Origin of the sequence: Pelagibacterium flavum, assembly GCF_025854335.1 — a bacterium.
Lineage (GTDB): Bacteria > Pseudomonadota > Alphaproteobacteria > Rhizobiales > Devosiaceae > Pelagibacterium > Pelagibacterium flavum.
Map to the genome: position 1 here is coordinate 3572418 of NZ_CP107716.1, position 114156 is coordinate 3686573.

The window sequence follows — 114156 nt, forward strand, 5'->3', positions numbered from 1 at the left end:
ATCTCGTCGGCATATGCTGCTGTGCCGGGGAGAGACATGCCGGCCAGCAGGATGGCGTGGGATATCGGAGCACTTGGCTTCACGGGATTTCTCCTATTAATGATATAACGTAACATTTGCATCCAGATATGCACCGGCGGGACTGGGCAGTAAGGAACCGAAATGAGGGTTCGGGCCTGATAGCGGTGCAGCCCCTTAAGGTGGCGAAAAGGCCATGGATGTGGGCGGTGATTTCGGGGTGGGGCGGGTGCCCTAAGGCACCCCGCCCCTTTGCCCGGCAACCGGGTCCGGCAGGCAAACCGGCTCAGTCGGCGAGGCAATCGAGAAGATTGTCGGCCATGGTGTTCATCAGCGTGAAATAGAGTTCGGGACCGTCGGCGATGTCGGCCCCCAGGGGATCGAGAGTGCCGATGCGAGCGCCGGTGCCCTCGGCGATGGTTTCGATGACCTGCGGGGAGAACTGGGGTTCGGCGAAAAGACAGGCGGCGCCTTGCTGCTCGACTACGGCGCGGAGTTCGGTCATGCGCCCTGCCCCCGGAGCGATCTCGGGATTGACCGTGAACGAGCCCGATGCCTCGATGTCAAAGCTTTCCTCGAAGGCGTGATAGGCGTCGTGGAAGACAAAGAAGGGCTTGCCGCGGGCCGGTTCGAGGCGGGCATCGATTTCGGCCTGCAGCGCATCGAGACGGGCGGCCAGGGCCTGGCCGTTGGCATTGTAGGCTTCGGCATTTTCCGGGTCGGCGGCAATCAGCGCGTCGGCGATGGCGGCGACCATCAAGCGGGCGTTTTGCGGATCGAGCCAGAGGTGGGCGTCGCCATGTTCATGGTCATGCTCGTCTTCATGAGCATGATCGTCCTCGTCGACGTGTTCATCCTCGGCGTGCTCTTCATGTTCGTGTTCTTCGTGCTCGTCATCGTGGCTGTGAACTTCGAACAAACCGCCTTCGCGAAGTTCGCGAATGTTCATGCCCTCGATATTCATCATCTCGACCTTGGTGGCACCGGCCGAAAGTGTATCGAGGGGACCATCGAGGAAGGTTTCGAGATTTTCGCCAATCCAGAAGACCAGATCGGCGCTTTCAAGCTTGCCGGCGTCGGAGGGGCGCAGGGAAAAGCCATGCGGGCTTGCTGCGCCTTCGATGAGCAGTTCAGGTGTACCCACGCCTTCCATGACGCCAGCGACCAGCGAATGCAGCGGCTTTATGGTGGCGACCACATTGGGCGCGGCGAGCGCGGGGGTGGCTGCAAAAAGCGCGATGGCGGCGGGGGCGAGAAGGGCGAAGGCTTTATTGGGCATTGTCGGAAGGGCTCCAGACGATTATGTTATGACATTACACAGTGATGTAATGCTATAACATTGCGACTTGAGTCAATGCGCATCTGTCAGGATCGGGCATGAAAAATTTTACCGCTCCCGAGCGGGACGACATCGTTCGGATCGAAGGCGTCGGGGTGAAACGCGACGGACGCTGGCTGGTGCGCGGGGTGGACATGGCCATTGCGCGCGGGGAAATCGTGACGCTGATCGGGCCGAACGGGTCGGGCAAATCGACGACGGTCAAGACCGCTCTGGGCATCATCAAACCCGATGAGGGGCGTGTGTGGCGGGCCAAAAACCTTGCCATCGGCTATGTGCCGCAAAAGATCGCCATGGACCGCTCGCTGCCCATGACCGTCGAGCGGTTGATGGGGCTGACCGGACGCCGGACAAAGGCCGAGATTGCGGCGGCACTGGAAATGGTGGGGATTTCCCACCTCGCTCGCGCGCAGGTGCATTCGCTTTCGGGCGGGGAATTCCAGCGGGCACTGATTGCCCGCGCGGTGATCGGGCGGCCTGACCTTCTGGTGCTCGACGAGCCCGTGCAGGGGGTCGATTTTTCCGGCGAGGTGGCGCTTTATGATCTGATCGGGCGGATACGCGATGAGACCGGATGCGGGGTGGTGCTGATTTCCCACGATCTGCATGTGGTGATGGCGCGCACCGATACGGTGATCTGCCTCAACGGGCATGTGTGCTGCCAGGGCACGCCCGACAGCGTGGCGGCGAGCGGGGAATATGCGGCGCTGTTCGGACCGCGGGCGGCCGAAACGCTGGCGATTTATCGCCATGAGCACGACCATGCGCATCTGCCCGATGGAACGGTGCGAGATGCCAAGGGGCAACTCCATTTCGACCATCACGCGCATGGGCCCCATTGCGAGCATGACCATGAAGGAGACCACAGGCATGCTTGAGAGCTTTTTCACGCGGGCGCTGATCGCCGGGCTAGGGCTGGCGGCGGTGACGGGGCCGCTGGGCAGCTTTATCGTCTGGCGGCGCATGGCCTATTTCGGGGATACGATGGCCCATTCGGCCATTCTGGGGGTGGCGCTGGCGCTGTTCTTTTCATTTTCGCCCGTGGTGGGGGTGTTCGCCATTGCGGTTATGGTGGCGCTGATCCTGGCGTTCTTGCAGCGCCGGGGCACGCTTTCGGCGGATTCGCTGCTGGGACTGCTCAGCCATTCGGCGCTGGCGCTGGGGCTGGTGCTCGTGTCGCTCATGCCCAATGTGCGGATCGATCTGATGGGATTGCTGTTTGGCGACATTCTTGCGGTGTCGGTGAGCGATATTGCGATGATCTATGGCGGGGGAACCCTCGTTCTGGGGGTGCTGGCGTGGCTGTGGCGGCCGATGCTGGCGGGCACTGTTTCCGAGGATATCGCGCAGGCCGAGGGGCTGAACCCCGAGCGCACACGGTTGATATTCATGGTGCTGCTCGCGGCACTGATCGCCATATCGATGAAAATCCTCGGCGTGCTGCTGATTACCGCGATGTTGATCATTCCCGCCACCGCCGCGCGAAGGCTGGCCAATACACCCGAGCAGATGGCGATTTATGCGGCGCTGGGCGGGATCGCCGCCGTTCTTGCAGGCTTGTGGGCTTCGCTGCATTTCGATACGCCATCGGGACCCTCGATCGTGGTTGCGGCGCTTTGCGTATTTGCTATTACCTCCATCGTCCCGCTGGGCAACAAGGGAGCCGCCTGAGAAATGAGTGCGCATTCCGATCTCACCCGCAACCAGTCGCTGGTGCTCGACCGGCTGGAAAAGGCCGACGCGCCCATGAGCGCCTACGCGATCCTCGACCAGTTGCGCGATGACGGGTTACGGGCACCGCTGCAGGTCTATCGGGCGCTCGAAAAGCTGCTCGATATGGGACTGGCGCACCGGCTGGAATCGATGAACGCGTTTGTCGCCTGCGCGCATCCGCATTGCCATGATTCAGGGCTGATCGCCTTTGCGATCTGCGAGAAGTGCGGGCAGGTTTCCGAGTTCTCTGACGATGTGGTTCGGGAGCGACTGACGGGCTGGGCGGACCGGGAGGGGTTTGTTGTCAAGCGCACGACGATGGAGATACGCGGGGAGTGTCGGGTATGTGCGGCCGCGTGAGGCGGTCGTTTGGGCCAACCACGACACGGCGTCATCCCGGACTTGATCCGGGATTCAGTATGCGGCAACGCCTGAGCGCATCTTGAACGCTACCGGGCCCCGGCTCAAGGCCGGGTGACGGAGTGTGTTGGGATAGTGTGAGTGTGAAAAGCTATTCCAGGAAATAGGTGATCGTCGTCACCACCCTCACCTTCTTGTCCATCTGCTTTTCGGAGCGCTGGTCGGGGATTTCGACGGCGGCGAGGATCTCGAAGACGCCCTGATTGGCGGTCTGGATGGTGCCGACTTCGGCGCCCGCTTCCTCGGCGAATTGCTGGGCGGCTTCGCGGGCACGTTGGGTGGCTTCGGCGAGCATGTCGGTTTTGAGATCATTGAGCGCGGTGAAAATGTAGCTCGGGCCGGCATTGTAGCTGTCGGAGGAGAACACCACGCCGGCGCGCAAAAGGTCGCCGATGTCGCGCGAGGCGGCGGCGATAGCCTCGACATCGTTCGAGGTGACCATGAATTCCTCGGTCAGAACGAAGCGCGCCATGTCGGGGGTGTTGGATGCGTTGTAGCCGGCGAGACGGTCCTCGACGAGGATATTCTGGACCTGCATCGAATCTTGAGGGAACCCGGCGCCGGTGAGGAAGTCGCGCACTGCGGCATCGGAGGTTTCGAGCTGGGCGCGGGCATCTTCAAGGGTCGGGCCGGTGGCGACGAACTTGATGGGCCAATAGGCCAGATCGGCGGTGACGTTGCGCTCGGAGAGGCCTTTGACCGTGACCGTGCGGATGGGCTGGCGGGATTCGATGAGCGCCTGACCGCCCAGCCAGCCGGCCAGAGCCAGACCGATTGCGACGAGCAACGCGGCGAGAATGCGCGAGATGGATTGCATGATTGGTCCCCAAATTGTCTTGGCCGGTCGCGGCATCGAGATGGAAAAGTCTGCACCTTTTCCTGATGTCACTCCAGCACGCCCCCCGGCGCAAGGCCGATGGGGCGCTTCAATTGTGACCGGTTTTGGGCAGGCCGTTAGGCCACCTTGGAAATATCGGGGACCGCATCGAGCAGCATGCGGGTGTAGTCGGCCCTGGGGGCGCTGAAGATCTGTTCGACGGGGCCGCTTTCGACCAGATTGCCGTGATGCAGGACGCCCACAGCATCGGCCATCTGGCGCACCACTGCGAGGTTGTGACTGATGAGCAGATAGGTGAGCCCGAACTCTTCCTGCAGCCGGCTCATCAACTCGAGAACCTGAGCCTGGACGGAAACGTCGAGAGCGGAGGTGGGTTCGTCGCAGATGATGAATTCGGGTTGGCTCGAAAGCGCGCGGGCAATCGCGATGCGCTGGCGCTGGCCACCGGAAAACTCGTGGGGATATTTGCGCATGGAGACCGGATCGAGCCGCACGCGTTCGAGCAGGTCGGCAACGCGATCTGCGATTTCACCGGGCTTTCTGGCGATGCCGAGCGCCCGCATGGGCTCGGCGATAATTTCGCCCACTCGCCAGCGCGGGTTGAGGCTGGCATAGGGATCCTGAAAGATCATCTGGATTTTCGAGCGGCGCTTTTTTTCGGCGCCCTTGGACCAGATGTCGGTGTCTTCGAGCCTGACACTGCCGCCAGAGGGCGGCAAAAGGCCGACCATCATGCGCGCACAGGTCGATTTTCCCGACCCCGATTCCCCGACAAGACCATAAGTCTGGCCACGCTGGATGGTGAAGGACACGCCATTGACCGCGTTGACGATGTTGCGGTTGCGGCCGGTGATGCGGGCCAGAAAGGAGCCCGAGATATCGAACTGCTTGGAAAGATTTTCGACAACGACGAGCGGTTCGTCGGTCTTTTCCGAAGCAAAGCTGTGGCCCTTGGCGACCGCCGCCGCGTAGCGCGGGTTCTGGGCGGTGATCGAGGGAATGGCTTCGATCAGCTTGATCGTATAGTCCATTTTGGGACGATTGATGATGTCGCCCACCGAACCTGTCTCGACGATCTCGCCCTTGTTCATGACGATCATGCGGTCGGCGGCTTCGGCGATGACGCCCATATCGTGGGTGATGAGCATTACGGCAACGCCGCGCTCGGCGCACAGGCGCTTTAAGACCTTGATGATCTGAGCCTGAACCGAAACATCGAGGGCCGAGGTGGGCTCGTCAGCGATCACCAGTTCAGGTTCAGCCGCGAGGGCGAGCGAGATCACCACGCGCTGTCGCATGCCGCCAGAGAACTGATGGGGATAGGAATCGATGCGACTTTCGGGATCGGGGATGCCCGCATCGGCCAAAAGTGCGATGGCGCGGGTGCGGGCCTCGTCCTGGCTGAGCGGCAGATGGCGGCGGATGGTTTCGATCAACTGCTCGCCGACCGTAAAGAGCGGATTGAGCGAGGTCAGCGGGTCCTGCATGACCATGCCGATGCGGCGGCCGCGGATCTTGCGCAGGCTTTCCTCATCGAGCCCGTCGATGCGGTCGCCGCTCAGGGTAATCGAGGTCGAGGAAATTTCACCCGGCCAATCGACAAGGCCCATGATGGCGGTGCCGGTCATCGATTTGCCGGCGCCGGACTCGCCCACCACGCCGAGCACTTCGCCGGGCATGATGTCGAACGAGATGGATTTGACGGCGGTGAAGTCACCGCGCCGCAGATGGAAGACGACGGAAAGGTCTTTGACGGAAAGAACAGGTTGGCTCATCAGCGCAGCCTTGGATTGAGGGCGTCACGCAGCCAGTCACCCAGAAGGTTGACCGACAGGGCGAGGAGCACGAGCGTGATGGCGGGGAAAAACAGGATCCACCATTCGCCCGAGAACAGGAACTGCTGGCCGATACGGATCAGCGTGCCCAGCGAGGGTTGGGTGGGCGGAACGCCGACGCCGAGGAACGAGAGCGTCGCTTCGGCGATGATGGCGAGGGCCAGCCCGATGGTGCCGATGACCAGAACAGGACCGAGCACATTGGGCAGGATGTGGCGGATCAGGATGAAAACCGGTTTGACCCCTATGATGCGGGCGGCCGAAACGTAATCCTTTTGCCGCTCGACCATCGTGGTGCCGCGCACGGTCCGGGCGAACTGGGCCCAGTCCGAAAGCCCGATGGAAAAGATCAGGACAAAGATCGCCATGGATTCGCGCTGGTTGGGTGGAATGATGCCGCGCGCGATACCGAAGATCAAAAGCGCGATGAGGATCGAGGGAAAGGAAAGCTGGATATCAGCGATGCGCATGATGATGGTGTCGGTCAGCCCGCCCCGATAGCCCGCGATCAGGCCCAGAGTGACGCCGAGCAGCATGGCGAACAGGATGGCCGACAGACCGACCATGAGCGAGACGCGCGAGCCGTAGAGAATGGCGGAAAAGACGTCGCGGCCCTGATGGTCCGAACCGAGCAGGAAGAAGCTGCCCGAAAAGCTTTCGCTCACGGGCGGGGTAAACCCGTTCATGAGATTGAGGGTGCGCGGGTTGAAGGGATCATAGGGGGCGATAAAGGGCGCAAAGATGGCCGCAAGGATCAGCACCGTGGCAACGATCGAGGAGACGATGGCCACCGGCGACGTACGGTAGGAATAAAAGATATCGGAATCGATGATGCGGGCAAGCCGGCCTTTGGGGGCTGTGGGGGTTATATCGTTCATTGCTCAGTGCCCCTTTGCCGCGCCGACCCGCAGGCGCGGATCCACGACGTAATAGAGTATGTCGACGATGAGATTGACGATCACGAAGACGAAGCCGACAAAGATCAGGTAGGCGGCCATGACCGGCACATCGACGACGGCGACCGAGGATAAAAACAACGAGCCGATGCCGGGCCACTGGAACACGGTTTCGGTGATCAGCGCTCCGGTGATGATCGAGCCCAGTTGCAGGCCGGCGATGGTGATGACGGGGACCATCGTGTTCTTGAGCGCGTGCGAGAAGTTGATGGCACGCTTGGAAAGGCCCCGGGCGCGAGCGAACTTGATATAGTCCTGGCGCAGCACTTCGAGCATTTCGGCGCGCACCAGGCGCATGATCAGCGTCATCTGGAACAACGACAGTGTGATGGCGGGCAGAATGATCGAGCGCAGGCCGGTTTCAGTGAGAAAGCCGGTGCGCCACCAGCCGAAATCGATGACCTCGCCGCGCCCGAAACTGGGCAGCCACTGCAGTTCGACGGCGAAGATGTAGATCAGCCCGATGCCGATCAGAAAGGTCGGCAGCGAAACACCGATCAGCGAAAACGCCATGATGGCGGCAGCGGCGGGGTTCTTGCGGTTCAGCGCGGTAAAGACGCCAGCTAGAATGCCGAACACCAGAGCGATGGCGGCTGAAGTGAGCGCCAGCTCGATGGTCGCGGGCAGGCGCGACATGATGAGTTCTGCGACCGGCGTCTGAAGACGATATGAAATGCCGAAATTGCCCTGCAGGGCATTGACGATAAAGCGAAAGAACTGCTCGTAGAAGGGATCGTTGAGGCCTAGGCTTTCGCGCAGGAATTCCTGATCGGCCATCGAGGCTTCCTGGGAAACCATGGAGGCGACCGGATCGCCGACATAGCGGAACATGACGAACGAAATCAGAGCGACAGCAAGCATCACCAGTATGGATTGCCCGAGGCGCTTGAAGATGAAGGCCAGCATGGATGTGGTCTCCGTGAACGCTTTTGCGCTTCAGTCCGGGACGGCCCGAACCCATGTGCATTGCGTTTGAACTTTATCGGAAAATTCGCCGGCGACAATCGCGGGCTTTGCAAGGCTTCGCAAACAAACGCCGCGCCACAGAAATTGTGGCGCGGCGCGCTGTCTGAACGACCGGCTTATTCGAAGACCACGCCCGTCATGGAGGGCTGGTTTTCCGGATGCACGGCAAGGGTCATGTCGTCGCGCATTGCATAGGCCAGGACCTGATTGTGGACCGGGATGAAGACACGATCTTCCTGAACCTGAGCCCAGATGTCGGCGATGACGGCGTTGCGGGCTTCGAGATCGGTCATGGTGCCCAGCGATTCAATCATTTCGTCGACTTCTGGGTTGGAATAAAGGCCGATATTGTACGTGCCGTAGTCCTCGCCCTTGGTGTGAACCAGGTCGTTGAAGTTATAGGCGGAATCGAAGGTGGGAACGCCCCAGCCCAGGAGATAGAAGTCCGTCTCGCTGTTGAGGATCAACGGCGAATGCTGGGCAATCGGGCGCGACGCCAGCGTCACGTCAATGCCGATCTGGCCGAGCATGCCCACAAAGGCCTGCGAAATGGCTTCGTCGTTGACGTAACGGTCGTTGGGAGTATCGAGAGTGACCGAGAAGCCATCGGGATAGCCGGCTTCGGCCATCAGCTCGTTGGCACGCTCGACATCAACCTCCGGGCAGGCATCAAGCTCTTCGGTCCAGCCGTTCACGAACGGAGGCATGTTGACGCAAGTGGGCAGCGACTGACCGCGCATCACCACCTGACGAATGGCCTCGCGGTCGATGACCAGCGACATGGCTTCGCGCACCAAGGGGTTGGCGAAGGGGTTTTCGTCGGTGATGTTGGAGCTGATGAGCGGCTCGTCATCCATTGCGTAACCGAAATAGATGGTGCGGTTTTCAGGGCCGGTCTCGACCTTGATACCATCGGTGCCGGCAAGACGCTCGATATCCTGTACGGGAACGTCCTGAACCAGATCGACCTCGCCCGAGAGCAGGGCGGCGACGCGGGTCGCGTTGTCGGAGATCGGGGTGTAGATGATTTCAGTGACCGCCGGAGCGTCGCCCCACCAGTTTTCATTGACGGTCAGAACCGAGCGGACGTCGGGATCACGTTCGGCGAGGACGTAGGGGCCCGTGCCGTTGGTGTTGCGGACCGCGAAGTTTTCCTCGCCAGCGGCAAAATCCTGGACTTCCTGAAGGTCGTTTGCTTCCGACCAGCCCTTGTCCATGATGAAGGTGTTGGTGATGTTGTTGGGATAGAGCGGGGAAGGCCCGGCCATCTGGAATTCGACCGTGTAGTCGTCAACCGCGGACACGCTTTCGACGTCGGCATGGAGCTGACGCATGTTGGAATTTTCGGACTTGGCCCGCTCGATGGAGAAAACCACGTCTTCGGCGGTGAACTCTTCGCCGCCGTGGAAGGTCACGCCCTCACGCAACTCGAAGACCCAAACGGTCTCGTCGCCTTCCTTGACGTACCAGTCGGTCGCAAGGCGCGCCTGAAGATTGCCTTCAACATCGCGATCGAGAAGCGTCTCGTAGATGTGGTGATTGAAGGTGTGAGTCACGCCCTGGTTCTGCGAGTGCGGATCAAGCGTGAGTGCATCGGACTGACGGGCCCAGCGCAGCGTTTCAGCGCTGGCCGCGCCAACAAGCATGGTGGTGGCAAAAAGAGCCGCCGCGATGCCGGTGAGCGTGTTTCGCATATCGAGTTTATCCCCTTGACAAAAATTACCCGCCATCGGCGCCCTTTGCCAGGCGCCGATGGCGGAAGCCATCATCCAGAAAACGCCCCCGCCTGTTGGGCCGGAACGAGATACTGACTTGGGGGTCGAATATGTCGAAACGGCACGGTCAGACGATTAAGCTCTTTCTGTTGATCGATGTGCAGGGATTGTCTTTTTTTGCATGACGATCCCTCCCTGCGACTTGGGGCCAGCACCGCGTGGGCGTTTGAGACCCAGGCGGTGCACGCCGAAGCCGCAACAAAGCGTCTTTTGTTTGATCGCGCAATGGGTATGTGGGCGACGTTTACGTCAGATATACTGTCCTTTTTTGACTATCCGGTCAAAAAACTGCCGAATTCCGGGCAACTCCGGCGTACTTGCCGGTACTACCTGCTGAAAATATTGGCAAAAAAATTTTTGTGCGCGATTGCTGGACAGCCTTCTCACCCATGGAAGTGGCGCCGAATACGCCTGAATCACGGCAACTGGGTGAGTGCCGCCCAAGAGTGGAAATCCGAACGAAATACCCGGTGGGCCGCAGCGCTGTGTCAGCCTGCGGGAGGCTCCCACAATTCGATTGGGTTGCCTTCGGGGTCGTGGATGCGGGCGAAACGGCCGGTTTCGGGGGTGTCCCACTCGGCGCGGGTTTCGACCGCGATGCCGGCCTCTTTCAGATCAGCCATCAGGGCCGAAAGGTCATCGACGCGGAAATTGATCATCCACTGCTTGTCGGACGGGAAATAATCGGTTTCGCGCTTGAAGGGAGCAAAGACGGTCATTCCGGCCTCCTGCTCCCAGAAGCCGGGAACGCCGAGATGGGTTTCATACCATTTCGCCAGCGCCTCGGTATCACCAGAGCGAAAGAATACGCCGCCTATGCCTGTTGCCTGCGCCATGTCCAGCCTCCCCGCCATCGGTCGATATTGGGATACGTCCTGGGGAGAAAGGTCAAGAGGTTGCACCCGAGGGCAAGGCCAATTATGACATAATCGCCTTTTATGAGGAGCGCCTGCCTCTCGTGTCGATGATATCGCAAAAAGCCCGCTATGCCCTGCGCGCCCTTGTGGCGCTGACGCGCGCCGGCGAGGGCGAAAGCCTGATGATCTCGGAAATCGCCACCGGGCAGGACATTCCGAAAAAATTCCTCGAACAGATCCTGCTCGAACTCAAGCGTAACGGCGTTGTGATGTCGAAACGCGGCAAGTCGGGCGGCTATCTGCTCTTAAAGGCGCCGGCGGAGATCAGCTTCGGGGAAGTGCTGCGCATCATCGACGGCCCGATCGCCCCCCTGCCGTGCCTGTCCAAAATCGCCTATCGGCGGTGCATCGACTGCCGCAGCGAGGACGATTGCGAAATCCGGCACGTGTTTTCCAAGGTGACAGACGCGACGCGCGCAGTGCTCGACCGCACGACGCTGGCGGACGCCATCGGGGAAGTCGATCTTCTGGAAAAAGCCAGCTAGCCGATAACCCGTTCGCCTTCGACCCAGACGCCTTCGACATCGAGCCCATCGGACAGGTGCACCATCGACGCTGTGGCGCCCGAGCCCAAATGTCCAAATGTTTCGGCGAGGCCGATCGCCTGGGCGGGGTAAAGCGAGGCCATGCGCAGGACCTCGTCGAGATCGACGCCGATGGTCTTGTGCATATAGGAAATGGCATCGATCATGGTGAGGTCGGCACCAGCCAGCGTGCCATCGGCCAGCCGCAGAGCGCCGTCGGCGCGGATGATCTCGCGGCCGTTGAGCGTGAAGCCGGTCATGTCGGTCCCCATGGGGGACATGGCGTCGGTGACGAGAAAGATCTTACCCGGACCGGTCTTGGCGCGCAGGGCAATCGCGATGGTTGCCGGGTCGACATGGATGCCATCGGCGATCAGGCCGGCCCAGACGCCATTGGCGAGCGCCGCTCCGACAAGGCCGGGCTCGCGATTGCCGAGTTGGCTCATGGCGTTGAACAGATGGGTGACCATGGATGCCCCCGCCTCAAAGGCCAGCACCGCGCCGGCGATGCCGGTATCTGAATGGCCCACGGAAACGGTGCCCCCAGCCTGGACCAGCCGTGCGATCTGATCGGGACCGACGGACTCTACGGCGATGGTGGTCAGCAGCGCCGGCATGGCGTGGCGGGCCGCGGCAAGTGCCTGCAGGTCTGCTTCGTCCATGGGGCGGATGAAGGCGGGATTGTGGGCGCCCTTGCGAGCGACCGACAAATGCGGGCCTTCGATGTGCAGGCCGACAAATCCCGGAACTTTTTGTGCATGCGCGGCGATGCCCGCATCGAGCGCGGAGCGGGTGACCTGGCGTGTGTCGGTGACGAGGGTAGGCAGGAGCGCGGTGGTCCCGAACTGGAAGTTCGCAGCACAAAGCCGGCGCAGGCCCTCGACGCTGCGATCTTCGTTAAACAGCACGCCGCCCGCGCCATTGACCTGAAGATCGACAAAGCCGGGCACCAGCATGCCATGGCCAAGATCGATTTCGGTGGTGCCGGCAGGAACGTCCGAAGGGTGGACGAGGGCTTTGACGCGGCCGTCTTGGACCAGCACGACCCGTCCCTCGTGCCAGGTGCGGCCGTCAAAGATCCTGGGAGCCGAGAGCGAAAACATGGTCATAGGGTCGATGTTACCTTGCGCAGATGCGGGGGTTCGTCGGGGTTGAACCCGCGATGGCGGGCCAGCGCTTCGATAAAGCCGTAAAACGAGATGACCAGGGCGATGGGATCGGTCAGTGGATGACCGGTGCGCGCGACAGGCAGCGCGATGCCCGAACCGGGCCGAGGATCAGTGACAAAGACCGAGCCGCCCTGCCCGGCCAGCCGGGCGCAGGTTTCCAGAATCGAGGAACGGGCCTTGTCGTCGGCACTGAGGGCGAGAACCGGAAAACCCTTCTGGACGATGGCGGCGGGGCCGTGCAGCACTTCGGCTGTGGAATAGGCCTCGGCATGCAGGCCCGAGGTTTCCTTGAACTTGAGCGCCGCCTCATGGGCGATTGCCGCGCCGGGACCGCGGCCGAGCACATAGAGCGAACTGGCGTTTGCCGTCGCTTCGACCAGAGGCGACCAGTCGCAGGCAAGGGCATTCTCCAGCGCTTGGGGGAGAGAATCGAGCGCATCGAGAAGGGTCTTGTCACCTGTCCAGCCGGCAACGAGAGCCAGCCCGGCCACCGCCGAGGTGACGAAGGTCTTTGTGGCGGCGACCGATTGTTCCTCGCCGGCGCAGATGTCGATGACATGATGGGCGGCTTCGGCGAGCGGCGAGGCCGGGGTGTTGGTGATGGCGATGGCTGTCGCGCCCGAGCGGGAGGCGCTTTGCAGCATGGAGACGATATCGGGGCTTTTGCCCGACTGGGAGATGCCGATGGCGGCGGCGCGGTCGAGCTTGAGATCGACGCCGTAGATCGAGGCGATGGAGGGGCCAACGGAGGCGACGGGAACACCGGTGGACAGCTCGCAGGCATATTTGAAAAAATTCGCCGCGTGATCGGACGAGCCACGGGCGATGGTGATGATGAGGCGCGGATCGGCATCGGCAAGGGCCTTTGCCGCGGCGTCGAGCGCCGGACGCCCCTCGCCGAGCAGACGGGCCACGGCGGCAGGGATTTCGGCGATTTCGCGCTTCATGTGTGTCTGGGTCATGCCGGGTGTTCCTAACTTCTTGCTTTGTCGCGCTCAGGCTTGCAGGCGCAATTCGGCGACGAAATCATAGGCGTCGCCGCGATAGATGGAGCGGGTGAATTCAACGATCCGCCCGGAGGGCAGATATGAGGTGCGCTCGATACGCAGGCTGGCAGCGCCGGGGGCGACATCGAGCAGTTCGGCGTCATGCCTGCCCAGGTTGACCGCGGCTATGCGCTGGATGGCGCGCACCGGACGATTGCCCGTCTCGTCGAGCTTGGCGTAAAGCGAATTTTCGATGGCATCGGGGTCGGGAAGCACCGAGGCGGCGAGCGAGGCGCGCTCGATGGCCAGGGGATTGCCGTTGGCAATCCGAAGCCGGGCGATGCGGGCGACTTTTTCGCCGGCGCCAAGGCCCAAAATGACGGTTTCCTCGTTGGAGGGGTCGTAAAGGCCGCGATCAAGCCATTGCGAACTCAGTGTCATGCCGCGGCGCGCCATATCCTCTGTGAACGAGGTGAGGCTGGAGAGCGATTGTTCGACCCGCTGGACTGTGGGGGCAACGAAGGTGCCCGACCCGTGGCGCTGGATCAGAATGCCGTCGGCCACCAGATGCTGGACCGCCTTGCGCACGGTGACCCTGGAGATTTCAGCGGTGGCGGCGATGTCACGCTCCGAGGGCAGCGCATCGCCGGGGTTGATGAGGCCGGTCCTGACCGCCTCCTCGATCGACCGCCGCAAGCGCATGTATAGCGGCCCGCCACCCCCGCCGGCGGTCTGCCTGAAAATGTCCTCGATGGTGGCACTCATCGGACCGCTCCTCGTCCGGCCCAACGCCGGGCACCCCTCTTCGCGGCTATAATACCAATAATAGACCATTGGCCAAGCTGGAAGACCGGAAATTTCGTAAAAAGTCAGAAACTCCCAAATTTCTGGACAATTCCGGAGGCACATATCCGTTGCTCACGACAATTTCGTAACACCCCCACTGGACAAGTGGTATTTTTTTGGCATTATCGAGGGAACAGGAGGATTGTGCATGCCACGAAGGGGCGACATGCTGATCGGAACGATTGCGCACAGGCGGAAGCCGTGAGCGCGCCCGTTGCCACCGAACATTCCGATCCGCGTTTTACCGGCCTCGACGGCTGGGACGACGCCGCCATTCTTTCCGCCCTGCTCGACGGCCAGAAGCGCGGCCTCGACGCTGTGACCGCCGCCATTCCAGACATTGCCAAAGCCGCAGCCATGGGCGTTCAAGCGCTGCAGGCGGGCGGGCGACTGATCTATGTCGGCGCCGGCAGTCCGGGGCTGATCGCGCTTGGCGATGCGCTGGAAATTCCCCAGACTTACGGCATTGCCCGCGATCGCATCGAAATCGTGATGGCTGGCGGACTGGCGATGACCCAGGAACTTCTTGGCGGGCCGGAAGACGATGCCGGGCTGGGGGAGGCCGATCTTGGCGCGCTCGGTATCGGGCCCAACGATTGCGCCATCTGCATTTCGGCGAGCGGGACGACGCGATATACCGTTGCCGCCTTGCGAGCGGCCAGGAGCGCGGGTGCGAGGACGGTCGGTATTGCCGGAAATGGCGGCGCGCCGCTGCTACTTGAAGCCGACGTGGCAATCCTTCTGGCCACGGGCGCGGAAGTGATTTCCGGCTCGACGCGGATGGCGGCGGGCACCGCACAAAAGGCGGCGCTCAACATGCTTTCCACCCTGATCGGGGTCCGGATGGGGCATGTGCATGATAATTTCATGGTCAATGTCACAGCCGATAACGACAAGCTGGTCCTCAGAGCGACCGGCATAGTGGCGCACATCGCCGGGGTTGGACCTGAGATTGCGGCGCGGGCCATGGAAACGGCAAATAACGAGGTAAAGCCCGCGATCCTTCTGGCCGCGGGTGCAAAAGATCTGTCCGAGGCGCGGGAGTTACTCGCGCAATCGGGCGGTGTCGTACGCAAGGCGCTGGGCCTTTTGGGCCGCACATGAGCCTTGTCCGACGAGGGAACGCCCGTCCGGAGCTTTTCCGGACGGGGTCAACAAAGAAGAGGAACCATCATGATCTCGAAATCGAGACTGCTTTGCACAAGTGCAGGTTTCGTTGTGGCCCTGACGGCAACACCGTTGCTGGCCCAGGACGTGACGCTGACCATCGAAAGCTGGCGCAATGACGATCTGACCATCTGGCAGCAGACCCTGATCCCGGCCTTCGAGGCCGGCCATCCGGGCATCAAGGTCAATTTCGCGCCCACCGCGCCGACCGAATACAACGCGGCGCTCAACGCCAAGCTCGATGCGGGCTCGGCTGGCGATCTGATCACCTGCCGTCCGTTCGATGCATCGCTGGCCCTGTTCGAGGCGGGCTATCTCGCTCCGCTCGACGATCTCGAAGGCATCTCCAATTTCTCGGACGTCGCCAAATCGGCATGGAACACGGACGATGGCTCGACCCCGTTCTGTGTGCCGATGGCTTCGGTGATCCACGGCTTTATCTATAATGCCGACGCCTTTGCCGAACTGGGACTGGAAGAACCCACCACGGTCGAGGAATTCTACGCCGTGCTCGACGCCATCAAGGCGGACGGTAGCTATATCCCCATGGCCATGGGCACTGTGGACCAGTGGGAAGCTGCGACGATGGGCTACCAGAATATCGGCCCGACCTATTGGAAGGGTGAAGAGGGTCGGCTGGCGCTGATCGCAGGCGAACAGAAACTGACCGACGAGGGCTGGGTCGAACCCTATCGCGAGCTTGCCCGCTGGGCTGACTATCTCGGCGAGGGGTTCGAGGCCCAGACCTATCCCGACAGCCAGAACCTGTTCACGCTGGGCCGCGCCGCCATATTCCCGGCCGGCTCATGGGAAATCGCGCTGTTTGAAGAACAGGCCGATTTTGCCCTGGGCGCCTTTCCGCCTCCGGTCGTTGCCGAAGGGGGTACATGCTATATTTCCGATCACAACGACATCGGCATCGGCATGAACGCGGCAACCGAGCACCCTGAAGAGGCCCGCACGTTCCTCAACTGGGTAGCCTCGAGCGAATTTGCCTCGCTTTATGCCAATGCACTTCCGGGCTTTTTCGGACTTTCGAGCGAGCCGGTGGAAATCGACAATGCGTTGGCCAACGAGTTCGTCTCCTGGCGCAATGATTGTGAATCGACGATCCGCTCGACCTACGCGATCCTGTCACGCGGCACGCCGAACCTTGAAAACGAAACCTGGAACGCTTCGGCCAATGTGATCAACGGCACCGAGACCCCCGAGGACGCTGCCGCGCGTCTGCAGGAAGGTCTCGACAGCTGGTACACGCCGGGCATGTAAGCACCGGGCGCCCCCTCCCGGCCTGCCTTTCCCCCTGGGAGAGGACGGGGCAAGGGGGCGCCAGACGTTCACGACCTGTTTCGGGCGGCCCTGCCGCCCGGCTTTTACAAGCCGAGGGGAAAATCATCATGGCGGTGGATCAGGACAAAGTGTCCAAACCCGCGCGGCGCTGGCATATCGCCGTGTTTCTGACGCCGGCGGTGCTTGTTTATACCGCCATCATGATTGTCCCGCTGTTTTCGACGCTGTTTCAGTCGCTGTTCAATACAGTGGACGGAGAGCGCGCCTTTGTGGGCCTTGGCAATTTCGGAACGCTGTTTTTCGATCCGCGCTGGGCGGCGAGCTTCTGGAATGCGCTATCGAACAATTTCTGGTTCTTTGTGATCCACATGATCGTGCAGAACCCCATAGGGGTGTTGCTTGCGGCGATCCTGTCCAACCCCAATCTGCGGCTGCGGGGCTTTTACCGCACGGCGATCTTTATCCCCACCATCCTCTCTTTCGTGATCGTGGGGTTCGTCTGGAAGCTGATCCTGTCGCCGCTGTGGGGGATTGCACCCAACATGCTCGACGCCATCGGGCTGCGGAGCCTTTTTGCGCCATGGCTGGGACAGGAGGGCGCGGCGCTGACCACGCTGGCGCTGGTTTCTGTCTGGCAGTTCGTGGGCATTCCCATGATGCTGATTTACGCGGCGTTGCTCTCGATCCCTGATGAGGTGATCGAGGCGGCGGAAATCGACGGGGTAACGGGGGCCAAGCAGTTCTTCAAGATCCAGCTGCCGCTGATCCTGCCGACTATCGGGATCATTTCGATTTTGACCTTTGTGGGCAATTTCAACGCATTCGACCTGATTTATGTGAGCCAGGGCGCGCAGGCAGGTCCGAATTTTTCGACCGACATTTTGGGCACCCTTCTCTATCGCACCTTCTTCGGCTTCCAGCTCCAACTGGGCGATCCGAACATGGGCTCAACGATTGCGACCATGATGTTCCTGATCATTCTCGTTGGGGTTTCGATCTATCTGTTCGGTATCCAGACGCGGCTTCGGAGGTATCAGTTCTGATGAATACGGCACGCTCCTCCCTGCCCCGCGCCCTTGCCGCCCATGCGGTGCTGATCGCCTATACGCTGATCGCTCTGTTTCCGGTGTTCGTGATCGTTATCAACGCCTTCAAGGAACGCCGGGCGATCTTTTCCGATCCGCTGGCGGTGCCGACCCCTGAGAGTTTCTCGCTGATCGGGTTCGAGACGGTAACGAGCCAAGGCAATTTCCTGCTCTATTTTCAGAACTCGCTGATCGTGACGGTGGCGTCGCTGTTCTGCGTATTGCTGTTTGGCGCCATGGCGGCGTTTGCGCTGTCGGAATACAGGTTCAAGGGCAATCCGCTCATGGCGCTCTATCTGGCGCTGGGAATCATGATCCCCATCCGGCTGGGCACTGTGGCGATCCTGCAGATCATGGTGGCGACGGGGCTGGTCAATACCCATACAGCGCTGATCCTTGTTTACACGGCGCAGGGCCTGCCGCTGGCCATCTTCATTCTTTCCGAATTCATGCGGACCGTATCGGCGGATCTGAAAAACGCCGGGCGTGTGGACGGGCTATCGGAGTACCGGATTTTCTTCACGCTGGTTCTGCCGCTGGTGCGGCCGGCGATGGCGACGGTGGCGGTGTTTACCATGATCCCGATCTGGAACGATCTGTGGTTTCCACTGATCCTGGCGCCGGCCGAGGCGACCAAGACCGTGACGCTGGGGGCGCAGGTGTTCATCGGGCAGTTCGTGACCAACTGGAACGCGGTGCTGGCGGCGCTGACCCTCGCCATCATTCCGGTTCTGGTTCTCTATCTCATCTTCTCGCGGCAATTGATCCGCGGCATCACTTCGGGAGCCGTCAAATGAGCCAACCTATTAAAGTGCTCGTTGCCGGGCTGGGCAATATGGGCCGGGCGCATGCCATGGCCTACCACAACCATCCCGGATACGAGATCGTCGGGGTCGTGACGCGCAGCAAGGATTCTGTGCCCGAAGGGCTCGGGGAGTATAAGCACTGGAGCGATTTTTACGACGCGCTTGAGGCGACAAAGCCGGACCTTGCCTCGATCAACACCTATTCGGACAGCCATGCGGACTATGCGGTGGCGGCGATGGAGGCGGGCGCGCATGTGTTCATCGAAAAGCCGCTGGCAACCAGTGTGGCCGATGCGGAACGGGTCGTGGAGACGGCAATCCGGCTGAGCAAGAAACTGGTGGTTGGCTATATATTGCGCCACCATCCTTCCTGGGTGCGTCTGATCGCCGAGGCGCGGGCGCTGGGCGGACCGTACGTGTTTCGCATGAACCTCAACCAGCAATCGGCGGGGCGGTTCTGGCGCACGCACAAGACCTTGATGGAGACGACATCTCCGATCGTTGATTGCGGGGTGCATTATGTGGATGTGATGTGCCAGATCACCGACGCCAAACCCGTTCAGGTGCGCGGCATGGGGGTTCGGCTAACCGACGAGATTGCGCCCGAGATGTATAATTACGGGCATCTGCAGGTGATGTTCGATGACGGGTCGGTGGGCTGGTACGAGGCGGCGTGGGGGCCGATGATTTCGGAGACCGCGTTTTTCGTCAAAGACATCTTAACGCCGAAAGGCTCGGTGTCGATCGTCATGGACGAGGGCGCGAAATCGTCCGATCACGAGACCCACACCAAGACCGACCGCATCCGCATCCACCGGGCCGATCTGGGCGGCGATGGGGAATTCATCCATGAAGACGAGATGTTGTCGATGGAGGGGGAGCCGGGGCACGACGCCTTGTGCGCGCGGGAACAGGATTATGTCTATCGGGCGATTGTCGAGGATGTCGATCTGGGCCGGCACATGAGCGATGCGATCCAGTCGCTGCGCATCTGCCTGGCCGCCGATGAATCGATTAGAACCGGCAAGCCGGTGGATTTGTGAAACGAGGATCAACAATGACCGCTCTGGAACTTTCCGGCATCAAGAAGACCTTCGGGTCCACCGACGTTTTGCACGGCATCGATCTTTCGGTCGAAGAGGGCGAATTCGTCATTTTCGTCGGGCCGTCGGGCTGCGGAAAATCGACACTGTTGCGGATCATTGCCGGGCTGGAAGATGCGAGCGCAGGAACCGTCAAGATCGATGGCAATGTGGTCAACGCCACCCCGCCCGCCAAGCGCGGCATCGCCATGGTGTTTCAGTCCTATGCGCTCTATCCGCACCTGACGGTGAAGGGAAACATGAGCCTCGCCATGAAGCAGGAAGGCGCGGCGAAATCGGAAATCGAGGATCGGGTGGGCGTGGCGAGCAAGATGCTGGGCCTCGATCCGCTGCTCGAGCGGCGGCCGGCCGAATTGTCGGGCGGGCAGCGCCAGCGGGTGGCCATCGGGCGGGCCGTAGTGCGCAAGCCCAAGCTGTTCTTGTTCGACGAGCCGCTGTCCAATCTCGATGCGGCGCTGCGGGTCAACACGCGGCTCGAAATCGCGCGGCTGCATCGCGAGCTTTCGGCCACCATGGTCTATGTCACCCACGATCAGGTGGAGGCCATGACGCTGGCCGACAGGATCGTTGTAATGAATGCCGGGCGGATCGAGCAGATCGGCACACCCATGGAACTCTATAACCGGCCGGCCAATATGTTTGTTGCCGGTTTTATCGGCTCGCCGCAGATGAATTTCATCGATGCGGGCGCGCTGGGGGAAACTTCGGCCAAGACCATCGGCATCCGGCCCGAGCATATGAGCGTGTCAGAGAGTGCGGGCGATCTGGCCTGCGAGGTGGTGCATATCGAACAGCTTGGGGCCGATACCAACCTTTATCTGAAAAACGAGAAGGCGGGGCTTTTGACGGCGCGGCTGTTCGGTGAGCGTTATTTCGCGCCGGGCTCGAAGGTGTTCGTAACGTTCGAGAGGGCCAAGCGGCATTTGTTCGATGGCGAGGGCAAGGCGGTGCGGGCGGACGCGCTGGTCTGACGACGGCCACTCGCGCTGCGGACTACCGGGTCTTCGCCCGGGATGACAGTGAGGGGTGCTTTTTGGTCGTGGCCCGATGCGCCTTAAAGGCTCTTTAGAAACGCGCGCGAGCGGTCGAGGCAGAGTTTGGCGGCGGCCTCGTTGTAATCGTTCAAGCTGGGATCGAGGAAGTAGTGGCCCGCGCCTTCATAGCGGTGCAACGCGATATCGGCATCGCCTGCGGTTTTCAGCCAATCGAGGAAATAATCCTCATCGTCGAACGGATCGGGCTTGGCCACGTGAGCCGAAACGGGCAGGCCGGCGCGCGGCTGAGCAAACCAGGGAGCGACACCGGCAAAGAACAGCAGGCCCGCAGTCTGCGGACGTTTGGCGGCGAAACGGCTGGCCATCATGGTGCCAAATGACACGCCCGAGAGCACGGCATCGTCAGGGACGCTTTCGAGCGCTGCCGTGGCGCGCGCGGAAATCTCCTCGTCGCTTATCTCGCGCTTGATCGCGAAACCGGCATCGTAATCGTCAGCTGACTTGCCGTTGTAAAGATCGGGCAGCGTGACGGTATGACCATCGGCCTCGAACACGGCGGCGATTTCGCCCTCGACGGGCCGCAGCCCGAGGATGGAGTGAAACAGAACGATATGAGCCATGCTGCATCTCCCTGGATTTCGGCCAGCATGTCGTTCTTATTTTGTTCTGTCAAGATGCGCTATTGCGGCATCCGCACCACGACGCTGCCGCGCTTGTGTTTGCTGTCGACGCGGGCGTGAGCCTGGGCAATATCATCGAAATCGAAGGTCTGATCGATGACCACCCGGTATTGACCTTTTGCTGCCAGATCGGCGAGGAAAGCGACGTCTTCGGGGTGCTCCGTGGCCATGCCCGCGATGGGGCGCTTGCCGTCTTTGGGCCGGGCCAGCATATCGCCGACGCCTCCGGCAATACCCAGGTAGCGGCCGCCAGGTTTGAGCGCTTTCAGGCAGCGCTGGAAACGGGTGGCGCCGACAGTATCGGCGATCACGTCGTAGGCCGAGGCGGTCGATGTGTAATCGGTGATCGCGTAATCGATGAAGGCGTCGGCGCCGAGGCTGAGGGCCAAATTGGCGTTGGCGGCGCTGGCGACAGCGGTAACTTTGGCGCTGAAATGTTTCGCCAGTTGCACCATGGCCGAGCCAACTGCGCCCGAGGCACCGATGACGAGGATATGTTCGCCCGCCTTGAGGTTTGCCTTGCGAAGGAAGTGCAAGGCCGTCGTGCCGCCAAAGCATAGGCCCGCAGCCTCTTCGAATGAAAGATTTTCGGGCCTTTTGGCGATGGGTTTGCGCTCGGAGACGGCGACATATTCGGCATGACATCTGAGCCCGACGCCGGGAAAGGCGATAACCTCGTCGCCGATGGCGAAGCGCGAAACCCCGGGGCCGGCGGCGACCACGGTGCCGGCGATTTCGGTTCCGAAGATCGGCTGGCGCGGGCGGATGATGCCGATGGCGAGGCGCATGAGGGTCTTCATGCCCTGCGGCGCATCGAGGGCGCGCATGCGGGCGTCGCCGGAATTGACCGTGGTGGCGATTGTCTTGATGAGGATTTCATCGTCGCGCGGGATGGGAACCGGGCGGGACTGAATCTCGACCACTTCGGGCCCGCCATAGGCGGTGACGATGGCGGCTTTCATGGTGGTGGGGACTGTCATTTTCGGGGTTCCTCGGCCTTCCAGAAAAACACCTCGCCAATGGGCACGCCGAAGGTTTCGGCGATGCGGAAGGCCGCTTCGAGGGAGGGGGAATACTTGTTGTGTTCGATCGATGCCACGGTCTGGCGGGTCATGCCGATGCGGTCGGCAAGTTCCTGCTGGGTCATCTCGTTGTGCTCGAAGCGCAGGCGGCGGATCTGATTGGTGATCGGGGGGCGGGCCATCAGTCGAGCATCCTGAAATGGACGATCTGGATGATCTCGCGGACCAGCGCCGAGAACGCCAGGGCAAAAAGGGTAAGGTTTATAAAGATGATCGCCGTTGCTCCGGCCGGATCGGCTTCATAGACCCGGCGGGCGAAATCGGCGATAAGGCCGCTCGAGAGGACCATGCCGACCATGAGGATTTCAAGCAGGATCAGGCCGGCCCGGTTGGCCCTGGCATCGATTTCGCGCTCGCGCTCATCGGGCGGGGCATCCATGTTCTGGCGGGCGAGGATGGCGGCGACGATGTTTATGGGCAGCATGATGGCTATGGAAATGCCAAGGCACCAGACGAAAAGCCAGAAGGTTGCATCGCCATCGAGCGTGCCGGACAGAGCGGCGACGCCCACCTGCCAGAAATAGACTGTCCAGATGACCAGCGTGGTCAAAACGGCGATCCATGCGTTCTTTTCCCGAAAGCTCATCATATGCCCCAATGGAAGATATTGTTGGCGCTATATCGTATATTTCTAACCTAATGTCAATTATATTTTACATGATGGCGCACATTTTTGGCACGATCGGATGTCGTGAGGTTATCAGAGCATGGATTCGATCTCCCGCCGGTGGGCGTGCATTTTCAAAAACACCGCATAATCGGTGTCGTAGCGCGCCTTGCGGGAGAGGTCGGGGGTGCGGGTGACCGAGGCGTGGCGCATAGTGTAGGCGGCGTCGGTGAGGCGGGGATAAAGTCCCGCCGCGGTGGCGGCGGCCATGGCGGTGCCAAGGATCATGGCGTCGGCATCGGGGAGCTCGTGGATGGTGCAGCCGGTGGCATCGGCATAGAGTTCCATCAGGAGCGGATTGCGGGTGTGGCCGCCGGTTACATGAAGCGTATCAATGGCATAGCCGGTGGCATTGAGGGTTTCCAGGATATGGCGCACACCCAGCGCTATGGCGACGGCGGTGCGCCAATAGAGCTTGCACAACCCGTCGAACGAGGAATCCAGGCTCATGCCGGAAATGACCCCGAGCGCTGCGGGATTGGCGAGGGGGGAGCGGTTGCCGTGGAAATCGGGGAGAATGTGGAGACGCGGGGCGAGATCGGGTTCGGTCTCGCGCAAGCGGTTGATGCGGTTGATGATTTCGGCGTGCATGATGGGGGTGGGCGCAGCACCCGAGGCATGGACGCGAATGATGTAATCGAGCGCGGCGCCCGAGGCGGACTGGCCGCCCTCGGTGAGCCAGAAGCCGGGGAGGACCGCCCCATGGTAAGGGCCCCACAAACCGGGGGTTGGGCGGGGGTCTTCGGCCAGAGCGGTGACGGCGCTGGAGGTGCCCGCGACCAGCCCCAAATGCCGATCGACGCCCAATGGATCCTCGGTGTACTCGCCCAGCACGCCCAAAGCACCGGCGTGGGCATCGACCATTCCGGTGCCCACGACGACCGAACGGGGCAGACCGAGCTCGCGCGAGGCCTTTGCCGTCAGGGTTCCGAGCGGGGCGCCGATGGGGGACGCGGTGCGTGGCAGGCTGGCGCGAATGAGCAGGTCCTCGAGCCCGACCACTTCGAGGAAATCGGCCGACCAGCCATCGAGTTCGTGGGCAAGGAAGCTCCACTTGCTCGTAAGGGTCGATTGGGAGCGCTCGAGCGTGCCGCTCGACTTCCAGGCGAGGAAGTCAGCGAGGTCGAACATGTAGCCGGTCTTTTGCCAGATGGCAGGCAGGTTGCGCTTGAGCCAGAGCAGTTTGGGGATTTCCATTTCCGGGCTGAGCGCGCCGCCGGAAAACTGCAGGACGGCGTGGCCGGTGGCGTTGATCTCGCTGGTTTCGGCCATGGCGCGGTGATCGAGCCAGACGATCGTGTCCCATCCCTCTTCGCCATCAGGGCCGACGGGGAGAGGGCCCCCGTCCCTGCCCCGAACCACCAGCGAGCAGGTGGCGGCATACGCGATGGCCTTGACCGAAAGCGGATCGGCATTGGCCGTGGTGAGCGCCTCTCGAACGGCGGTGCAGACAGCGGACCAGATGTTTTCCGAACGATGCTCGGCGCGGATGGCGCCCTCGCGGCGAATATCGATAGGCGCTTCGGCGCGGCCCAGAATATCGCCCTGCGCGGTTACAATCCCGGCCCTCGCACTGGTCGTCCCCACATCGACAGCAACCAGAAGGGCGGTCATTTGATCCTCTAGGAACTTGGTTGGTCGCGAGATCGAACCGAAAAAGTCTGCGCCTTTTCTGATCTCACTTTAGGCCTGCGAGCTTTTTGCCGGGAGCGACCTTAAACAATTGGGCAGATTGTGCAAATCGTCGATCAGGACATCGGGGTTCAATGCGGCCAGTTGCGGCTTGAGGCCGGCGGGGCCGATATGGCTGCCGCCGGTGAAGGCGATGACGGCCATGCCCGCGGCCTTGGCTGCGGTAACGCCGGCGGGGCTGTCTTCAATGACCACGCAATCGGCGGGGGCAATGCCCATCTGCTGTGCGGCAAAAAGGAAGAGATCGGGCGCGGGCTTGCCGCGCGCGACCATGGTGGCCGAATAGATGTTGGGTGCAAAGCGGTCGTAAAGACCGGTCAGTTTGAGGCTGATTTCGATGCGCTCGTAAACGCTGGACGAGGCGACGCAGGCGGGAACATCGAGGGTATCGAGGACGCCTGAAATGCCGGGCATGGGCTTGAGCGCGCTTTCATAACGGGCATAGAGCCGGTGGCGCATATCGTCGAGCGCCGCAGCATCCATGGTGACGCCATGGTCGGTGGCAAGAGAGGCCGAGACCGTCTTGAGCGTGCGGCCGAGAAAATCGCGGTAGGCGATGTCGGTGGCGATGTGGACGCCAAGCGCGGCAACGGTTTCGACAAGCACGTCGATGGCGATGGGCTCTGAATCCACGAGAACGCCGTCGCAATCGAAGATGACGAGGTGGGGCGTTTTGGATTGCGGCTCGGGGGCGGCTGGGGAGATCATTGATGCACTGCCGGTTGTGAGGCTCGATGATGGACCCCGGGAATAAATCCCGGGGTGACAGGGGGAGTTTGGGGGGTGGCGTTTTTCCACTCACCGGGATTGTCATTGCGGCATGTTCCGCAGGGTTGCAGGGGGTGGGTAAGGCGTGCGCCCTGCCCTGGCATCAAAGCTTGCCCTGGATGTAGCGGGTGAGGGTGTCGCGGGTGCCCAATTGCCAGATCGTTCCCAGCGCGTTGGTGAAGGCGGCGACATAATCGGGGTTTTCGGCGGCGGCGCCAAAAATGTCTTTCATCTGCAGAAAGGCCTTTGCATCGTCCTTGGCACGGATCGCTGCGGTCTGGAGGCGGTCCCAGTTCGGGTCGTTGGGCGCAATCGGCGTGCCGGAATCGGTGACGCCATAGCAATAGCGGCACCAGAGGGCCGACACCAGTGCGAGGCCGGTGACCGGGGCGCCGGACCTAAGACGGTCTTCGACCGAGGGCAGGATGAATTTGGGCTGGCGGTTTGAGCCGTCAAGACACAGGCGCTGGATGGTGTCGCCGATCCTGGGGTTGGCGAAGCGCCCGGCGATCAGGCGCCGATAGTCGTCGAGATCGGTATCGGGCACCGGGGGGACGACGGGGATGATCTCGTCTTTGGTGAGCTTTTCGAGATAGGCGGCGATCAGCGGGTGTTCCATGGCCTCATGGACAAAGTGGATATCCATCAGTGCCGAAGGATAGGCAATGGCAGCGTGACCGCCATTGAGAATACGGATTTTCATCAGCTCCCAGGGGGAGACGTCACTAACGAAGGTGACGCCGACCTTTTCGAGCGCGGGCCGGCCGGTGGGGAAATTGTCTTCGAGCACCCATTGTTTGAAGGTTTCGCAAAACACCGGCCAGGCGTCGGCGATGCCGTATTCTTCCGAAACGATGGTGCGTTCGCGATCGGACGTCGCCGGGGTGATGCGGTCCACCATGCCATTGGGGAAGGCGACCGAGCGCCGGACCCAATCGGCCATTTCTCTATCGAACAGATCGGCCAGACCCGCCACCGCGTTGAGGGTCACCTTGCCGTTGTGGGGGATGTTGTCGCAGCACATGATGGTGAAGGGTTCGACCCCCGCCTGGCGGCGTGCCTTGAGCCCGGCAAGGATCAGGCCGAACACGGTGCTGGGCGTTTCGGGCCGAGCGGCATCGGCGACAATATCGGGATGGGTGGGGTTAAACGCGCCGGCGGCGTCAAGATAATAGCCACCCTCGGTGATGGTGAGCGAGACGATGCGAATGGCGGGATCGGCCAGTTTGGCGACAATCGTGGCCGGATCGCCCGGATCGAGGAAATCGATCATGGGCGCGGTGATGCGCGCGTTTGTGCCCGAGGCTTCCTGTTCGACCACGGTGGTCAGATAATCCTGCGCGGCGAGGATCTTTCTCATTTCGGCATCATTGGCGCGCACGCCAGCCCCCACGATTCCCCAATCGTGGTCCTGCCCGAGATTGAAGAGATCATCGAGATAGACGGCCTGGTGGGCGCGATGGAAATTGCCAACGCCGAAATGGACGATCCCCGCCGCGAGATTCGAGTGATCGTAGCGCGGCACGGCGACCGAACCGGGCAAGGAGGAGAGAGAGTTTGCCGCTAGTCTGACACTCATGATGCCGCTGATCCTCGAATGGTGTTCTTTGCGTTAGACAGCATTGCCCGAAGCATCGAACTTGTAGATGCGGCCGTCCTGGGGGGAGAGGGTGACCGTTTCGCCGTGCTTGAAGGGCACATCGCCCGCCGCGCGAGCGGTCAGGGTGCCGATGCCGGCCACATCGATGTGGAAGAAGGTATCGGACCCCAAATGCTCTGAGACCTTGACCATGCCCGACCAGATGCCGCCCTCCTTGGAGACGGCGAGATGTTCGGGGCGGATGCCGATGGTGTGGGCACTGAATTTTTTCGCCTCGGCGCCTTCGATGAAATTCATCTTCGGAGATCCGATGAAGCCGGCGACGAACTTGTTGGCCGGTTTTGTGTAGAGCTCGAGCGGGGAGCCGTATTGCTCGACGCGACCGGCGTGCAGCACGACGATCTTGTCGGCCATGGTCATGGCCTCGACCTGATCGTGGGTGACATAGACCATGGTGGTCTTGAGTTTCTGGTGCAGGTCGGAAATTTCGAGCCGCATGTTGACCCGCAGGGCGGCATCGAGATTTGAGAGCGGCTCGTCGAACAGGAAGGCCTTTGGCTGGCGCACGATGGCGCGGCCGATGGCAACGCGCTGGCGCTGGCCGCCCGAGAGTTGGCGGGGCTTTCGGTCGAGATAATCGGTGAGATTGAGGATTGAGGCGGCGTTGTTGACTGCCGCGTCGATCTTTTCCTTGGGCGCCTTTTCCATCTTCAAGGGAAAGGCGATGTTGCCGCGCACGCTCATATGGGGATAGAGCGCGTAGGACTGGAACACCATCGAAAGCTTGCGCTGGGCGGGTGCTTCCTTTGACATATCCACGCCATCGATGAGGATCTGGCCGGAGGTGACGTCCTCGAGCCCGGCGATCAGCCGCAACAGGGTGGATTTTCCGCACCCCGAGGGGCCGACAAAGACCACGAACTGGCCGTCCTCGATCTCGAGCGAGATGTCGGGGATGACGGTGACGCCGCCGAAGCTCTTTTGAACATTTTTGAGTGTGATCGATCCCATGGGACCAGTTCTCCTACCTTTTGTCGCGGTCGCGAACCGGAAAACCGGTTCCCACTTTTCCTGCAACCGCTCCTATTTGACCGCGCCGAAGGTCAGGCCGCGGACCAATTGTTTCTGGCTGAACCAGCCCATGATGAGGATGGGCGCAATGGCCATCATCGATGCTGCCGAAAGCTTGGCCCAGAACAGGCCCTCGGGCGAAGAATAGGCCGCGATGAACGCGGGGAGCGGGGTTGCCTGGGTGGTGGTCAGAACGATGGTCCAGAACGATTCATTCCAGGCCAGGATGATGTTGAGCAGCATGGTGGAGGCGATGCCGGGGATGGCCATGGGGGTGAGCACATAGATCACCTCCTGGCGGAGCGATGCGCCGTCCATGCGGGCCGCTTCGAGGATATCGACGGGGATTTCCTTGAAATAGGTGAACAGCATCCAGACGATGATAGGCAGATTGATGAGGGTGAGGACCAGGGTGAGCCCCAGATGGGTATCGGTGAGACCCGCCATGCGGAACAGCATGGTGATGGGCACCAGAACGCCGACGGCGGGCAGCATCTTGGTCGATAACATCCACATCAGGATGTCCTTGGTGTGCTTGGTGGGCGAGAACGCCATGGCCCAGGCGGCGGGAATGGCGATGACCAGGCCTAAAAGGGTCGAGCCGACCGCTGTGATGATCGAATTGCCCAGGAACCGGAAATAGTTCGAGCGTTCGAGGACCGTTTCGTAATTTTCCAGCGTCCAGCTAAAGAACAGGAACTGGGGCGGGGTCGCAATGGCGGTGCCTTCGGTCTTGAAGCTGGTCAGGAACGTCCAGAGGATCGGGAAGAAGATCACAAAGGCGATTGCCCAGGCGATGGCGGAAACGCCGAGTTTTCTTTGAGTGGAAATTGCGCGTGCCATGGTGGTTAGGCCTCCAGATTCTTGCCGACGACGCGAAGCAGGAAGATCGCGACGATGTTGGCGAGGATGACGGCGACGATGCCGCCGGCCGAGGCCAGACCGAAATCATACTGGAACTGGGCCTGGAGATAGATCAGGAACGGCAGATTGGTGGTGGCAACGCCCGGCCCGCCATTGGTGGTGACAAAGATTTCGGCAAACACCGAAAGCAGGAAGATGGTCTGGATGAGCATGACCACCGTGAGCGCCCGGGACATGTGGGGCAGGATTATGTAGAAAAACAGCGATATGGGACCGGCGCCGTCCATGCCGGCGGCCTCGCGCTGCTCTTCATCGAGCGATTGCAGCGCGGTCAGAAGGATCAGTGTTGCAAAGGGCAGCCATTGCCAGGCAACGATGATGATGACCGAAAACAGCGGCACGTGGGCAAACCAATCGACCGGCTGGAACCCGAAGGTTCGCGCGATCCAGGCGAAGAGCCCGTTGACCGGATGCATGAGCATGTTCTTCCACACCAGCGCGGACACCGTGGGCATGACAAAGAAGGGAGCGATGACCAGAAGGCGCACGATGCCCTGCCCGAACATGGGCTGATCGAGCAACAGCGCCAGCAAGGTGCCGCCGACAAGGGTGATCGCCAGCACGCCACCAACGAGGATCAGGGTGTTTAGGAACACCGTCCAGATGTTGGGATTGGCAAAGAAGTAGGTGTAGTTGGCAAAGCCGGTGAATTCGGGGGCGCGGAAGGCCGTGTACCACTGGAACGAGAACCAGACGGTCATCGAAAGCGGCACGATCATCCAGATCAGAAGCGCGATGACCGAGGGGGCCATCATGAACCGGGCCGCTGTTTGGGTTTGAGCTGTTGCCATTGTCCTCTCCCTGACCTTGGCGCGCGATTGGGGGATCGCGAAGTGAAGGGGCCGGCCTGACCCGGCCCCTTCAGTTAGGAGCTAGCGGTAGTAACCGGCGCGATCCATTTCCATGCGGGCTGTCTGCTGGGCCTGGTCGAGGGCCTGATCGACGCCGACCTGTCCGGCGAGGGCCGCCGAGAAGATCTGGCCGACCGACGTGCCGATGCCCTGGAATTCGGGGATCGCCACGAACTGGCCGCCGGCATAGGGCACATCCTGCACCGAGGAGTTGGTGGTGTTGGCCGATTGGATCGCCTCAAGGGTGATCTCGGCAAACGGGGCCGCCTCGATATAGGCCGGGTTTTCATAGAGCGAGGTGCGGGTTCCCGGAGGAACGTTGGCCCAGCCTTCTTCCTCTGCGACCATTTCGAGGTAGGCTTCGGACGTTGCCCATTCGATGAACTGCTTGGCTTCATCGACGTTCTGCGAGCTTGCCGGAACGGCCAGCGACCAGACCCACAGCCAGTTGCCGTGGTTGTCGAACTCGCCATTGGTCGGGAACAGCGCATAGCCCACGCTGTCTGCAACCTGGCTTTCATCGGGGTTGGACACGAAGGACGCCGCGACGGTGGCATCCATCCACATGCCGCACTTGCCCTGCTGGAACAGCGCCAGATTTTCGTTGAACCCGTTGGACGAAGCGCCCGGAGGGCCTGCATCGGTCATCAGGTCGACGTAATAGGTGAGCGCCTCATTCCATTCGGGGCTGTCGAACTGGGGTTCCCAATCCATATCGAACCAACGGCCGCCCATGGAATTGGCAAGAGCGGTGATGAACGCCATGTTCTCGCCCCAGCCGGCCTTGCCGCGCAGGCAGATGCCGTAGATTTCATTGTCGCGGTCGGTAATGGCCCGAGCCGCTTCGCCGATGAATTCCCAGGTGGGTTCTTGAGGCATTTCCAGACCGGCCTCTTCAAAGAGGTCGGTGCGGTACATGATCATGGCGCTTTCCGCATAGAACGGAGAGGCATACTGGGTGCCATCGACCGAAAGCGCCTCGCGCACGGCGGGGATCAGATCGTCGGCATTGTAGTCGTCACCCAGATCGTCGAGCGGGGCAAGCCAGCCCTGAGCGGCCCAGATGGGGGTTTCGTAGGCGCCGATGGTCATGACGTCATACTGGCCACCGCCGGTGGCGATGTCGGTGGTGACGCGCTGGCGCAGAACGTTTTCTTCCAGCGTCACCCATTCCAGATCAATGCCGGTCTGTTCGGTGAACCGGTCGGACAGACCCTGCATGCGGATCATATCGCCATTGTTGACCGTGGCGATGGTGAGCGATTGGGCCTGCGCGCCGGCTGCAAGGGCAAACAGCGAACACGACCCGATGATGATCGAGCGTAACTTCATATGGTAATCCTCCCATATGCTCCAAGAATGAGCATTTGCTATACGCGTGGGCAATTACTCACTTTCTGCGACACAATGTCAAGGGGCTTTTGCTCACGGATGGGGAAATTGCTCAAGGCGGCACACTGCAGCGGCCGTGTTTGCGGGGCAGCATCATGATGGATTGCGGCGATGACAGGGGGAGTGGATGGGGGCGAGGTCCTGCCCTCTCTATCGCTGTCCCGGACTTGATCGGAGACTCAGCAGCTTCGCCCAGCCCCTGGAGGGGATGGCAACGGACATGGACCCCGGCTTTCGCCGGGGAAGCGAGGGTGGGGGTGGGAGCGGCTACGGCCGGAGCCGCCGGTGCTGGGGATACTGGACCCCGGATCAAGTCCGGGGGACCAAGGGTGGAGAGACGGGGCAAACGAATGGGAACGCTGGGCGCGGTGAGGTCAGGCCAGCAGCTTGGCGGCGGTGTCTTCGTCGGTGATGAGCCCGTTGACGAGGCCGCGGGCGACGGCGGCGTGGATGGCGGCGACCTTGTTGGGGCCGCGGGCTGCGGCGACCACGAGAGCCCTGTCGGCAGAGGGCAAGGGGGCCGAGGCCACGCGCTCATTGGTCATGCCCGGAACCAGCCCCCCGCTGGAATCAAAGACCCAGCCGAGCATTTCGCCTACGGCGCCGGCCTTTTGCAGGGCCTTGAGCTCGGCGCGGGTGACGAACCCATCCTCATAAAGCGGGGCGTTCGGCCCCAGATCGCCCACGCCAACGAACCAGACGCTGGCCTCTGCCGCGAGGGCGAGATTTTTTTCGATTCCCACCTGGCTGTGCAGCAATTGCCTGTCGCGCGCACTCGCGGCAATGACCGGCAGAGGCATTGGGAAGCTGGGCGCCTTGACCTTGTCGGCAATGGAAAAGATGACGTTATAAAACGCGGCCGAGCCATCGGGCGCGATATTGCCGGTGAGGGAAACGATACGGTGCTGGGGGCAATCCATGACCGGGAGCAGATCGACAGCGGCCTTGAGGGTGCGGCCGGTGCCCACGCCCATGATGACCGGGCTGGAGCCGGAGAGAATCTTTTCGATCTCGAGCGCCGTCGCGTCGGCAACACCAAGGGTCGTATCGGGGTGACCGGGGTCTGAGGGGACGATTTCGGCAAGGCGCAGGCCGAAACGGTCTTTAAGTTTGGCGGCCAGTTCAAGGCAATTGGCAATGGGGTGATCGAGGCGGACCTTGATGAGCTTTTCGGAGATGGCCAGCGAGACGAGCCGCTGGGCGCTCTGGCGCGATACGCCGAGCTTTGCGGCAATCTCGTCCTGAGTGTTGCCGGCAACGTAATAGAGCCACCCGGCGCGGGCGGCATCGTCGAGCTTGTTGCGGCTGGCTTCCGAACGCGGCGGCACCTGGCTTGTCTCCCTTTTTTCCTAGTGTAGATATACCAGCATCGGCTGGCATGGAAAGGATGAGGCAGCATGGAGCCCGGCAAACCTGCCATAACCATAACCTATTGCACGCAATGCAACTGGCTGCTGCGTTCGGGCTGGATGGCCCAGGAGCTGCTCTCGACCTTCGGGACCGAACTGGCGGGGGTGACGCTGGTGCCGGGGACGGGCGGGATCTTTGCAATTGCCGCCGGAGACACTCTGATCTGGGAGCGCAAGCGCGATGGCGGCTTCCCCGACGTCAAGGCGCTCAAGCAAAGAGTGCGCGACCTGATTGATCCAAAGCGCGATCTGGGCCACATCGACCGCTGACCAACCGTTATTCGGCTGAAGGCGGCCTGCAAATGATGGTTTTCTGCACTTCCGGTGCTCACGTACCGAAAGGTACGCTCCGCTCCGGTTCCAGAAAACCACCATTTTCGACTCACCTTGAGCCGAATCTCGATCGGTCACAGAACGGCCCAAAGGCAAAGCCTTGCCCCCGGTCCGGGACAAATGGGCAAAACATTTCGCCTGCGCCCGGTTCAAGGCAACGCATTAAGGCCCATATTGAATTAGACGGTTTTTGATCCAATCACCCGATTTTTCGGGCACGGAAAAGGAGACATGCACATGGCTATTCTGATCGGCGATACGGCGCCCGATTTCACGGCGCAGACGACTGAAGGGGAAATCCGGTTTCACGATTATATCGATGGAAGCTGGGCGGTGCTGTTTTCGCACCCCAAGAACTATACCCCGGTCTGCACGACCGAACTTGGCTATACCGCAAAGCTGAAACCCGAGTTTGAAAAGCGCGGCGTCAAGGTTCTGGGCCTGTCGGTCGACAAGATCGAGGACCATGAGGGCTGGGCCAAGGACATCGAGGAGACGCAAGGCTCGGCGCTGAATTTTCCGCTGATTGCCGATGACGGCTCCATCGCCCGCCTCTATGACATGATCCACCCCAATGCCAGCGACACGCTGACCGTGCGGAGCGTGTTCGTGGTGGGGCCGGACAAGAAGGTCAAGCTCAAGCTCGAATACCCCGCTTCAACGGGGCGGAATTTCGACGAGGTCCTGCGCGTCATCGACAGCCTGCAGCTCACCGCCAACCATCAGGTGGCAACGCCGGTGAACTGGAAGAACGGCGAAGACGTCATCATCGTCCCGGCCGTGACCAATGAGCAGGCCAAGGAAAAATTCCCCGATGGCTGGAACGAAGTGCGGCCCTATCTGCGCATCGTCAAGCAGCCGGGCGCCTGAATTTCAGCCTCGAGAACCAATATCGGAAAGGGCCCTGAGGGGCCCTTTCTTTTGGACGCGGCCGAACCGAAAAGCCTGCATCTTTTGCCGGTCGCCCTGGTCCGTTCGAGCCAGTGGTGGCGAAGATTGCGGCGCTGCAAGCGGCGATGCTGCTGGACCCCGGGAACAAGTCCCGGGGTGACATGGAGGGGTATGGAGACGGTGTCGCCTCTTCGATGCAGGCTAGTAGCCAATACCGGCCAGGGAGAGCCGGGCTTCTTCCTGGCGACGGAGCGCTGAGAGGCTTTGTTCGGCGGAACGCAAGCGCAGTTCGCGCACGCGGCGCTCGGTCTGCAGGATCGTCAATTCCCGCGTCAGTGTTGCGATCTGTTCGGGGGTGGGGTTGCCGCTTCGCAGTTCGGCCAGTTTGGCGTCGATTTCGCTATCGAGGCTATTGATCTCGGCTTGGAGATTGAAAACCTCCCTGCCCGCCTGATGAACACGGGCAAAGGCGACGCCCAGTTCGCCTTCGCAGACGCCGAAATAGCTTTCACCGGCCCGACCCTGCCGCTCGGCATTGCCAAGGCGACAATAGACCCTGAGACCCTCGGCGCGACCGGACTGGTAGAGCGCGTTATCAACGGCAATGCCATATTCGGAACAGGCTTCGACATGGCTGGACAGCCGATCGGCCGGGCGCCCATCGGCACCATCGCTAAAGCCGATGGCGCGCCAGTCGCCCGCCTCGCACTGCTCCTGGGAAAGGGTTGCGCATGAGGCGAGAACAAGTGCCCCCAAAAGCGCGGCACAGATCAGCAACAGACGCGGCATTTCCCATCTCCCCAAAAAACAAGCCCGACAATAGGTCGGGCCCGAGGGAATTGGCAATAAACCATTTGCTGGACGCGCTGGTTACTTTTCTGGTCGCGCTTCCAGCAATCAGGCAGCCGGCAGCGGGCAGGAGACGCCGGTGCCCTTGAGGCCGCAATAGCCGTTGGGGTTCTTGGCCAGATATTGCTGGTGGTAGGTCTCGGCGAAATAGAACGGACCGGCGGGCTCGATTTCGGTGGTGATCTCTCCCCTGCCCGCTGCCTTGAGTTCGGCGGCGTAGCGATCACGACTGGCGGCCACCGCCTCGGCCTGGGCCTGGGAGGTGGTGTAGATCGCCGAGCGGTACTGGGTGCCCACGTCATTGCCCTGCCGCATGCCCTGGGTGGGATCGTGCTCCTCCCAGAATGTCTTGAGCAGGGTATCGAGGGAGATCTTTTCGGGCTGGTACACAACCATGACCGCTTCGGTGTGGCCGGTGCGGCCCGAGCAGACTTCCTCATAGGTGGGGTTTTGCGTTTCCCCGCCCTGATAACCCACGGCGGTCACATAAACGCCCGGCAATTGCCAGAACAACCGCTCGGCGCCCCAAAAGCACCCCAGACCGAAATAGACGATCTCGCTGCCTTCGGGATAGGGGCCCTTGAGAGGATTGCCATTGACGAAGTGGTCGGCCGCCACGTCCATCTCGGTCGCGCGACCGGGAATTGCCGTGCCGGGGGCTGGCGTTGTGGTGGGCTTGGAAAACAGGGAAAAGATCATGTGCAAACGCTCCTTGGGGAGGTAACGGCCACGCTCTGCGCCGGGACGCCAGCCCCTTCTTTGTCACGCTTCCGAACCGGATAAGTGGTGCCCATCCCCGATCGGGTCGAGGACATGCTTGTCCTGGAAGCACTCTAGAACTGGTCGATACTGACCATGCGCCGCCGGGACCGTGACCGCCCAAGCAGGGCGAGCAACAGGCCGATTGCGCCGATCACGGCCCAGCCGGGCCACGCCAGCAATGTGGTGAGCGTGGGCTCCCACAGCAAGGGATGCACATTATCTTGAACGGCCAGTTCGATGGATTCCAGCGTGCCCGGAAACAGGCTGGCGATCGTGGTGGCCAGCGGGGTGGCGATGAAGGCGTTTGCGGCCAGCATGGCGGTGCCATCGGCCACCAGAAGGACGACCGAAAGGGCCAAAAACGCAGCCGCCAGAATTCTCAGTACAACACGCATGATACTCATCCCTGCCTATTCGGGCATGGTGCTATTGCTGCACCTCGATCTTTTCCGAAAGGCTTTGTTAACAATAGCATGGCGGGCGGGGGAAAGCGCAATCGGATTTTCAATATTTGATTAACCGCCGCGGATTGAACGCGCGGCCGGGGCCAAATGATCCCCTAAAAAGAAAGTTTTGCAGCTTTTTTGCCCCACGCCCCTTGGCAGCGACCGCAAAGCCGGATAATCGGGCTGCGACGCGGAGAGATGGCCGAGTGGTCGAAGGCGCACGCCTGGAAAGTGTGTAGGCGGGGAACCGTCTCGAGGGTTCGAATCCCTCTCTCTCCGCCATAATGCCCCACCAGATCGATGAGTACGCCGAGATGCCCGGAAACCAAGGGGTCTGACGGTAGTCCAGTTCCAGACTCTCTGCAAGTTGTGCCCCCGAAAGTGCCCCCATGTGTGCCCCCGTGAGGGGACTAGACGTGCTTCGATTGGGGTGTCAGAGATGTGTGGCATGTGACTTGGAGGGGCTAGTCGATGCCAGCAACCGCCCGCGTTCTGACCATCATTTGTCTTGCGCTAGTGTTGATAGCGGGGAGTGCTACGGCCTGGGCCACTCGCTATTCCGTCGAGAACGTCGCGACGAACGGCTTGATGTTTTTGGTGGTGGATCGATGGATGCACACCGCGTCACTCTGCACCTTCAAATCGGGCGGCGGGACTTCATGCCTACCGCCAGGAGAGTTGGCACCATGTCCAGGCCCACCTGGTCCCGACTTCCTAGATGAGGTGGACCGTCGCATTGCGGAGGAAAGGGGCATCGTTCTAAGCGAGTGTCGATAGAGTCGATGGCGTCGCCTGAGCTTATTAATTCCCTCCACTAGACACGATATAGGATCAACCATTAAGTGGTTAAATTCGTAATGTGCTAACATAACAAATTGACTGGTCCACATGTCTCATTTCCCCGTTCTGCTCCGTCTCATTCGTGCCAACCACCTTTTCATGGACCAGCAACGCGAGATCAACGCGGCATTGATGAATACCTTCTTGGGCGTCGCCACCTATTGCAGCGATCCTGACATCACCACCCCATTGTCCCTCAAGGAGCTTGCAAAGCGCTTGGACCTGGCACCGTCCACAGTGTCGCGACATCTGAGGTACTTGGGGCACTGGCAGCGCAAAGGTGTGCCGGGTATGGGCCTAGTCGAGACCCATCGATCCCCGCTTGATGATAGGGCAAAGCTTGTACGTTTGACGCCAGAAGGTGAGGCGCTATTGGTCCGCCTAATGCGGATACTCGATTGACCATGCAAAAGGCCCCCAAGGCGGGAGAACCTTGAGGGCCACAATGTGTGGTGGGGATGTGGTCGTCTATGCGTCAGTCCTTCCCCTCCTCCGACTTCTTCTTGAGGCGCGACAAGGTACTCTTGGAGGCTCCAGTATCCTTTTCGATCTGGCTCCACGTCTTCCCCTCGCGAAACATTCGCATGATGCGTTCGTTGCGTTCGGTATTCTCGGGGCGGCCCTTATAGCGGCCAGCAGCCTTGGCTTTTGCTATGCCCTCTTCCTGCCTACGCTTACGGTCCTCATAGTCCTTACGTGCCATAGCGGCCAGCATGTCGAGCATCATACTGTTGATGGAGTCGAATATCCGGGCTGTGGTATCGTCGCCGTTGACCTTCGTGAACTGGTGGGAGGTTGGAAGGTCCAGGGCAACCACCTTCACCTTGCGGTCCCTGATCTCCGCTTTGAGGGCCTCCCAATCGTCGGCATTGAGGCGGCTAAGTCGGTCCACCTGCTCGACCAATAGAATGTCGCCAGCCTTGCAGTCATCGAGGAGGCGTCGGAGTTCTGGACGCGATGCCCAATCCTTCGCGCCGCTCTCGTTCTCAATGTAGGTGGAGGCGATAGTAAGCCCATTGTCCTTGGCGAACCGCTCTAGTGCAGCCTTGGCGCGAGTGGCGTCCTGCTCCTTTGTGGAGGCCCTGAGGTATGCCCTAACAAACATGGTCCATCTCCACCTCCCGTGCTTTGCGCCAAGCGTCAAACCTCATGCGCTCCTTGGCGATTGCCTCCAGGCGTTCCCCGTAGGGCAGCCCGAAACACCCTGATGGCACACAGAGGTTGTCGTTAAAGATGGCCTCTTGCCACGTCTCGTCTGCCTTAACGTACCAATCCCACAAGGTCCCGCCTTGTCTGTGGTGCTCAAGGTAGGCTTCGAACTTCTTGGGCTCTAGGTATCGTTCAGCGAACAGCGCAGCCTCCTCGATAGTCTTAGGGGCCAGCCCGTTAAGTCTCATAAGGTCATCGGTCACCGTGCGTCTCCTCAAAGGGCGAAAACAAATTGATGGCCCAAGGGGCAGGACATTCCCCGCCCCTTAGAGTTGTGCATCGTGTTACTGACCAGAGTGGGCAGCAACTTTAGGCAGGACACACGCTTGGAAGGTGAAGGGGCCAGCCGATACAGTGAGCGGCGCTGTTTTGTACTGTGCAGGTTCAATGCGCCACTGGTAGCTGTCCACCTCGGTCAAGCGGCGGGTCTGCTCAAAATAGAAGTCCAAGCGGAAAGGACGGCCCAAGACGTTGGCGATGGTTTCGAGTGCGATAAGCATGGTGTTGCTCCTGGTTGAGTGGTTGCCCTACATGTTCGTTTAGGGTGGTGTCATTTATAGAACTTCTATTTGGGCCCGTCAACCCCATTTATCGAACCTAATTTTCGTCCTTCTCTTAGGGTGTACCTTATGGAACCCCGCAAGAGTGCGCGAGGAGGGGCAGACAGAGTGGTGACATTGAGGAATGTGTGAGAGCCAAATGGGCAAGTAGGCGGTGGATACCGGGCGGGGTCTCCAAGTTTAGGGCCACTCACCAGACGTGATTTATGCGGGCGCACCACCCCCACCGGGGGGAAACGCGAACGTCCCCACGTTTATACTAGACTTCACGTGATCGACCCTTAAACTTGATCCGGTAAGTCGAAAGGCGGTTTAATGACGTTTGAACTTTGGATAGCTTTAGCCGGAGTGATTGTGACGGGGATCGTTGGGTTTGGTGGTTGGTTTATTTCGAAAGGCAAGGGAAAAGCTCAGCATCAAAAGGTTGGAAAAGGAGGAACTGGCATCCAAGCCGGAAGAGACATCAATCTCAAAGACAAATGATCAGGCTCAACAAGCTGGCCCTGGGGCTGTAGCTATTCAAGCAAACGGTTCTGTTAATTTCGGCATTAGCAAGCAGGATATGGCCGAGATACTTGCGGAAGTCGTTCAGCTTCAGGTGCGTTATCAGGCAGAGGCCGAGCGAAAGGTCGAAGACAGGCTTTCAGAAATTAGGGAAGACCTGCTGCTGACCTTTGCTGATGAGAAGAAGGCAAACTCTGAGGCCTTCCGCGACCCCGATTTCCAGTACATGCTCGGAGAGACCCAGGCGGCATATGCGAGGTCCGGAAACCAGACAGTAAAAAACACCTTGGTGGACATCATCGCTCGTCGCTCCAAGGCCGCGCCTCAATCACGAGAAGCACTCACGCTCAATGAAGCTTCGTTAGTCGCACCTCGTCTGAGTGAGGCAGACTATGCCGTGCTCTCGCTCTGCTACATGCTTCGATACACTGTCCACACCGGGATTCAAACGCCCCATGAGTTACAACAGTACCTGAGGACCATGGTGATGCCCCATGTGGGGATTGCTACGAGCAGCCAATCTACGTTCTGGTTCTTGGAGGCTCAACGCTGCGGAACGCTTCAAATAGACCAACTGGAGCTTAGAAAGTCGTTCGTAAGGAAATATCCCACCACCGTTGCGCTAGGTGCCAAAGAGGAGGAGTTTCTAAAGTTGGTGGACGAGACAAAGCAAGATATTGTGCGTTCGCTCCTCCGACCTTCCCGCAGAGATCGGACGCTGCGTCAGCCGCGAAATGCTTCTAAGGATGAGTTCTTAGACCACGCTAAACGAGCTGGACTAAATGATCAAGAAGCTGCGAATATCTGGGCCTGCTATGTTGCAACTATACCTTCTGGCGACGATTTTGTGGCGATGCTGGAGCAAGACGTTCCAGGAATAGGCAGATTGTTCGAGCTGTGGGAAAACAGTCCCATGAAGCAGTTTGCCCTTAATGCAACCGGCATCGCGATTGGTCATGCCAACGCAGTGCAGGCAACCGGTCTAGACGCAGAGTTGTCCGTTTGGATTAATTGAACACGAGGCGGCCACCATGTGCCGCCCCATGGTTCGCGGGGCTCGGCTAGTAACCCATCGACCTCAGTAGCTCCTCAAGGTTACCTTCAGGCCGCGACTGCTCCTGCTTGGCCTGGAGTTGGGACCTCACATCCATCTGAGATTGGGCCAATTGCTGGCGAAGCTCGGGGTAGTTCCTCAGCAACATCGCCTTCCCCGCTTGGCGGAACTGGGAGACCACCGACATGATGGCCGCGATCTTTGTGCCACGCACACTGGGGTCACCGTCCACGAGCCGCTGATAGGTTTCGGACGCGATGAGCCTCGCCAAGGCTTCCTTCAGGGTAGTCCCCGTGCCCGGATCGGCCACAAGCTGCTGATACACATCGTAGGCATTGCGGCCATCGGAGAGTGTCACCTTCCGAAAGTCCACCCCGTTGTGGTGGGGAGATGGGGGTCTAATGCCATTCCCGGTCTCGAAGATCAGTCGGTTGTGTTCCGACTCCACCAGGTCCACGTCTCCATCGGTCATGAGGCCGCGCTTCCTCCAGATGGGGTCACCAAAGGAGTCGCGCTGAGGAGGGATCGTCTCTGAGTAACCGGGCATCCCAGCCATCAGCCGGTCCAGCCACTCGCGGGCATCTCGCATGTATGGGTCTTGATTGGCATAGTTGCGCCAAGCCGAGGAGCCGGGGATGAGATTGCTCCCCAAGTTGCCGAACCACTTCGAGATGTTCTGACCATCGGTGCCAGGATTGCTCAGGGCATCGAGCGCCTGGTTGACGTTCATCAGGAAGGTCTTCTCCGAGAATGAGTTTGCCAAGGCAACGGCCACAGCCACCGTTCCTCCTTCAGCCTTTCGGCTGCCTGGGTTGGTCACCATCATGTCCACAAGGTCCGCAACCATGGCGAACGGCATTCCTATGGGGTCGAACCGCCCGATAGGGAAGTAGGTCTTCTCCCCGTTGGCACCATCGAGCACGATGCTGTAGGGCTGCCATCCCGTAGCCATGAGCTGCTTCTTGAGTTCGTAGTCGGTGGGACCAGACCCCGTGATCCGACCGCTCAGCGCAAGGTTGGCTGCGGTGGCCATGAACATCGAGCCAAGCGCCATCTGTCCCATGGCGTGGGCTTGTGCTTCTGACCCCATCTTGCCCCTGAGCATCTGCACGTACTCCTTCTGGAGCAGGTTCAGTGCGGGCGTCATCTTGGTGGCATACCGCAACACGTTGATTGGGGTCTTCACGAACGGGAGGATGAGCGCCAGAGGCGGATAGTTGTGACGAGCGTTCTGGATCGTCTTCCCCACAGACTGGAAGTTGCCCCAGGTCGGCACACTGAGGTCCTGCTGGAACGTGGTCACCTGAGCTTCCAACAGAGCCTTGTCGTCTATCGCCCTCCCGTCTGGCGTGAAGGCTTCCTTGAGGCGCTTCTCGATGTGCCGATGGAGGTCTGCCCCGGCAAGTCCGGCATCGACGCCCTCGACTGAAGCTCGGGCCTGAACGACCGCCCGGTAGCGGAGCTGCTTGATGAACTCATCGACCGCACCGAGTGAACGCGTAGGAAGACCCACAGCGGTTCGGTAGCCTGCCTTGGCTCCTTGTGCCGCTGCAATCCCGGCCTGCTTGTAGTTGGCCGCCACCAGCCCGTTGTAGAAGAGGTCCCAGGTGTCTTTGATCGGCTTCATTGCGATCTGCGGCTGCTGGACCCGTGATGCCACCTCAAAGTACTCGTTGGAGTAAGGGGCCAACACCGAGTCAGCCTTGAGGAAGGCGTCCACCAATCCCTTCCAGGCGTCGGACACCGAGTAGAACGTATAGGCAAACTCTTGGGCGGCCTGCCGTCTAACAGCGGACCCACGGGAGCCCTGAAGCATCGACCCGATCATCTTCTCCACGGGACGCGCCACCAGCATGTAGAGGTTGGTGGAGGTGTTCACCGCGTGGGTCGTCCAGTTCCACAGGAGGTTGTTGGTGAGGAGGAACGTGCCCTCATCTACCACCTTTCGCCAGAACGCAGGGTTGGCAGTCTCGCGGAGCTTCTTGAGGTCCCCACCGGTAGAGCTGAGCACCTCGGCCAGCTTCTCGGGAGGGATGTCTTTGAACCTTGCTACGTCCTCAGGCGTGATGGCGAACTCTCTGCGGTTGCGACGAAGAGCGCGGCCCGAAGCTGAGCGAATGGCGTTGCCTTGGGCCATCATGTCGGCTGCTGCCTGGAACCGTCGCTTCAGCTCGGCATTTGCGGCCTCACGGCTTCCTCCGAACTCATCGAGCATTCCGGCCCTGATCTTGGTGCCCAGTGCAGCCGCGTCCTCAAAGAGCTTCTTGGAGATGATGTAGGCGGCCTCCATGTCTGCCACCATGTGCGTGGCCCGTTCACCAGACCTCGCAATCTCTCCCATGACAATCTCTGGGTCGTGTCCGAACAGCTCGGCGCTCTCTTCCACCATCAAGCGGTGCTTGGCGTCAGTCAGAACGGTACTACCCTTGGCCAATCCCATCTGTTCTTGGAGTGACCGCGAGACGTTTCGCACTAGGGTCTCGACATCTTCGGTGGAGTTGAGCTTCTGCCATGGGAGGTTGGCCCGAGCGAAAGCGTGACCCGCCTGCTGTGCGACCTCACGAGACCCGTATTGCCGAACAGCCGCCACGTCTGCCTCAGTACCGCGAATGATCTCTTCGATGTCGATGTCTTCGGCCTTGACCGTGGGCTGATACCTTTGGTCCTGGGGCCGCAGGGGGACCGCCTGAGCATCGGAGCGTACTGGTTCGATCTCGACCTCAGCGACATTCCGTGTGCCTGTGGGGACATCCACCCCGTCCTGCATCCCATCCCCAGCCCTGACTGTGATCTGGGGAATACCTTCGGGCATCTCCACGTCAGTCCTTGGAGCCGAGCCTGGGCCATCCTGCACCTGACGGCCTTCGATGGCATCCATGGCGCTCTGGTCATCGGTACCGCGCTGGGCCTGAAGCTCTTCCACCTCACGCATGGCCTCTTGGGCTGCCGCTTCGTCACCTCGACGCAATGCCTTGATGACCCGGAGGCTGCCCTCGAAGATGCCCACCAGAGCGAGGTCCATGCCGATGCCTTCGAGGGCGTTCTTGAAGCGTCCCTCAATGGCTGAGTCCCCTTCCTCGGCTGCGAGATACTCCGTCACCGGGTTCCTGAGGAACTCGTGCTGTTGGATGAGGTTGGAGAGGCGCTCCTCGTGAGGGTCGAGGGCGAGGAACCCAGCGAGGGCACCCCGGCCCACCTCCCAAGCACCTCGGGCAACACCGCCTGTGGCCTTGAGAGGTGCCATGAGCTTTCCAGCCCCGACGAGCCCAGCGCTAAACTGCGAGATGTCGCCCACCACCGAGTTGACCACACTGGCCTCATCGAGCTGCTGGGTGAACGCCTCGTGCTGCTGGCGGAGCCACGACTTGTCCTCTTGGGCAGGCTCCCCGAAGAAGAAGTCCTTGGTCTGGAAACCCGCCTCCACGACACCCGAGAGGAGCGAATTAGTGAGCCCAGAAAGACCTCCTGTTCCGATCTCTGGTGTCTCGGTCTCTTGCTCCTCCGTTGGCGCGGTGGCCACGGGTGCGGGCTGCACTGAGGGGCTGCTTGGTTGAGAGGGAGGAGTGATGCCCTTTGACTGGGCAATCTGCTGGTCGATCTGATCCAGCATCGCTTCGTTAAGCATGGATGTTCCTTGAAGTTACGCCCTGACGGCGAAGTGTGGGAGGTCTTGGAAGGACTGCCAGTCGGCCCCGATGTCGAGTTCAACACCAAGTTCCGCTGCGGCAGTCCGCATGGCCTCCACGATCTGCATCTGAAGGTTTCGGTCGAACTTGACGGCACCATTCGGGTCGAGCGGCCAGAGGTCTACGGCATCAGAGTGCCCTTCCTCAGTGGCGAGGTGGTCGCTGTCCATCGTCTTCGACCAGCCCCACTCCATGGCCTTACGCTGGAGGTCCTCATCACGGAGCCCAGAGCCGACCACGAAGTCCACCCCAGCAATCTCCTGAGCCCTACGGACCACCGAGGCCAGCGTGGGGTTGATGGTCGCAAGGTTGGCCTCGTGGTTGCCGACCGGATCGTGGTTCCATTCAAGGAAACGGGGCCGCTCCCAGTCCTCAATGTTGGCATAGGCCACGTTGGGTTCGGAGGTCACTTGGTCGATGGCATCAAGGGCTGCATTGCCGGACCCGTTACGCATGGCCGCGAAGGCTGACATCAGGCCGTTGGTATCGGTCCCGACTCGCTGTCCCTCGTAGGCCCCCATTCCGGTGGCGAGGGGGAGTGACGCCCACTCGTAGGCGAGGTTGTCTTGGAACTGCTCATCGCTGAGCCTCCCTGCCTCCCATTCGGAAAGCCCACGCCGTTCGAGGAGGACGAGCGCAAGCCGATCCTGAAGCTCGGGGTTGAACTTCATGTCATCGGTTAGGCCCAGCTCACGCTTCAGCCCCCGAAGGGTCGTCCTGATGATTTGGTAGCGACCAACAGCCGAGGAGTCCCATTCGTTGTCGGGATCGCGGAGCATCTGGGTCTGGAGCTGATCGATCTCCCCAAGCGTCATGTTCGTCAGGTCTACGTCAGCGCCTCGGCCTCCCGAGCGTACACCATCCACCAAGATGCCGTAGCCGAGGGTCTCGTTGTAGGCGTCTTGCCGGTCTGTCCCCTCAGTGTGGCCGATAAGGTCGAGGAGTGGTGCTCTGCTTTGGACCTCTGGTGTTTGAGAATAGGTACTTGAGCTGGTCGGCTGGAAGATGTCCGGGTTGGCCTGAGATTGTGGTGCTGGAGGAGGAGGGGGCGTGGGAAGGTCGGACGGAAGGTCCAGGCTGCGCCTTGTGTACTGCCAAACAAAGTCCCGATATTGCTCCGGTGTTACGCCAGCGTCTTCCGCCCGCTGCTCGATGATGAGCCGAGATGTCTCGTCAATCTGATCGAGGTCAGGGGGAGCCTCTCCCGAGAAGATGGTTACCGTGCGCTGTGCTTCCTCCGCCATTTCACCCACGGTTCTTCCGGCCTGGACACCTGGTTCCTCGGCTTGCGGCTCAGTGGGGGATGCTGGCTGGGGGTCCTGAAGCATTTCTGACGCTGTACCGGCCATCTCGTTGGCTGCTGCTTCCTGCTCGGCCCTTTGGGCATCGGCATCTGCTTGCGAGGTATAGGTACGCTCTTGCTGGTCGATACGTCTGAAGATGATCTCTGCGACCTCGTTAATGCGCTGCTCCCGCTCGAAAGCTGTGGCATCGGGATTGTCGATGACCCATTCAAGCAGCATGTTCTCGAAGTCTCTGGTCGCCTCGATCCCCTCATCCGTGAGACCATCGGGCGCAAACATCTCATCCCAGTCCGTGGGCATTGTCCTTTCTTTGATTGTCGCAAGGTAGCGACGTGCGGTCTGGGTCCCGAGGATACCCGCCAGTGCTTCCTCTCGCCGGTTCGCTCGGTCTAGGAGGGTCCTGAAAGTCTGGGGGTCCTTGATAATCCCGTCCGCTGCCCACTCCAGAATATCCGAGGCAGTTGCTCCTTCCTGAATTGCTCTTTCGATTATGAGCAAGTCCGCAGGGTCTTCCCGTGTCGAGTCGTTGAGGAGGGTGTTCCGCGCTTGGGCCAACTTGGTGCGGGCTTCAGGATCATAGATGGACCACTGCTGGATGACCTCTTCGGGAATTTCCGCGTTGGGGTCCTCCGCAAGGGCATCCATCACGCCTCGGACAATGGCGTTCTCGTGAGCCTCATCCTCCGCCTCCTGACGGGCCGCCTCATCGGTCATGCGACGACGAGCTTCGACTTCAAGTGCGTCTATGGTGTTGGCCTTGATGTCCCGATACTCAGGGAGCGAGGAAAGGGCCACATCGTAGCCGGGGAGCGTCTCGTCCAACAGCTCAAGGAGCATCGGGTCGCCGTGCTCGATGGCCTTCGCCGCGATGGCTGCCACGAGTTGCTTGTCGTAGTCGTTCCGCCTGATGCCCGAGCCAAGTGCCTGCTCACGCTCAGCCAAGATGTCAGACATCAAGGCGTCATAGTCGGTGCCCGTTTCGAGGGTCACACCTTGGATGGAGGCGTGGTCGATCATATCCCCGACGACTGCCGCACGGGTGCCCACGTGGTCGTTGTAGATCGTGTTGGCGCGGTCGGTGGAGTACGTCTGGTAGGCCGACTCCGTGAGGGCCTCAATGTGGGGGTTTAGTCCAGCCAGAATGTAGGGATCATCGGTGGTGATGTGGGTAGAGATGAAGTCGGACAGGAAGGTATCGAACGCCTCGGGGTCATCGCTGTTGCGACCTTCCCAGGTGGCGTACTCGGTGTTGAACTGCTCCCGGAGCCGGACCCCCATGTGGTTGCCCTGGGTAGTCTTGTAGCTCTCCATGAAGATCGGAGAGGCATTGGCGGGGACCGCACCAGTGGCTACGGCCTCGGCCCAGCCCGCTTGGTTATTGCGGTTGAACGCTGCCTCGCCTCGAACGGCATCGGCCTTGTCCTGCTCCTGCTCACGCTTCTGGAGCCACGTCTTGAGCCCAGTGTCGAACGCTGCGAGACCCTGAGCGACATCGTGTAGCGAGGAGCGGGAAGGCTCGGCGGGGCGGACATAACTCTCGACGGGAGAGGCTACCGGGCGAAGTGGTGTTGCTTGAATTTCGGGTGTGGGTGTTCTGGCCATATGAAACCTTGATTGGACAAAGCGGTATCGCCTCCCGGCCCGTGCAGGCGGACTGGGAGTGGTGCTGCTTGATGTTTGAGGGTGGGGGAGCTGTTGAGCCTAGAAGGACTCGGTGTCGTCGCTTGGAAGGCCGACCTTCAGCTCTTGAACGTGGGGATCGAGGATGGGCTGACCGGAGGCAACCACCTCCATGGCCCAACCCCCGGAGAGTGTCTGGGCGAACTCGGACGTTTGACGTGCGCGGCGGTGGCCCCACGGGGATTTCGAGGCCGCTTCAGGGTGGATCGTGATACGGCCATCCTCCTGAGCCTGCTTCAAATGCTCCAGCATCATCCGCGCTTCAGGTGTGCTTGCACGTGGCCATCCTGCATGGAGCCGATCCGCGTAAACGATCAGTTTCTTTTCACCAAGGCGCTGGTCGATGACGAATTGCAACAAGGCGGCCTCCAACAGGCGGCAGTCGGTGGAGTATCCGGCCAGCCAAAGGTCGATAACACCGTTGCCTCCCCACAGGACGGCCCCCACGCCACCGGGGTAAACCGGGCTGACCGTTTCGTCTGGCCGAAGGTGAGTGGACTCGATGATTACGCGGAGGGTGTCGGCGCTTCGTATTTCGTTGGGGTCTAGTTCGATGGGTTGGCGGCTCAAGGTTGGTTGTCCTTTCGTGTTTGGGAGGGGTGGCGATCAGTCGTCGCCCAGCATTGTGTTCCTCCAGGTTTGGGTGACCTTGAGCGGGCCGGGACGGCGGACCTTTATGCAGCCGACATCGCCTGGACTTGGCGTCACAGTCTCCACGCGGATGAAGTCATCACTACTGCACCGAGAGCATGGGAAGGGGACCGCAAGGGCTGGTCGGGATTCGCCCAATAGTTTCGCCAGGTCGGACGCTAGGTAGAAGATCGTACGGTTACAGCTTCCACAGCGCACCTTGATGAGCTGCCCATCGGCGGCAGCCTGGCCCAGTGAGTAATATTCGTTGGAACGGCGTCGGGCTCCCATCAGAGACTCCTTTCTGCTACCTTTTACGAGGAGAACGAAAAGAGAACAATGGGTGACGGCGTGGACGGAATGCTTGGAGTTGGCATCAGGTTGTATCGTGGGGCTGGGGCATGTTGTTCTGGCCTGCATGTTGGCATTGCGTTTTCCATCGGACTTAAAAACCAATGGGAGGAGACCCCAAAACACCCCCGTTACCTCCTCAACCAATAACGGAAACCCTGAGATCGGTAACAGAAGTCTGGCCCCAGGTTTCGCGACTTGGAGAGTGGGGAGGAGTGGGACGTGAGGTGGTGACATCGAGGAAGGGAGAGGTTCACAGACCCCTCATCCCCTATCAGCTCAAAGGAGGAGCTTGGTGTCTTACCGGTACAGGTAGTCAGTCACTCTGAGCACAGACGTAGAGCTGAGCATTAAGCTATGTGCTTCAAGTGATGGAGGAGATGGAGGTCTAAACAATCCTCCCATCCTTCAGGTCTTAACACTTGGAGGGACACAGAGAGGGGCATAGGGGGGGAGTTAGCGAACATAGTTCTTTATCGATACGATAAGCGGCTTCCCTAGGACATGTTCCGACACTTCGCCCATCGTTGCTGCACACTCCTCAATGCATTTCGACTGGGCGATCAGACCGTCATGAAGCGGCAGTGCAACCACACCGCGAGAGATGAGGCGGAGCAATACCTCGACCATGATGCTGCTCTCGATGAACATCAGCTTCATGCCGGTCCCACGGCCAAACAGGTGGGCAATAGCAGGATGCTTCCGTGACATCGCCTCTTGGACCTTACGACCTGTCCAGCCCTCCAGGCGGAGATGCTCCAAGGACTCGGGCAGTTGACGCATTGGGCCGTTCTTGCAGAGCAGCGCCGACATGGCTGCCTTCGTGTCCTCCCGCGCGAGACCATCCACTGAGTATGGGTCGCCAGGTGGCAACTCGATGCCAGCCTCAGCGTAACAAGCCTGAACGAAAAAGCCGCTGAAGTCGGCCTCGGCTACAGGGTGACTATCGATTGTGATACGTCCCCGCTGCTCCTTGCGGAGATATTCCCAGAAGCCATCATATAGCCGACCGTGACGATCAAACCTTGGCGGGTCCTGTGGATGCTCGATCTGAAAACGCCGGGTGAGATGGACGAGCGGCTGCTGCTTGCCGTCGAACTTAATGTCCACTGAGCCAAGAGCTGTGTTGATGGCTGCCATCTCTGTTCGCATCAGTCTGGTTTCATCGGTGTCCTCGTACTCGACCAGAACCTTGGGCTTTTTCTCCCAATGTCGCCGTTTGTTAGTGGTCGGCTCAGGGGCTTTCAGGATGACCGTCTCGGCACCGGGGAGCCTCGTCAGCGGCAGCGGCACACCACCCGGAGCAAGGTCCCGAGCCAATGAAAAGGTCGGCCATATGGTCGTCCTACCGCCTCTGCGAGACCCTCGCTGTCTGGTAATCAATCCGAGGCTCTCCATCTCGTCCACGACCTTGAGGAGAACCTCTTGGGGCTGGGCCTGCCTATGGTAGCGGGTGGGGCGGAGCTTGCCGTTTATGTAGACCCTCGTACCCGTCTTCTTGGCTGATATTGCGATGCCCGCTTCGTTCCGTCCCAATGATTGGAGCACTGCGAGGTTTGCCATAACGTTGGCCAGGGTGTCGCGGCGACGTTGCGTGGCGTCTGAGCGTTGCCGCTTTGGACGAGGGCATGATGCCTCCATCAGTTCGAAGACCTCGTTGACCAGAGCCTCGAAGTCCTCACCCAATGGCACGAGCCAGGGATCATGATGCAGGTCGTCCCGCCGTTGGGAGGGTACCGAGGCCACCCGACGTTTGGTCCTAGGTGGAGCCTCAAGGGTTGTCATGCAACAGGTTCCTCTTCCCAGCTCCTCACGACCACATGCCAATCTGGATGGTCATCCCTGAGGTCGAGGAAATGGTCCCTGAGCCTAGCCACCTCGGGCAGACCTGCTCGGGCAACTTCTCGTGCTGCCTGAAGGCCGCCGTATACCCAGTCCACCGGGTTGACGACGAGCTGCTTTTCGCGCCTCGCCTCCGCTAGGGGCTTCATCAAGTGAAAGCCCTTCATCGGCTTTCCGGCGCTGGTGAGGCCTCCACGTTTGGCAGCCTGGATGGTATGGTTCAAAGGCGCTTGTAGCCCCTTGGTGTGGACAACGAGCTTGCTCCCACGGGCATGGTGGTCGATGAGGTGCTGGACCATCTCAGCACGAAGGAAGTCATCAACGGAAGCGTAGCCGCCGAGCCATAGAGCGTCCTTTCGGCCACTCCCCCATACGATGGCTCCAACGCATATTGCGTCACCGTCATGCTCGGTGGTCAGGATGGCGCGGGCCTTGGTCTCATCAGCCACGTCAGGTGGCGTGAAGTCTTCAGGGACTTGTGGTGGCATCATATCCTCAGTCATCGCGTTGTGGTTGCGCAAGCAATTCGGAGGCGGCCATTGATGGGATACGACGCTCGACACCTCAAACAATAGCGCAGCGTAACTCGCCCCCAAATGACCGACGACTTGTTGCGAACGGTTCTCGTTTATCCTTTGGGAGGGAGTTAGTGTGGCGAGTGGCCGGATCAGGCGAAGAAGTAGGACGCCTCGGTCACTTCCTCGATGTTGAGAGACCCCATGTCGGGCAGTGCAGGCCAAGCCGTTCCGGGCTCCCCCACCTCCATGCAGGCTTCGAGGAACTGCTCAAGGACCGGCCACCTGTACGTCTCCACGAAAGCGTGGCGAATGCACCGAGTAAGCGTCTCCATGTCCCCGGCGAGGGTTCCGTAAGCATCGTGGATGACGGTCATCGACCTCACACCCTCTCGTTTCATCAACGTTGCGCAAGTCATGAGTGCCGAGGCGTCCATCGAGTGGACGAAGTTGGGGGCGATACCTCGTGCTGCGGCCTTGGTGTCTAGCGTCGGCTGGTGCTCCCAGTTGGTGAGCTGAATACGTTGGCCGTCGATCCTCGTCTCGATCTTCTTCTGCTCACGTTCACCGTAAAAGTGTCGGACGACAAAGCCTGCGGGAGTCTTCCAGTAGATCGGCCTGCCCGACTGGGACGCAATCTTGGAGCATTGCTGAAGCCACTTCATGACCTCCCGCGCTTTCGACAGCTTCCTTTCCACTGCCGTCCACATCAGCCCCACCAGGAAGCCCAGTGCCGGATAGCGGTGCTCTTTGGGGATGACCTGGTGCTTGGGGTCCACCTTGTCGAGCCACTCCTTGGTGTATTCCCTGTATGCCTGCCGAGTTCCTCCATAGGGCAGGATCATCACAGGACGCTTCGTGACTTCGCGAGGCACCTTGCCGTTGAAGAGAGCCAGCCACATGTCAGCGTGTTGATCTCCCTGACGTTCCAGCAACATGTCCATCAGCTCCTCGGCCACCTCCATGTAGATGTCCCTAGGGCTGGCACCATTCACAAGGTTCACTGAGGTTCCGCCTATGTGGTCCCGAACCATGGCCGATAAGTGCTGGAGCCCGTTGCAGGTCCCATCGACCCGGACTGGAAGGTGGCTCACGAAGTCCGGACCCTCACGTAGATACCCCGCGTACTCAAGGACTGCCGCGAGGGCCTGCCACGCAGAGTCCCCATCGTCAGCATCGGCCCACCTTCGGTCGGACATCGGGTCCTTCGCGATGGACAACCACATGTCCTTGCGTTCGGTGACCCACGCCACGCGGTCCTCAAAGCTCTCCTTGTCGAGGCCGAATTGGTTGGCGAGGTGGATGGCAAGCCAAGTTCCCCCGTGTTCCCCAACTGGCTTTCCTTCGGAGAAGGTAAGGAGCCCTCGGTGCAGGTCATTACCTTGTGGGCTGAGGTCCGACACGATGGGATACATCCGGCTCCGGAAGTCGAGCATATGAGGAAACCAAAACTCTGGCTCTTGGTTCATCCTCTCTGCGGTGTTGAGGGTCCGTTGGGCCGCAAGGCACTGGGAGACACGCTTGGCGTTTCTGGTGTTGGTCTCTGAGGCATCTTCGCGCCATTCCTTCAGGGCAGCTTCGTCCTCAGTGTCAGGCCTAGGGTCTACCTTCTCTGGTTCCTTTCTTGGGAGCCCAGCGATGGCGAGGTCCTTCTCCCAGACCTCCTGTGCGACCTCCAGAACCCGCTCGTTGACTGCCCATCCGGTATCCTGAATGTAGTTCAGCGCCTCGTAGACTAAAGGCATATCGAGCGCGGTGTACTCATCGATTGCCTTCTGGCGCTGCTCCTCGTGTTGGGCCTTGAACCTGATGAGGAAGGGTGAGCGGGCGAAGGGGGTCCAGTATCCGCCATCCTTAGGTCCGTCCCAAGGCTTGGGCTTGATGACAGTCGGTAGGTATGCTGGCCAAAAGACGAGTTCATCATCCATGGCATTGCCCAGCCAAGTGATTATTTCCGGGTCTGCCTGAAGCTCCATCGGCCACGTTTTGTTGGCGCTAAAGCCACGGGGCTTCTGTTGCCCTTTCACAATGCGAAACCGCCCTGTGCCTTGGATCACACAGTCGATCATCTGCAGGCCAACCCGCCGCCTCTCCTCTTCGGTCCACGCCTGATAACCGATCCGTTCGGCAACGTGCTTGTTGAAGACCGTCACTCGGGAGCGCCTCATGTGGGCGGCGTTGGAGCCCCGAGTTTTGAAGATGTGGGTCATGGCTTTCCACGAGTCCTCATCCTCCTCCATCCAAAGGGCGGCTTGAGCTTCGTGCTCGATCCAAGTGCCGATCTCTAGGGCCATTCCCAAGACTAACCTCCGCTCGACCCCGAGCATCCTGAGGATTGCTCTCAAAGCGACCAGTGCTGAGGTTTCAGGTGGGACCTGCTTAAGCCGTGCCAGCGCAATGGGCTTCGTGCCTCTACGTGATGAGGCCAGTTCGATCCACTTCTCCAAGTTCTCCGCTACGGGTTCGATGAACTCCTTTAGGAGGGACCGATACGGACGGAGCCTCGTCATGTCCTTCTTCTCGTGGGCCTTGTTGACGCGGGACTGCATCCTGTTCCGTCCCTGCGCCAGCATCTCCTGTTCGATGTTCATCTGGTCCTCCCATCTGTCCTCCAGATAGGGACCTTCAAGTAGTCCATCAGTTGTTGGTGTCGGTGCGATTTGCGACATTGATCCTCCCAAGTAAAGGCTGGTGGATCGTGCAAATGGGCCGAATTAATTGTTGTTCAAGAGGGAGTTAGATCGTCGTGTGGCGCATTGAGAAGACGTGGGAGATTTGTGATCTGGAGCCTGACTAGGTAGCCAAAGACTTGGCGTGGACGCGTCGCCACAAATAAACCGAAGGCAGGTTGAGCGGGTGCCACAAACTTTTTTTCGTGTGTGACTAGCTTTTTGCCTCGTTTGGTAGCTGAACCGCTTCCACACACGCCTTGAGGGCGGCGATGGGCGACTTCCCTGGATAGGTCTTCATGGTCAACTCTAGAGGTCCAGCGTCCTTTGTCCCGTGTCCGACCAGCTCAGATAGGGTCCATGCCGTGAAACCCTGAGCCCCAGCATTGAGGGCGTCCCGTGCCTTGGCGTGAAACCACCTTCGGAAACTATGAAAGTCCACGTTGGATTGTCGCTTGCCGTTGGGCCGCTCATCGATACCGAGACCCCTTCGGTAGTGGCCGAAGGCCTTGCTTGCGGCCTGAGACCTAAGGTCCGTCTTTTCCAGTAGCTCAGCCTGGGGGTCTATCAGGTAGTCCAGCGCGTCCTTCCCCTCGGAGAGCCTTGCGACGGTTGCCTCCAGCGCCGAGTGTATGGGCACCCTACGGACTGCATTGACGGTCTTCCCTGCTCGGATACTGAAAATGCCGTTCGCAGTGTCTTGCACTCTGAGGAGATAGCACTCTTCGATCCTCATCCCACTGAGAGCGGCTATCGTCATGAGGTCCACCATGTGAGGACTGTTGGGGTTCCCGGTCAGAAGTCTCAAAACCTCGTCGTCGGTGAACGGGCGCTTACCCTCGTCAGGCTCTAGCACTGTGCCGCGTGGCGGTGGCTTTGCCTTGGGAAGCCGTCCCAGCCAAGGGGATGAGTTGCGAGGTCTATGTCCATGCTCTTCGAGCCAGACCCAATATCCCCGCACAAAGGAAAGATACTTGCTGGCCGCCTTCCTGCTCAGGCTCCGAGTGTTGACCATATACCTCATGAAGTCGCCAGCTACGGGCTGCGTAACTGAGTCGAGGGTGGGAGGCAGACGCTTCCGCATCATCCATTCCTCAAGCCAGCCCATGACCCTCTTGAGGTCAGACGCGGACTTTGGACGATATGCCGTGTCCTCAATGTAGGCATCGAGGTAGTCGTTGATGGGGATGGAAGTGCCCTGTGCCGCCGAGACAAAGGGCTTCGCCAAGTGGGTGCTCTCGCCCTTCGACAGTTCCTCGGCCCGGTGGATCATCTCATAGAGTAGGTCGTCCCGTTCTTCGGGGGCAGCTTGGGAGTACCGATTACGCAACACGCGAGCCTCCTCCCAGACCGTCGCGTCGGGTGAGACACTAGCAACTGCCTCGGCAATCATCCTCTTGAACCGCGAGACGTGCTCCCCCTTCAGGAGGTTCGCTGTCTTGAGGTTGCCCGTCCCTAGCGTCTGCCTCAGGTAGAGCTTGTTGTCGAAGAGATGGCGGACCTTCTCAGGTATTCTGACCCTCACGCGCCACTGGTTGTGGTGCATCTCTAAATATTTTTTGTCGTCTGCCAAGCCGTTGTGCCCCGTATTGTGCCCCACAAAGTAGGCGCTTACCCCTGTGTTTCAAGGTTTCCGGGCCTACTGGGGGCACTAGGCGTGCCGTCCCTCTCTCTCCGCCATTCCCATTATATTATTCAACATTTTCAACCTCTTAGCGGTCATTTTGTCTAACCTTTTTGGTTTGGTTAGACACGGTTGTTCCCTTTTTGCGCCCTCTTGAGAGTGCCCGCATCGCCTGCTTGGCCAGAACCTCTTGCTCAGCGGCGCGCGTGTAGCGTGCGACTTCCGCCTCTGTCTGGTGGCCAGTGATAGATTTGATCTGCTGGTTGGAGCAGCCAGCCTCAGCGAGTCGGCGTGCCGCCGCCTTACGCAGCCCATGAGCGCTGCACTGGGGCAAGCCCGCGTCGTCGCAGCACTCGCGAAACCAGTTGCCAAAGCCTGCCGCACTGAACGGCTTGCCCTGCGCTGTGGTGACGAATGTGAGGTTGGTCCGAGGCGTGGCGGCGATGATCGCCACCAGATCGGGGTGGATTGGTATCCACAGGCCCGCCCCAGTCTTTTGCTGGCGCACCTGAATTCGCCCCTTGCTCACATGCTGATGACCCATGCGGATGACGTCAGAGCGCCGCTGGCCCGTGTAGAGCAGCAGCGCCATGGCCAGGCGCGCCCTGGAGCCAGTCGCGTGCGCTGCCTCGAACCTCGAAATTTCGTCATCTGTCCAGGAGTGGAAGCCGTCGCCCTTGGCCTTGAAGCCGCGCACACCCAAGGCGGGATTGTCACGGCGCATGCCTTCCTCGATAGCGAATTTCATCAGAAGCTTGATACGCGCGAGCAGGCTGTTTGCCGCTCCCGGCCTGTCTGCCATACCGCCAATGATCGCCTTGATATGACGGCGCTCGATGAGGCGCACAGGCTTGGTGCCGTGCTGCTCACGGAAGCGGTCCAGTTGGTTTCGGTAGGTCGATTTGGTGCTGTCGGCCAGCCCCATGAATTCCGGAGCCGCGTAGTACCGCCGAATCAGGTCGGCAATGGTGCCGGGCTTGATCCGACCCTTGCCAACTTCGATCTTGGGTGCAGACTCGCCCCGGAGGCAAGCGTCATACTCCGCCTCGAATTCAGCGCTGCCAAATTCGGCCTGAATGTATCGAGCGGTTTGCCCTTTTTTGCGAAAGCGATAGCGCGGCTTGCCGTGCCGATCGACAAACCGCGTGACGTATTTGGGCAGGGCCGTGCGCTTCACGGCAGCACCTCATCCCAGGGGTTCTCATCCCTGTCGGCTTCGACTGGGCGAACAAAGGGACGAACCAAAATGCCGGTAGGTGTGATCACCACTTCGACCTGCTCCGGAGCAATGCCAGCCGCCGCGATACCCTTGTAAACGCGGGTGAGATCGGCCTGCTTGAATGTCTGCGCTGCTCTGGGCATGGATGGTCATCCTTGAAACTTTGCGGCGTCCGCCACCGGGTAGAGATTCCGACCATCAGGGCCCGGTGGCGGTTGCAACCCGTTCCGCCGCGCCGCGCGGCAGTCGTGCTCCCCTGATGGAATTCTAATTGATGGTGTCGAGTTTGGCCGTCACGCGATGCCAGATTGCCTCGGCGTCAACCACTGTCACGGCGTGGCCATTGGCGCTGGCGACGAACGCCCGCACGCGGTCAAAGTCGTTTGTGATGAGAAAGCCGCCATCGGCTGTCGCTGCCACATAGGTGGTGCCCGCCTTGAAGGGATGACCCACGTCTCGACCTTCGCCGCCAGCGTAGGCAAATGCCTTGGCGGCCAGAAACGCCGCCTCACGATGATCGCTGTGCATCAAGGCGCTGGCAACGGCCACGGCAAGCACAGTGTGTCCAGTGACGCGGCGTGTGCTGCCGGGCACGACTGTGGCAATGTCGCCATCACCAAAGGTTAGCTCTTTGCGCTGCGCCCAGCCGCGAATGGTGCCCACAAGCACTCCGGTCGCTTCTGCCACATCGGACAAAGCATATTTAGGGGTTCTGAGGTCGGTCATGATTCGTACCTAAAAGTTGTCGTTTAGGTTTATTACCTTGAATCCATGTTTTAGGTCAACTCGAAATCTTTGATCTTTCCCAGTCCGCGTAGGCCGTGGTGCCGGTTATATCGTCGGCCCTTAACGGCCCATCATCATCGCGGATGATCAGCGCATAGGCGTGGTCGGTATCGAGGTTGAACCGCCAGCGGCCTGGCTGGAGGCGCTCGAGTGCCTGTTGAGCATCAGCAAGCGCCTGCCGGGCTTCGCGTTCCGGATCGCCCACCGTGCGCAACTCCGACGCCTCATCGGGCGCGGCGGCGCCACGCACCCGCATTTCCCACTGGCCGGGCATGCGTCCCAGGGCTTCGGCCAGAGCGCGACTGTGGAATTCAATCCGCTCCTGGACGCCCATGGTCGAAGCGTGCGCCGGAAGTGCCAGAGCGGCAGGGGCGGCGGCGATGGCGATCAGCGCATTGCGGCGCGTAGGATCAAAAGAAGTCATGATCGACCTCCAGATCATCGGTGCTGCCCAGCGAAATCGAGCCGAACGCTCCAGCGATCCAGCCCAGGCTTGGTTCGTCATCGCCACCGGGCTCGCGGTCGGCGCACTCCAGGTCTGGATCGCCATCCATATCATCGAGCAGATCAATCAGATGCGCGATGAGGTTTTCAATATCGGTGCGGGAGTAATTTTGTGTCGGGACGTGCGCAGGCGCACGCCGCGTGATAGGCATCACGTTAGCCATTATCGATCCCCTTAAGATCGGTTGCGGTTAGAACTGGCGCAGGGCAGCCACCTTGCGCCAGTTCGATAATAAGGATATGCTTTATATCGGGATTGTCAATAACGCATATCGGGATATTTGTTTTGGCCAAGCCGCTGACTTACACGAACAAGGTGTTGATCGGCTTCACTGATGAGCAGATTGCATCTGTAGATGCTTGGCGTCGTGCCCAGTCCGATCTGCCGAACCGCTCTGAGGCGATCAGGCGTCTTGTCGAGAAAGCGCTCGATGGCGGACAAACCTCAAACTGAACCGACGCTTTCGGAGATCGACCTCGATGCGATTTCACCGGCAAGCCTGCGCGCCGAATTTAGGCGGGGGCGGTTGGAAATGGAGCGTGTGGGCCGAACCGACTTCACGACACTGCGCGCCATCAATGAAATGCGCAAAAAGTGCACAGTGCCTTCGCCCGTCCAGGAGCGCAGCGGCAATGCCACACCGTCCGAATCGGATGCCGAGCAAGCCCTTCACGCCGCCAGACTCCGGCTCGCGCGCGCAAAGCAACACGCCAAAGCGAAAGGCCGGTAACAGACATGCCGAAATGCCCGGACACCACCTGCAAGCGACGCGATGTGGCCCAGGACAAACTGTCAGATCACCAGCTACTGCGGATAGCGGAGGCGGATCGGCGCGCGATCACGCTTGTTGCCGGTCCTGCCTATCAGTGCACTTATTGCGGCGCGGTCTATACGCTCGATGACGCCTTACACGGCTGGCTCGATAGCGAAATGCTGGGGCAAGGTTGGCACCCGAAATCGAAGTGATGCAAACCCTGCACATGTGCAGGGTTTGGGGGCGTGATGGCGTATGAGGGGGTAACGGGGGTGCTCGCGCTTCTGGAGCGTGATGGCATCACGCAAAAAGGGCACCCTCATCAGGTGCCCCCATTGGCAAACCGGAAACTGATTCCGTTTAACAGTTGTGGATTTTAAGAAAGGCGCGGATTGAAGACCCCGCCAATGCGCTTTTGCTCGACCAGTTCGCGGCGCACCATGTTCTTGAACGCGCCCTCCAATTGCTGGATGTAATTGGCGTCTTTCTGCGAGTCGCCGGATGATCCATCGATTGCAAAGTTGAACGTGTTGTTGACCACACCACCGGCCCCGGTTTCGATCTTGGAGTTGGGGATCACTTGCGATCCGCGCGGAAGGTTCACAAGCTCGCGCCCTCGCTCACCCACCCAGGCCAGACCACCTGGAGCCGACCGCGTGCCGTTGGCAAAGCCGGGAACGGAAGGACCACCAAAGATCGAACTGAGAAAGCCGCCAGCCGGACCAGCAAATATGCCACCAATCAGCGTCTGGAAAAGGTTGTTGAGCGCGAGGCTGGCCAATTGTTTGAGCAACCCCGAGATCGCATCCCCAACACTTTTGGTGCCGTCGATCACGCTCATGAAGGCATTGGACACATTAGAAGCGATGCTGCTGGCGATGCTCTGCACGCCATTGCGCATGCTCTCCATACCATTGCCCAGGCCCTCCATGACGTTGACGCCAAGGCGGTGCATGACGCGCGAGGGGGAGTGGATATCTAGATCCCGCTCCGGTATTCCGGGAATCATGCCGACGACACCGGACCACCAGGCGGTAAACTCACCCCACTTGGCCTGCATACCTTCCCACAGGCCATCAATGATGTCACCGCCGATTGCGATCATTTGACCTGGGATGGCCGCAAAGATGCCGGGAAGCTCGGCCGCAAAGTTGATGATCGAATCTTTGACCTCGTGGACCTTGGTCACCATGCCATCCCACGCGGCCTCAAACGAAGCCCATGCGCCCGAGAGGAATTCCCCGATGACAGTGCCCAGTTGCTGAATTTCCGGCCAGAATGCCACGACTGCCCCGGTCAGGAGTCCTATACCAAGCACGGCCAGCGTCACCGGCCAGCCGATGGCGGCAATCGCACCAGCAAGTGTCCCCAGGACGATCAGGGTGGGACCGACAGCGGCGGCAATGCCCCCCGCGATGATGCTGAATTTAACCACCTCGGGATTCACTTCGGCAAAATGGCGCAGCAGCTCAGATATCTTGCTGACAAAGCTGGTCGCCCATTCGAGAATGCCGCTCGTGGCCAGTGCGATCCCAACAGACTTGAAAGCAGCGTCCAGTTCGCGCAGCCCATCGCGGTATTTGAGCAATCCCGATGCATCGCCATCTGAAATCACGGCAGCGCTTTCGCCCAACTCCCGAAACGCTTGCCCGTTGTCTCGCAGCAGCGGAATCAGGGCCGTGGCATCGCTTGCGATGGCCTCCATGTAGAATGTCATATCCGCGTGACTGAGATCGGCATCCTCGAGCGCATTGAAATAGGCTTGCAGCGCTTCGGGGCCGGAGAGATCGCGGAAGGCGTCCGCAGTGAGGCCGACCTGCGGCGCGATGTTTTCAAAAAAGTCTGCCAGGGGACCGGCACCCGTCTGGGTGAAATCACCGATCCGGTCGTTCATGTCTTTGTAGATGTCGGCAAGCTTGTCGCCCTCGACGCCCACTGATCGGGCAGCATGAGCGAGGCGCTGGAATTCTTCGAAACCGGCACCGGCCAGTTGGGCAGAGCGGTGCATTTCCTCGGCGTCCTGCGTGATGCCGTGGACTGCCGCGCCCATGGCTACACCCAAACCGACAAGCGGTGCGGTTACAGTCGCAGAGAGCGACCGCCCCATGGACTGCATTTGCTTGCCTGCGTTGGACAATCCCCGCCTGACACCCTCCAGGCCGCGCGTGAAATCTGCCGAATTGAGGCCCAGGTTAACCCGCAAGCTCCCGATAACTGCGCTACTCACGATGCATCCCCTTCGCCAAATCTTGAGCGACCATTTCGCCCAGCATTTTGATAAATCCGTCAGGATCGCCGTTCCGGTCAGAGATCGTGACAACTGCGGTCAATGCGGCGCGTGCCAGGTCGCGTTCTGAAATGCCCAGGGTGACACCCAAGGCCATGCTATGCGCCAGCAGATCGGTCGCGCGTTTGTCGATTTTCTTGCCCATGGCCATTCCTTTGTGTTTGTGAAGCTGCCCGCACAATCTGGCGGGCAGCTTTTGAATGGTGGATTAGGCCGGAAGGGTGAGGCCTGAGAGCTTGGTAAACGCCGCCTCATGTTCGGCTGCGATGTCTGCCCTGAGGTGGGCCACAAACGCATACTGGTGTTTGGTGGCGAACGCCTCGCGCAGCACCTCGATCTGGAGCTCAGACCGGATGCCTATCATCAGACGCGACCACTCCCCTGCAAGGATGATCGATTCATCTTCTCCGACACCCAAATTGGTGGGAACCTTGCTGGTAACAAGCATAGGCGTCCTGGCAATTGCAGGAGGCATGTTGATCGGCTGGCCGGTGGTATCGACCAGTTCGGCAAGCTGCCCATCGTCGCGTGGCGACATGATGTAGGCCGTCACGTCGCTGTTAACTGTGCGCAACGCCGTCCGGGCTTTGATCAGTGGCGCATAGCTGGTCAGCGGGCCACCCGCAAAAGCGTTCGATGTCAGGCCAGCAAAGTTCGCTACGCCGCGCGGTTCTGCGCCAGTGCCCGAACCGAACAGCGACACGCGGTCAATTTCCTGCGCCATTGCCGACGCAAGAATATCTGGCAGTATCAAACCGATATTGAGACTATCTTGCAGAAGCTCGCGGCTCACCGTGATCATGACTGCAAGGCTTTTCGGGGTAAATGTAACCCGAGTAAATGTCGGTTCAGTTTCGCTGACGGTGCTGTTTTCCAACCGCCAGGTTGGCACTGGATCGGTTGCGACCTTGGCGATGTGGTTCACGTTGGATTCGAGCGGAACGGTCAGTGCACCCGCCCGGAATACCGATGACGCGGCACGCATCCGGTCGATCCATTGTGCCGAAAGAGCCTCAGGAACCGTGTAACCGCCAGCGCTGTCACTGCCTTCGGCCAGCGCTCTGCGCTCAACATCTGTCTTGGCACCAAGAAACATCGAGCGGAGATAGCCGCCAGTGGTCAGGCCGCGAAGATCCTTTTCTTCGTCATAATCAAACCCACGCTTTTCGCGGAGATATTTGCCAAAAGACTGGCCGCTGCGCAGAGCGGGAACCGTGTCGGCGTCAGCGGCCTCTACATCTGAAAAGCCATTGTCGATACCGTAGGCCTCACCATCACCTGCGTTCGGTCGCAAGCGGGCGCGCCGCTCATCCTCGTCGCGGTCGAGAAATCCGGAGCGATAGCTGCCCTCGACGCGCTCGGCCATGCCGGTGCGTTCATGGCGGCGAATTTGCGCATCAATATCATCGAATTCCGACATGAGAGCGTCGTGCCGCTTCTCCAGTTCGGAGGCTCGCTTCTCATCGGTGTTGCTCTGGATTTCAGAAAGCGCCTTGCGTGCCTTGGCGACGATCTGGCTGCGCTTCTCGCGCAGTTCGGTCATATTCATTGGATTACCCCAAAGTTGGCCGCTGTCCATAAGGGGAGCGGCTGCTCATTGGGCTTCAAGGCTTCATGCTTGAGCTTTACTCCCGGAGCATTCCAACTGCGGCGCTCTACGGGGTACTCCCGCCACTGGCGGGGTAGGCACTGACCAGATCAGTGTGGTTTAACACTGACCCGTCCAGAGTGAGTCTGTCAACGCGAGCCGTTCCGCCCAACCCGGTTTTCCCGAATTTTCAGATCGAGGCTCATTTTCATCCGCAACCGGATCGCCGCCGCCTCGAAGTTCTTTCGACGCTCGACCTTTGCCGGGCCGGTTTCCGCGCGGCTCCGCTTTCGGTTACCCATGCCGCACCTCACTCGGATTGTGCTGGCAAAAATAATTCCCACTTCCAGCAAGTTTGGAGGCTGCGATCTGGCGCGTTCTGGGTAGCAGCGGAAACGACGCCAATAACCCATTGCAAACACTTATATTTTTTCCGCACCCCACTGTTGGCAACATATCCCGGAGCGGCATAACCTGTTGTTCCGCCGCATTATTCTTTGCCAAACCCGAAATCTCAGGCCATCGGCAAAAAAAATCCGCGCGTGACGGGGATGCGCCGGTGGAGGTGGTGGCCCTCTCCAAAGTTTGACCCTCCCCCTGCATCATGACAGCACCGATCCGCGCCGCACTGGATCGTCGCATCCATCGGTGCTTTCGCCTGATTGTTCCAGCCTCTCTCTCGCCTTGCCCAGCAGTTCAACTGGCACCGTGACCGCAGAGTGCTGGAGCATCCATCGGCGCTCCCGGCCATCAGCTTCGGTCATCAGTTCCAAGCATGCGGCAGCAAAGGCGCGGTGCTTGCGCGTCAGGATGGAGACATACTCCTTCCCATCCTCGCCCTGGAAACGCTGGGACAGGGCACCATGGTGGGGCTTATGCAGCATGGCCACCTCCCGATAGCTGGGTTGCGCCCGAGCGTGGCCATCGCTTCCTTTCCAGAGCCCTTTGCAAGCTCTCCTGCGGCACAGCGCTAGAGATAGAATATGACTGGTTTTCCGTGGTGGGACGCAAATGTCCCCCAGTGCGATGCGTCGGCTTTGGCCCCATCTTGATCCAGGCCACCCATTCTTTGGCCACCACCTCAACGATGTTCGATAGGTTCTTGCGGCCCTTCACTGGCCGCTGCACCACCTTCACCCAGCCCAATTCAGCCAACCGCCACTGGGCGCGCTTTGCTGTCTTGCGGCACATGCCGCCCCGAGCGGCGATCTCATCGAGCGTCAGCCGACAATCCCCGGAACGCTTGACCTCATCATAGACAATTCGGGCATAAGCCATTTGGCTGGTCGTCAGCATACTGGCCATGCTGGGAGGCATGGGCCAGGTCGCTGCCAATGTCCGACGCCTGCGAATGGAGCGCTCGCGGTCGGGCGACCGTTGAGGGCGGGGACGGGCAAACCGGCTTCCGTATCGCGCAATGGGCCGCGTGGGCTGTGCCCGTGCGGGACGGCTGGCGATGTCGCCGGAGAGATAGCCTTGCACCAACTCAGGATTGCGCATCGGCTTTTGAAGCGTGCGCAGCAGGCTTTCAGAAACTGGGACTGCTGCGGCGCTCATGGCGACACGCGCACAGCCGGGTTAGCCATACCCCAAAAAAGCGCTTTGATTTCAATAGGGGGACAAGGGGTGGTTAGACGCGCCAAGCCATTGGCGGAAAAGGACAAGGGCAGGCCCTCTCTCTCCGCCATTAACTATCTATATGCCTAACGATTTGAAATAGAATCGACTTTCCGGTTGCTTATTGTGGCTCGGCGCCCCAAGCCGGTGCCCCAAAAGGATTTTTGGCCAGTCACTTCCTACGCCCTGCGTTTCTAAGGTCCAGCATTTCGCGCAGCTTCGTAATGTGCATGGAAGCGCGGTCTTTCGCTTCTATTGGTTTAAAGCCTTCGCGCCTCAGCCTTTTTGCAATCAGGTTGGGATACATGCGCTGCCAAACTTCGTAAAACTCACCACGAGGTATCTCAACTGTCATCGTGGGGCGGTCCATCGTTCTGGATATCACGTCTCCCGGCCTGCCAGCCCGAAGCGCCAAGCCTTCAGCCAGCAGTATTTGATCTATGATGGAACTATGTTCTTCGAGGTCGAAGGCAATTAGTAGCGCCATGCTCGTTGGTGATAGTGATTCCAGTATCAGCGCCACATCCGTAATATCCTTTATCGCACACCACCTGCTCCGGATCGTGCCAAGGCCGGAGTCGGCGTGCAACACAATGTGATCATCAATGTCGGATCGACCTGCCGTATCGAGGATCAAAAGGGGGATCGTGCGACCTTCCGCGACCCTTAGAGACGCAGCCCCGCCAGGAGTGGGGAAATGCACCATCCGGACGCCATTTGCGTCGGCTGAAGAAGCACTTCTGTAGCCTGTAGCGTCATTGTCGTCTCGGGGCCATCTGCCGATGAGTAGCTGATCACAAATTCAGCGTTCAGAACGGAGGTGCTGGATGCCGATTCATTGACCACGTCCACTTGGAAACAGTAATCCCTGCTCCGGTCCAGCTGATCGAAGAGCCTATAATCTCTGAATCCAGGACTAGCTTCGGCTTGGCATCTTTGAGCTGTTGCCGTGCTATGACCTTCGCGTCTCGGGCATAGAGTAGACTTACGACCGACACAATCGCCGCAAGCACGCTTCCGCCACCTGAAAGCCAGTCGGAGTTTATGCTGCTTAGCGCCTTCCAAAAGTCATTCACGCGAACTCTCCTGACCCATCGGTCATACTATGGAGAGCCAAAGGCGATCTGTCCAAGCGCAGTAGTCACATTGTTCCCCGTCAGCGCCTATGGCACAGATTTGAGGTTGTGATTTAAGGAGGATTTGGGTCTCATCGTAGTGACGAAGGAACGAAGATGAGACCCAAATCCTCCAATGCAAAATCGCGGACCAAGGCCCCTGCGGAAGCCGTGGTAAAGGACATCCGCCGGGCCACCCGGCGGCATTTTTCGGCGGAAGACAAGATCAGGATCGTCCTGGAAGGCTTGCGCGGCGATGACAGCATCGCCGAGTTGTGCCGCAAGGAAGGCATCGCCCAGAGCCTGTATTACACCTGGTCGAAGGAATTCATGGAAGCGGGAAAGCGTCGGCTTTCTGGCGATACAGCCCGGGCCGCCACCAGCGACGAGGTCAAGGATCTGCGCCGTGAGGCCGGAGCGCTCAAGGAATGTGTTGCCGATCTGACGCTGGAAAACCGTCTGCTTAAAAAAAGCATGATCGCGGATGGGGACGACGACGCATGAGGTATCCATCATCCGAGAAGCTCGAGATCATCAGGCTGGTCGAGCAATCCCATCTGCCAGCAACACGAACGCTCGATAAACTGGGAATCCCACGCCGGACCTTCTACCGCTGGTATGACCGCTACCTCGAAGGCGGCCCAGAGGCGCTGAAAGATCGGCCATCGGCACCAAGCCGGGTGTGGAACCGTATCCCGCCTGACATCCGCGACCAGATCATCGAGCTGGCGCTGGAACAGTCCGAGCTGAGCCCGAGAGAACTGGCCGTGCGCTTCACCGATGAGAAGCGCTACTTCGTGTCGGAGGCCACGGTTTACCGCCTGCTGAAGGCCCAGGACCTGATCACCAGCCCGGCCTATGTGGTGATCAAGGCCGCCGATCGCTTCCATACCCAGACCACGCGGCCCAACGAGATGTGGCAGACCGATTTTACCTACTTCAAGATCATCGGCTGGGGTTGGATGTATCTGTCGACTGTGCTCGACGATTACTCGCGCTACATCATCAGCTGGAAGCTGTGCAGCACGATGCGCGCCGAGGACGTCACCGACACGCTGGATCTGGCGCTCGCGGCCTCGGGCTGCGATCAGGCCCATGTGTGCCACAAACCCCGGCTGCTCAGCGACAACGTCCTATGTCGGGAATTTTTTGCAGCGTAGGTCAACAGGTCATGGGGCACCCGGCGTTCCGGGTGCCCTTATAAAGTTGCCCAGACGGGCTCTGCCGTCAAGAAATGATCTCTTCCATAGCAAACACAGGGTACGCGCTGTGGCGGCCCTCACCGTCCTTAATACGAGATCCCAAATCCCAAGCAGAAGGCCCGAACATTATCTACGAGGTCAGCGAACTGCCTCACTGCCTCCACGGCTCCGACAGATGGAGGTCCTTCCGCCTGGGCTCGCCCCCTCAAAAAAGGGGCGATAGGGTTCGCCACGCTTAAGCACGGCGTGAACGGTGCGCGCCATCTTGGCTGCAATGGCAGTATAGGCCTTGCGGCGCAGATGGGCGTTGTGCCGATCCTTGGAGATGTATCGCTCGAATTTATCCCGGAAGCTATTGGTCCGTTTGAGAACTGCGGTTTGGCCAGCCATCCAGAGCGTTCGCCGCAATCGGGCATTACCGTATTTTGAGATGCGGCTGCTTCCACGAAACATGCCCGACTGAACTGTGGCGAGGTCCATGCCGCAGAACTTAAGAAACTGACGGTGGTGACGAAAACGACGCAGATCGCCGGCTTCGGCGAGGATGGTCATTGCGTTGATTGGCCCGATCCCGGGAATGGTCGTCAGCAACTGATAGTCAGGGTTATCCGATAGTAGCGCGACAGCACGGGCTTCAATCTCATCGCGTTGCCGGATCAGGCTACGACCTTCTGCAAGCACGAGCCGGAACATGCGGACAGCATCAGATTCTGGATGGACAGGCAGACCCACCGATCCGGTCGCCGTGGCGTAAATATCGGAAAGCAGGCGTTCTTTGGAGACCTTGCGGCCAACGACCTCCCAGGCATCCGCGATGAATGCATCGCGGTCCATGGCCGTGATCATGGATGGTGAGGGATACTTCTCCAGAAATGCAAGGAACCAATCTGTCCGTGAGCTTCGGTGGAATCGTTCGGCTTCGGGGAAATACAGCGGCAGGTAGTGGGTCAGAATACGGTGCCAGAGCTCAGTCTTGGAGCGGGAAACGATCTCGTGGGTCTTCGACAGTTCCTGGATATCGGCGGTCCCGGACACCAGCGGATCATGGAAGAACTGAACGGCCCCGATCTCGAGCATGTGCAGGATGACCTGGGCATCCTTCGGATCGTTCTTGTCCCAGCTATTGTGCAGCGCCTCACGTGTTCGCGCCAATCCGACAGATGACACAAGCTTGAGCTCGAAACCGGCCCGTCCAAGATGATGGGCCAGGGTCCGATGATAATTACCAGTCGCCTCGAACCCGATTCGCACCGGGAGATCATAAGCCGCAAGAACACCAGTCAGGCGTTCAAAATCTTCGAGCGTATTGGTGACTGTCAAACGACGACGGCGCTTTTTGCAAGGTATCCCGATCAGGACCTCATGGCGATGCTTGGAAATATCGATAGCGACCAACAAGGTGGACGCAATAGGATAGGTAGCGGTCATAGCCGTCTCCTCAGCGGTGTGGTTCAGCAAAACCACTGTTGAGACCTGAGACCGGTTATGGCCACCCGCTGCGCTATGTGGAGGCTACGCGCGTGGCCATAACCTAGCTGCAGCGCTTATTCCTGACGTGCTACGGCCCCAGCTACATCGCCGGCGACCTGGCCGAATATATTGAGGCCCAAGCCATGAGCCATGTGCGCGGCGCTCCAATGCATCCCCAGACCCAGGGCAAGATCGAGCGTTGGCATCAGACGCTGAAGAACCGCATCCTGCTGGAAAACTACTTCCTGCCGGGCGATCTCGAGGCCCAGATCGAGGCGTTCGTCGAGCACTATAACCACCGGCGCTATCACGAGAGCCTGCGCAATGTGACCCCCGCCGACGCCTACTTCGGCAGAGCCGCCGCCATCATCGAACAGCGAGAAAGGATCAAACGCAAGACAATCGAACATCGGCGCTTGCAGCACCGCAAGCTCGCCGCTTAATATTAACCCCCAGATGAGGCCAATGCTCCGCTAATCTACACCGCGAGTTGCGCCAAATGTTCTGACGACGGACAATATGTAGTCCTTGGCGTTGCGTTCAGCTGCGCTGTTGCGTCGCGTCGCATGGCGTCGAGCAGATCGAGATAGTTCACGCCATTGCCGACAAGGAACTTGTAATCGTCGGCTATGTCCTGGCCGCCCATGACCTGAGGAAATTCCGGCACCAGGAGGGTCACGGTGTCACCGAGGGCATCAAAACCCCCAAGCAGCCCGGCGGTATCGCGATCGCTGCCATGCACGGCAATCACCATGGGAGCGTCGGCCTCGCGCCCTGGCCGCAAGGCAAAGCGCCATTGGCCCGCGAACGTCGTGGACAGCCAAGCACTCCCGTTTGTGGCTTTGATCTGTGCTGTGGGTGGCAACAGGGTCATTGGATATCTTCTGGCTGCTGACCGGCCAGCCCTACGGAGGCCGAGACCACCATTGGCGCAATGTTTGGCGCTAAAATTGGCGCCAATTTTAGCCAAAGCACGTACCCTGTAAATCCCCTTCGGGTCATGTCAGGCCTCGGCCTCGTGCATCAAGTCGTCCACATGAGGCGTAACATACTGAATAGTTTCGATATTTCTGGTTTGCATCAAGACGGGCAGTTTCCTGCGGACGTCGTCGACCGTGTCGGTATAGATATCGGCCATGAGCACATCTGGATCATCCCCAGCCGCCGCGATCACCTCACCCATTGGCGAAATGATCCGGGACTGGCCGAAAGTTCGTACGCCATCCCTCGTCCCGCACTGTCCTGGCGCAATCACATAACACCCGGTTTCGATCGCCCGCGCCTTGAGCAGGGTTTCCCAATGCAGCGGGCCGGTTACCGGTGAAAACGATGCGGGGATCGTAAGGACCTGCGCTCCAGCCATCGCCAGCGCCCGGAAGAGGTAAGGAAAACGGATATCGTAGCAGATGGACAGGCCGAACCCGATTCCCTCCGCCTCCACGACAATTCCGCCCCCCCTGCCCGGCGCGACAGCCAGGGATTCGGTGAAATCGTTCTTTCCGCCCAGCGCGACATCGAAGGTATGGAGCTTGTCGTAGCGCGCAACGATATCGCCGGAAGGCGCGATCACATGGCTGCGGTTCCACACCCGCGCGCCATCTTCGGTGCGCACGAGAAGCGAGCCGGTATGGAGCCAAACGCCACGCTCCCGAGCCAGGCTGCGGCAGAGCGCCAGTGTCTCGTCACCCTCCTCGGGCCGGCAGATGCGCGGATAATCCAGATTATTTGACAGAAGAATGTTGGCCGCCTCGGGCAGGCAGATAAGCTGCGCACCCCTGCCCGCCGCTTCGTGAACGGCATCGGCAATGGCCAGGTTGTTTCGATCCACATCAGCGGTCGAACACATCTGAATAGCGGCAACTTTCATTGTGGCCATGAGCTTTCCTCAGTCGTTGCGCGCCAGAAAGTCCGAGACCACCGCCATGCAGAGGGCGTGCTCCTCGACATGGGGCATGTGGCTCGATTTGCCCAGGATGATCCATTCGGCACCCGGTATGTTGTTGGCATAGGCCTCGACGGTGCGCGGTGTCGCCTCATCATAAAGACCGGAAAGAACCAGCGTGGGCACGGCCACGGCATGCAACCTGTCTTCGATGGTCCAGCCTTTGAGCGTGCCGATCACATGGAACTCGGTTGGGCCATTCATCGTGCGATAAACTGTGGTGTCCTCGTCCATGGCAGCAAAAGTGCGCTTTACCTCGTCCGGCCATTCTGCCATCCGGCACACATGGGCGCGGTAAAAAGTGTCAGCGGCTTCACGATAGGCCGGATCGTCGTAGGCCCCTATCTCTTCGTACTTCAAAAGCGTTTCGTGAACCCCGTCCGGCAGCGCCCGGCGCAGCCGGTTCGCCTCCTCGACCCAGAGTTTGAGCGAAGCCGGCGAATTTGCAATTACCACAGCGTTGAGCCCAGCCGGCCGCCGCACTGCGTGCTCGGCGGCCAGCATGCCGCCCCAGGATTGTCCCAGAAGGTTATAGCGCCCGGCGATGCCCAGATGCCGCGTCAGGTTTTCCAGTTCCGTCAGAAAGAGATCGACTGTCCAGAAGTCGGCGGGCGCGTCGGGCAGATGCGAAGAACGGCCGTTGCCGATCTGGTCATAGTGCACGACGGCGCGACCGGATGCGGCGAGGGCTTGGTAGGCATCGACATAGTCATGCGTACACCCGGGGCCACCATGTGCGATCACGACCGGCGCAAGACCGGACGAGACGTCTCCCGTTATCCGATACCAGGTTTGGTGGTCCCCGAAGGCGCAAAAGCCCTCGTGAATATCCATCGCATTCGTCACTGTCGAAAGGTCTCCGGGCAACTTGTTCGAATTCAGCATGCCCCAAGATGGGCGGGCCCGTAAGCTGTAAGATGTTGCACGGTGCGTGGCCTAACGCTGCGACCTAGATTGCTTCCGGCAATAAAGGAACCAGTATGACGGTCCGCCCTTCGAACCTGCGCGAAACGCTGCTCGGCGGCGCACAAACCCTCGGCGCTTTTCTTTTTCTCGGCTCTCCGGACGTGGCAGAAGTGATGGCTGTGGCAGGCTTTCCAATATTGATCGTCGATCGCGAACACGTTGCAGCCGACAATGCGACCGCGTTGGCCGAACTGCGCGCAATCCGGAGCGTTAGCGACGCCTTCGCCATGGTCCGCACGCGCGATAACACTCCGGGCGCAATCAAGCCGATGCTCGATGCGGGGTTCGATGGCATCATGGTGGCCGACATACGCGCGGCGGAGGAAGCTCGCGCGATCGCCGAAGCGGCGCGGTACGCGCCGATGGGACGCAGAGGTGCCCATTTCACCGTATCCCGCGCCGCACGCTATGGGTTTGACGTGGCGCGGCATCCCGAAAATGCAAACCGAAATATTCTCGTTTGCGCCATGATCGAGTCGCGAGAAGGGCTCGAAAATATCGACGCGATTGCCGCTGTCGAGGGTATCGACATGCTGTTTCTTGGCCCTCTCGATCTGACCGCGGACTACGGGACCTTTGGCGACCTCGCCTCGCCCGAACTCAGCGATGCCCTTCGCAAGGCCGAGGCAAAGATCACACAATGCAGGAAACTCCTCGGCGGCGCCGCGTTGCCCGGTGACACCCCTGCCGAGCTTTTTGCGCGCGGCTACAGCTTGGTCACCGGCGCGAGCGACGTCGGCATTCTGCGCGAGGGCGCGCTCAAATACATTCAATGTAAATAGCCATAACGAGCGGCCAGCGCTACGCTGTGCGGACGGTTGCGCGCACCGAGCTTTCGCGCCGCCGACTGCAAATGCTTGACGACCATCGATTCCGAGCGGCCGAGTTCGAACGCGATCTGCTTGGCTGAAAGCCCCTGCCCCGTCATCTGGACGCATTCGCGCTCGCGGGGAGACAGCCGGGGCACTGCCGGCTCGAGCATCGGGGCAATCCGATCCTGCAGCTCATGGGCCACGTAGGCGAACTGGGCGAGTATGGAGCGCGAGGGCACTTTCCCACCCAGGAAACCGGTCGCCGTTGCGAACCCGCCTCCCGGCAGATGAATCGGAACGGTTATGCCGCGCGCAAGACCCCACGCCATAAGCTTTTCCGAAACCAGAGCACCCCCGTCGGCGATAAGCTCGGGTGTGATCATAGAGGCTTCGCCGGGATGGTAGGTCCAGTAGAATGGGCGGGTGATCCGGCTCGCGCAGCGTTGCACCGGGTCGAGCCGATAGAGCCCGTGTTCGCACCAGTCGATCAGCATTTCGTCTGGAATTCCGCGCGCCTCAATGTGCGTGGGTAGGCAAAACACGCTTTCGTCCGCGCTGAACGGCACCGGGGAAAAATCGTAGAAGAGCGCCTCGATCCCCCCTCCCCTCAAATCGACGTAAATTTCGTCCACGACCCCCGCGATGGCGTCATGCTGTTTCATGTTGCCCTCCTTTTCCAGTAACGCACTCAACAGAGCTTGGCCGCGACGATCGCGGTGGCGCCAGAAAGCGCACCGATCCGTTCGCCTGCCTCCACCCCGGCAATCGTCCGGTCGGTGACTTCCTTGAGCGCTTCGGCTCGTGCGAGAACAGCCCCAAGTTCACCGCGCGGGATCACCACAACCCCATGCTCGTCGGCCAACACCGCATCGCCGGCGATGACCGGCACACCGCCGCAACTCACAGGAACGTTCATCGCCCCGCCAATGCCCTGAATTCGTGTGGTAAGCGCCGAGGAGCCGCGCGACCAGACGGGCATACCGATCTCGACCAGTTCGCGCGTATCGGTGTGGCGTCCGTGGATCACCACGCCAGCCGCCTTGCTGTTAGCCAGCGCAAGCGCCACACCCCCACCGAGGCAGGCATGGGTGTCGTCGCCGCGCCGATCGATGATCAGAACGTCGCCTGACCGCAACAGCCCGGCCGCATGGTGCAACATCGTGGAGTCCTGGGCCGGAAGCGAGAGCGTCACCGCTGTTCCGCAAGCGCGCAATTCAGCTAACACTGGCCCGATTCCGGGCGACAATATCCCCCGCTGCAGGAAGTGTCCCAAAAGCACGGTCTCGAGCTGGGCGAGCCGTGCCAAGTGTTTGGCAGCCACAGGTTCGGGCATGACATTGATCTGGAAGTCCATGATCTCTCCCATTTTTCCGAAAGAATTAATCGCCAGCTCTGGCCCTCTGTCCACTTGATCGTTTTAATAAGCTTATAAAGAACCTTTATAAGACTCCATCCGGCTTGACGTTCGGACCTTGTACTACCGCCTACAAAGCCTACACATAGATACCCGAGAATCTTCCGAAAGAGGGCAAATGAACGTCAAGGGCATTGAGACCTTTTATTGGGTAACGCAGCTACGGAGCTTCCAGCGCGCCGCAACACAGCTCAACATTTCGCAGCCCGCCGTAAGCAGTCGCATCCGCGCGCTCGAAGAGGAACTCCGTGTGCGCCTGTTTGTCCGCGACAAGGGCGTCGCGCTCACCGAGCAGGGGACAGAATTTTTCGATTATGCCCAGCGGGTTCTTCAGCTGACACGAGATCTGTCGTTCAGCGCGATGGCCGATGCCGAGCCCGATCGTCTGCGTGTCGGAGCATGCGGTCCGGTTGCCATGTCCTGGCTCACGGAACTGTGCAACAACCTGCAGGATCATTACCCTGGTCTACGGCTGGAAATTGACATCGAGAAATCGGCCAACCTTCTCCAGCGGCTGCTCTCGGGCCAACTCAATATCGCCTTTGTCGCCGACAGCTCCCATGAACCACGGCTCCGCATCGAAAAGATTGCTGAGCTTCCCATGCAATGGATTTGTCATCCCGATGTCGTAGGCGGACGCAGGCAGATTGGCGCGCAAGAGCTCGATACCCTGCCGGTTATCGGATATGGCTGGGATTCACCGTTGCACGAAGTCACCCATGCGCCGGTTTTCGGCCCCGGGCGTCGCAATCGGTTCACGACGAGCGACAGCCTGTACATGATGGTGCGGATGGCGATCGAGGGCATGGGGTTGATTTGCATCCCCCGCTCGGCGGTCGCACCTGAACTCGCTGCGGGCATGCTTGTGGCCATCGACGTGGACGAGCCCCAGGCCACCTTGCCTCTTTTTGTCGCGACGACCCGCGAACGCATGCCAGGAGTCCTACAAGCCGCCCGGGATCTTGCAAAGCAATTGGCGGCCCGCGACGAAACGGCCGCCTGAGAGTCGGCGGGGCCGGGCGATCTCAGAGGCAAAAGCGGGCCCAAGCGGTAGGCGATCGCGCCCGTTTCCTGGTAACCCTATCCACATCGGTGTTTGTGGACCACCATGACGCGTTCGAACATGACGTTGGTGGCGGATTGGGGGCCGTTTTCGATCTGTCCGGTTTCAGCCAACCAATAAGGATAAATGCCATCCGCAACATGACTCCAGTCTCCCGATCAGCCCGAATTTGCAGATTTGAGGGGCACCGATTTGACGTCGTTCTTTTTTGCCAAGGACAGCCAATGCTGCGATGTCCAAATTCACCTTCCTCCATGCGCCAGGCCGAGTCTTTGACGACCATGTCTTCAGCTGCGCGCTTGACCTGAAGTGGCAGAGCGGGGTTGTTTAGGCACGTGACCTCACCACACCGAGTCGGGACAACCAACTCCCTCGCACGAGGTAGAAGGTGCGATAGCAACGGTTGGCTCACGGGTCCGATTGGGAGAGACTGTTGAGCAAAAAGAAGACAGGCGTAACCATCACCGATGTTGCACGTCTCGCTGGAGTCAGCACAGCTACAGCTGGGCGAGTGCTCGGTGACTATGGATACTCAAGCCGAGAAAAGCGCGAGAAGGTACTCTCGGCCGCCCAGGCGCTCGGCTATCGCCCGAACCTTCTCGCCCGCAGCCTGATCACGGGGCGAACCAAAACCATCGGGGTCGTTGCCGGCGACATCCAAAGCCCTTTTTACGCCAGCATTCTGCGAGGGATCTCCAATGTAGCGGAACGCAATGATTTCGGGTTGATCATCACAAATAGTGACGAAAATATCGAACACGAAATCCGCTCAGTCCGCCTGCTTCTGGAAAAGCAGGTCGATGGGATGATCGTGTCTCCATGCGATCCGGAAGGTGGAGAGCACCTGGTTTCCGTCGTCGCGGCGGGCATCCCAATCGTCCAGATCGACCGTCAGGTGCACAGCCTTGGCGCCGATTTCGTGGGAGTGGACAACAAGCAGGGCGCTCACGATGCGGTAGCAAGGCTCCTGGCGCAGGGCCATCGCCGAATTGGGATGATCGGCGAACTTGGGTACGGTGACTGGAGCATCGAGGAGTTCTTTGCTCTTGCCAGCGCACCTTCTTATGCTTCGGACTCCCTCTACCCCAGTTGGCAGCGGCTGCATGGGTATGTTGAAGCGCATCGAGAAGCTGGGGTACCGCTCGATCCAATGCTCATTGGGCGATCCCGCAGTTATTCTGCTCAAGGGGCGCAGCATCAGGCCCAAATGCTGCTTTCAAACAAGAGTAGACCGACCGCTTTGTTTACCGCCGATGGACTGATGACTGAGGGGACAATGGCGGCGGTGGCCGAGAGCGATCTGGCGCTGCCCGATGATCTTTCCGTCATATGTTTTGACGATCTCGATTGGATGGGGTTCGTGAGACCCCGGCTCGATGCCGTGGCGCAACCGCGAGGTGCAATGGGCGAGGCCGCTGCCCAACTCCTGCTCGACCGGATCGCGGGAAATGACGAACCTGAAAAACGCATCGTCATGCGCACGCGTCAGATAGTCCGCGGATCGGTAGCACCACCGCGCGCGCTTCCCGGTCAGGCTGTTTCGGTGACCGGGCAATAACGAGGCTGTACACCACCTCCGATCACAGTGCCCAGGCCCGCTCTGCAACCGAGGTGAATGAAGTCAAAACCAATGGTTTGTTGCGCGCCATCGCATGCTCGCTAAAGCTGACGGTTCAACCAGGATGATCTGAACCGTGCTTGACGACCATAACCACAACAATCTCTGGGCCGACACCGCCAGCGTGCCACCTGCGACCACGGTGCTTTCACGCGATCATGTCGCAGATGTCGCCATCATCGGTGGTGGTTTCACCGGGCTGTCGGCGGCGCTTCACCTCGCTGAACTCGATCAGCACGCCATTGTTCTTGAGGCCAGGGATATCGGGCATGGAGGGTCTGGTCGCAACGTGGGGCTGGTTAACGCGGGCATGTGGGTTATGCCCAACGACCTAATCGATGCACAGGGTCTCGAGTGGGGCACGCGACTGATCCAGGCGCTGGGCGATGGGCCCGCGCTGGTATTCGACCTCATAGCGCGCTTCGGCATCGAGTGCGAGGCAGTGCGCAATGGCACGCTCCATCTGGGCGTGGGTTCAGCGGGCGATAAAGAACTCGGTGAGCGCGAAGCCCAGTGGCAGGCGCTAGGCGCCCCTGTTCGACGCCTGAATCGAGCAGACGCGGAAGTTTTGACGGGGACAAGTGCTTTTTCCTCCGCCCTTCTGGACGAACGGGCCGGCACGCTACAGCCCCTGTCCTACGCACGGGGACTGGCGGCGGCCGCGCAAGCTGCAGGTGCAACCATCTTCACTCACTCGCCTGTCACGTCGGCTCATCACGAGAACGACCACTGGACGCTGGAAACACCGGGCGGAACCGTGAGAGCAAAGTGGATCATCGTTGCCAGCAACGCCTATTCAGGGCTCGAAAAGCGCTATGCCTTCGTGCGACAGCAAGATGAGCTGACCCTCCTGCCCTTCTTTCAATTTGCAACCGAAGTGCTGCCCGAGGAGATTGCGGCACGCATCCTGCCCCAGGGTCACGGATGCTGGGATACCCGCACTGTGATGACAGCATTCCGCAAGGACAATGCTGGCCGGCTGATCTTTGGGAGCGTCGGCGCACTCGACCCGATATCGCTGGGTGCTCAACGGGCCTTCGCCCAACGCTCGATCGCCAGGCTCTTTCCCTTCCTTTCCAAAGTGCGGCTGGATCACTGCTGGCACGGACAAATCGGAATGACCGACAACGCGCTGCCAAAGTTCCATCACCATGGCCCCAAAGCGATTGGCGTGAACGGCTTCAACGGGCGCGGCATCGCGCCGGGAACGGTCTTTGGCCGAGCCATGGCGCGACACATTGTGCTGGGAGAGCAAATGTTGCTCCCCCAGAACCCTGTTGGCCGTGCCAGACTGGGAAGGGTGAGGACGAGAGCCTACAAGCTGGGCAGCCACCTTTTGCATCTCGCCTCGTCGCGGTTCTAGATTCGCGACGCGAGATATCGGGCGGTATACAAGTCGAGGTGTCCGCCCCCGACATTCTTATAGATCGTGATTTCGTCGTCAGCGCTGCGACCTGCATGCACGCCTTGGCACAGCTCGAATGCGTCCGCCTGCACAGCGTCCCAGCCGATGACGCCGGCGTTGACAGGCTGGATGAGGTCTCCGGCTCCCTCCATTCCGTTTCGGGTATCGACGAACAGCGATCCGCGTCTGATCGCTTCATCATCGGCTTCGCGCATGGTCGGAAGATAGGCGCCGACGAGATCAAGATGAGCGCCGGGTTTGAGACAGCGCCCTTTCACCAGAGGCCGGTCCGACATGGTCACGCAACTGACGATATCGGCTTGAGCCACCGCATCATCGAGATCAAGAACAGCGGTGACCACGTAGCGGTCGGCCAGACGCTCAGCCAGCGCGGTGGCCCGTTCAGGAGTGCGATTCCAGATCATCACCCGCTCGATTGATGGCCGCGCGGCGACGTGGGCATCTATCATGTGAGGTGCCAGCCCTCCTGCGCCAAGGACCAGCAGTGTCTTGGCATCCGGTCGTGCGAGCAACCTGCTGCCAAGCCCGGAATCCCCCGCTGTCTTGCGGAAAGTCATGGCGGCTCCGTCCGCGATAAGAGTGGGAGCTCCGGTCGTGGCGTCAAATACTACCACCAGCCCCTGGACGGATGGCTCAGCGGGCTGGCGCTTGAGGTTGGTTGGAAACACGCCCACAAGCTTGGCGGCAACGACATCATTCCTGGCCCACCCAAGGAGCGAAACAAACTTGTTGCTCCCCCCCTCAGGCTCATCCATCACCATATGCTGCGCCTCGGGCATGCCAGCCTTGTGGGCTTCCTCCAACGCAGCGATGAGTCCTGGATAGTCAACCAACTTCTCCACCGCCGCTACATCAAAGCTTTTCATTGTTGTCTCCACTTGGCATCTTGGCCTTGCGCCGTTCGGTGCCCGCGTATGAGCACCAATATCGCGCTGTTATTGGTTCCATATGGAACTTTGTCAAGGCGACCGACTGGTCCTATTGTCGGTAATGGGCTAGGAAGCTGCAGGCGATGAGCGGAACAAATGAAATGAACGATCGATTTGATGACGTCGGGGGCAGTCACGTAGCGACGCCCAAAGGAATCCTCGACAAAGTGCTGTCCAACCCTGACATCGACCGTGACGGACTGCGCCTGAGTTTGTGGTCTGGCTTTTACACAGGGCCCGTCTTTGCTGAAATCGAGAAGCGCTTCGGGCTCTATCGCGACGAAAACAACGTCCTCTTTGCCTTGGCAACCTATGGGCAACTGACGGCCAAATCGATCAGCGAGTTCCTCGGCCGTCCCAAGAACTCAATCAGTCGAGCCATCGATCGGCTCCTGAAAAAAGGGCTCGTCCATACGGAAGTGGATCCAGCCGATCGCCGCCGCGTGCTCCTCACCATAGAGCCGGCCGGCCGGGAGTTGCATGAACAGACCCTCGCTATCCATAAGGCACGAGAAGCCTATATGCTAAAGAACCTCAGCCCGGTGGAACGTACGGCACTCGATGCCATACTCGCTAAACTGATCGAAGACGCTGATGACTGGATCGAGCCTTTCTAGGGACCTCCTCTCCCCCGCGCCTTCACTGGTCGTTCGCTGCTCTGCAGCGCAAAGATCGTTCCGCCCGGAGATTGCCGGTCAGAACACGAGATCGGGCAGGAATGTCACCAGCGGGGGCACAAAGGTCAACAGCAGCAGAACCGAAACGAGAACTGCCAAATAAGGCAAGAATTCCCTGGTGAATTCCTCGATGGAGCATCGGGTAATCGTGCACACCGTGAACATGACTGTACCCACGGGCGGCGTCATCGATCCGATGGCCGTATTGAACACCAGAACAACCCCGAGATGAACAGGATCTATTCCCAACTCTGTCGCCACCTCGATCAGGAGGGGGCCCAGTATGACGACCAGGGCCAATCCTTCAAAGACCGTCCCGAGCAGCAGCAGAGCGATGTTTATGACCAGCATCACGACGTATTTGTTGTCCGAGATACCAAGCAGCCCGCTCACCAACATCTGCGGCACCTGCTCAAGGCTCAGGATGAGCGAGAAAACGGCCGCCGCGGCGACGATGAACATAACGCTTGCCGTTGTGTGAGCAGATTCACGCAGAAGCCCATAGACATCACCCCAGCCGATGCCACGATAGACGAATACGCCCACCAGGAAGGCGTACAGGGCGGCAATGGCACCCAATTCGGTGGGCGTGAAAAGCCCTATCCGCAGGCCAAACAGCAGCATGACCGGCATTGCGAGTGCCCACAACGCCGCCCAGCCATTCCGGCCGATCTCGCCGAGGCTGGCACGCGTTGAACGCGATGGAGCATAATTGCGCCGCCCCGCGGTCCAGCGAACCATCAGCATCAGTGCGATACCGATAATGATTGCCGGTACCACGCCGCCCATGAACAGCCGGCCGATAGAGGTATTCGTCAACAGACCGTAAACGATCAGCGCAATTGACGGTGGCATGATAGGCGCGATGATCGAGGACGCAGCGCTGACCACTGAACCATAAGCGTTGGAATAGCCCCTCTGGCGCATCACCGGCACAATCGTGCGCGCATCGATGGCGGCATCGGCATTGGCCGATCCCGACATCGCTCCCATGAACACCGAATTGAGCACCGCTACCTGCGCCAGTCCGCCCTTCCAGTGGCCCACGAGGCTTTCGGCGAACCCGTAGAGCTTTTCTGCTATTCCTCCTCGCGCCATCGCGCAGCCAGCCACGACAAACAGGGGAATGGCCAGCAAGGGAAACGATTCCATGCTCGACCCCATGCGCTGAGCGAGGATACTCGCCATCATCGGGTTCAACGCGAAATAGGCCGCTGAGGCACCCAGCATGGTAAATCCGATGGGAACGCGCAGGATGATAAGCGCCACAAAAGCGATTACGGCAACGGTCATGATCTTGCCTTGGCCTCTCTCACTTCCTCGACTATTGCCAGAACCTGCACGACGATGATCCCGCCCATGCCGACGGCAAGCAACGCGGCCATGATCCACTTGGGCCAGCCCAAGGCAAGAAATGTCGTGAACCGGGCCGTCGATATCTGGGCGATGGCAGCCTGAATGACCGACACCGATATGGCTATGACAAGCAAATGAGAGACAATTGAAGCTGGCGTTCTGGCTCGTCTCGGCAAAAGCTCGACAAAAAAGCCGATGCCGAAGAGCTGACCATAGAGCGCAGCGCCAACCAGCCCCAGCCACACAGTCGCAGAAAAGGCCAATATGGCCAGGTCGTGGGCGGCATAAAAGGGAACGCGCAGCACGTTGCGCGCAATGACGTCAGCTGAGACAACGATAACAAGACAGGCGATAAACAGCGCGGGCAAGACCGAGCCTGTTAGCTCGACCACGCGTCGGATCGTTACCATTGACTCACCCCTGTGTGTGCGCCGCCCGGTTTGACAGGGCGGCGCTGATCCTTGTCTTATTCGCCTGTGGCAGCAGCGCGAACCTGATCGTAAAGCCCTTCGGGCCAATCAGGAAAGCTTGTGTAAAAGCTCGCCGTCTGGTCTCTGTAAGCTTGAACGTCCGCTTCGTGGAAGGTCACGCCCTGCTCTTCAAATTCGGCCCGAACCTCATCTTCGAGACCCTTGGACAGCGCTGTAAGGTCCTGGCCGCCTACACGGAACTCTTCCATCAAAATGGCTCGGTCCTCTTCGCTGAGAGCCTGATAGGTCTCTTCGCTCATCACCCAGCCGAGAAACAGATTGAAGTGCCCGGTCAGCGTAATGTGCTTGGCCACTTCCTGCCAGCCGCTCGCACGCAGCCCCGTCAACGGGGCTTCTGCCGCCGACACCACACCCTGAGATAGAGCGGAATAGACTTCAGCGGCCTCGACGGTCGTTGCCAACACGTCGAGAGGTTCAAAAGTCTTGATCCAGGTTTCGACCGGCGGCACACGCATGCGCACGCCTTCAAGATCATCGGGGTGAGGATAGCCAGCATTGCCAATCATATGCCGGGGTCCATCAAACCAGTTCAGCGCTACAACGCGAATTCCTGCAGTCTGTGCAAGATCATCGTAGTAGCCCATCATGAGATCGGAAAACGCCAGTCGTTCGGCTTCCTCGGTGTTTTCAACAATAAAGGGACCTTCCACGATCGCGAGCTCCGGCACACCAAAACCGGCCAGAAAGGACGCCGAAGTGAACGTCATCACGGGCTGCCCCTGGCTGGCCTGCTCGATGGAATCGGTGGTCGAGCCAAGCTGAGCAGAAGGGAACATCTGGAACTGAACACGCCCTTCGGTGCGCTCGGTGACCCTCTCGGCAGCCTCTTCGGCCATGATGAAGGATTCGCCGGTGGGCGGATTGACAGTGGCAAGGCGGATCGTCACCTCCTGAGCGAGGGCGGGCGCGCTCATAAGACCCAATGCCGAGGTGGCCGCAAGTAGCTTGCCCAGTGCCCGACGGCTAATCATTGACGAAATCATCGTGTTACTCCCTTTGGCTGCGCTAGCATCATTTCGGTTCCGGGGTCGTGCAGCATCGACCCCACCCTCTGTTTCGCTCTCCTTGAGGAGAGCTGTTTTCACCTGCGCCGCAGGATTCTCACCCAATGAAAATATGTTCCATATGGAACAACATTGGTCAATGGTCGCCCGCCCGGCCGCGCAGGCATCTTCTCAAAACCGCGGAAGCGGCCCAGAAAGCCACGCTCAGACCGCCGAAAGGCGGAACCGGCCAATTCGGAAATCAGTACCAAAATCGGGCCGGCCTTGGCAAAATCTGACGATAAACTGATCGACTCTCCAATTCATCATACCGCATAACGGCACAAAATTGCCCGGAACTCGCGGCCTACCGAACCGCGCGCCGGCACCCTCGCCTTCATATTAGTTCCTTATGGAACGATAAGTCAACAGCCCGTGGATGTCCTTTCTTCCCGGTCAAGCAGACGGAGGCTAGTCGTTATCCGTTCTCGACAGCGAGATGATCCAGTCACGGAAAGCCTTTAGGGGACGGTGGCTGGCATGGGCTGGCGGCCAAACGAGAAAGTAGCGCTCGCGGCTGAGCATTGGCGCGTTCAGGATGGGAACCAGATCACCCCGCTCCAGGTCGCTTTCGATCAAAAAGCGCGGCAAAAGCGCAAGGCCCAGGCCCGAACTGGCAGCCTGGGCCGCCGTTGCGAACTGATCAAACAGCATGCCGCGCAAACGCCCGGCATCGACGTTTTGTTGTGCAAACCAACGCTCCCACTGATCGGCTCGGCTCGCCAAATGGAGCAGAGGAGCCCCGAGACAATCCTGGGCGGTGTTTATCGTGTGGCGCTCCAGAAACCCAGGTGACGCAACCGGGATGACCGTTTCGGTCATCAGCTCCACGCCTTCGGTTCCCGGCCATGGGTTGTCGCCAAAATGAATGGCCGCATCGAAAGGGTCGGCGCGAAAGTCAAATGCCTCGAGCCGCGTGGTAAGATTGATGGTCACACCAGGTTGCCGCTCCAAAAACATCGGAAGTCGCGGCGCCAGCCAGCGTGTTCCGAATGTAGGCAAAATGGCCAAATTGAGCGTCCCCCCGTACGGATTGGCGCGCAGGTTGAGCGAGGCACTGCCAATTCGTTGCAGAGCTTCGCGAATTTCGCGCGCATAGGTGGCTCCGGCCTCGGAAAGCCGGACTGTCTGCCTGTCCCGTACAAAAAGCTTGCTTCCAATCTGCTCTTCGAGCAGCCGGATCTGACGAGAGACTGCACTTTGAGAGACAGACAGTTCTTCTGCAGCAGCTGTGAAGCTTTCATGGCGTGCCGCGGCCTCGAACGCCGAGAGCAACGACATGGAGGGAAGGAAGCGACGCGGAATGGCCATGGGTTCACCAGAGGGGCGGAGTGGGAAAGCCCTCAAATTAACAGACCCTTGGGGGGACGCATTATCCATTTTGCCGCCCCCCATAGCCACTCCCCTGCCCGGCAACGTGACAGGCCAGAACTTCAAGGGGATGGGGCACCCGCCCTTGCCCAAAGCGTTTGGTCTGACATCGGCAGGAAAAGCCCGTCGCCATGGCGCCGCCTCTTGCTATCGGATCAGCCCATGAAAGCTCAAAAATCGCGCGCGACATCTCCTTGTGTTCAGCCTCATGCCCAAACAATCCACTCATTCCGCAACAGCCGACACTGACGACATCCACCTCGATTCCGAAATGGGCAAAGATCTTCTGCCAGCGGCCACCGGCCTTGGGATCGCTGGTTGCTTCCGTGCAATGAAGAAACAGACTGCCGCCGTCTCTGATGCGTTCGAAATTGCCATCCCCTGCCAGCTGCCGCTCAAGGAACACATCAATCGGGAGCAGGAAGTCGGCGCCATGCCTGCGGGCATCGATCGTGGTTGCCGGTTCAACGGCGACCAGGGGCCATCCTAGTGCAGCGTACAAACGCAGAGTCCGCTGGAGATGCCGGTTTGACTTGGCGTGGGCCCGACCGAAACCGCGCACCTCGAGCGCTTTGCCGTTGGCCAGAACAGGTGCCACAACCGGTTTGAACCCAAGTAGGCTCAACATCCTGGCAGTGGCAATCAGCGGCCCGATGTCAAAACTGGCAAGAAAGCTGTCAGGGACAATAATCACACTTCCCGACTCTGTGGGAGGGCGGGACAGATCGAGGAGCGCAATTCCTTCCTCGCGCAGTCGGCTTTCCAGAGTCCGGTCACAGAACCCTGGCAGGTCCACCAGCCCAAGAGCGGTCAGCACCCGCTTTGCCGGCCAACTGTCCAGCACGGCATTTGACGGTCGCGCGAAGCGACGGGCGGTGAGGAGCGCCGGTTCCATAAGCCTGACAACGTAGTCGCGCATCGGGCGGCGATGCCGTGCATAATAGGTCTCGAGAAACGACGCCTTCATCGTCGGAATGTCGACCTTGACCGGACAAGCCGATGCGCAGGCACGACAGGACAGGCACGTATCAAGACTGGACTTGAGTGCCGCCTCGGCCTCGGGATCGGGTGTCCGCGCCCATGCTCTTAGAAGCGCGGCGCGACCATTTGGCGATTGCGTCTTGTCCCTGCTGACCTTGTAGGAGGGACACATCGGGTCGGCAGGATCCCAATCGTGACAGGCGCCGTTGCCATTGCAGTCAATGGCATTTTGCACCATCGGCCGACGGTGAGCGGGAATTTCGGCGTCGGTTTCGCCGCGGAAAGGCACCTCGTCGATTCGCAGCACACCAACCTCGCTGCCGGCAGGCGCTGCAAGTTTGCCCGGGTTGAGCCGGTTGCCAGGATCGAAGAGGGACTTGATACGCTGCACAACCGGGTAGAGATCTGGCCCGAAGACCTCTTCAAGGTATTCCCCACGTACACCGCGTCCGTGCTCGCCCCAAATCAAGCCGCCATATGCGCGGGTTAATGCTTGGACGCCATCGGAAACGGTACGGATCAACTCTCGGTCGGCCGCATCGCGCATGTCGAGCGTAGGACGAACATGCAGGCATCCCACATCAGCATGGCCGAACATGCCATAGGAAAGGCCGTGTTGATCAAGAAGTGCACGGAATTCGGCAACATAGGCGGCGAGGTTTTCAGGCGGCACCGCGGTATCCTCGACAAAGGGATAGGCTTTCCGTTTCCCTTCGAGAGCACCAAGGAGCCCAACGGACTTCGCCCGGAGTGACCACGCCGCCTTTATGGCGGCAGGATCGATTACAGAACGTGTCAAAAAGGCTGTGTCATCACCTTCAAGATGAGAAGCCAGCGTCGCCAGCTTTGCGCTGACCTCCACTGAACTGTCTCCAGCCACCTCCACAAAATTGACGGCCCCGACACGACCATCGACCTCCCCTAACAGCGATCCGAGCTCTGCCCAGACAGGGTCGTTCTGCGCCAGGCTCAAAATCTTGTCGTCAAGGATCTCTACTGCCAGCGGATCTGCCTCGACGAGACGGGGCACATGGCCGAGGGCACTGGCAAAGCTGTGGTAGAACAGCACCATGAGCCCCTTCGATTTTGGCGTTCGCCGCAAGCGCAGGGTAATGGCTGCCGTGATCGCCAAGGTGCCTTCCGAGCCTGAAAGAATCTTGCACAAATTCAGACCGCCCTTCTCTGGGAGGGCCTCTTTGAGATTGTAGCCAGTCAGGCCGCGGTTCATCCTGGGAAAGACGTGCTGGAAATGGTGCTTTGCCGCCTCCAGCATCACCTTGACTTCGGCGGCAAGAAGCGAACCCCTGTCGTCGCGCCCAGCGACGTTGGCGGCTTGAGTCTCGTCCAAGGGCGCAATCGTTAAGGGCGTACCGTCCGCGAGAACCACGTCCATCGATGCGATATAGTCCGAGGTTCTGCCGTATTGGCGCGATCCTTTGCCAGACGCATCGGTTGCAACCATGCCCCCGATCGTTGCGCGGCTGGCCGTCGAGACGCTCGGGGGAAAGAACCAGCCATGGGGGGCGAGAAACGCGTTGAGCTCATCAAGAACCACACCTGGTTCCACGCGCACAATTCCAGCTTCGGCATCAAACCCGATAATGGACCTGAGGTATCGCGAGGTGTCGAGAATGATCCCGTCATTGAGAGACTGCCCATTCGTGCCGGTACCTCCACCTCTGGCCGTCAGGCTCAGGGGCTCGGGCCCCGATTGATCGAGTGCGCGGACGGCAATCTCGATATCATTGGGTCGGCGTGGGAATATCGCTGCCAAGGGAGGCACCCGATAGACCGAATTGTCGATCGCCAAAACCTCTCGGGTTCCCAATCCGGTATCAATGTCGCCTGCAAAACCGCCGGCCTTGAGCGCCTTGATGAAGCGCTTGAGGCGAGCGTCTTTTGTGGGAGAGCGGGCGTGCACTCTCGCTCTCAGCTCGCTTGAGTTCGTGACAGGCCCAGTGCATCCCATACAGCGTCAAGCGAAGCGTCCTCAAGGGCCTGGTAGAGCGCAAATTCGTCTGCGACAGGCGCTCCCAGGGCCGCCTCAAAGCTCTGCTGGTGGGACTTTTCCAGCCGGTCCCTGGCAGAATTGTCGCCCAGATTCGACTGGAATATGCCTGCGGCCGAAACGGGGAGAAAATCTTCGTACACGATGGGATCAGTCCCCACATACCCAGAGTCAATCAGCGATTCGATATCGTGTGACAGTTCATGGCGCGACGCCGACTTGCCTTGCTCTGTCACGTAGTAGTGGAAATAGGCCAACCCTTGCGCGCGCAAGTTCTCATAAGAATCCGGCATGGGTGCAAAGACTTCACGCAGCGCTCTCATATATTGAGCTGTGTTGGAGCCATCTGCCTTGGGCTGAGCCAGTCCGCGGGCACTGTCGAGCAACTCATCGTAGAGCCTGCGGCCCTTGGGTTTGAGCGCGACCCCACGCTGCTCGATTTCACCGAACCGCGCCGTATGCCTGCCTGGAACGCGATTGCCGTCTTTCCCAATAAAGGCAATCTGTTCCTGGAGCGCCTTGAAACTGGTCTGGCGCAGCAGGATCGGGCATTGGCGTGGCGGCGGCCCTTCGATCACGGCCTTGGGCGTGATGCCGCGTTCGGGCATCAGGCGCTGGACAGCATCGATATCGAGGGTGCGCGGCGTAAGATGATTGATATGGGGACCGCGAAAGCTCACCACGTCCGCGACCAAACGATGAGCGTCATGGAGCTCCTGATAGGTCGCTTCGGACACAGTGGCGTTCGAGTGCCAGCGGAAAGTTCCGAGAGCCTCGGAAATGAAAGCCTCGGCATCAGCCTCGTTCAGGCCGCCCTCAGATTCGGATTTGTCGATCAGAAACCGCACGTGCTGAGAAAAGATATCGCGCTCGGCAAGCGTCAACTCGGCTGCCTCGCGCAAATTCTTGTCTTCAATAAGCTCCAAACGCAAAAGCGAGGTGAAAACGCGGAACGGGCTGCGCTTGAGTGCCTCGCTCTGGGTGGGGCGAAAAGCCGTGGAATGGACGGGAATTCCCGCCACCGAGAGGTCGTAATAACCAACCGGCTCCATACCCATGACGTCAAACAGGCGCCGCATCGTGAAAAGCTCGTCCGCCTTGCCAAGCCGAATGGCCCCGTGACGCTCTTCAGAGAGTCGATCGAGATTGTCGAGCGCTTCAAGTCGCGCTTTGAGATCTGGATCGTTGGCCAGGACATCATTGTTGACGTCGCGGACCAGATCAATGAGGTCTCCATAAAGGGGAACCTCCTTCTTGTACATCTCGGACATGGCCCGGCAAAAGCGGGCTCTGATTTCGCTTTTGGACAGAAAGTCGGTCATGGCATGGCCTTGATGTCGAATGTGATCCCTTGGGCGAGCGGCAGTTCGCGGGAATAGTTCACAGTGTTGGTTTGGCGGCGCATATAGGCCTTCCAGGCGTCAGATCCACTTTCGCGTCCACCTCCGGTCTCCTTTTCGCCGCCGAAGGCCCCGCCAATCTCCGCGCCAGAGGGACCGATATTAACGTTGGCGATGCCACAGTCCGATCCCACTGCAGAGAGGAATGTCTCGGTCTCGCGCACGTCGGTTGAAAAAATGCAGCTCGAGAGCCCCTGCGGCACCCCGTTCTGCAACGCGATCGCCTCATCGAGCGTCTTGTAGGTCATAACGTACAGGATAGGCGCGAAGGTTTCGGTGCAAACGATATCGGTCTGGTCGGGCATTTCAACGATGGCCGGGTGCACGTAGGCTCCCCCCTCAACGCCGTCTGCGCTTCCACCGCCGGTGACCGTTCCACCCTGCGCCCTGGCCGCGCTGAGCGCCTCTTCCATCATCCGCGCCGCGTCCCCATCGATGAGCGGCCCCACAAGCGTCCCCGCTTCAAGCGGATTGCCGATGGGCAGGCCCTGGTAAACAGCCTTGAGGCGCTCGACAAGCGTGTCGCGAACATCTTCGTGCACGATCACCCGGCGCAGGCTCGTGCAGCGCTGGCCACACGTCCCGACGGCCGAAAACACAATGGCCCGCACCGCGTTGTCCAGATCGGCGGACGGGGCGACGATCATGGCGTTGTTGCCGCCCAACTCCAGGATAGACTTGCCAAACCGTTCGGCCACGACCGGCCCTACCGCGCGGCCCATGCGGGTCGAGCCGGTTGCCGAGATGATCGGAACGTCCTTTGATCGGGTCAGAACTTCGCCCACTTCGCCTGCACCCAGAGCAATCTGGAGGAGATCGGCCGGAGCATCGCCGAATTTCTCGACTGCTCGCTCGAAGAGTTTCGCCGTGGCCAGGGCACAAAGCGGCGTCTTTTCCGAGGGTTTCCAGATAACCGGGTCGCCACAGACGATTGCGAGGCAGAAATTCCAGGCAAAGGGGGCGACGGGGAAGTTGAAGGCGGTAATGACTCCGGCAACCCCCATGGGATGCCAGGTTTCGCGCATGGCATGCCCGGGACGTTCAGAGGCGATGGTGAGACCGAACAGTTGCCGCGACTGGCCGACGGCGAGGTCGCAGATGTCGATCATCTCCTGGACCTCACCGAGACCCTCTTGTAGGATTTTACCGCATTCGAGCGTTACGAGCGCTCCAAGTTCAGACTTGGCGGCGCGCAATTCTTCCCCGAAGAGCCGGATCAACTCGCCGCGTCTTGGCGCGGGCACCCGACGCCAGGCGTCGAACGTTGCCTTGGCGCGAGCGATCATTGCTTCGACGTCGGACGGCGTGTGGGTCTTGATCTCGGCGATCATGGCGCCGTCGACAGGCGAGAAGACCTTGAGATCGCCGCCGCTGAGTTCGTCTTGGGTCAGACCGGCGTTGGATAAAGTGTCATTGTGGGCCATGGGCTAATGCAGTTCCTGGTTCACGTGAGGGAGGAGAGTGCGGCGCTGGCGGCCGCGATGCGTTCGAGCGCCTGCTCGAGCGCCGATTGGGCATAGGCATAAGACAGTCTAAAATGTCCCGGTGCCCCGAAAGCCACTCCGGGCACGACAGCAACGCCTGCCCGATCAAGGAAATACTCGCAAAGTTCGGTGTCCGTGGTAATCAGCCTGCCGCCGGGCGCCCTGCGTCCGAGGAGCCCCGTGCAGTCTGGAAAGGCGTAGAAGGCGCCTCGCGGCCTGGAACAAACCAAGCCATCAATGGCATTGAGCCCAGCCACCACCAAATCCCGCCGGCGTTCAAAATCGGCACGACGTTCCTTCAGCACGGCGATTGGACCCTCCAAGGCTCCAATCGCCGCTGCTTGGGAAATAGAGGATGGCGCAGACGTTGCCTGCCCCTGCACCGCTGCCATTGCACCAATCAATACCTCTGGACCAATACCGTAACCGAGCCGCCATCCGGTCATGGCATACGCTTTGGAAACGCCGTTCACCACAAGGGTTCGCTCGGCGAGTTCAGGCAGAGCTTCCAATGCCGAGACAAAGGAAAAGTCATCATAGACAAGATGCTCATATATCTCGTCCGACATCAGGCCCACATGCCGCTGCCGCTCGAAAACCGGCAGCAGGGCGCGCAGCTGATCGTGATCGTATGCCCCGCCTGAGGGGTTGGACGGGGAATTGAGCAACACCCACTTCGTACGCGGGGTGATCGCCTGCTCCAGCGCTTGCGGGGATACAACAAAACCTTCTCTGGCGCTCGTCGGTATCGTTACAGGCACACCTTCACACATCGAAACCATGTCGACATAGCTTGTCCAGTAGGGCGCCGGGATCACCACTTCGTCGCCCTCATCGAGCGTTGCCATAAAGGCATTGAACAAGACCTGTTTGGCCCCGGCCGATGCGATGATGTTTTTGGGGCCGATGCCAATGCCCTTGTTTCGGTAGTTCGCCACAATGGCAGTCTTAAGCGCCGCGGTTCCCGTATTGGCGGTATATCGCGTCTCGCCGCGCTCCATTGCTGCGCGCGCTGCGTCCAGAACGAAATCGGGAGTGCCGAAATCGGGCTCGCCCGTTCCAAGCGAGATCACATCCTCGCCAGCTGCCTTGCGCGCGGCGGCGGTCTCACTCAGGCGCACGATCAGAGAGACCTCGATGGAATTTACCCGGTGGGCCAACTTGAGATGGTCACCAAGCGAGGGTTTTGTCACAGCCATTATTCACTCTGGTTTGAAAGTCTCGCACCCAAGGTCCTACACATCCTCGCGAAGCCCGGGAAACGCCCAATGGTGCTGAGGTCATGCCAAAAGCTCATGAGCGGGCGGCGCCATCAAACACCAAGGCCCTTTAGAACCGGCACGTCGGCGCAAATTTCAATCGGGGTGCCATACCCTACGGCACCGTAGTATCGACACGTGTCGGCCGCCGCCTGCGCCGCTGACGCCAAAATTTCATCTGCCCCCTCACCTTTGAGCAAGCCAAACAGTGTCCTGGCAGTAAAGGTATCCCCCGCTCCCAGCGTGTCGACAACTTGAGTGGAAACTGCTGCCACTGAGTGAACCCGGCGTCCATCCGAGAGGATCGCTCCGGCCTTGCCACGGGTGACCAGCGCCCAGTTGGCTCCCGCATCAAGCATGCGTTGCTGGAGGGCCAGGGCCTCTCTCTCAGCTATGTCACCGGCCGAAGCGGCAGCGAGGTAGCAGAGTGGGGCAACAGCCTCGACGTGCTCGGCTTCGTACCTGGTGGAAAAGTCGTAGGACAGCCGCGTCCGTCCAGCCAGCTTGGCCAGATGATCATCGAGTCCACTGGAGCGACCGATATGGACGGCGTCATAGCCAGAAGCGAACTCGATATCGCTCTGGGTCGGCTCAAACATCGAGACGCCGAGGTCAAAGGTGAGAAAGACCCTGTCGCCCTTCTCGTGGCCGACGACGCAATAGGCCGTCATGCCTTGATCGAGCACCTGCAAATGGGAGACATCGACCCCTTCTGATTCAAGCGCTGCGCAGATATGGCGCCCTGCAGGATCGTCAGCAACGCGACCGATATAGGCCGATAGCCCGCCGAACCGGCGGATGAAGACAGCGGCATTTAGTGTATTTCCGCCAGGATACATCATCCCGTTGGCGACATAGCAATCCACCACGTTGTCGCCCATTGCTGCGATTCTGACCATCTGACCCTTCTGAAGCGAATTTTCGTGTTGACTCTGTGTGAGAACGTTCGCACTTTATCAGGACAGTTGTCAACGCGGCACGCTGAACTTCTGCGCGACGCACATTTTTCAACCCGCCCTGGCTCCAAGCGCCAGACCGTCCCCCCATTTGGACCTGCCAATGCAAGAGGCCTTTATGAAAACCGAACTCAACCCCGATATCTCAAAAGCTCTGAGCGCCATAAGGGGTCGCGAGATCAGGAACGTCTTTCTCGTCGCCTGTGGCGGATCCCTTTCAATCATGCACCCGGGCAAGTACTTTCTCGACCGCCATTCCAAGACACTGAACTCTGACGTTTACAACGCCGACGAGTTCATCGCGCGCAATCCCCTCAAGCTTGACGAAAACGCCCTGGTCATCCTTTGCTCTCAGACCGGCACCACAAAAGAAACTGCCGCCGCAGCCGAGTTCGCGCGCTCAAGGGGCGCTGCCACGATAGCCATGACACTGGACTCGGACTCCCCGCTCGGCCGGACCGCCGAACATGTTCTCAACTATCAGGCGTTCTACACGACCGGCATTCCCATCGACGCTGCCGAGTCCAATTATGGCGTGCTCTACATGCTGCTGGCCGGTCTGGTGAACCAGACCGACGGAGTCGATATCATACCTTCACTCCTGTCGAGCCTGAGCCATCTTCAGCCGGCCATCGACAAGGCCCATGAGGTCTTTGCTCCCATGTTCGATGACTATGCACCCCGGCTCGCCAAGAAAGACGTCATCTATACGCTTGCCAGCGGCGCCAACTACGGCGCAGCCTACTCCTTCTCGATCTGTGTGTTGATGGAGATGCAGTGGATCAATTCTCAGGCCATTCACGCCAACGAATATTTCCATGGCCCGTTCGAAGTCACCGACGAGGACGCAAGCTTCATCGTCATGGTCGGTCTTGATGAGACCCGCCGCATGGAGGAAAGAGCAAGAGACTTCGCACTCCGGTTTGGTTCGGAAAAGAACGTCATGGTCCTCGATGCAAAAAAGCTCGACCTCAGCGGCATTGACGAAGCCTTCCGCGGCTATCTTGTTCCACTGGTGTTCTTCGACACGTTGTGGCGCTTTGCCTATAGAATTGCTGATCTGCGCAACCAGCCCATGCTGGAGGGCCGGCGCTATATGAAAAAGATCTCCGACTACTGATCACAGTTTCTGACCCGCCAGGCAGGGAAAAGCCGCATTTGCGCCGGTATCGGAAAACCGATTCCGGCGCGTTCTATTTGCTCGGGCCCTGTCTATGCCAAGCGCCCGATGGCTGCAGAGAGCTTTTCCACGCTCTGCTTGAGAGCGGGCTTTGGATCAAGATAATATCTCGAATTGGTCAACTCGAGCGAAAGGGCCCCCTGGTAGCCAATGGTTTGGAGCTCGGCAAGGTAGAGATCGAGGTCGAGCATGCCATCTCCCCAAGCCAGATGACTGCCCGCGACATCTGCATCCGTCATGTGCATGTGAGCGAAACCGGATTTCAGCTCGGTCGCGTAATCGGAAACACTTTCTTCCGACAGAACCGCTGCCGAGGTATCCATCATTGATCGGATTGCCGGTGAGCCGACGACAGCGAGCAGCCGGGCAAGATCGCGTGCCGTGGTTGCCACATTGCTCCATGCCGGTGGCAGGCACTCGAGATAAAGGGTTATGCCAAGCTCTTCTGCGCGTTTTGAAATCGTTCCAAGCGAATTCACACACCGATCCCACGCCAGTGCCGCCGGCTCATTGGCATATCCCGAGCCTGGTGTAACCAGCAGCGCAGGACTTGCCATCTCCGCACACATCTCCAGGCATTGCTCAAAATAGCGAACGCTGCGATTTCTAAGCTTTTCTTGAGGTGATGCGAGATTGATCGGGTAGACGCATTGTTCCGGTGTGAAACAGGCGATCTTTAGGTTGCGCGTGCGAATCTGGTTTCTCAATTCGCGTGCATCACTCAGTGTCCGGTCGCCCACATAAAAGTGTGGCGCGGCGCCCCAGATCTCGACCTGGGTAAGACCGAGTTCGGCGGCATCGTCAAGGAATGCCTCGAGCGGATAGCGCTGGTAGTGGAAGTTCATCGCGCAGATATTGTCGAACGACAAAGGCACGGGCCTGCTCCTATTTCTGATCCATCGATGCCGCGTTCGGGCGAAAGAACCGGACAGTCGGCTCCATACTGTGAACGTTCTCATTCCTTTATACAACGGGCAAGATGGGTCGGCCGATTTTGTCACTGAACCGCCAAGAGGTGTCAACGGCGGGGTAAAAGTCGGCCATTGGGCGGCGCAAAACCAGGCCACTTGATGTTGGGGGTATCGAGCGCCGGGAGGGCGTAGCCCGAGCGGTGTTCGATACCCCCAACATTGCGTTTTTCAGGACGTGCGGCTGGCTTTGCGTGCCCGGCTTTGGGCGAGGCGATAGCTGTCACCATTCATCTCGAGGATGCTGACGTGATGGGTCAGGCGGTCGAGGAGCGCGCCGGTGAGGCGCTCGGACCCGAAGGTCTCGGTCCATTCGTCGAAAGGCAGATTGCTGGTGATCAGGGTGGAGCCGCGCTCGTAACGCTGCGAGATCAACTCGAACAGCAACTCGGCCCCGGTCTTGGACAGCGGCACGAAGCCCAGTTCGTCGATGATGAGCAGCTTGTAGCCAGCCATCTGCTTCTGGAAGCGCAGAAGGCGACGTTCGTCGCGCGCCTCCATCATCTCGCTGACCAGGGCGGCTGCGGTGGTAAAGCCGACGGACAATCCCCTCTGGCAGGCTGCCAGGCCAAGACCGATCGCAACATGGGTCTTGCCCGTGCCACTGGGTCCGAGCGCGATAACATTCTCGCGCCTTTCGATCCATTCGCAGCGCGCCAGTTCCAGCACCAGCATCTTGTTGAGCTTGGGGATGGCGGCAAACTCGAAGCTGTCGAGGCTTTTGGCGGCCGGGAACCGGGCGGCCTTGATGCGACGCTCGACCATGCGCCGTTCCCGGTCGATCAGTTCGAGTTCGACAAGTCGGGCAAGATAGCGGACATGATCCACGTCCTCGAGCGCGCATTGGCGGGCAAGCTTGTGGTGCTCGCGCAGGAAGGTCGGCAGCTTGAGCGCTTTGAGGTGGCTGGCAAGCAGGAGTTCGGGAGCATCGCTGCTCATGCCAGTTCCTCCTCGCGGTCCAGCAGACCCATATAGGCCTTGGCCGAGGTCGTCTCGACACTGGCTCTGGGCAGATAGGGGTAGATGGCAAGGTCGAGCCTGGGTGGCCGGCGTTCGGCCCGGCACAGGACGAGATGCTTGATGGCATCGAAGCTTATGGCGCCCAGGTGCAGCGCCTGCTTTATGGCCGCATGCAGGTCGGCCAGATCGAAGCTTTCCAGAAGACGCAACACTTGCACATAGGCGCGCCGGCCCTGCTTGCCCATCCGCGCTTCCATCAGGCGACGCAGTGTGGCGAACGCCTCGGGAAGTTCCCAGCCCTGGAGCGGGGCCGCCTGGTCGAGCGCATTGATCTTGTGCTCGATCAGCGGCAGGTAATGCAGTGGGTCAAAGACGATGTCTTCGCGCCCATAACTGCGCGGATGACGGGCGATGGTCTCCCCGCCGCAGCCGATCACCACCTCATCGACATAGCCACGGATCCAGGCGTCCTGATGGCCATAGGCAACAGGGACGGAATAGTCGTTGGTTCTGTAGCGCACCAGCGCCTGGGAGGAGACCCGGCCGCTGGCCTGGTCGCAGGCCTCGAAGGGCGATGCCGGCAGCGGCCGCATCGCCGCCAGATCGCGTTGCAGCCGTTCGCCGATCGTCTCGCTCTCCCCGCGTAGCCGATCGCCCTGGCGCCTGCGGCACTGCTCCTCGAGCCACAGGTTGAACGCGTCCCAGGTTGCAAATCGGGGGATCGGCACCATGAAGTTGCGGCGGGCATAGCCCACAAGTCCTTCAACACTGCCCTTGTCATTGCCCTTGCCGGGGCGGCCATAACGGTCCCGGATCAGGTAGTGGGACAAAAACCCGCTGAACAGCGTTGCCCGCTTGCGCGTGCCGTCAGGAAGAATTTTTGCCACCAGGCAGCGGTCGTTGTCGTAGACGATCGATTGCGGCACTGCGCCCAGAAAGGCGAACGCGTGGATATGGCCGTCCACCCATGCTTCAGCCACAGCTGCCGGATAAGCCCGGACATAGCAGGCGTCGCTGTGGGGCAGATCGAGCACGAAAAAGTGCGCCTTCTGTTCCACCCCGCCGATGATAACCACAGCCTCCCCGAAATCGGCCTGTCCATGTCCGGCAGGATGGGCCAGCGGCACAAATACTTCCTGACCGCGCCGGTCCCGCTCGCGCATGTAGTCCTTGATGATCGTGTAGCCGCCGGCAAACCCATGTTCGTCACGAAGGCGATCAAAAACGCGTTTGGCCGTATGACGCTGCTTGCGCGGGACCGCCCGGTCCTCGTCAAGCCACCGATCAATGATCGCGATGAACGCGTCCAGCTTCGGGCGTCGCACCGGCGCCTGCCGCCGATAGCCCGGCGGAACAGAATACGCCATCATCTTGCGAACCGTATCGCGCGAGATGCCGAAATGCCTGGCTGCTTCGCGCTGGCTCATGCCGCCATCGCAAGCCAGACGAACCTTCAAATATAAGTCCACGGTGTAGATCCCTCGTCCCTCCCGCACAAATTGCAGAAGGAAAATAGGTGGACGACTTTTAAGCCGCCCGCAGCAGGACAATCCAGCCGCTACCGTGGACTAATTTTGCACCGCCGTTCTCACTGGGGTGTGCCCGATCCGGCGATCAGGGCGAAATCTGACGCTCGCTTTCAAGCTGCTGCAGACCGCCTGCCAGTCATCAGGCGTCGTGGGTGAGGCGACCCAGTTGTGCGGCTGCGCGTTTTGCGGCGCCGGTCACAGCCGGAACCGTCGGTCGCCGGGCTGCATTGGCTTAGACAGCCGGCTTCATTGGGATGCCGGCACGGAACAATTCAACGGAGGATGAGATGGCTGAAGTCAAAGGAGAGCTTTTGTCCCTCAACGATACTCAGTTAACGACCAAGGAGTCCGCCGAGGACATCAGAGGGCGCGATGTGCTGGATGCATCCGGAGACAAGATCGGTCACGTCAGCGACCTCCTGGTCGATGACGGCGAAAAAAAGGTCCGCCTCATGGAAGTCGCCCACGGTGGGCTTTTGGGCATTGGCGAGGAAAAGGTGTTCGTGCCCATCGACGCAATCACGGATATAGGCGCCGATGCAGTGCACATCGATCGATCGCGCGAGCATGTGGCCCGTGCACCCGTCTACGATCCCGAGATCGGGGAAAGGCGGGACTATTATGAAGGTCTTTACGACTATTACGGATATGCGCCGTTCTGGGGGCCCGGTTACGCTTATCCCGCCTATCCGTACTTCTGAACGCCGCGGGACACCACGGCTGGGCCGAAGCTGCTGCCCCAAACCGCGAGGGCAATTTTCGTCCGCACCCCCTGGTGTGGCTGCGGCTTGGCGCTGAATCGGTTCGCTATCCTGAGTTTAGAGATTGCCTCGCGTTCTCGGCAACCGGCAACTTTCTCCAAGTGAGCTCATTGGCCATAGCCAAACGGGATGTCATGCAGCCACCGAAAGGAGCGCGTTATGAGACACTGTTTCAAGGCCCTTGCGACCTTTGCCCTTGTCGCTTCCACCTCCCCTGCCATCCTGGCACAGGAGTCCAATGGAAACGATGGAGCAGCAGCCGAGGGTCAGCCGGTAGCCGAGCGATCGATTGGGCCGGTGACGGTCGACCAGATCGTGGGGTTCGACGAGGGCCGCAGCCTCGTCGTCATTGCGGTTGAACAAGAAGGCGAGGGCGATGCGGACAATGATGACATCGGCATAGAGGCGATGGTCGATGATCAGTCGGCGGACTTCGAGGCCATCCTCGATGCCATCGAAGAGAACCCTGTCATTTACGAGCAACTGCGCGCGGAAGGCTACGAGCGCGGCGATATACTTGCCGTGGGCCTGGACGACGACCGCGCACTCACGATCAGGGTTCACGCCGACAGCGAATAGGCACGCCTTCGCAAGGAACACAATGTGAGCCACCGCGCTGTCCGGAATGGCGCGGCGGTTCTGCGGACAAACGCGGCCGGAGCATGTTCTATAGCGAGGCGGGTGACGATTTTGATTCCAGCCGCTGCCCGGTGCCAGAGTTGAACAAATGAAGGTTTGCAAGGGGCAGAATGAGTTTCTCGGTTGCTCCGGCGTACCATCGGCCGCCAGCAGCCCTTACCGTCACCAGTTCATCGACCCCATCCACGGCAACGTAGACGAGCGATTCCTTGCCAAGGATTTCCACCGCCTCGATCCGTCCTGCAAGCGAAATGGCCGGACGGGGATCGTCGCCCAGAACGATATCTTCGGGGCGTATCCCGATGGTGCACCCTGCCTGCGGGACAATATGGGGCAGATCAACACCATGAGCTGCAAGGGCAGCCGCCTCGAGCAGGTTCATGCCCGGCGAGCCGATGAAACGCGCAACGAAGGTCGTGCGGGGCCGCTCGTAGAGTTCGGTGGGCGTTCCGACCTGCTCGATATTGCCTGCGTTCATGACAACGAGGCGATCGGCCAGGGTCATGGCTTCGAGCTGGTCGTGAGTGACGTAGATCGCCGTGGTGTCGAGCGTCTTTTGCAGCCGGCGGATTTCAACCCGCATCTGTCCGCGCAGCTTGGCGTCCAGATTGGAGAGGGGCTCGTCAAACAGGAAGGCGCGGGGCTTGCGAACGATGGCACGCCCCATGGCGACGCGCTGGCGCTGCCCGCCCGATAGCGCTGCCGGGCGGCGCTCAAGATAGGGTTCGAGTTCGAGGATGCGGGCAGCCTCGGCTACGAGAGCCTGACGGTCCTGCTTGCCGACACCGCGATTCTTCAATCCGTATTCGAGATTGCCGCGCACGGACATGTGCGGATAGAGCGCGTAATTCTGGAACACCATGGCAATGTCGCGGGCGGCAGGTTCGACGGTGTTGACCACGCGCCCGTCAATGGCGATCGTCCCGCTGGTGATGGTTTCAAGGCCGGCAATCATCCGCAGAAGCGTCGATTTTCCGCAGCCGGACGGGCCGACCAGAACCATGAGTTCCCCCGGTTCGACGGCAAGGTCGATGCCGTGCAGGGCCGTGACATTGCCCGAATAGACTTTCCGGGCCTGATTGATTGCAATGCTCGACATTTTCCAGTTTCCGTCCTTAGAGGGTTGAGGGCGCCAGATCGGCGACGATCAGCGCGGCCAGATCCTGCGCGCCCACGGCCACGCCGGCAGCGCCGGCCGCCAGCAGCACTTCGCGCCGGTCGGGGCGCGGATCGTTGGGATCGACAAAGCCGATGGCCTTGACCCCGGCGGCGCGGGCGGCCTGGATGCCATGATGGCTATCGTCGACCATGATTGAGCGTTCCGGGCGCGCATCGAAAGCCGCGAGGCAGTAGAGCACCAGATCGGGCGCCGGTTTGGGCCTGGCGACCATTTCGGCACTGAAGATATGGGGGGCAAAAATATCCCATAGCTCAAGCAGTCCGAGGCTGTTTTTCAGGCGTGCCATCGTGCTGTTCGAGGCAACGCATTTTGGCACATCAAGCGCCCGCAGCAGCGGCTCTATACCGGCCATGGCGCGCAATTCCCGCGCAAACGCCGCGTACACATCGGAATGCCAGCTCGAAAACAGGCTATCGAGCGCGGTGATGCCCGCTGCTTCGAAATAGAAGCGCAAATCGCTTTCGGACTTTCCGGTGAAGGTGCGATGAGCTTCTTCGGCGCTCATCGAAAGGCCGGCGGCGCTGAGGGATTGGGCCAGAGTGCGGCTGGCGATCGGCTCGCTGTCGATGAGCACGCCGTCGCAATCGAAAATGACGAGATCGAGCGGCCGGGTCATAGGCGGTTCACTCCCGCCATTCCATCGAGCACGGCAAAGCTTTGGAAGATCGCGGCGCTGGCATTCGGGTCCTTGCGGTCGGACACCGCGACGAAATCGGCCCGCGCCTGTTCAGACGAGAGCGAAAGAATGGCATAGCCATGCTCGCGGCTGCTGGCGAATTTGAGGTGCGGGTTTTCGGCCAAAGCCGTCGAGACACTTGCTTGGCTTGGCCCATCGGAGGTGATCGACCCGGTCACAAATTCGGTGGCGAGGGTTGCGCTGTCAGGATTTGCGAAATCCTCTTTGACGTCGGCGGCGTAGAACGCATGCAGATCACCACCGATGACCAGCGGATTGGCCGTGCCCGAGGCGCGCACCGAATCGAGAAGCCGGGTGCGGGCCGAGCGGTATCCATCCCAGCCATCGAGATTGTACCCGGTTGCGTCTCCCGCCTTTGTGTCGCGTTCGGAGAGCAGCGTCTGCTGGGCGATGACCGTCCATTTGGCGTGCGAGGCATCGAGGGTTGCGTCGAACCAGGCTTCCTGCGCGTCACCGAGCATGGTGCGTCCGGGCACATCTTCGGAGACTTCGAGCGGTGCCGAACGGTATTGGCGGGTGTCGAGCATGGCGATGTCGAGCAAATGCCCGAACCCGTGCCGTCCATAGATTTTGAAATCGGTAAAATCGCGGCTGGTGATTGGCGGAACGGGCATATGCTCGTACCAGGCCTGGTAGGCCGCAGCCCGCTGGCGCAAGAATTTTTCGCCTCCGACGACATTGGGGGCGTCGTCATCGGCGTAATTGTTGATGACTTCGTGGTCGTCCCAGACGGCGAGCCAGGGGAAACTGGCGTGGGCGGCCTGCAGGTCGGGATCGGATTTGTACTGGGCGTGCCGCTCCCGGTATTCGCTCAAAAGGGTTGGCGGCCAGCCATTGCCGTGCCGGCGCACCAGATGGGTGCCGTAGCTGACCTCGTAGATATAATCGCCCAGATGGACGACGAGATCGAGGTCGCGTTGGGCCATGTCGCGATAGGCGCTGTAATAGCCCTGCTCATATTGCTGGCACGACGCGAAGGCGAAGGTGAAACGATCGTTTGCCGCGTCGGCGGCGGGCGCAGTGCGAGTGCGGCCGACCCTGCTTTCGGCATTGCCGCAGCGGAAGCGATAGAAATACCAGCGGCCGGCCCCAAGACCCGTCACCGCCACATGGACCGAATGGCCCCATTCCTGAACCGCCCGATAGATGCCGGAGCGGACCGGCCGGGAAAATGCTTCATCCTCGGCCACCTCCCAGAAAACTTCCATTGGGGGAATGGCGACCTCAGGGATCGGCGCGAAGGGATCAGCGAGCGGGACCGCCTCGACCGGAAAGACCAGTCGCGTCCAGAGGATGACGCCGTCGGGCGTCGGGCAGCCTGATGCCACGCCGAGGGAAAACGGATCGGTGTCGAAAGTTTGCGCACGCGCGCTTCCAAGGCTTGGCCAAATAGCGGCGGCGGCCAGGCCGGTGCCGAGAAAAAGGCGGCGGTTCAATAAGGGCACGAAGGTCTCCACACAAGTGCTTTCAGTTTTCAGGCCGAAAGGGCAAGCCGGTCGCGAACGGACAGGGCGAGGACCGGATCGTCCGAGGTCAGATAGCCGGTGCGGCGCTCGAGCCAGAACGCGATATCCTCTTCGGTGTTGGGCACCCAGGCGCCGAGTTGCTCGAGCGGCAATATGGCGAGAACCGCGTCCCAGTGTTCGGCGAGCAGGGATTTTTCGATGGCAATGATGTCCGCACGATCCAAAGCCGCCCGCAGCGTCTGCTCGAGTCCGCGCGTTTGCGCCGATTTGTGGTTGACCGAGCAGAGCCGCGGAATGTCGGGGGCAGCGACTTTGCAAGCGTCCAGCACGTCAAGGTTGAAGCTGGTCATGTGGCTCCTGCCGGCCAGCCCGAACCGGATAAGGGTCGCGGCCACCCGCTCGGGGAGACCGGGATAGGGGGTGCCCGTTTCGTCGGATTTGAGCTCGACATGGAGATGGCAATTGCCTTCGGCCAGCACCTCGAGCACTTCGGCCAGGGTGGGCAGGGTGTCGGGGCTGTCCTTTAGACGCAGCGTGCGGCGCTGTTGGGGGGTGACCAGCCGCACGGGACCGGAGCCCTCCGCGGTGCGGGCCAGCGTCGCGTCGTGGATCACCAGAAGTTCGCCGGCATCGGAGAGATGCACGTCGAATTCGACAGCGTCGACCCCTGTTCCGAGCACGTTGCGGAAACCGGTCAGCGAATTTTCCGGCCAGAGATTGCGGCCACCGCGATGGCCTACGATCTGAGTCATTTTTGAGAACCTTTGGGTTGAAGTTATTTGCCCGAATCCACCAGCCCTCTGGCGAACCAGCGCTGGAGAACGAGAATGACGACGGTGGGCGGAAGCATCACGACAAAGGAAGCCGCCATGGCGTAGCTCCACCAGGCTGCCGGATCGCTTGGTCCGGGCATCAGGCCCTTGAGCGCGATGATGACGGTCATCATGTCCTTTTGCGTCGTGAACAGCAGGGGCCAGAGATACTGGTTCCAGCCATAGACAAAGAGGATGATGGCCAGCGCGGCGATGTTGGGGAGCGAAAGAGGCAGCAGGATATCGCGCAGGAATTTCATGGGCGTGGTGCCGTCGAGCTTGGCGGCCTCGCACAGATCTTCGGGCACGGTCATGAAAAATTGCCGGAACAGGAACACCGCCGTTGCCGACGCGATGAGCGGCAGCGTCAGGCCCGGATAGGTGTTGACCAGGTTCCAGTTAAAGCGTGCATCGACGGTGTATCCGGTGAGCATTTCGATCAGAAACGAGATGCCGGTTGTGTCCATCAACCAGCGGATCGGCCCGGCCACGTCGGCCACCGATTCATAGGTTGGCAGGATGCGCACCTCGACCGGCAGCATGAGCGACATGAAGATCAGCCAGAAGGCGGTCAGCCGGAAGGGAAACCGAAAATAGGTGATGGCAAAGCCAGCAAGGATCGACAGGACGATCTTGCCCACCACGATGCCGGTGGTAACGATGAGCGTGTTGATAAAGGACTGCCCGAAATCGGCGGTTTCCCATGCGATCGCCAGGTTCTCGAAAAACATCTCGCCGGGCACCATCGGCATGGGGACCTGCTGGATGGCCTGCCCGGTGTGCGAGCCGGCCACGAAGGCGAAATAGAGCGGCGCGCAAACGATGATCGCCCCGACGATCAGGATGACGTGGCAGACGATAGTGAGGACGGGACTACGCTCGATCATGGCTAAACCTGATAGTTGACCTTGCGGTCCATGGCGCGGAACTGGAGCACGGTGAAGGTGACCGCGAGGATCATCAGGATAACCGACTGGGCGGCGGACGAGCCCAGATTGAGCATGACGAAGCCGTCCTGATAGACCTTGTAGACCAGCGTTGTGGTCGAGCCGGCAGGCCCGCCGCTGGTCACCGCATCAATGATCGGAAAGGTGTCGAAGAGCCCATAGACCATGTTGATGATGAACAGGTACATGATCGTGGGCGTGATGAGGGGCAGCGAGATCGTGAAGAACCGCTTGAGCTGGCCGGCGCCGTCGATGGCGGCTGCCTCACGCAGGGATTGCGGCACGGCCAGCATGGCGGCCACGAGGAATATGTAATCGTAGCAGATGTGCTTCCAGACCGCCGAAATGGTAATCAGGATAAGCGCGTCGCCCGAGCGCAGGTTCGGATCCCAGGGCAGGCCCATGGCGTGGATACCCATGGCGACCGGGCCGACAGTGGGGTTGAACAGATAAGCCCAGATGGCGCCCGAGATCACCGGCGCAATGGCGTAGGGCAGCAACAGGATGCTGCGATAGGCGAAGCGGCCGCGAATGATGTGGTCGGTGGCGAAAGCCAGTGCCCCGGCCAATGCCAGCGTCGCGATGTTCTGGACGATGGTGAACCAGAAGGTCAGCCATGCGCTGTTGCGGTAGGACTCGCTTGCGAACAGCTCGGTAAAGTTGCGCCAGCCGACAAACAGCGATTTCCCGCCGAACGGGTCGACCTGGACGAAAGCGAGCGAGAGCGCTTTCCAGGAGGGAATGAAAAAGAAGAACAAGAGGATGATCAGTTGCGGCGAGAGCAGCGCCGCAGCGATCCAGTGGTTCTTGAAATGCGCGCGCTTGAGGCCGTCTTCGCTGGACCGCGTGAGCCTTTCAAACAGGCGACGGCCATCGAAGAGAGGGGTGCCTTTCGGCACCCCTGCGGGGACGAGAACGTCAGCTGCCGGCATGGAGCTGCTCGAACTGGCGCAGGATTTCGTTGCCACGGGCAACCGAGCTGTCCAAGGCCTCCTGCGCGGATTTCTGATCGGTCCAGACCGCTTCGAGTTCCTCGAGCAGCACGGCCCACCACTGGTTGGAATTGCCAAATCGCATGCCGCGCGAGTTTTCGGTCGGCTCGTGACGGGTGAGCTGAAGCAGCGCAATTTCGCGGGTCGGATGCTCCTCGAAGAAGCCCTGCTCGGCCATCAGCTCGTAGGCTGCGTTGGTGACCGGGATATAGCCGGTCTGTTCGCTCCACCAGGCCTGGGTTTCGGGCTGGGCAACGAAGTCGATGAAGGCGGCAGCCGCGGCGTATTCCTCGTCGGCCTTGCCCTGGAGAACCCAGAGGGCCGCGCCGCCAATGTTGGAATTGTGGGGTTCGACGCCAGCCTCGTGGGGCTGAAGGGTGGCGCTCCAGTTGAACTGGGCCTCGGCCTCGACGCCGGCATGGGAGGCCGTTGAGGCCGACCAGGTCGAACACGTGCCCGAATTGAACAGCTGGGCGGGCGACATGCCATTGCCCGAGAGCTGGATGATGCCGTCATCGATCCAGCGCTTGAGACGCTCGACCTGCTGGACCACCGGGGTTGTGTTGTAGACATATTCGGTGCCAAGCCCGTCAAAGCCATTGGCTTGCGTCCCGAAGGGATAGTCGTTGATGGTCGAGTAGCCTTCGAGCAGGCTCCAGGGGAAGTCTGAGTTCAGCACCATTCCGCATTCGGAGATGCCCTGGTCCTTTATCGCGTAGAGCTGCTGTTCGAATTCGTCCCAGGTTTCGGCCGGCTTGTCGAACCCGGCTGCCTCGAAATGATCGGCATTGAACCACATGATGCCGGTCGAGGAGTTGAACGGCAGGGCGGCTGGCGCGCCATCGACCACGTAGAAATCGGCGACAGGGGCAATAAAATCGCTCCAGTCGGTGTCATAGCCCTGCTCGGCCATCAGCTGGTTCACCGGAACCGCGGCATCCGAAAAGAGCATCGTGAGGAAGCTGCGTTCCGTGGCCTGGATGATGGTGGGATGCTGGCCGACGCGATAGGCTGCAATCATGGCGGCGAAGGTTTCTTCGTAATTGCCCTTGCGAACACCGACGACTTCATAATCGTCCTGACTGGTGTTGAAGTCGGCAATCATTTCCTGAATGGCCTCTTCGATGCGGCCGCCATTGGCGTACCACCATTCGATGGTCGTCTTGTCCTGGGCCAGAGCGGGCAGCGCCATAACGGCAAGCGATCCCGCGAGGGCCGTCAGAGCGGCGCCCCTGAAAATCGTGTTCATCGTCCTCGTCCTTGTTTCGATCCGTTTCTGAATGAAACGGGTTGAATTTCTCGCCGTTCGCGGCAATTGAACTCATGCCGCCTTGCGGTCGCTCGATACCGTTACGTTACATATGTTACGGTCGCGTGACATATGTAACAATGAGGGATGACGATGCAGGACGAGAGCGAGGACCTCATGGTTCAGGCCGCGTGGTACTATCATGTCGAGGGCATGACCCAGGCCGGCATCGGCGAGCGGCTGAACCTGACGCGCAGACGGGTCAACGAAATGCTGGCGCAAGCCCATGAAACTGGGCTGGTTTCGGTGCATTTCAACTCCCCACTCAGCCTGTGTGCCGAACTCGAATCGCGGCTGTGCAACAGGTTCGGGCTCGAGGCAGCGGTGGTTGTGCCCACCCCCTCGGATCCGGCGCTCGCGCACAAGGTGCTGGGCAAGGCGACGGCCGACTATCTCACGCGGCTGATCAGTGCACGCAAACCGCACGCCATCGGCCTGGGTTGGGGCACGACTCTGCGCGAGACCATAATGTCGGCCCGGCCGCAGAATTTCGAACGCCTGGAAGTCTATTCGATAATGGGCGGGCTGACCCACGGCACCGAGATCAACACCTTTGAGATCGTGCGCAGTTTTGCCGAGCGTTTCGGGGCCAGCGGCAATTATCTGGTCGCCCCGATCTATATGGACAGCGCCGAAGCCCGCGAGGCAATCGTTGCCCAGAGCAGCTTTCGCAAGGCGCTCGAGGCGATCTGCAATGCCGATGTTGGACTGGTCAGCGTCGGCGACGTGTCGGACAAGTCGCTTCAGGTCCGCTACGGACTGCCCGAAGGGGTAACACCCCACGATCTGGTGAGCGCCGGAGCCGTGGGCGATGTCATTGGCCGCTATGTCGACGGCGAAGGGCGGCAGATCGACCACCCGCTCAACCATCAGGTCATGTCACCCGAGCTCGACGATTTCAGGAAGATCCCTACCCGCATCGTCGCCTCGGGCGGACAGCACAAGCACGCCATCATGCGTGCGGTCGTTGCCGCCGGGCACGTCAATGTCGTGATCACCGATGCAGACTGCGCGAACCATCTTCTTGCCGATGGGGCGGAGCCCTGACCGCTTCCGGAGCGGTCCACTCGCCAGCCGGGATTTCCATTATTCCAGTTCGGCGATGGCCTGATGCTGGCTGAGAAACACTTTGCCGCTCAGGCGCTCGAGAAAGTCGGTGTGCCTGAGCCTGTCCATGACCGGCCCCTTGACCTCGGACAGGTGAAGGTCGATCCCCTGGTCAGCCAGCCGCATGTTGATGGCTTCGAGGCTTTCGAGCGCTGACATGTCGATGGCGTTTATCGCAGGGCACATGAGAACCACGTGCCTGATCCCGGGCTGCTCCGCAACCAGACCGGCAATGCGGTCTTCGAGGAACCGGGCATTGGCGAAATAGAGACTTTCGTCCACGCGCAGAGACAGGATATGGGGGGCCACTTCCACCTCATGGCGCAACACGTTGCGGAAATGCTCGGTGCCGGGAACGCGGCCAACCACGGCCGTATGCGGCCTGGAGGTGCGATAAAGAAAGATCGCGATAGAGGCGATGATGCCCGATGAGATGCCCGGCTCGACGCCTGCGACCAGTGTCACCCCGAGGGTGATCGCAACGGCCGCAAAATCGGCGCGGGCGTAGTTGAGCGCCTTTTTCAGGATCGAGAGATCAACCAGGGAAAGCACCGCGACAATGATCGTTGCGGCCAGAACGGCCTTGGGCAACAACGCCAGGAAAGGCGTGAGCACGATAGTGGCGATGGCTATTCCGACGGCGGTGAAGGCCCCGGCGGCGGGTGTTGCGGCGCCGGCATCGTGGTTGACCACCGATCGGGCAAAGCCCCCGGTCACCGGATAGCCCGAGCCGATAGCAGCGGCGATATTGGCGGCGCCGAGCCCAATCAATTCCTGGTCGGGATCGATCCGTTCGCGCTTTTTTGCGGCCAGCGTCTGGGCGACCGAAATCGACTCCACGAATCCCACAACGGTGATGATGAAAGCGGGGCCGGCAAGGGCGAGAACCAGATCGAGGCTGAGATTGGGCAAGGAGAGCATGGGCAGGCCCTGCGGCACATCGCCGACCAGCGCCACGCCCTTGTCCCCCAACCCGAAGATGGCTGAGGCGGCGATTGCGACAAGGACCACGGCGACGGGCCCTGCCCGAACGGCAAAAATCGCTGCGGCCGGCGACACGCCGATTGCCAGGAGTTGGCTTTTCAACCCGGTTCTGATCCAGACCAGCGCCACGAGCGAGGCCGCGCCGACCGCGAGGGTGTAGAGATTGATCTGATCGATATGGACCCAAAGGGAAGTAACGAGCTCGGGCATGGCGTGGCCGTGGCTGGAAATGCCCAGCAGAGCGCCCAATTGGCTCGTGGCGATGATGATTCCCGAGGCTGAAATAAAGCCCGCGATCACGGGATGGGACAGAAAGTTGGCGAGAAAGCCGAGCTTGAACAGGCCCAGAACAACCAGCATGCCCCCCGAGAGCAATGCCAGCACGATGGCCGCGCTGGCATAATCGGCGGTGCCTTCGGCCGCAAGCCGCCCGACCGCGGCCGCTGTCATGAGGGAAACAACAGCCACGGGCCCCACCGCAAGCGAGGTGGACGACCCAAAGATCGCGTAGGCAATCAGCGGCAGGATGGACGCATAGAGTCCAACCTCCGGTGGCAGCCCGGCAAGGAGGGCATACGCCAGCGATTGCGGGATCAGCATGATCGTGACGATTATCGCCGCGACGGCGTCACGGCCAAACCGATCCCGGTTATAGTGCCGGCCCCAGTCGAGGATGGGAATATATCGGGCAAGCACCGAAGCGGCTCCTAGCGCTTGAGGGTGGCGTAAAGGCTACCGGCGCGGGCACCCGACCGGCAATACCCGAGGACGGGTCCGTCGATTTGGGCCATCGCTTCATGGAAGCGGATGATCTGCCCCTCGCCCAGCATGCCCGAAACCGGAATGTGGACGATGTGCAGCCCGTGCTGTTCGGCCGCTTTTGCAACCTCGTCGAACGCGGGCTGGCCGCGCTCTTCGTCATCGGGGCGTGCGCAAACGATGCCGGAAAAGCCAAGCCTTGCGATCTCGGCCATATCGGTGGGGGTGATCTGGCCGGTGGTTGCGAACCGGTCGTCGATCCTGTTGATGTTCATTGGTGTCACCTCAGTTATCAGGTTGAGTGAAAGATCAGGCGCTCTGGGCGCCAAGGCGCGTGGCGAGAGCATGACGGGCGGAGCGCGCCAGGGCTATTCCCCCGATCATGGCGGCAACGAAAACCGCCGCGTCGAGCTCACCCAGTCCAAGAGCCGGAATGGCGCCGCCGGGGCAGAACCCGGTTATGCCCCATCCGATCCCGAAGACCGCCGATCCGGCCAGCAAGGGCAGATCGACGCGCCGGGAGGTGGGCAGATGGAAGGTGCGGTCAAAAAGCGGGGCCCGACGCTTGAGCACCAGGCGGTAGCCCAAGGCGGTCACGATCAGCGCGCCGCCCATAACAAAGGCCAGCGAGGGATCCCAGGTGCCGAAAAAATCGAAGAAATTGAGCACCTTGGCCGGATTGGCCATGCCCGAGATGGCGATGCCGGCGCCGAAAATGAGACCGATAAGGGCTGCGAACAGTGGCTTTTGCATCAAAGACCTCCGAGGACGTGGCGGACAACAAAGACGGTTGCGGCCGTTGCGGCCATGAAGACGCCGGTTGCAACCAGAGAGCGCGGCGAGAGGCGGGCGATGCCGCACACACCATGGCCGGAGGTGCAACCCGACCCGAAGTAAACGCCGATGCCGACAATCACCCCGCCCCCAATGAGCCAGGGCATGGGAATAGCGCTCTGGAAATCGATCACATTCCCCCAAAGGGCGGTGATCATCGCCGGCGCGGCGATAGCGCCAAGAAGGAAAGTGGCGCGCCATGCCCAGTCGGGCGAAACCGGTGGCACAACGGCCGAAAGGATACCGGTCATGCCGGCAATTCGGCCGTGGAAGGCCATGAGTAGCACCGAGGCCAGCCCGATGAGGGCGCCGCCGGCGAGCGAGAGGAATGGGGTAAATTCAGTCAATGGAGATCCCTTTCGCAAACCCGATGATGGGGACGGACGGGCCGCCCAAGGGTTTGCTGATTTCGTGTTACTGGCCGGCGGGCGCGCAGAAGAGTTCGTACATGGTGCCGATCACTGCGCGGACCTTGGGGTCAGCGATATGGTAGTAGACGGCCTTGCCTTGCTTGCGACCGGCAATCATGCCGGCGGTGCGCAGCTCGGCCAACTGCTGGGACAGACCGGGCTGACGGATATCGAGCAGGTCCTCGAGTTCGCGCACGCTGCGCTCACCCTCGGCCAATGCGCAGACAACAAGCAGCCGGTCACGATTGGCGAGCTTTTTGAGAAAGCTCGATGCTTCATCGACCCTGGACTTGATGGTGCGCGTTTCGGCCGACAGTTCGGCGTTCTGGGTCATTGGGCTACCATGCTGTCTCATGGAGAACGTTGAGCGGAATCTTGAGGTAGCGTCTGCCGTTGTCTTCGGGCTCGGGCAAGCGCCCCCCGTTGGTGTTTATCTGGAGCGCGTGCAGGATCAGCTTGGGCATCGGCAGGGTCTTGTCGCGCGCCTCACGCGCCGCGACGAAGTCGTCCACTGTCTTGAATTTGGACATGTGGATGTTTTTTGCCTTTTGCTCGGCCACGGTCGTTTCCCACCGCGGTTCGCGACCACCCGGCTGGTAGTCGTGGCCGGTAAAGATGCGGGTCTCGTCGGGAAGTGCCAGAATGGCCTGAATCGAATTCCACAGAACCCTTGCATCTCCGCCCGGGAAATCGGCGCGCGCGGTGCCGCTGTCTGGCATGAACAAGGTGTCATGCACAAAGGCAGCGTCGCCGATGACGTAGGTGATCGATGCCAGCGTGTGGCCGGGCGAAAACATGACGCGAGCCGGGATGTTGCCGAGCTTGAAGGTTTCGCCATCGGCGAACAGCTTGTCCCATTGGGATCCGTCGTCGCGGAAATCAGGCCAGTTGTAGATGCCCTTCCAGAGCCTTTGCACATCGGTCACCCGCTCGCCGATTGCAGTGGGGGCGCCGGTCTTTTCCTTGATGTAGCTGGCCGCCGAGAAATGGTCGGCGTGAGGATGTGTGTCGAGAATCCACTCGAGCTCATAGCTACGCTCGGCAATGAAGGCCAGAATCTTGTCGGCCTGCTCGGTCCCGGTGGTGCCGGACTTTTCGTCATAGTCGAGCACCGGGTCGATGATGGCGCATTTCCCGGTTTCGGGATCCGCCACAACGTACTGGATGGACCAGGTGCGAGGCTCGAAAAAACCGGTGACTTCGGGTTTGGTACTCATATGGGTGTCCTGCAGAGTTCAGTGTGTGATAGGTCGGTTATTGGCTATATAATTTTGCTTGCATTTTTTTGCAAGTAAAAAAAATTCACTTTGGTCTGCATCGAATTTCCGCCCTGACCGAACGGCCGGAACGGCCAGACTTGCCCGGGCCGAATGTGCTGGCCGCACCCCGCCCAAGGGCAGCCGATTGTCGGATTTCTTCAATCGTGGGCACGGCGCGAGATCTATAACCGACGACATCAACTCCGGCCCTTTACCAACAAGGAGAATTTTGATGTCTGTTTCAGCGAAAAGAGTTGCCGCCACGCTCGCATTGGGTCTGCTCTCGAGCGTTTCCCTCGGGGCCGAAACGGTGGTCGACCTGCCCAACGGGATCAGGGGGACGCTTGCCGTTCCCGACAGTGGCGCGAGCGGCGCTGCGGTTGTCGTGCTGCACGGCTTTGGCAGCTCGCGTGACGAAGTCGGCGGACTGTTTGCCGTGCAGGCGGCAGATCTCGCTGCCAAGGGCATCGCCTCGCTGCGCATCGATTTTCGCGGATATGGCGAGAGTGAGGGCGAGATGGCCGACACCACGCTTGAGGGATTGATTGCCGACGCGGCAACCGCCCGTACCTTCCTTGCGGGCGTCGAGGGCGTGGATGGCGCCCGTCTCGGAGTGATCGGCTACAGCTTCGGCGCGGCCGTGGCAATGCTGGAGCCCGACGATTTCAAGACGGTTGTCGTCTGGGGTCAGATGGGCGATCTGCAGACCGAATTCCACGAATTTCTGGGACAGGAGTTCTATGACAGAGCGGCGGCCGATGGCGTCGCCAGCGCCGATCTGGGGTGGCGGACAATCTCTCTCAAGCAGTCCTTTTTCGAGAGCCTTGCCCGGCACGACCTGGCGGATCGCTTCGCAGGCTATGCCGGGTCATTCCTCACCATTGCCGGCGCCGCCGACCCTGCTGTGAACTATTTCGACCAGTATTTGAGCCTTGCGGCGGGGCGAACCGATGCGGTGGTGATACCGGGAGCGGACCACATGCTCGGCGTTTTCAGCGACCAGCCCGAAATTGGCCAGCAGGTCATCGACAAGACCACCGCATGGCTTGGCCAAACACTCTAGCCGTAAGCGTTGAAGGGTGCGGGCCGGACGTAAAGTCCGGTCCGCCCTTGTTTGCCGATTGCATAAATTGCTGATCGTGTCAGAGTTGCCGCAGCGAAATCGGGCTGGCGGCATGCATCGCGTCGTGAAATTGGAAGGGTGGACGTCTCCGGTCGTGGAGTCGGTGACCCACACCACATTCGAAGAAGACGGCAGCACATTGATGCGGCCCGATGGCCGCTGGGACTTCGTGATGATGAAGACCGCGGCAGGCGTTCTGGTGCTGCGCACCGGCCTTACCACGACGGCCGTTACGCACAGTTTCTCTGCCGGTGATGAAATCCTCTCCATTGCCTTCAAGCCTTCCAGCTATATGTCGCTGATGCCGGGCGAGCGGATGCGGGACGAGGGCGTGGTCCTCCCAGACGCCGGCCAGGGCCGTTTCTGGTTGGGGACGGATGTGCTGGAAATCCCCACCTTCGACACAGTGGATCGGTTCGTGGACAAGCTGGTTCGAGGCGGTATTGTCGAGGACAACATCGTGGTGGCGTCCGTCGTATCGGGGCACCCGATGGCGATGTCGGAGCGCACGATGCAGCGGCATTTTCTGAAAACCACGGGGCTTACCTACAAGGCCTTTACCCAGATCGAACGGGCCCAGAAGGCGCTGGCCCTGCTGCAGCAGGGACGCCCCGCCGCGGACGTCGCCTTTGCCCTGGGCTATGCCGACCAGCCCCATATGATCCGCTCGCTCAAGGCGATCATGGGCCAGACCCCAAGGCAGGTCGCCACTCTCTAATCTGTCGGAAATCTTCAATCGCTGCGTCGATGCGCTGGTTAGAAAGGGTGCACTTTCAACCCAGCAAGGACGCAGAAGATGACCGATATCACCCCCTTTGAGATTGCCATTCCGGAAAGCAAGCTGGCCGATTTGCGCCAGCGGCTGGCCAACACCAATTTCGCCAACGAGATAGTCGGCGGGGGCTGGAGCTACGGTCCGACGGGCGAATTTGTCGGCCGCATGGTCGAGCGCCTGCTCAACGGTTTCGACTGGCGCAAACAGGAAGCGGCCATTAACCGCCATCCACAATTTATGACCGAGATCGATGGCCAGACCATCCATTTCCTCCACGTCAAATCGGGTCAGCCCGAAGCCACGCCTCTCCTGTTGCTGCATGGCTGGCCGGGCTCGTTCGTTGAATTTCTCGATGCCATCGCGCCGCTTACGGCGGCCGGTTTTGATCTTGTCATTCCCTCGCTGCCGGGCTTTGGCTTTTCGGGACCGACGCGGGACGCGGGCTGGAACGACGGGCGCATTGCCAACGCGCTGCTCGAGCTGATGACACGGCTCGACTATGAGCGGTTCGGTGTCCAGGGCGGGGACGCGGGAGCGGTAATCGCGCCGACCATCGCCCGCGCCGCGCCCGAGCGGGTTACCGGGGTTCACGTCAATGCGGCGACCATGGGCTTTATTCCCATGGGCCCGATCGAACCGAGCGAAATCGCGACCTTCAGCGATGCGGAAAAGACGCGGTTGCAGCGCCTGCAACAGTTCATGGCGGAACGTTTCGGTTTCAACGCCCTGCAATCGAGCCGGCCGCAGACAGTGGCCTATGGCATCACCGACTCACCGGCCGGGCTGATCGCCTGGCTTGGCGACATGTTCGCCGGGTTCGGCGACAGCCCCGACGCTGTGGAGCAGGACAAATTCCTCACCAATGTGCTGATCTACTGGTTCACGGGAACGGCTGCCTCGTCGATCCGGCTCTACTACGAGAACGCCCACGACCCTGAAGCCTGGTCGCCCAAGCCCAATTCCGGCGTGCCGACCGGTGTTGCGATCTTCGGCCGCGACGAGGTCGCCATCCGCCGCTATGGCGAGACCGGCAACACCATCGTGCGCTGGACTGAACTGGACACCGGCGGCCACTTTGCCGCGATGGAGGTGCCCGAGGTTTGGGCTGGAGAGGTCGCCGCCTTCTTTTCGAATCTCAAATCATGAGCGTGAGCGTGGCGGCCGTGGGCCGCCGCGTTACCCCACCCCGGTGGGACGTAACAATCGCGATAGGGCAGTTGCCCTGCCTGCCAAACTCCGGCACGCTGCTTGACCTGAACGTTGCGAGGAGAATGAGAATGCGCGGGCTTTACCGGATTGCAGGCATCTTGTTGGCGACGACAGCCATGGCTGGGGCCGCTCATGGCGAGACGCTCCGATGGTCGGCGACGACCGATCCATCGACGATGGACCCGCACGCGGCCAATCTGGCGCCAGTGACCTCGTTTCTCAACAATATTTACGAAGGACTCATCCGGCGCGGCAAGGACATGACGCTCGAGCCCTCGCTGGCCACCAGTTGGGAGCCGCTCGAAAACGAGGACGGCTGGCGGTTCAATTTGCGCGAGGGTGTGACCTTCCACGACGGATCGGCGTTCACGGCCGATGATGTGCTGTTTTCCTATGAGCGGGGCATTTCCGAGCAATCCGATGTCCGGTCCTGGTTTGCGCCGGTGTCCGAAGTGCGGGTGGTCGACGAGCTTACGGTCGATATCGTGCTTAGCGCGCCCAATCCGATCTTTCCCGACTCCATTGCCAACTGGATGATCATGGACCGCGACTGGACCGAGGCCAACGGCTCGGCCCAACCGGCGCGGGACGCGGTGACCGCAACAACGCTCGAGGCCAACGGAACCGGACCGTTCATGCTTGAGGCACGTGAGCCGGGCGTGCGGACAACCCTGGCGCCAAACCCCGATTGGTGGGACACGCCCGAGCACAATATCACCGAGGCAATCTTTACGCCCATCACCAGTGCCGCAACCGCGATTGCCGCACTGGTGTCGAGCGAAATCGACCTGCTCACCTCCGTTCCCGTGCAGGATGTCGACCGGCTGCGCGACAGTGAAGAGATTACGGTATTTGAAGGGCTCGAAGCCCGCGTCATCATGGTCGGGTTCGGTCACGACAAGGAAACACTTTATGGCGGGGACGGCGCCGTGGAGGGCAATCCGTTTCAGAATGTGCTGGTGCGCGAGGCGGTGGCCCATGCGATCGATGTCGATGCGATCGATCAGGTTCTCATGGACGGGCTCGCCGAACCGGCCAGCCAGCTTCAGCCGGCGGGGCTCTCGGGATATTCCGAGGAGCATGCCGCACGGCCTGCCTATGACCTTGACCTGGCGACCAGACTCTTAAGTGAGGCGGGGTATGCTGACGGGTTCAGCTTCAATTTCAAATGCACCAATGACCGCTACCTCAACGACGCCGAAGTCTGTCAGGCGATCGTCTCCATGCTGGCCCAGATCGGCCTTGAGGCTCAGCTTGAAACCATCCCGGTTGCCGGCTACTGGACCGAGCTGCGCGAGGGCAATTATGACATGTTCCTGCTCGGCTGGTCGCCCGGCACTTTCGATGCCGAGCACCCCATCCGCTTTCTGGCGCACACCCCGACCGACACGCTGGGAACCTGGAATTTCGGCGGCTATTCCAACGAGCGGGTCGACGAGCTGCTCCCCCTGGTGCAGTCCGAGCTCGATGCCGCGGCCCGTCAGGACATGCTCGACGAAATCGCCGGCATCTTGCAGGAGGAGGTCGCTTATGTGCCGCTCTATGAGGAGCCTTTGGTCTGGGCAGCCCGCAACGGCATTTCGGTGGTCCAGCGCCCCGACAACTTCTTCATGCTGCGTTGGGTGACCATCGACCAATAGGGACTGTGCCCGGCTTCAAGCTTTTTGCTACCTTGATGCGTGATCTCGTTCGCTCCGGGTCCGCAGGGCTCGGCGTAAATCACCTAGCCCAGGCATGTGAACGAGAAGATTTCCCGGCCCAGGGGCGATGCCATTGCCAATCTTTTCTTTCCGGTTGTGACACAATTACTGGCTTATCGCCCGGTCGCGGGGCATAAAGTTGTTGTCCTTCAACACCTTCATGGTCGGCGACCGGAGAAATATG

Annotated in this window: 111 protein-coding genes, 1 tRNA gene and 2 pseudogenes (2 of these 114 running past the window's edge); 34 read left to right on the top strand and 80 right to left on the bottom strand. The window is 60.2% G+C overall.

The features are described 5' to 3' along the window. Positions 1 to 83: the 5' portion of a zinc metallochaperone AztD gene (gene aztD / locus OF122_RS17905; protein WP_264225538.1), read on the bottom strand. The gene continues 1111 nt to the left of window position 1, outside the view; 83 of the gene's 1194 nt are visible here — the first part of the coding sequence; the start codon lies at positions 81 to 83; its stop codon lies beyond the left edge, outside the window. 221 nt (positions 84 to 304) lie between these two features. Beyond that, the gene (znuA, locus tag OF122_RS17910; protein WP_264225539.1) at positions 305 to 1297 is read right to left on the bottom strand and encodes a zinc ABC transporter substrate-binding protein ZnuA; all 993 of its coding nucleotides are present in this window, start codon (positions 1295 to 1297) and stop codon (positions 305 to 307) included. Between the two features lie 98 nt (positions 1298 to 1395). Here znuA and OF122_RS17915 point away from each other — a divergent pair, with 98 nt between their 5' ends. Genes OF122_RS17915 through OF122_RS17925 form a run of 3 tightly spaced genes read left to right on the top strand, consistent with a single transcriptional unit; the run spans position 1396 to position 3430 of the window. Then, positions 1396 to 2235, top strand: coding sequence for an ATP-binding cassette domain-containing protein (locus tag OF122_RS17915; protein ID WP_264225540.1), 840 nt, complete (start codon positions 1396 to 1398; stop codon positions 2233 to 2235). Further along, positions 2204 to 3028: an iron chelate uptake ABC transporter family permease subunit gene (locus tag OF122_RS17920; protein ID WP_264227700.1), complete on the top strand. Its 825-nt coding sequence runs from the start codon at positions 2204 to 2206 to the stop codon at positions 3026 to 3028. Before OF122_RS17915 ends, OF122_RS17920 begins: the two co-directional genes overlap by 32 nt. Positions 3029 to 3031: 3 nt before the next feature. Then, positions 3032 to 3430, top strand: coding sequence for a Fur family transcriptional regulator (locus OF122_RS17925; protein ID WP_264225541.1), 399 nt, complete (start codon positions 3032 to 3034; stop codon positions 3428 to 3430). 151 nt (positions 3431 to 3581) lie between these two features. On the opposite strand, the gene OF122_RS17930 is transcribed toward OF122_RS17925, so the two are convergent. From OF122_RS17930 to OF122_RS17955, 6 genes are all read right to left on the bottom strand, one after another. Further along, complete coding sequence (locus tag OF122_RS17930) at positions 3582 to 4307, bottom strand: SIMPL domain-containing protein (protein ID WP_264225542.1); 726 nt, start codon at positions 4305 to 4307, stop codon at positions 3582 to 3584. Positions 4308 to 4444: 137 nt separating this feature from the next. Next, positions 4445 to 6103, bottom strand: a complete 1659-nt coding sequence (locus tag OF122_RS17935; protein WP_264225543.1) for an ABC transporter ATP-binding protein — start codon at positions 6101 to 6103, stop codon at positions 4445 to 4447. After that, positions 6103 to 7041: an ABC transporter permease gene (locus OF122_RS17940; RefSeq protein ID WP_264225544.1), complete on the bottom strand. Its 939-nt coding sequence runs from the start codon at positions 7039 to 7041 to the stop codon at positions 6103 to 6105. Before OF122_RS17940 ends, OF122_RS17935 begins: the two co-directional genes overlap by 1 nt. A 3-nt stretch (positions 7042 to 7044) precedes the next feature. Next, positions 7045 to 8025, bottom strand: a complete 981-nt coding sequence (locus OF122_RS17945; protein WP_264225545.1) for an ABC transporter permease — start codon at positions 8023 to 8025, stop codon at positions 7045 to 7047. Positions 8026 to 8201: 176 nt separating this feature from the next. Further along, positions 8202 to 9779, bottom strand: a complete 1578-nt coding sequence (locus tag OF122_RS17950; protein ID WP_264225546.1) for an ABC transporter substrate-binding protein — start codon at positions 9777 to 9779, stop codon at positions 8202 to 8204. Positions 9780 to 10348: 569 nt separating this feature from the next. After that, positions 10349 to 10696: a VOC family protein gene (locus tag OF122_RS17955; RefSeq protein ID WP_264225547.1), complete on the bottom strand. Its 348-nt coding sequence runs from the start codon at positions 10694 to 10696 to the stop codon at positions 10349 to 10351. Between the two features lie 128 nt (positions 10697 to 10824). Between OF122_RS17955 and OF122_RS17960 the strand changes: the two genes are divergently transcribed. After that, positions 10825 to 11262, top strand: a complete 438-nt coding sequence (locus OF122_RS17960; protein ID WP_264227701.1) for an RrF2 family transcriptional regulator — start codon at positions 10825 to 10827, stop codon at positions 11260 to 11262. Here the strand turns inward: OF122_RS17960 and nagA are convergent. The 3 genes from nagA to OF122_RS17975 are packed head-to-tail and all read right to left on the bottom strand — an operon-like array spanning position 11259 to position 14221. Continuing rightward, on the bottom strand, positions 11259 to 12410 hold the full coding sequence (gene nagA / locus OF122_RS17965) for an N-acetylglucosamine-6-phosphate deacetylase (RefSeq protein ID WP_264225548.1): 1152 nt from the start codon (positions 12408 to 12410) through the stop codon (positions 11259 to 11261). The genes OF122_RS17960 and nagA overlap by 4 nt on opposite strands. Then, positions 12407 to 13432 (bottom strand): SIS domain-containing protein, encoded by a 1026-nt coding sequence (locus OF122_RS17970; protein ID WP_264225549.1) that lies wholly within the window; start codon positions 13430 to 13432, stop codon positions 12407 to 12409. The genes nagA and OF122_RS17970 overlap by 4 nt, the downstream gene beginning before the upstream one ends. A 33-nt stretch (positions 13433 to 13465) precedes the next feature. Further along, complete coding sequence (locus OF122_RS17975) at positions 13466 to 14221, bottom strand: GntR family transcriptional regulator (RefSeq protein WP_264225550.1); 756 nt, start codon at positions 14219 to 14221, stop codon at positions 13466 to 13468. A 282-nt stretch (positions 14222 to 14503) separates the two neighbouring features. Here OF122_RS17975 and OF122_RS17980 point away from each other — a divergent pair, with 282 nt between their 5' ends. The 6 genes from OF122_RS17980 (at position 14504) to OF122_RS18005 (ending at position 20724) form a co-directional block, all read left to right on the top strand. Next, positions 14504 to 15406 (top strand): N-acetylmuramic acid 6-phosphate etherase, encoded by a 903-nt coding sequence (locus tag OF122_RS17980; protein ID WP_264225551.1) that lies wholly within the window; start codon positions 14504 to 14506, stop codon positions 15404 to 15406. Between the two features lie 69 nt (positions 15407 to 15475). Then, positions 15476 to 16738: an ABC transporter substrate-binding protein gene (locus OF122_RS17985; RefSeq protein ID WP_264225552.1), complete on the top strand. Its 1263-nt coding sequence runs from the start codon at positions 15476 to 15478 to the stop codon at positions 16736 to 16738. Between the two features lie 128 nt (positions 16739 to 16866). Next, positions 16867 to 17802, top strand: coding sequence for a carbohydrate ABC transporter permease (locus OF122_RS17990; RefSeq protein WP_264225553.1), 936 nt, complete (start codon positions 16867 to 16869; stop codon positions 17800 to 17802). Beyond that, on the top strand, positions 17802 to 18641 hold the full coding sequence (locus OF122_RS17995) for a carbohydrate ABC transporter permease (protein ID WP_264225554.1): 840 nt from the start codon (positions 17802 to 17804) through the stop codon (positions 18639 to 18641). The genes OF122_RS17990 and OF122_RS17995 overlap by 1 nt, the downstream gene beginning before the upstream one ends. Continuing rightward, positions 18638 to 19693: a Gfo/Idh/MocA family protein gene (locus OF122_RS18000; protein ID WP_264225555.1), complete on the top strand. Its 1056-nt coding sequence runs from the start codon at positions 18638 to 18640 to the stop codon at positions 19691 to 19693. Before OF122_RS17995 ends, OF122_RS18000 begins: the two co-directional genes overlap by 4 nt. Before the next feature lie 14 nt (positions 19694 to 19707). After that, the gene (locus tag OF122_RS18005) at positions 19708 to 20724 is read left to right on the top strand and encodes an ABC transporter ATP-binding protein (RefSeq protein WP_264225556.1); all 1017 of its coding nucleotides are present in this window, start codon (positions 19708 to 19710) and stop codon (positions 20722 to 20724) included. Positions 20725 to 20807: 83 nt separating this feature from the next. On the opposite strand, the gene OF122_RS18010 is transcribed toward OF122_RS18005, so the two are convergent. From OF122_RS18010 to OF122_RS18065, 12 genes are all read right to left on the bottom strand, one after another. Then, the gene (locus OF122_RS18010) at positions 20808 to 21368 is read right to left on the bottom strand and encodes a dienelactone hydrolase family protein (protein WP_264225557.1); all 561 of its coding nucleotides are present in this window, start codon (positions 21366 to 21368) and stop codon (positions 20808 to 20810) included. A 59-nt stretch (positions 21369 to 21427) separates the two neighbouring features. Beyond that, positions 21428 to 22408 (bottom strand): NAD(P)-dependent alcohol dehydrogenase, encoded by a 981-nt coding sequence (locus OF122_RS18015; RefSeq protein ID WP_264225558.1) that lies wholly within the window; start codon positions 22406 to 22408, stop codon positions 21428 to 21430. Beyond that, positions 22405 to 22632, bottom strand: coding sequence for a helix-turn-helix transcriptional regulator (locus OF122_RS18020; RefSeq protein WP_264225559.1), 228 nt, complete (start codon positions 22630 to 22632; stop codon positions 22405 to 22407). Before OF122_RS18020 ends, OF122_RS18015 begins: the two co-directional genes overlap by 4 nt. Continuing rightward, positions 22632 to 23096, bottom strand: coding sequence for a hypothetical protein (locus OF122_RS18025; RefSeq protein WP_264225560.1), 465 nt, complete (start codon positions 23094 to 23096; stop codon positions 22632 to 22634). The genes OF122_RS18020 and OF122_RS18025 overlap by 1 nt, the downstream gene beginning before the upstream one ends. Positions 23097 to 23210: 114 nt before the next feature. Beyond that, positions 23211 to 24791 (bottom strand): FGGY-family carbohydrate kinase, encoded by a 1581-nt coding sequence (locus OF122_RS18030; protein WP_264225561.1) that lies wholly within the window; start codon positions 24789 to 24791, stop codon positions 23211 to 23213. A gap of 69 nt (positions 24792 to 24860) precedes the next feature. Further along, on the bottom strand, positions 24861 to 25577 hold the full coding sequence (locus OF122_RS18035; protein ID WP_264225562.1) for an HAD family hydrolase: 717 nt from the start codon (positions 25575 to 25577) through the stop codon (positions 24861 to 24863). A 163-nt stretch (positions 25578 to 25740) separates the two neighbouring features. Next, positions 25741 to 27216, bottom strand: a complete 1476-nt coding sequence (locus OF122_RS18040; RefSeq protein WP_264225563.1) for a mannitol dehydrogenase family protein — start codon at positions 27214 to 27216, stop codon at positions 25741 to 25743. A 33-nt stretch (positions 27217 to 27249) separates the two neighbouring features. After that, the gene (locus OF122_RS18045) at positions 27250 to 28248 is read right to left on the bottom strand and encodes an ABC transporter ATP-binding protein (protein WP_264225564.1); all 999 of its coding nucleotides are present in this window, start codon (positions 28246 to 28248) and stop codon (positions 27250 to 27252) included. A 72-nt stretch (positions 28249 to 28320) separates the two neighbouring features. Further along, positions 28321 to 29151 carry a carbohydrate ABC transporter permease gene (locus tag OF122_RS18050; RefSeq protein WP_264225565.1) on the bottom strand — a complete coding sequence of 277 codons (831 nt, stop codon included), beginning with the start codon at positions 29149 to 29151 and terminating at the stop codon, positions 28321 to 28323. 5 nt (positions 29152 to 29156) lie between these two features. Then, complete coding sequence (locus OF122_RS18055) at positions 29157 to 30023, bottom strand: carbohydrate ABC transporter permease (RefSeq protein WP_264225566.1); 867 nt, start codon at positions 30021 to 30023, stop codon at positions 29157 to 29159. A gap of 81 nt (positions 30024 to 30104) precedes the next feature. Then, on the bottom strand, positions 30105 to 31415 hold the full coding sequence (locus OF122_RS18060) for an ABC transporter substrate-binding protein (protein WP_264225567.1): 1311 nt from the start codon (positions 31413 to 31415) through the stop codon (positions 30105 to 30107). A 434-nt stretch (positions 31416 to 31849) separates the two neighbouring features. Then, positions 31850 to 32803, bottom strand: coding sequence for a sugar-binding transcriptional regulator (locus OF122_RS18065; RefSeq protein ID WP_264225568.1), 954 nt, complete (start codon positions 32801 to 32803; stop codon positions 31850 to 31852). Positions 32804 to 32872: 69 nt separating this feature from the next. Here OF122_RS18065 and OF122_RS18070 point away from each other — a divergent pair, with 69 nt between their 5' ends. Then, positions 32873 to 33154, top strand: a complete 282-nt coding sequence (locus OF122_RS18070) for a SelT/SelW/SelH family protein (protein WP_264225569.1) — start codon at positions 32873 to 32875, stop codon at positions 33152 to 33154. Between the two features lie 300 nt (positions 33155 to 33454). After that, positions 33455 to 34087 (top strand): peroxiredoxin, encoded by a 633-nt coding sequence (locus tag OF122_RS18075; RefSeq protein WP_264225570.1) that lies wholly within the window; start codon positions 33455 to 33457, stop codon positions 34085 to 34087. Positions 34088 to 34309: 222 nt separating this feature from the next. Here OF122_RS18075 and OF122_RS18080 read toward each other — a convergent pair whose 3' ends face one another. The 3 genes from OF122_RS18080 to OF122_RS18090 form a co-directional block, all read right to left on the bottom strand. Beyond that, positions 34310 to 34897 carry a DUF2799 domain-containing protein gene (locus OF122_RS18080; protein ID WP_264225571.1) on the bottom strand — a complete coding sequence of 196 codons (588 nt, stop codon included), beginning with the start codon at positions 34895 to 34897 and terminating at the stop codon, positions 34310 to 34312. Between the two features lie 108 nt (positions 34898 to 35005). Next, the gene (gene msrA, locus OF122_RS18085; RefSeq protein WP_264225572.1) at positions 35006 to 35656 is read right to left on the bottom strand and encodes a peptide-methionine (S)-S-oxide reductase MsrA; all 651 of its coding nucleotides are present in this window, start codon (positions 35654 to 35656) and stop codon (positions 35006 to 35008) included. A 134-nt stretch (positions 35657 to 35790) separates the two neighbouring features. Continuing rightward, complete coding sequence (locus tag OF122_RS18090; protein ID WP_264225573.1) at positions 35791 to 36114, bottom strand: hypothetical protein; 324 nt, start codon at positions 36112 to 36114, stop codon at positions 35791 to 35793. Positions 36115 to 36357: 243 nt separating this feature from the next. Between OF122_RS18090 and OF122_RS18095 the strand changes: the two genes are divergently transcribed. After that, positions 36358 to 36447: transfer RNA gene (locus OF122_RS18095), tRNA-Ser, on the top strand. 690 nt (positions 36448 to 37137) lie between these two features. Beyond that, the gene (locus OF122_RS19780; protein WP_408636340.1) at positions 37138 to 37407 is read left to right on the top strand and encodes a MarR family winged helix-turn-helix transcriptional regulator; all 270 of its coding nucleotides are present in this window, start codon (positions 37138 to 37140) and stop codon (positions 37405 to 37407) included. Positions 37408 to 37480: 73 nt separating this feature from the next. On the opposite strand, the gene OF122_RS18100 is transcribed toward OF122_RS19780, so the two are convergent. The 3 genes from OF122_RS18100 to OF122_RS18110 all read right to left on the bottom strand — a co-directional run bounded on the left by OF122_RS18100 (position 37481) and on the right by OF122_RS18110 (position 38714). Then, a complete protein-coding gene (locus OF122_RS18100) occupies positions 37481 to 38110 on the bottom strand; it encodes a recombinase family protein (protein ID WP_264225574.1) in 630 nt (209 codons plus the stop codon). Next, entirely contained in the window at positions 38100 to 38417 is a 318-nt protein-coding gene (locus OF122_RS18105; RefSeq protein WP_264225575.1) for a hypothetical protein, read from the bottom strand. Before OF122_RS18105 ends, OF122_RS18100 begins: the two co-directional genes overlap by 11 nt. Positions 38418 to 38498: 81 nt before the next feature. Continuing rightward, a complete protein-coding gene (locus OF122_RS18110; protein ID WP_264225576.1) occupies positions 38499 to 38714 on the bottom strand; it encodes a hypothetical protein in 216 nt (71 codons plus the stop codon). Between the two features lie 436 nt (positions 38715 to 39150). On the opposite strand from OF122_RS18110, the gene OF122_RS18115 reads away from it, so the two are divergent. After that, positions 39151 to 40293, top strand: a complete 1143-nt coding sequence (locus OF122_RS18115; protein WP_319019403.1) for an LPO_1073/Vpar_1526 family protein — start codon at positions 39151 to 39153, stop codon at positions 40291 to 40293. A 46-nt stretch (positions 40294 to 40339) separates the two neighbouring features. Here the strand turns inward: OF122_RS18115 and OF122_RS18120 are convergent, their stop codons facing one another. The 12 genes from OF122_RS18120 to OF122_RS18175 form a co-directional block, all read right to left on the bottom strand. Beyond that, positions 40340 to 43957: a hypothetical protein gene (locus tag OF122_RS18120; protein ID WP_264225578.1), complete on the bottom strand. Its 3618-nt coding sequence runs from the start codon at positions 43955 to 43957 to the stop codon at positions 40340 to 40342. A 15-nt stretch (positions 43958 to 43972) separates the two neighbouring features. Beyond that, positions 43973 to 46924 (bottom strand): hypothetical protein, encoded by a 2952-nt coding sequence (locus OF122_RS18125; RefSeq protein WP_264225579.1) that lies wholly within the window; start codon positions 46922 to 46924, stop codon positions 43973 to 43975. A 99-nt stretch (positions 46925 to 47023) separates the two neighbouring features. Then, positions 47024 to 47572 carry a hypothetical protein gene (locus OF122_RS18130; RefSeq protein ID WP_264225580.1) on the bottom strand — a complete coding sequence of 183 codons (549 nt, stop codon included), beginning with the start codon at positions 47570 to 47572 and terminating at the stop codon, positions 47024 to 47026. An 867-nt stretch (positions 47573 to 48439) separates the two neighbouring features. Next, complete coding sequence (locus OF122_RS18135) at positions 48440 to 49768, bottom strand: hypothetical protein (RefSeq protein ID WP_264225581.1); 1329 nt, start codon at positions 49766 to 49768, stop codon at positions 48440 to 48442. Beyond that, complete coding sequence (locus OF122_RS18140) at positions 49765 to 50328, bottom strand: hypothetical protein (protein WP_264225582.1); 564 nt, start codon at positions 50326 to 50328, stop codon at positions 49765 to 49767. The genes OF122_RS18135 and OF122_RS18140 overlap by 4 nt, the downstream gene beginning before the upstream one ends. A 164-nt stretch (positions 50329 to 50492) precedes the next feature. Beyond that, a complete protein-coding gene (locus OF122_RS18145) occupies positions 50493 to 52931 on the bottom strand; it encodes a DNA-directed RNA polymerase (protein WP_264225583.1) in 2439 nt (812 codons plus the stop codon). A 292-nt stretch (positions 52932 to 53223) separates the two neighbouring features. Continuing rightward, positions 53224 to 54582, bottom strand: coding sequence for a tyrosine-type recombinase/integrase (locus tag OF122_RS18150; protein ID WP_264225584.1), 1359 nt, complete (start codon positions 54580 to 54582; stop codon positions 53224 to 53226). 139 nt (positions 54583 to 54721) lie between these two features. Further along, complete coding sequence (locus OF122_RS18155; protein WP_264225585.1) at positions 54722 to 55810, bottom strand: tyrosine-type recombinase/integrase; 1089 nt, start codon at positions 55808 to 55810, stop codon at positions 54722 to 54724. Further along, complete coding sequence (locus OF122_RS18160) at positions 55807 to 55995, bottom strand: hypothetical protein (RefSeq protein ID WP_264225586.1); 189 nt, start codon at positions 55993 to 55995, stop codon at positions 55807 to 55809. Before OF122_RS18160 ends, OF122_RS18155 begins: the two co-directional genes overlap by 4 nt. A 124-nt stretch (positions 55996 to 56119) precedes the next feature. Next, positions 56120 to 56578 (bottom strand): hypothetical protein, encoded by a 459-nt coding sequence (locus OF122_RS18165; protein ID WP_264225587.1) that lies wholly within the window; start codon positions 56576 to 56578, stop codon positions 56120 to 56122. 55 nt (positions 56579 to 56633) lie between these two features. Beyond that, the gene (locus OF122_RS18170) at positions 56634 to 57062 is read right to left on the bottom strand and encodes a hypothetical protein (protein ID WP_264225588.1); all 429 of its coding nucleotides are present in this window, start codon (positions 57060 to 57062) and stop codon (positions 56634 to 56636) included. Beyond that, positions 57049 to 57306, bottom strand: a complete 258-nt coding sequence (locus tag OF122_RS18175; RefSeq protein ID WP_264225589.1) for a hypothetical protein — start codon at positions 57304 to 57306, stop codon at positions 57049 to 57051. Before OF122_RS18175 ends, OF122_RS18170 begins: the two co-directional genes overlap by 14 nt. 122 nt (positions 57307 to 57428) lie before the next feature. On the opposite strand from OF122_RS18175, the gene OF122_RS18180 reads away from it, so the two are divergent. The 3 genes from OF122_RS18180 to OF122_RS18190 are packed head-to-tail and all read left to right on the top strand — an operon-like array spanning position 57429 to position 58109. Continuing rightward, the gene (locus OF122_RS18180) at positions 57429 to 57596 is read left to right on the top strand and encodes a hypothetical protein (protein ID WP_264225590.1); all 168 of its coding nucleotides are present in this window, start codon (positions 57429 to 57431) and stop codon (positions 57594 to 57596) included. Next, positions 57574 to 57873 carry a hypothetical protein gene (locus OF122_RS18185; RefSeq protein ID WP_264225591.1) on the top strand — a complete coding sequence of 100 codons (300 nt, stop codon included), beginning with the start codon at positions 57574 to 57576 and terminating at the stop codon, positions 57871 to 57873. The genes OF122_RS18180 and OF122_RS18185 overlap by 23 nt, the downstream gene beginning before the upstream one ends. Positions 57874 to 57917: 44 nt before the next feature. After that, positions 57918 to 58109, top strand: coding sequence for a hypothetical protein (locus OF122_RS18190; RefSeq protein WP_264225592.1), 192 nt, complete (start codon positions 57918 to 57920; stop codon positions 58107 to 58109). Positions 58110 to 58273: 164 nt separating this feature from the next. Here the strand turns inward: OF122_RS18190 and OF122_RS18195 are convergent, their stop codons facing one another. The 7 genes from OF122_RS18195 to OF122_RS18225 all read right to left on the bottom strand — a co-directional run bounded on the left by OF122_RS18195 (position 58274) and on the right by OF122_RS18225 (position 64026). Continuing rightward, on the bottom strand, positions 58274 to 60124 hold the full coding sequence (locus OF122_RS18195; protein ID WP_264225593.1) for a hypothetical protein: 1851 nt from the start codon (positions 60122 to 60124) through the stop codon (positions 58274 to 58276). Then, the gene (locus OF122_RS18200) at positions 60117 to 60329 is read right to left on the bottom strand and encodes a hypothetical protein (RefSeq protein WP_264225594.1); all 213 of its coding nucleotides are present in this window, start codon (positions 60327 to 60329) and stop codon (positions 60117 to 60119) included. Before OF122_RS18200 ends, OF122_RS18195 begins: the two co-directional genes overlap by 8 nt. 63 nt (positions 60330 to 60392) lie before the next feature. After that, positions 60393 to 61733 carry a phage major capsid protein gene (locus OF122_RS18205; protein ID WP_264225595.1) on the bottom strand — a complete coding sequence of 447 codons (1341 nt, stop codon included), beginning with the start codon at positions 61731 to 61733 and terminating at the stop codon, positions 60393 to 60395. A gap of 188 nt (positions 61734 to 61921) precedes the next feature. Further along, on the bottom strand, positions 61922 to 62074 hold the full coding sequence (locus tag OF122_RS18210; protein ID WP_264225596.1) for a hypothetical protein: 153 nt from the start codon (positions 62072 to 62074) through the stop codon (positions 61922 to 61924). Between the two features lie 300 nt (positions 62075 to 62374). Then, complete coding sequence (locus tag OF122_RS18215; protein ID WP_264225597.1) at positions 62375 to 62656, bottom strand: hypothetical protein; 282 nt, start codon at positions 62654 to 62656, stop codon at positions 62375 to 62377. Continuing rightward, positions 62646 to 63329, bottom strand: coding sequence for a hypothetical protein (locus OF122_RS18220; RefSeq protein WP_264225598.1), 684 nt, complete (start codon positions 63327 to 63329; stop codon positions 62646 to 62648). Before OF122_RS18220 ends, OF122_RS18215 begins: the two co-directional genes overlap by 11 nt. Before the next feature lie 232 nt (positions 63330 to 63561). Continuing rightward, positions 63562 to 64026 (bottom strand): hypothetical protein, encoded by a 465-nt coding sequence (locus OF122_RS18225; RefSeq protein ID WP_264225599.1) that lies wholly within the window; start codon positions 64024 to 64026, stop codon positions 63562 to 63564. 595 nt (positions 64027 to 64621) lie between these two features. Here OF122_RS18225 and OF122_RS18230 point away from each other — a divergent pair. After that, positions 64622 to 65634, top strand: a pseudogene (locus OF122_RS18230) (helix-turn-helix domain-containing protein); the annotation flags it as partial. Between the two features lie 210 nt (positions 65635 to 65844). Here OF122_RS18230 and OF122_RS18235 read toward each other — a convergent pair. Continuing rightward, entirely contained in the window at positions 65845 to 67134 is a 1290-nt protein-coding gene (locus OF122_RS18235) for an IS110 family RNA-guided transposase (protein ID WP_264225600.1), read from the bottom strand. A gap of 134 nt (positions 67135 to 67268) precedes the next feature. On the opposite strand from OF122_RS18235, the pseudogene OF122_RS18240 reads away from it, so the two are divergent. Next, positions 67269 to 67619 (top strand): annotated as a pseudogene (locus OF122_RS18240) (integrase core domain-containing protein); the annotation flags it as partial. A 35-nt stretch (positions 67620 to 67654) separates the two neighbouring features. Here the strand turns inward: OF122_RS18240 and OF122_RS18245 are convergent. From OF122_RS18245 to OF122_RS18255, 3 genes are all read right to left on the bottom strand, one after another. Continuing rightward, positions 67655 to 68050 carry a hypothetical protein gene (locus OF122_RS18245; protein WP_264225601.1) on the bottom strand — a complete coding sequence of 132 codons (396 nt, stop codon included), beginning with the start codon at positions 68048 to 68050 and terminating at the stop codon, positions 67655 to 67657. A 129-nt stretch (positions 68051 to 68179) separates the two neighbouring features. Further along, the gene (locus OF122_RS18250; protein ID WP_264225602.1) at positions 68180 to 69052 is read right to left on the bottom strand and encodes a carbon-nitrogen hydrolase family protein; all 873 of its coding nucleotides are present in this window, start codon (positions 69050 to 69052) and stop codon (positions 68180 to 68182) included. A gap of 9 nt (positions 69053 to 69061) precedes the next feature. Further along, on the bottom strand, positions 69062 to 69952 hold the full coding sequence (locus OF122_RS18255) for a proline iminopeptidase-family hydrolase (protein WP_264227702.1): 891 nt from the start codon (positions 69950 to 69952) through the stop codon (positions 69062 to 69064). A gap of 146 nt (positions 69953 to 70098) precedes the next feature. Between OF122_RS18255 and OF122_RS18260 the strand changes: the two genes are divergently transcribed. Further along, positions 70099 to 70866 (top strand): HpcH/HpaI aldolase family protein, encoded by a 768-nt coding sequence (locus OF122_RS18260; protein WP_264225603.1) that lies wholly within the window; start codon positions 70099 to 70101, stop codon positions 70864 to 70866. On the opposite strand, the gene OF122_RS18265 is transcribed toward OF122_RS18260, so the two are convergent. Continuing rightward, positions 70854 to 71558 (bottom strand): helix-turn-helix transcriptional regulator, encoded by a 705-nt coding sequence (locus OF122_RS18265; RefSeq protein WP_264225604.1) that lies wholly within the window; start codon positions 71556 to 71558, stop codon positions 70854 to 70856. The two genes, OF122_RS18260 and OF122_RS18265, sit on opposite strands and share 13 nt — an antisense overlap. A gap of 26 nt (positions 71559 to 71584) precedes the next feature. Next, entirely contained in the window at positions 71585 to 72250 is a 666-nt protein-coding gene (locus tag OF122_RS18270; protein ID WP_264225605.1) for an RraA family protein, read from the bottom strand. A gap of 178 nt (positions 72251 to 72428) precedes the next feature. Here OF122_RS18270 and OF122_RS18275 point away from each other — a divergent pair, with 178 nt between their 5' ends. The 3 genes from OF122_RS18275 to OF122_RS18285 all read left to right on the top strand — a co-directional run bounded on the left by OF122_RS18275 (position 72429) and on the right by OF122_RS18285 (position 76354). Then, positions 72429 to 73313 (top strand): LysR family transcriptional regulator, encoded by an 885-nt coding sequence (locus tag OF122_RS18275; protein ID WP_264225606.1) that lies wholly within the window; start codon positions 72429 to 72431, stop codon positions 73311 to 73313. 493 nt (positions 73314 to 73806) lie between these two features. Beyond that, positions 73807 to 74931 carry a LacI family DNA-binding transcriptional regulator gene (locus OF122_RS18280; protein WP_319019377.1) on the top strand — a complete coding sequence of 375 codons (1125 nt, stop codon included), beginning with the start codon at positions 73807 to 73809 and terminating at the stop codon, positions 74929 to 74931. 136 nt (positions 74932 to 75067) lie between these two features. Beyond that, positions 75068 to 76354, top strand: coding sequence for an NAD(P)/FAD-dependent oxidoreductase (locus OF122_RS18285; protein ID WP_264225607.1), 1287 nt, complete (start codon positions 75068 to 75070; stop codon positions 76352 to 76354). Here OF122_RS18285 and OF122_RS18290 read toward each other — a convergent pair. Continuing rightward, on the bottom strand, positions 76351 to 77283 hold the full coding sequence (locus OF122_RS18290) for an ornithine cyclodeaminase family protein (RefSeq protein WP_264225608.1): 933 nt from the start codon (positions 77281 to 77283) through the stop codon (positions 76351 to 76353). The two genes, OF122_RS18285 and OF122_RS18290, sit on opposite strands and share 4 nt — an antisense overlap. A 146-nt stretch (positions 77284 to 77429) precedes the next feature. Here OF122_RS18290 and OF122_RS18295 point away from each other — a divergent pair, with 146 nt between their 5' ends. Then, positions 77430 to 77963, top strand: coding sequence for a MarR family winged helix-turn-helix transcriptional regulator (locus tag OF122_RS18295; RefSeq protein ID WP_264225609.1), 534 nt, complete (start codon positions 77430 to 77432; stop codon positions 77961 to 77963). A gap of 78 nt (positions 77964 to 78041) precedes the next feature. Here OF122_RS18295 and OF122_RS18300 read toward each other — a convergent pair whose 3' ends face one another. From OF122_RS18300 to OF122_RS18340, 9 genes are all read right to left on the bottom strand, one after another. Beyond that, a complete protein-coding gene (locus OF122_RS18300) occupies positions 78042 to 79316 on the bottom strand; it encodes a TRAP transporter large permease (RefSeq protein WP_264225610.1) in 1275 nt (424 codons plus the stop codon). After that, positions 79313 to 79789, bottom strand: coding sequence for a TRAP transporter small permease (locus tag OF122_RS18305; protein WP_264225611.1), 477 nt, complete (start codon positions 79787 to 79789; stop codon positions 79313 to 79315). Before OF122_RS18305 ends, OF122_RS18300 begins: the two co-directional genes overlap by 4 nt. A 56-nt stretch (positions 79790 to 79845) precedes the next feature. Further along, positions 79846 to 80853 carry a TRAP transporter substrate-binding protein DctP gene (gene dctP, locus OF122_RS18310; RefSeq protein ID WP_264225612.1) on the bottom strand — a complete coding sequence of 336 codons (1008 nt, stop codon included), beginning with the start codon at positions 80851 to 80853 and terminating at the stop codon, positions 79846 to 79848. A gap of 471 nt (positions 80854 to 81324) precedes the next feature. After that, positions 81325 to 82224 (bottom strand): LysR family transcriptional regulator, encoded by a 900-nt coding sequence (locus OF122_RS18315; protein ID WP_264225613.1) that lies wholly within the window; start codon positions 82222 to 82224, stop codon positions 81325 to 81327. A 61-nt stretch (positions 82225 to 82285) separates the two neighbouring features. Next, positions 82286 to 85186, bottom strand: a complete 2901-nt coding sequence (locus tag OF122_RS18320) for an FAD-binding and (Fe-S)-binding domain-containing protein (protein ID WP_264225614.1) — start codon at positions 85184 to 85186, stop codon at positions 82286 to 82288. An 8-nt stretch (positions 85187 to 85194) separates the two neighbouring features. After that, positions 85195 to 86595, bottom strand: coding sequence for a 2-oxoadipate dioxygenase/decarboxylase HglS (gene hglS / locus OF122_RS18325; protein WP_264225615.1), 1401 nt, complete (start codon positions 86593 to 86595; stop codon positions 85195 to 85197). Continuing rightward, on the bottom strand, positions 86592 to 88097 hold the full coding sequence (gene amaB / locus OF122_RS18330) for an L-piperidine-6-carboxylate dehydrogenase (protein WP_264225616.1): 1506 nt from the start codon (positions 88095 to 88097) through the stop codon (positions 86592 to 86594). The genes hglS and amaB overlap by 4 nt, the downstream gene beginning before the upstream one ends. A 20-nt stretch (positions 88098 to 88117) precedes the next feature. Beyond that, entirely contained in the window at positions 88118 to 89356 is a 1239-nt protein-coding gene (locus OF122_RS18335) for a pyridoxal phosphate-dependent aminotransferase (RefSeq protein ID WP_264225617.1), read from the bottom strand. Positions 89357 to 89469: 113 nt separating this feature from the next. Beyond that, positions 89470 to 90315 (bottom strand): PfkB family carbohydrate kinase, encoded by an 846-nt coding sequence (locus tag OF122_RS18340; protein ID WP_264225618.1) that lies wholly within the window; start codon positions 90313 to 90315, stop codon positions 89470 to 89472. Between the two features lie 175 nt (positions 90316 to 90490). Between OF122_RS18340 and OF122_RS18345 the strand changes: the two genes are divergently transcribed. Further along, positions 90491 to 91492 (top strand): SIS domain-containing protein, encoded by a 1002-nt coding sequence (locus OF122_RS18345; RefSeq protein WP_264225619.1) that lies wholly within the window; start codon positions 90491 to 90493, stop codon positions 91490 to 91492. Between the two features lie 92 nt (positions 91493 to 91584). On the opposite strand, the gene OF122_RS18350 is transcribed toward OF122_RS18345, so the two are convergent. The 3 genes from OF122_RS18350 to istA all read right to left on the bottom strand — a co-directional run bounded on the left by OF122_RS18350 (position 91585) and on the right by istA (position 94949). Continuing rightward, positions 91585 to 92553: a TIM barrel protein gene (locus OF122_RS18350; RefSeq protein ID WP_264225620.1), complete on the bottom strand. Its 969-nt coding sequence runs from the start codon at positions 92551 to 92553 to the stop codon at positions 91585 to 91587. Between the two features lie 138 nt (positions 92554 to 92691). Further along, entirely contained in the window at positions 92692 to 93459 is a 768-nt protein-coding gene (gene istB / locus OF122_RS18355) for an IS21-like element helper ATPase IstB (protein WP_264224574.1), read from the bottom strand. Next, entirely contained in the window at positions 93456 to 94949 is a 1494-nt protein-coding gene (gene istA, locus OF122_RS18360; RefSeq protein ID WP_264224573.1) for an IS21 family transposase, read from the bottom strand. Before istA ends, istB begins: the two co-directional genes overlap by 4 nt. Positions 94950 to 95296: 347 nt before the next feature. On the opposite strand from istA, the gene OF122_RS18365 reads away from it, so the two are divergent. Both OF122_RS18365 and OF122_RS18370 read left to right on the top strand, forming a co-directional pair. Then, positions 95297 to 95710, top strand: a complete 414-nt coding sequence (locus tag OF122_RS18365) for a PRC-barrel domain-containing protein (protein ID WP_264225621.1) — start codon at positions 95297 to 95299, stop codon at positions 95708 to 95710. A gap of 219 nt (positions 95711 to 95929) precedes the next feature. Continuing rightward, on the top strand, positions 95930 to 96349 hold the full coding sequence (locus OF122_RS18370; RefSeq protein ID WP_264225622.1) for a hypothetical protein: 420 nt from the start codon (positions 95930 to 95932) through the stop codon (positions 96347 to 96349). Positions 96350 to 96437: 88 nt separating this feature from the next. On the opposite strand, the gene ugpC is transcribed toward OF122_RS18370, so the two are convergent. Genes ugpC through OF122_RS18405 form a run of 7 tightly spaced genes read right to left on the bottom strand, consistent with a single transcriptional unit; the run spans position 96438 to position 103752 of the window. Next, positions 96438 to 97508 (bottom strand): sn-glycerol-3-phosphate ABC transporter ATP-binding protein UgpC, encoded by a 1071-nt coding sequence (gene ugpC / locus OF122_RS18375; protein WP_264225623.1) that lies wholly within the window; start codon positions 97506 to 97508, stop codon positions 96438 to 96440. A gap of 16 nt (positions 97509 to 97524) precedes the next feature. Then, complete coding sequence (locus tag OF122_RS18380; RefSeq protein WP_264225624.1) at positions 97525 to 98205, bottom strand: HAD family hydrolase; 681 nt, start codon at positions 98203 to 98205, stop codon at positions 97525 to 97527. After that, a complete protein-coding gene (locus tag OF122_RS18385; protein ID WP_264225625.1) occupies positions 98202 to 99731 on the bottom strand; it encodes an alkaline phosphatase D family protein in 1530 nt (509 codons plus the stop codon). The genes OF122_RS18380 and OF122_RS18385 overlap by 4 nt, the downstream gene beginning before the upstream one ends. Before the next feature lie 29 nt (positions 99732 to 99760). Then, a complete protein-coding gene (locus OF122_RS18390; protein ID WP_264225626.1) occupies positions 99761 to 100504 on the bottom strand; it encodes a glycerophosphodiester phosphodiesterase family protein in 744 nt (247 codons plus the stop codon). Positions 100505 to 100527: 23 nt separating this feature from the next. Next, positions 100528 to 101451, bottom strand: coding sequence for an ABC transporter permease subunit (locus OF122_RS18395; protein WP_264225627.1), 924 nt, complete (start codon positions 101449 to 101451; stop codon positions 100528 to 100530). Between the two features lie 2 nt (positions 101452 to 101453). Further along, the gene (locus OF122_RS18400; RefSeq protein WP_264225628.1) at positions 101454 to 102443 is read right to left on the bottom strand and encodes an ABC transporter permease subunit; all 990 of its coding nucleotides are present in this window, start codon (positions 102441 to 102443) and stop codon (positions 101454 to 101456) included. After that, positions 102430 to 103752: an extracellular solute-binding protein gene (locus tag OF122_RS18405; protein ID WP_408636267.1), complete on the bottom strand. Its 1323-nt coding sequence runs from the start codon at positions 103750 to 103752 to the stop codon at positions 102430 to 102432. Before OF122_RS18405 ends, OF122_RS18400 begins: the two co-directional genes overlap by 14 nt. A gap of 153 nt (positions 103753 to 103905) precedes the next feature. On the opposite strand from OF122_RS18405, the gene OF122_RS18410 reads away from it, so the two are divergent. Then, entirely contained in the window at positions 103906 to 104859 is a 954-nt protein-coding gene (locus OF122_RS18410; RefSeq protein ID WP_264225629.1) for a sugar-binding transcriptional regulator, read from the top strand. 39 nt (positions 104860 to 104898) lie between these two features. On the opposite strand, the gene OF122_RS18415 is transcribed toward OF122_RS18410, so the two are convergent. From OF122_RS18415 to OF122_RS18440, 6 genes are all read right to left on the bottom strand, one after another. Then, a complete protein-coding gene (locus tag OF122_RS18415) occupies positions 104899 to 106599 on the bottom strand; it encodes a SulP family inorganic anion transporter (RefSeq protein WP_264225630.1) in 1701 nt (566 codons plus the stop codon). Between the two features lie 11 nt (positions 106600 to 106610). Then, positions 106611 to 106937, bottom strand: coding sequence for a TIGR01244 family sulfur transferase (locus tag OF122_RS18420; protein WP_264225631.1), 327 nt, complete (start codon positions 106935 to 106937; stop codon positions 106611 to 106613). 34 nt (positions 106938 to 106971) lie between these two features. After that, the gene (locus OF122_RS18425) at positions 106972 to 107415 is read right to left on the bottom strand and encodes a DUF6691 family protein (protein WP_264225632.1); all 444 of its coding nucleotides are present in this window, start codon (positions 107413 to 107415) and stop codon (positions 106972 to 106974) included. After that, positions 107415 to 107843, bottom strand: coding sequence for a YeeE/YedE family protein (locus tag OF122_RS18430; protein WP_264225633.1), 429 nt, complete (start codon positions 107841 to 107843; stop codon positions 107415 to 107417). The genes OF122_RS18425 and OF122_RS18430 overlap by 1 nt, the downstream gene beginning before the upstream one ends. 67 nt (positions 107844 to 107910) lie before the next feature. Beyond that, positions 107911 to 108240, bottom strand: coding sequence for an ArsR/SmtB family transcription factor (locus tag OF122_RS18435; protein WP_264225634.1), 330 nt, complete (start codon positions 108238 to 108240; stop codon positions 107911 to 107913). Between the two features lie 4 nt (positions 108241 to 108244). Continuing rightward, positions 108245 to 109123, bottom strand: coding sequence for an MBL fold metallo-hydrolase (locus OF122_RS18440; RefSeq protein ID WP_264225635.1), 879 nt, complete (start codon positions 109121 to 109123; stop codon positions 108245 to 108247). A 274-nt stretch (positions 109124 to 109397) separates the two neighbouring features. Between OF122_RS18440 and OF122_RS18445 the strand changes: the two genes are divergently transcribed. The 5 genes from OF122_RS18445 to OF122_RS18465 all read left to right on the top strand — a co-directional run. After that, complete coding sequence (locus OF122_RS18445) at positions 109398 to 110228, top strand: alpha/beta hydrolase family protein (protein WP_264225636.1); 831 nt, start codon at positions 109398 to 109400, stop codon at positions 110226 to 110228. 112 nt (positions 110229 to 110340) lie between these two features. Then, positions 110341 to 111006 (top strand): helix-turn-helix domain-containing protein, encoded by a 666-nt coding sequence (locus tag OF122_RS18450; protein ID WP_264225637.1) that lies wholly within the window; start codon positions 110341 to 110343, stop codon positions 111004 to 111006. A gap of 78 nt (positions 111007 to 111084) precedes the next feature. Further along, positions 111085 to 112209: an epoxide hydrolase family protein gene (locus OF122_RS18455; RefSeq protein WP_264225638.1), complete on the top strand. Its 1125-nt coding sequence runs from the start codon at positions 111085 to 111087 to the stop codon at positions 112207 to 112209. A 131-nt stretch (positions 112210 to 112340) separates the two neighbouring features. Then, the gene (locus OF122_RS18460; RefSeq protein WP_264225639.1) at positions 112341 to 113912 is read left to right on the top strand and encodes an ABC transporter substrate-binding protein; all 1572 of its coding nucleotides are present in this window, start codon (positions 112341 to 112343) and stop codon (positions 113910 to 113912) included. Positions 113913 to 114153: 241 nt separating this feature from the next. After that, positions 114154 to 114156 carry the 5' end (the start) of a LysR family transcriptional regulator gene (locus tag OF122_RS18465; RefSeq protein ID WP_319019378.1) on the top strand. 1179 nt of this gene lie beyond the right edge of the window, so 3 of the gene's 1182 nt are visible here — the first part of the coding sequence; the start codon lies at positions 114154 to 114156; its stop codon lies off the right edge, out of view.

Coding starts and splice junctions, on each gene's coding strand:
- OF122_RS18015 (WP_264225558.1), bottom strand. CDS start 22,408: ATGACAGTCCCCACCACCATGAAAGCCGCCATCGTCACCGCCTATGGC.
- OF122_RS18315 (WP_264225613.1), bottom strand. CDS start 82,224: ATGGCCATTCCGCGTCGCTTCCTTCCCTCCATGTCGTTGCTCTCGGCG.
- OF122_RS18100 (WP_264225574.1), bottom strand. CDS start 38,110: ATGTTTGTTAGGGCATACCTCAGGGCCTCCACAAAGGAGCAGGACGCC.
- OF122_RS18090 (WP_264225573.1), bottom strand. CDS start 36,114: ATGCGTGTTGTACTGAGAATTCTGGCGGCTGCGTTTTTGGCCCTTTCG.
- OF122_RS18140 (WP_264225582.1), bottom strand. CDS start 50,328: ATGACTGAGGATATGATGCCACCACAAGTCCCTGAAGACTTCACGCCA.
- OF122_RS18370 (WP_264225622.1), top strand. CDS start 95,930: ATGAGACACTGTTTCAAGGCCCTTGCGACCTTTGCCCTTGTCGCTTCC.
- OF122_RS18050 (WP_264225565.1), bottom strand. CDS start 29,151: ATGGCACGCGCAATTTCCACTCAAAGAAAACTCGGCGTTTCCGCCATC.
- OF122_RS18390 (WP_264225626.1), bottom strand. CDS start 100,504: ATGACTCAGATCGTAGGCCATCGCGGTGGCCGCAATCTCTGGCCGGAA.
- amaB (WP_264225616.1), bottom strand. CDS start 88,097: ATGGCCCACAATGACACTTTATCCAACGCCGGTCTGACCCAAGACGAA.
- OF122_RS18205 (WP_264225595.1), bottom strand. CDS start 61,733: ATGAATATGACCGAACTGCGCGAGAAGCGCAGCCAGATCGTCGCCAAG.
- OF122_RS17990 (WP_264225553.1), top strand. CDS start 16,867: ATGGCGGTGGATCAGGACAAAGTGTCCAAACCCGCGCGGCGCTGGCAT.
- OF122_RS18045 (WP_264225564.1), bottom strand. CDS start 28,248: ATGGGATCGATCACACTCAAAAATGTTCAAAAGAGCTTCGGCGGCGTC.
- OF122_RS18010 (WP_264225557.1), bottom strand. CDS start 21,368: ATGGCTCATATCGTTCTGTTTCACTCCATCCTCGGGCTGCGGCCCGTC.
- OF122_RS18055 (WP_264225566.1), bottom strand. CDS start 30,023: ATGGCAACAGCTCAAACCCAAACAGCGGCCCGGTTCATGATGGCCCCC.
- nagA (WP_264225548.1), bottom strand. CDS start 12,410: ATGACCATGTTTTCGCTCTCGGCTCCCAGGATCTTTGACGGCCGCACC.
- OF122_RS18380 (WP_264225624.1), bottom strand. CDS start 98,205: ATGACCCGGCCGCTCGATCTCGTCATTTTCGATTGCGACGGCGTGCTC.
- ugpC (WP_264225623.1), bottom strand. CDS start 97,508: ATGTCGAGCATTGCAATCAATCAGGCCCGGAAAGTCTATTCGGGCAAT.
- OF122_RS18295 (WP_264225609.1), top strand. CDS start 77,430: ATGAGCGGAACAAATGAAATGAACGATCGATTTGATGACGTCGGGGGC.
- OF122_RS18210 (WP_264225596.1), bottom strand. CDS start 62,074: ATGGGTAACCGAAAGCGGAGCCGCGCGGAAACCGGCCCGGCAAAGGTC.
- OF122_RS17935 (WP_264225543.1), bottom strand. CDS start 6,103: ATGAGCCAACCTGTTCTTTCCGTCAAAGACCTTTCCGTCGTCTTCCAT.
- OF122_RS18040 (WP_264225563.1), bottom strand. CDS start 27,216: ATGAGTGTCAGACTAGCGGCAAACTCTCTCTCCTCCTTGCCCGGTTCG.
- OF122_RS18020 (WP_264225559.1), bottom strand. CDS start 22,632: ATGGCCCGCCCCCCGATCACCAATCAGATCCGCCGCCTGCGCTTCGAG.
- OF122_RS18410 (WP_264225629.1), top strand. CDS start 103,906: ATGCAGGACGAGAGCGAGGACCTCATGGTTCAGGCCGCGTGGTACTAT.
- OF122_RS18290 (WP_264225608.1), bottom strand. CDS start 77,283: ATGAAAAGCTTTGATGTAGCGGCGGTGGAGAAGTTGGTTGACTATCCA.
- OF122_RS18265 (WP_264225604.1), bottom strand. CDS start 71,558: ATGAAACAGCATGACGCCATCGCGGGGGTCGTGGACGAAATTTACGTC.
- OF122_RS18165 (WP_264225587.1), bottom strand. CDS start 56,578: ATGACCGACCTCAGAACCCCTAAATATGCTTTGTCCGATGTGGCAGAA.
- OF122_RS18260 (WP_264225603.1), top strand. CDS start 70,099: ATGACGGTCCGCCCTTCGAACCTGCGCGAAACGCTGCTCGGCGGCGCA.
- OF122_RS18250 (WP_264225602.1), bottom strand. CDS start 69,052: ATGGCCACAATGAAAGTTGCCGCTATTCAGATGTGTTCGACCGCTGAT.
- OF122_RS18035 (WP_264225562.1), bottom strand. CDS start 25,577: ATGATCTCCCCAGCCGCCCCCGAGCCGCAATCCAAAACGCCCCACCTC.
- OF122_RS18400 (WP_264225628.1), bottom strand. CDS start 102,443: ATGCCGGCAGCTGACGTTCTCGTCCCCGCAGGGGTGCCGAAAGGCACC.
- OF122_RS18125 (WP_264225579.1), bottom strand. CDS start 46,924: ATGGCCAGAACACCCACACCCGAAATTCAAGCAACACCACTTCGCCCG.
- OF122_RS18200 (WP_264225594.1), bottom strand. CDS start 60,329: ATGGGCAAGAAAATCGACAAACGCGCGACCGATCTGCTGGCGCATAGC.
- OF122_RS18455 (WP_264225638.1), top strand. CDS start 111,085: ATGACCGATATCACCCCCTTTGAGATTGCCATTCCGGAAAGCAAGCTG.
- OF122_RS18305 (WP_264225611.1), bottom strand. CDS start 79,789: ATGGTAACGATCCGACGCGTGGTCGAGCTAACAGGCTCGGTCTTGCCC.
- OF122_RS18335 (WP_264225617.1), bottom strand. CDS start 89,356: ATGGCTGTGACAAAACCCTCGCTTGGTGACCATCTCAAGTTGGCCCAC.
- OF122_RS18170 (WP_264225588.1), bottom strand. CDS start 57,062: ATGACTTCTTTTGATCCTACGCGCCGCAATGCGCTGATCGCCATCGCC.
- OF122_RS18440 (WP_264225635.1), bottom strand. CDS start 109,123: ATGAGTACCAAACCCGAAGTCACCGGTTTTTTCGAGCCTCGCACCTGG.
- OF122_RS18000 (WP_264225555.1), top strand. CDS start 18,638: ATGAGCCAACCTATTAAAGTGCTCGTTGCCGGGCTGGGCAATATGGGC.
- OF122_RS17925 (WP_264225541.1), top strand. CDS start 3,032: ATGAGTGCGCATTCCGATCTCACCCGCAACCAGTCGCTGGTGCTCGAC.
- OF122_RS18110 (WP_264225576.1), bottom strand. CDS start 38,714: ATGCTTATCGCACTCGAAACCATCGCCAACGTCTTGGGCCGTCCTTTC.
- OF122_RS18160 (WP_264225586.1), bottom strand. CDS start 55,995: ATGCCCAGAGCAGCGCAGACATTCAAGCAGGCCGATCTCACCCGCGTT.
- OF122_RS17915 (WP_264225540.1), top strand. CDS start 1,396: ATGAAAAATTTTACCGCTCCCGAGCGGGACGACATCGTTCGGATCGAA.
- OF122_RS18080 (WP_264225571.1), bottom strand. CDS start 34,897: ATGCCGCGTCTGTTGCTGATCTGTGCCGCGCTTTTGGGGGCACTTGTT.
- OF122_RS18145 (WP_264225583.1), bottom strand. CDS start 52,931: ATGAACATCGAACAGGAGATGCTGGCGCAGGGACGGAACAGGATGCAG.
- OF122_RS17970 (WP_264225549.1), bottom strand. CDS start 13,432: ATGACCCAGACACACATGAAGCGCGAAATCGCCGAAATCCCTGCCGCC.
- OF122_RS18030 (WP_264225561.1), bottom strand. CDS start 24,791: ATGACCGCCCTTCTGGTTGCTGTCGATGTGGGGACGACCAGTGCGAGG.
- OF122_RS17955 (WP_264225547.1), bottom strand. CDS start 10,696: ATGGCGCAGGCAACAGGCATAGGCGGCGTATTCTTTCGCTCTGGTGAT.
- OF122_RS18070 (WP_264225569.1), top strand. CDS start 32,873: ATGGAGCCCGGCAAACCTGCCATAACCATAACCTATTGCACGCAATGC.
- OF122_RS17930 (WP_264225542.1), bottom strand. CDS start 4,307: ATGCAATCCATCTCGCGCATTCTCGCCGCGTTGCTCGTCGCAATCGGT.
- OF122_RS18255 (WP_264227702.1), bottom strand. CDS start 69,952: ATGGATATTCACGAGGGCTTTTGCGCCTTCGGGGACCACCAAACCTGG.
- OF122_RS18425 (WP_264225632.1), bottom strand. CDS start 107,415: ATGCAAAAGCCACTGTTCGCAGCCCTTATCGGTCTCATTTTCGGCGCC.
- OF122_RS18005 (WP_264225556.1), top strand. CDS start 19,708: ATGACCGCTCTGGAACTTTCCGGCATCAAGAAGACCTTCGGGTCCACC.
- OF122_RS18365 (WP_264225621.1), top strand. CDS start 95,297: ATGGCTGAAGTCAAAGGAGAGCTTTTGTCCCTCAACGATACTCAGTTA.
- OF122_RS18060 (WP_264225567.1), bottom strand. CDS start 31,415: ATGAAGTTACGCTCGATCATCATCGGGTCGTGTTCGCTGTTTGCCCTT.
- OF122_RS17950 (WP_264225546.1), bottom strand. CDS start 9,779: ATGCGAAACACGCTCACCGGCATCGCGGCGGCTCTTTTTGCCACCACC.
- OF122_RS18025 (WP_264225560.1), bottom strand. CDS start 23,096: ATGAGCTTTCGGGAAAAGAACGCATGGATCGCCGTTTTGACCACGCTG.
- OF122_RS18420 (WP_264225631.1), bottom strand. CDS start 106,937: ATGAACATCAACAGGATCGACGACCGGTTCGCAACCACCGGCCAGATC.
- OF122_RS18395 (WP_264225627.1), bottom strand. CDS start 101,451: ATGATCGAGCGTAGTCCCGTCCTCACTATCGTCTGCCACGTCATCCTG.
- OF122_RS17920 (WP_264227700.1), top strand. CDS start 2,204: ATGACCATGAAGGAGACCACAGGCATGCTTGAGAGCTTTTTCACGCGG.
- OF122_RS18135 (WP_264225581.1), bottom strand. CDS start 49,768: ATGACAACCCTTGAGGCTCCACCTAGGACCAAACGTCGGGTGGCCTCG.
- znuA (WP_264225539.1), bottom strand. CDS start 1,297: ATGCCCAATAAAGCCTTCGCCCTTCTCGCCCCCGCCGCCATCGCGCTT.
- OF122_RS17995 (WP_264225554.1), top strand. CDS start 17,802: ATGAATACGGCACGCTCCTCCCTGCCCCGCGCCCTTGCCGCCCATGCG.
- OF122_RS18300 (WP_264225610.1), bottom strand. CDS start 79,316: ATGACCGTTGCCGTAATCGCTTTTGTGGCGCTTATCATCCTGCGCGTT.
- msrA (WP_264225572.1), bottom strand. CDS start 35,656: ATGATCTTTTCCCTGTTTTCCAAGCCCACCACAACGCCAGCCCCCGGC.
- OF122_RS18445 (WP_264225636.1), top strand. CDS start 109,398: ATGTCTGTTTCAGCGAAAAGAGTTGCCGCCACGCTCGCATTGGGTCTG.
- OF122_RS18270 (WP_264225605.1), bottom strand. CDS start 72,250: ATGGACTTCCAGATCAATGTCATGCCCGAACCTGTGGCTGCCAAACAC.
- OF122_RS18405 (WP_408636267.1), bottom strand. CDS start 103,752: ATGAACACGATTTTCAGGGGCGCCGCTCTGACGGCCCTCGCGGGATCG.
- OF122_RS18075 (WP_264225570.1), top strand. CDS start 33,455: ATGGCTATTCTGATCGGCGATACGGCGCCCGATTTCACGGCGCAGACG.
- OF122_RS18275 (WP_264225606.1), top strand. CDS start 72,429: ATGAACGTCAAGGGCATTGAGACCTTTTATTGGGTAACGCAGCTACGG.
- OF122_RS17960 (WP_264227701.1), top strand. CDS start 10,825: ATGATATCGCAAAAAGCCCGCTATGCCCTGCGCGCCCTTGTGGCGCTG.
- OF122_RS18245 (WP_264225601.1), bottom strand. CDS start 68,050: ATGACCCTGTTGCCACCCACAGCACAGATCAAAGCCACAAACGGGAGT.
- istB (WP_264224574.1), bottom strand. CDS start 93,459: ATGAGCAGCGATGCTCCCGAACTCCTGCTTGCCAGCCACCTCAAAGCG.
- OF122_RS18175 (WP_264225589.1), bottom strand. CDS start 57,306: ATGGCTAACGTGATGCCTATCACGCGGCGTGCGCCTGCGCACGTCCCG.
- OF122_RS19780 (WP_408636340.1), top strand. CDS start 37,138: ATGAATACCTTCTTGGGCGTCGCCACCTATTGCAGCGATCCTGACATC.
- OF122_RS18120 (WP_264225578.1), bottom strand. CDS start 43,957: ATGCTTAACGAAGCGATGCTGGATCAGATCGACCAGCAGATTGCCCAG.
- OF122_RS18185 (WP_264225591.1), top strand. CDS start 57,574: ATGGCGGACAAACCTCAAACTGAACCGACGCTTTCGGAGATCGACCTC.
- OF122_RS18215 (WP_264225597.1), bottom strand. CDS start 62,656: ATGCTGCATAAGCCCCACCATGGTGCCCTGTCCCAGCGTTTCCAGGGC.
- OF122_RS18235 (WP_264225600.1), bottom strand. CDS start 67,134: ATGACCGCTACCTATCCTATTGCGTCCACCTTGTTGGTCGCTATCGAT.
- OF122_RS17945 (WP_264225545.1), bottom strand. CDS start 8,025: ATGCTGGCCTTCATCTTCAAGCGCCTCGGGCAATCCATACTGGTGATG.
- dctP (WP_264225612.1), bottom strand. CDS start 80,853: ATGATTTCGTCAATGATTAGCCGTCGGGCACTGGGCAAGCTACTTGCG.
- OF122_RS18220 (WP_264225598.1), bottom strand. CDS start 63,329: ATGAGCGCCGCAGCAGTCCCAGTTTCTGAAAGCCTGCTGCGCACGCTT.
- OF122_RS18340 (WP_264225618.1), bottom strand. CDS start 90,315: ATGGTCAGAATCGCAGCAATGGGCGACAACGTGGTGGATTGCTATGTC.
- OF122_RS17975 (WP_264225550.1), bottom strand. CDS start 14,221: ATGAGTGCCACCATCGAGGACATTTTCAGGCAGACCGCCGGCGGGGGT.
- OF122_RS17940 (WP_264225544.1), bottom strand. CDS start 7,041: ATGAACGATATAACCCCCACAGCCCCCAAAGGCCGGCTTGCCCGCATC.
- OF122_RS18460 (WP_264225639.1), top strand. CDS start 112,341: ATGCGCGGGCTTTACCGGATTGCAGGCATCTTGTTGGCGACGACAGCC.
- OF122_RS17985 (WP_264225552.1), top strand. CDS start 15,476: ATGATCTCGAAATCGAGACTGCTTTGCACAAGTGCAGGTTTCGTTGTG.
- OF122_RS18435 (WP_264225634.1), bottom strand. CDS start 108,240: ATGACCCAGAACGCCGAACTGTCGGCCGAAACGCGCACCATCAAGTCC.
- hglS (WP_264225615.1), bottom strand. CDS start 86,595: ATGACCGACTTTCTGTCCAAAAGCGAAATCAGAGCCCGCTTTTGCCGG.
- OF122_RS18345 (WP_264225619.1), top strand. CDS start 90,491: ATGAAAACCGAACTCAACCCCGATATCTCAAAAGCTCTGAGCGCCATA.
- OF122_RS18450 (WP_264225637.1), top strand. CDS start 110,341: ATGCATCGCGTCGTGAAATTGGAAGGGTGGACGTCTCCGGTCGTGGAG.